95 protein-coding genes and 1 riboswitch (1 of these 96 running past the window's edge) are annotated in these 115,343 nt (G+C 48.5%); of the genes, 37 read left to right on the top strand and 58 right to left on the bottom strand.

The annotated features are described in order from the left end of the window. Window positions 1–39: 39 nt before the first annotated feature. Entirely contained in the window at window positions 40–2,196 is a 2,157-nt protein-coding gene (locus tag ACQ661_RS08190; RefSeq protein ID WP_431668120.1) for a S46 family peptidase, read from the bottom strand. Window positions 2,197–2,695: 499 nt separating this feature from the next. Between ACQ661_RS08190 and rnk the strand changes: the two genes are divergently transcribed. Further along, window positions 2,696–3,088 carry a nucleoside diphosphate kinase regulator gene (gene rnk / locus ACQ661_RS08195; RefSeq protein WP_431668121.1) on the top strand — a complete coding sequence of 131 codons (393 nt, stop codon included), beginning with the start codon at window positions 2,696–2,698 and terminating at the stop codon, window positions 3,086–3,088. Between the two features lie 88 nt (window positions 3,089–3,176). On the opposite strand, the gene ACQ661_RS08200 is transcribed toward rnk, so the two are convergent. Continuing rightward, complete coding sequence (locus ACQ661_RS08200) at window positions 3,177–5,708, bottom strand: ExeM/NucH family extracellular endonuclease (RefSeq protein ID WP_431668122.1); 2,532 nt, start codon at window positions 5,706–5,708, stop codon at window positions 3,177–3,179. A 74-nt stretch (window positions 5,709–5,782) separates the two neighbouring features. On the opposite strand from ACQ661_RS08200, the gene ACQ661_RS08205 reads away from it, so the two are divergent. Together ACQ661_RS08205 and ACQ661_RS08210 are read left to right on the top strand one after the other, a co-directional pair. Continuing rightward, window positions 5,783–6,250, top strand: a complete 468-nt coding sequence (locus tag ACQ661_RS08205; RefSeq protein ID WP_153826877.1) for a DUF488 domain-containing protein — start codon at window positions 5,783–5,785, stop codon at window positions 6,248–6,250. A 109-nt stretch (window positions 6,251–6,359) separates the two neighbouring features. After that, on the top strand, window positions 6,360–7,055 hold the full coding sequence (locus ACQ661_RS08210) for a 2OG-Fe(II) oxygenase (RefSeq protein ID WP_110075489.1): 696 nt from the start codon (window positions 6,360–6,362) through the stop codon (window positions 7,053–7,055). Between the two features lie 19 nt (window positions 7,056–7,074). Here the strand turns inward: ACQ661_RS08210 and ACQ661_RS08215 are convergent, their stop codons facing one another. Next, entirely contained in the window at window positions 7,075–7,518 is a 444-nt protein-coding gene (locus ACQ661_RS08215; protein WP_431668123.1) for an OsmC family protein, read from the bottom strand. 70 nt (window positions 7,519–7,588) lie between these two features. On the opposite strand from ACQ661_RS08215, the gene ACQ661_RS08220 reads away from it, so the two are divergent. From ACQ661_RS08220 to ACQ661_RS08230, 3 genes are all read left to right on the top strand, one after another. After that, window positions 7,589–9,268 carry an NAD-dependent malic enzyme gene (locus tag ACQ661_RS08220; protein WP_431668124.1) on the top strand — a complete coding sequence of 560 codons (1,680 nt, stop codon included), beginning with the start codon at window positions 7,589–7,591 and terminating at the stop codon, window positions 9,266–9,268. Between the two features lie 67 nt (window positions 9,269–9,335). Next, window positions 9,336–10,346 carry a hypothetical protein gene (locus tag ACQ661_RS08225; protein WP_431668125.1) on the top strand — a complete coding sequence of 337 codons (1,011 nt, stop codon included), beginning with the start codon at window positions 9,336–9,338 and terminating at the stop codon, window positions 10,344–10,346. Window positions 10,347–10,364: 18 nt separating this feature from the next. Beyond that, window positions 10,365–10,853, top strand: coding sequence for a methylated-DNA--[protein]-cysteine S-methyltransferase (locus ACQ661_RS08230; protein ID WP_431668126.1), 489 nt, complete (start codon window positions 10,365–10,367; stop codon window positions 10,851–10,853). A gap of 6 nt (window positions 10,854–10,859) precedes the next feature. On the opposite strand, the gene ACQ661_RS08235 is transcribed toward ACQ661_RS08230, so the two are convergent. Continuing rightward, window positions 10,860–11,378 (bottom strand): WYL domain-containing protein, encoded by a 519-nt coding sequence (locus tag ACQ661_RS08235; RefSeq protein WP_181394899.1) that lies wholly within the window; start codon window positions 11,376–11,378, stop codon window positions 10,860–10,862. A gap of 216 nt (window positions 11,379–11,594) precedes the next feature. Here ACQ661_RS08235 and ACQ661_RS08240 point away from each other — a divergent pair, with 216 nt between their 5' ends. Further along, window positions 11,595–11,879, top strand: coding sequence for a hypothetical protein (locus tag ACQ661_RS08240; protein ID WP_313933250.1), 285 nt, complete (start codon window positions 11,595–11,597; stop codon window positions 11,877–11,879). Window positions 11,880–11,890: 11 nt separating this feature from the next. Here ACQ661_RS08240 and ACQ661_RS08245 read toward each other — a convergent pair whose 3' ends face one another. After that, complete coding sequence (locus ACQ661_RS08245) at window positions 11,891–13,165, bottom strand: NAD(P)/FAD-dependent oxidoreductase (RefSeq protein ID WP_431668127.1); 1,275 nt, start codon at window positions 13,163–13,165, stop codon at window positions 11,891–11,893. A gap of 199 nt (window positions 13,166–13,364) precedes the next feature. On the opposite strand from ACQ661_RS08245, the gene ACQ661_RS08250 reads away from it, so the two are divergent. Further along, on the top strand, window positions 13,365–14,255 hold the full coding sequence (locus ACQ661_RS08250) for a MaoC family dehydratase (RefSeq protein ID WP_431668128.1): 891 nt from the start codon (window positions 13,365–13,367) through the stop codon (window positions 14,253–14,255). 14 nt (window positions 14,256–14,269) lie between these two features. Here the strand turns inward: ACQ661_RS08250 and ACQ661_RS08255 are convergent, their stop codons facing one another. The 5 genes from ACQ661_RS08255 to recC form a co-directional block, all read right to left on the bottom strand. After that, window positions 14,270–16,759, bottom strand: coding sequence for a penicillin acylase family protein (locus ACQ661_RS08255; RefSeq protein ID WP_431668129.1), 2,490 nt, complete (start codon window positions 16,757–16,759; stop codon window positions 14,270–14,272). Between the two features lie 129 nt (window positions 16,760–16,888). Further along, a complete protein-coding gene (arfB, locus tag ACQ661_RS08260) occupies window positions 16,889–17,308 on the bottom strand; it encodes an alternative ribosome rescue aminoacyl-tRNA hydrolase ArfB (protein ID WP_110075498.1) in 420 nt (139 codons plus the stop codon). Window positions 17,309–17,310: 2 nt separating this feature from the next. Further along, window positions 17,311–19,296 carry an exodeoxyribonuclease V subunit alpha gene (gene recD / locus ACQ661_RS08265; RefSeq protein ID WP_431668130.1) on the bottom strand — a complete coding sequence of 662 codons (1,986 nt, stop codon included), beginning with the start codon at window positions 19,294–19,296 and terminating at the stop codon, window positions 17,311–17,313. Then, on the bottom strand, window positions 19,286–22,981 hold the full coding sequence (recB, locus tag ACQ661_RS08270; protein ID WP_431668131.1) for an exodeoxyribonuclease V subunit beta: 3,696 nt from the start codon (window positions 22,979–22,981) through the stop codon (window positions 19,286–19,288). Before recB ends, recD begins: the two co-directional genes overlap by 11 nt. Beyond that, the gene (gene recC, locus ACQ661_RS08275) at window positions 22,978–26,409 is read right to left on the bottom strand and encodes an exodeoxyribonuclease V subunit gamma (RefSeq protein WP_153826888.1); all 3,432 of its coding nucleotides are present in this window, start codon (window positions 26,407–26,409) and stop codon (window positions 22,978–22,980) included. The genes recB and recC overlap by 4 nt, the downstream gene beginning before the upstream one ends. A gap of 174 nt (window positions 26,410–26,583) precedes the next feature. Here recC and ACQ661_RS08280 point away from each other — a divergent pair, with 174 nt between their 5' ends. From ACQ661_RS08280 to ACQ661_RS08295, 4 genes are all read left to right on the top strand, one after another. Next, entirely contained in the window at window positions 26,584–27,093 is a 510-nt protein-coding gene (locus tag ACQ661_RS08280) for a tyrosine-protein phosphatase (RefSeq protein WP_153826889.1), read from the top strand. 72 nt (window positions 27,094–27,165) lie between these two features. Then, on the top strand, window positions 27,166–28,095 hold the full coding sequence (locus tag ACQ661_RS08285) for a rhodanese-related sulfurtransferase (protein WP_153826890.1): 930 nt from the start codon (window positions 27,166–27,168) through the stop codon (window positions 28,093–28,095). 89 nt (window positions 28,096–28,184) lie between these two features. Then, window positions 28,185–28,658: a Dps family protein gene (locus ACQ661_RS08290; protein ID WP_153826891.1), complete on the top strand. Its 474-nt coding sequence runs from the start codon at window positions 28,185–28,187 to the stop codon at window positions 28,656–28,658. A gap of 158 nt (window positions 28,659–28,816) precedes the next feature. Next, window positions 28,817–29,014, top strand: a complete 198-nt coding sequence (locus ACQ661_RS08295) for a DUF3185 family protein (protein ID WP_110075505.1) — start codon at window positions 28,817–28,819, stop codon at window positions 29,012–29,014. Window positions 29,015–29,110: 96 nt separating this feature from the next. On the opposite strand, the gene ACQ661_RS08300 is transcribed toward ACQ661_RS08295, so the two are convergent. From ACQ661_RS08300 to ubiD, 6 genes are all read right to left on the bottom strand, one after another. After that, window positions 29,111–30,466 carry an MFS transporter gene (locus ACQ661_RS08300; protein ID WP_153826892.1) on the bottom strand — a complete coding sequence of 452 codons (1,356 nt, stop codon included), beginning with the start codon at window positions 30,464–30,466 and terminating at the stop codon, window positions 29,111–29,113. A 58-nt stretch (window positions 30,467–30,524) separates the two neighbouring features. Next, a complete protein-coding gene (locus ACQ661_RS08305; RefSeq protein ID WP_162014573.1) occupies window positions 30,525–31,304 on the bottom strand; it encodes a phosphotransferase in 780 nt (259 codons plus the stop codon). Further along, entirely contained in the window at window positions 31,286–31,852 is a 567-nt protein-coding gene (gene pnuC, locus ACQ661_RS08310; RefSeq protein ID WP_110075508.1) for a nicotinamide riboside transporter PnuC, read from the bottom strand. The genes ACQ661_RS08305 and pnuC overlap by 19 nt, the downstream gene beginning before the upstream one ends. 9 nt (window positions 31,853–31,861) lie before the next feature. After that, window positions 31,862–34,012 (bottom strand): TonB-dependent receptor, encoded by a 2,151-nt coding sequence (locus ACQ661_RS08315; protein WP_110075509.1) that lies wholly within the window; start codon window positions 34,010–34,012, stop codon window positions 31,862–31,864. Between the two features lie 55 nt (window positions 34,013–34,067). After that, window positions 34,068–34,178, bottom strand: a riboswitch (TPP riboswitch). 21 nt (window positions 34,179–34,199) lie between these two features. Continuing rightward, window positions 34,200–34,904: an NAD(P)H-flavin reductase gene (gene fre / locus ACQ661_RS08320; RefSeq protein WP_110075510.1), complete on the bottom strand. Its 705-nt coding sequence runs from the start codon at window positions 34,902–34,904 to the stop codon at window positions 34,200–34,202. Window positions 34,905–34,935: 31 nt separating this feature from the next. After that, window positions 34,936–36,414 (bottom strand): 4-hydroxy-3-polyprenylbenzoate decarboxylase, encoded by a 1,479-nt coding sequence (ubiD, locus tag ACQ661_RS08325; RefSeq protein WP_110075631.1) that lies wholly within the window; start codon window positions 36,412–36,414, stop codon window positions 34,936–34,938. Window positions 36,415–36,535: 121 nt separating this feature from the next. On the opposite strand from ubiD, the gene ACQ661_RS08330 reads away from it, so the two are divergent. After that, window positions 36,536–37,516, top strand: a complete 981-nt coding sequence (locus ACQ661_RS08330; protein WP_110075511.1) for an endonuclease/exonuclease/phosphatase family protein — start codon at window positions 36,536–36,538, stop codon at window positions 37,514–37,516. Between the two features lie 50 nt (window positions 37,517–37,566). Here ACQ661_RS08330 and rho read toward each other — a convergent pair whose 3' ends face one another. Both rho and trxA read right to left on the bottom strand, forming a co-directional pair. Then, window positions 37,567–38,832, bottom strand: coding sequence for a transcription termination factor Rho (gene rho, locus ACQ661_RS08335; protein WP_110075512.1), 1,266 nt, complete (start codon window positions 38,830–38,832; stop codon window positions 37,567–37,569). A gap of 228 nt (window positions 38,833–39,060) precedes the next feature. Next, complete coding sequence (gene trxA / locus ACQ661_RS08340; protein ID WP_110075513.1) at window positions 39,061–39,387, bottom strand: thioredoxin TrxA; 327 nt, start codon at window positions 39,385–39,387, stop codon at window positions 39,061–39,063. 88 nt (window positions 39,388–39,475) lie between these two features. Here trxA and rhlB point away from each other — a divergent pair, with 88 nt between their 5' ends. After that, window positions 39,476–40,747, top strand: coding sequence for an ATP-dependent RNA helicase RhlB (gene rhlB, locus ACQ661_RS08345; RefSeq protein WP_313933238.1), 1,272 nt, complete (start codon window positions 39,476–39,478; stop codon window positions 40,745–40,747). Window positions 40,748–40,753: 6 nt separating this feature from the next. Continuing rightward, window positions 40,754–41,686, top strand: coding sequence for a Ppx/GppA family phosphatase (locus ACQ661_RS08350; RefSeq protein WP_369742748.1), 933 nt, complete (start codon window positions 40,754–40,756; stop codon window positions 41,684–41,686). 1 nt (window position 41,687) lies between these two features. On the opposite strand, the gene hemB is transcribed toward ACQ661_RS08350, so the two are convergent. Genes hemB through trmH form a run of 12 tightly spaced genes read right to left on the bottom strand, consistent with a single transcriptional unit; the run spans window position 41,688 to window position 53,047 of the window. After that, window positions 41,688–42,692: a porphobilinogen synthase gene (hemB, locus tag ACQ661_RS08355; RefSeq protein WP_431668132.1), complete on the bottom strand. Its 1,005-nt coding sequence runs from the start codon at window positions 42,690–42,692 to the stop codon at window positions 41,688–41,690. Between the two features lie 26 nt (window positions 42,693–42,718). Continuing rightward, on the bottom strand, window positions 42,719–44,524 hold the full coding sequence (locus tag ACQ661_RS08360) for a sensor domain-containing diguanylate cyclase (protein ID WP_431668133.1): 1,806 nt from the start codon (window positions 44,522–44,524) through the stop codon (window positions 42,719–42,721). Window positions 44,525–44,531: 7 nt separating this feature from the next. Further along, window positions 44,532–45,320, bottom strand: a complete 789-nt coding sequence (locus tag ACQ661_RS08365) for a TatD family hydrolase (RefSeq protein ID WP_431668134.1) — start codon at window positions 45,318–45,320, stop codon at window positions 44,532–44,534. 8 nt (window positions 45,321–45,328) lie between these two features. Continuing rightward, window positions 45,329–45,880, bottom strand: coding sequence for a hypothetical protein (locus tag ACQ661_RS08370; protein WP_431668135.1), 552 nt, complete (start codon window positions 45,878–45,880; stop codon window positions 45,329–45,331). 2 nt (window positions 45,881–45,882) lie between these two features. Next, a complete protein-coding gene (gene tatC, locus ACQ661_RS08375) occupies window positions 45,883–46,647 on the bottom strand; it encodes a twin-arginine translocase subunit TatC (RefSeq protein WP_431668136.1) in 765 nt (254 codons plus the stop codon). Then, on the bottom strand, window positions 46,640–46,987 hold the full coding sequence (gene tatB / locus ACQ661_RS08380) for a Sec-independent protein translocase protein TatB (RefSeq protein WP_110075521.1): 348 nt from the start codon (window positions 46,985–46,987) through the stop codon (window positions 46,640–46,642). The genes tatC and tatB overlap by 8 nt, the downstream gene beginning before the upstream one ends. Before the next feature lie 3 nt (window positions 46,988–46,990). Further along, a complete protein-coding gene (gene tatA, locus ACQ661_RS08385; RefSeq protein ID WP_431668137.1) occupies window positions 46,991–47,215 on the bottom strand; it encodes a Sec-independent protein translocase subunit TatA in 225 nt (74 codons plus the stop codon). Between the two features lie 17 nt (window positions 47,216–47,232). Beyond that, on the bottom strand, window positions 47,233–48,840 hold the full coding sequence (gene ubiB, locus ACQ661_RS08390; protein WP_431668170.1) for a ubiquinone biosynthesis regulatory protein kinase UbiB: 1,608 nt from the start codon (window positions 48,838–48,840) through the stop codon (window positions 47,233–47,235). A 47-nt stretch (window positions 48,841–48,887) separates the two neighbouring features. Next, window positions 48,888–49,484 (bottom strand): ubiquinone biosynthesis accessory factor UbiJ, encoded by a 597-nt coding sequence (locus ACQ661_RS08395; protein ID WP_431668138.1) that lies wholly within the window; start codon window positions 49,482–49,484, stop codon window positions 48,888–48,890. After that, window positions 49,484–50,239 carry a bifunctional demethylmenaquinone methyltransferase/2-methoxy-6-polyprenyl-1,4-benzoquinol methylase UbiE gene (gene ubiE, locus ACQ661_RS08400; RefSeq protein WP_110075524.1) on the bottom strand — a complete coding sequence of 252 codons (756 nt, stop codon included), beginning with the start codon at window positions 50,237–50,239 and terminating at the stop codon, window positions 49,484–49,486. Before ubiE ends, ACQ661_RS08395 begins: the two co-directional genes overlap by 1 nt. 43 nt (window positions 50,240–50,282) lie before the next feature. Further along, window positions 50,283–52,364: an ATP-dependent DNA helicase RecG gene (gene recG, locus ACQ661_RS08405; RefSeq protein WP_110075525.1), complete on the bottom strand. Its 2,082-nt coding sequence runs from the start codon at window positions 52,362–52,364 to the stop codon at window positions 50,283–50,285. Then, entirely contained in the window at window positions 52,361–53,047 is a 687-nt protein-coding gene (gene trmH, locus ACQ661_RS08410; RefSeq protein ID WP_153826905.1) for a tRNA (guanosine(18)-2'-O)-methyltransferase TrmH, read from the bottom strand. The genes recG and trmH overlap by 4 nt, the downstream gene beginning before the upstream one ends. A gap of 110 nt (window positions 53,048–53,157) precedes the next feature. Here trmH and ACQ661_RS08415 point away from each other — a divergent pair, with 110 nt between their 5' ends. Together ACQ661_RS08415 and ACQ661_RS08420 are read left to right on the top strand one after the other, a co-directional pair. Further along, window positions 53,158–53,814: a TIGR01621 family pseudouridine synthase gene (locus ACQ661_RS08415; protein ID WP_431668139.1), complete on the top strand. Its 657-nt coding sequence runs from the start codon at window positions 53,158–53,160 to the stop codon at window positions 53,812–53,814. A 22-nt stretch (window positions 53,815–53,836) separates the two neighbouring features. After that, the gene (locus ACQ661_RS08420; protein ID WP_431668171.1) at window positions 53,837–55,135 is read left to right on the top strand and encodes an amidohydrolase; all 1,299 of its coding nucleotides are present in this window, start codon (window positions 53,837–53,839) and stop codon (window positions 55,133–55,135) included. 85 nt (window positions 55,136–55,220) lie between these two features. Here the strand turns inward: ACQ661_RS08420 and ACQ661_RS08425 are convergent, their stop codons facing one another. Together ACQ661_RS08425 and ACQ661_RS08430 are read right to left on the bottom strand one after the other, a co-directional pair. Continuing rightward, on the bottom strand, window positions 55,221–56,873 hold the full coding sequence (locus tag ACQ661_RS08425; protein ID WP_431668140.1) for a fatty acid--CoA ligase: 1,653 nt from the start codon (window positions 56,871–56,873) through the stop codon (window positions 55,221–55,223). Window positions 56,874–56,911: 38 nt separating this feature from the next. Next, on the bottom strand, window positions 56,912–58,435 hold the full coding sequence (locus ACQ661_RS08430) for a bifunctional GNAT family N-acetyltransferase/carbon-nitrogen hydrolase family protein (protein ID WP_110075530.1): 1,524 nt from the start codon (window positions 58,433–58,435) through the stop codon (window positions 56,912–56,914). A 130-nt stretch (window positions 58,436–58,565) separates the two neighbouring features. Between ACQ661_RS08430 and ACQ661_RS08435 the strand changes: the two genes are divergently transcribed. After that, window positions 58,566–59,894, top strand: coding sequence for a Na+/H+ antiporter NhaC family protein (locus ACQ661_RS08435; RefSeq protein ID WP_313933145.1), 1,329 nt, complete (start codon window positions 58,566–58,568; stop codon window positions 59,892–59,894). On the opposite strand, the gene ACQ661_RS08440 is transcribed toward ACQ661_RS08435, so the two are convergent. The 4 genes from ACQ661_RS08440 to gmk are packed head-to-tail and all read right to left on the bottom strand — an operon-like array spanning window position 59,891 to window position 63,424. Then, a complete protein-coding gene (locus tag ACQ661_RS08440; RefSeq protein ID WP_153826910.1) occupies window positions 59,891–60,283 on the bottom strand; it encodes a RidA family protein in 393 nt (130 codons plus the stop codon). The two genes, ACQ661_RS08435 and ACQ661_RS08440, sit on opposite strands and share 4 nt — an antisense overlap. A 56-nt stretch (window positions 60,284–60,339) precedes the next feature. Continuing rightward, a complete protein-coding gene (gene spoT, locus ACQ661_RS08445; protein ID WP_162014570.1) occupies window positions 60,340–62,454 on the bottom strand; it encodes a bifunctional GTP diphosphokinase/guanosine-3',5'-bis pyrophosphate 3'-pyrophosphohydrolase in 2,115 nt (704 codons plus the stop codon). Between the two features lie 5 nt (window positions 62,455–62,459). Continuing rightward, window positions 62,460–62,735 carry a DNA-directed RNA polymerase subunit omega gene (gene rpoZ, locus ACQ661_RS08450; protein WP_431668141.1) on the bottom strand — a complete coding sequence of 92 codons (276 nt, stop codon included), beginning with the start codon at window positions 62,733–62,735 and terminating at the stop codon, window positions 62,460–62,462. Window positions 62,736–62,779: 44 nt separating this feature from the next. Next, window positions 62,780–63,424 carry a guanylate kinase gene (gene gmk / locus ACQ661_RS08455; protein ID WP_110075535.1) on the bottom strand — a complete coding sequence of 215 codons (645 nt, stop codon included), beginning with the start codon at window positions 63,422–63,424 and terminating at the stop codon, window positions 62,780–62,782. A 130-nt stretch (window positions 63,425–63,554) separates the two neighbouring features. Between gmk and ACQ661_RS08460 the strand changes: the two genes are divergently transcribed. Beyond that, window positions 63,555–64,145 carry a LemA family protein gene (locus tag ACQ661_RS08460; RefSeq protein ID WP_431668142.1) on the top strand — a complete coding sequence of 197 codons (591 nt, stop codon included), beginning with the start codon at window positions 63,555–63,557 and terminating at the stop codon, window positions 64,143–64,145. Between the two features lie 31 nt (window positions 64,146–64,176). Next, window positions 64,177–65,829, top strand: a complete 1,653-nt coding sequence (locus tag ACQ661_RS08465) for a M48 family metallopeptidase (protein WP_431668143.1) — start codon at window positions 64,177–64,179, stop codon at window positions 65,827–65,829. 68 nt (window positions 65,830–65,897) lie between these two features. Here ACQ661_RS08465 and ACQ661_RS08470 read toward each other — a convergent pair whose 3' ends face one another. Both ACQ661_RS08470 and ACQ661_RS08475 read right to left on the bottom strand, forming a co-directional pair. Next, window positions 65,898–69,068 (bottom strand): amidohydrolase family protein, encoded by a 3,171-nt coding sequence (locus ACQ661_RS08470; protein ID WP_431668144.1) that lies wholly within the window; start codon window positions 69,066–69,068, stop codon window positions 65,898–65,900. 129 nt (window positions 69,069–69,197) lie between these two features. Next, window positions 69,198–70,436, bottom strand: coding sequence for an NRAMP family divalent metal transporter (locus tag ACQ661_RS08475; protein WP_431668145.1), 1,239 nt, complete (start codon window positions 70,434–70,436; stop codon window positions 69,198–69,200). Between the two features lie 188 nt (window positions 70,437–70,624). Between ACQ661_RS08475 and ACQ661_RS08480 the strand changes: the two genes are divergently transcribed. The 3 genes from ACQ661_RS08480 (at window position 70,625) to ACQ661_RS08490 (ending at window position 74,037) form a co-directional block, all read left to right on the top strand. Next, window positions 70,625–71,452: a MipA/OmpV family protein gene (locus tag ACQ661_RS08480; protein ID WP_431668146.1), complete on the top strand. Its 828-nt coding sequence runs from the start codon at window positions 70,625–70,627 to the stop codon at window positions 71,450–71,452. Window positions 71,453–71,526: 74 nt separating this feature from the next. Then, complete coding sequence (locus tag ACQ661_RS08485; RefSeq protein WP_431668147.1) at window positions 71,527–72,633, top strand: NADH:flavin oxidoreductase; 1,107 nt, start codon at window positions 71,527–71,529, stop codon at window positions 72,631–72,633. A 39-nt stretch (window positions 72,634–72,672) separates the two neighbouring features. Then, on the top strand, window positions 72,673–74,037 hold the full coding sequence (locus tag ACQ661_RS08490) for a DASH family cryptochrome (RefSeq protein WP_431668148.1): 1,365 nt from the start codon (window positions 72,673–72,675) through the stop codon (window positions 74,035–74,037). Between the two features lie 8 nt (window positions 74,038–74,045). On the opposite strand, the gene ACQ661_RS08495 is transcribed toward ACQ661_RS08490, so the two are convergent. From ACQ661_RS08495 to ACQ661_RS08520, 6 genes are all read right to left on the bottom strand, one after another. Next, entirely contained in the window at window positions 74,046–75,023 is a 978-nt protein-coding gene (locus ACQ661_RS08495; protein WP_313933150.1) for an alpha/beta fold hydrolase, read from the bottom strand. Window positions 75,024–75,098: 75 nt separating this feature from the next. Then, window positions 75,099–76,382: an O-acetylhomoserine aminocarboxypropyltransferase/cysteine synthase family protein gene (locus ACQ661_RS08500; protein ID WP_313933151.1), complete on the bottom strand. Its 1,284-nt coding sequence runs from the start codon at window positions 76,380–76,382 to the stop codon at window positions 75,099–75,101. An 83-nt stretch (window positions 76,383–76,465) separates the two neighbouring features. Then, entirely contained in the window at window positions 76,466–77,533 is a 1,068-nt protein-coding gene (locus tag ACQ661_RS08505) for a hypothetical protein (RefSeq protein ID WP_431668149.1), read from the bottom strand. Further along, a complete protein-coding gene (locus ACQ661_RS08510; RefSeq protein WP_431668150.1) occupies window positions 77,527–78,456 on the bottom strand; it encodes an alpha/beta fold hydrolase in 930 nt (309 codons plus the stop codon). Before ACQ661_RS08510 ends, ACQ661_RS08505 begins: the two co-directional genes overlap by 7 nt. 98 nt (window positions 78,457–78,554) lie before the next feature. After that, complete coding sequence (locus ACQ661_RS08515; protein WP_431668151.1) at window positions 78,555–80,000, bottom strand: hypothetical protein; 1,446 nt, start codon at window positions 79,998–80,000, stop codon at window positions 78,555–78,557. Further along, a complete protein-coding gene (locus tag ACQ661_RS08520) occupies window positions 80,001–84,587 on the bottom strand; it encodes an EAL domain-containing protein (RefSeq protein WP_431668152.1) in 4,587 nt (1,528 codons plus the stop codon). A gap of 171 nt (window positions 84,588–84,758) precedes the next feature. On the opposite strand from ACQ661_RS08520, the gene ACQ661_RS08525 reads away from it, so the two are divergent. From ACQ661_RS08525 to ACQ661_RS08540, 4 genes are read left to right on the top strand one after another with little or no spacing between them, the layout of a single operon-like run. Beyond that, window positions 84,759–85,244: a YajQ family cyclic di-GMP-binding protein gene (locus ACQ661_RS08525; protein ID WP_153826923.1), complete on the top strand. Its 486-nt coding sequence runs from the start codon at window positions 84,759–84,761 to the stop codon at window positions 85,242–85,244. Next, window positions 85,237–85,356, top strand: a complete 120-nt coding sequence (locus ACQ661_RS08530; protein ID WP_162014569.1) for a diguanylate cyclase domain-containing protein — start codon at window positions 85,237–85,239, stop codon at window positions 85,354–85,356. The genes ACQ661_RS08525 and ACQ661_RS08530 overlap by 8 nt, the downstream gene beginning before the upstream one ends. Further along, the gene (locus ACQ661_RS08535) at window positions 85,337–86,068 is read left to right on the top strand and encodes a class I SAM-dependent methyltransferase (RefSeq protein WP_228759544.1); all 732 of its coding nucleotides are present in this window, start codon (window positions 85,337–85,339) and stop codon (window positions 86,066–86,068) included. The genes ACQ661_RS08530 and ACQ661_RS08535 overlap by 20 nt, the downstream gene beginning before the upstream one ends. After that, complete coding sequence (locus ACQ661_RS08540) at window positions 86,065–87,354, top strand: anti-phage deoxyguanosine triphosphatase (protein WP_153826924.1); 1,290 nt, start codon at window positions 86,065–86,067, stop codon at window positions 87,352–87,354. Before ACQ661_RS08535 ends, ACQ661_RS08540 begins: the two co-directional genes overlap by 4 nt. Here ACQ661_RS08540 and ACQ661_RS08545 read toward each other — a convergent pair. Further along, a complete protein-coding gene (locus tag ACQ661_RS08545; protein ID WP_431668153.1) occupies window positions 87,340–89,997 on the bottom strand; it encodes an EAL domain-containing protein in 2,658 nt (885 codons plus the stop codon). The two genes, ACQ661_RS08540 and ACQ661_RS08545, sit on opposite strands and share 15 nt — an antisense overlap. 32 nt (window positions 89,998–90,029) lie before the next feature. Beyond that, entirely contained in the window at window positions 90,030–90,668 is a 639-nt protein-coding gene (locus tag ACQ661_RS08550; RefSeq protein ID WP_431668154.1) for a biliverdin-producing heme oxygenase, read from the bottom strand. A 129-nt stretch (window positions 90,669–90,797) separates the two neighbouring features. Between ACQ661_RS08550 and ACQ661_RS08555 the strand changes: the two genes are divergently transcribed. From ACQ661_RS08555 to ACQ661_RS08565, 3 genes are read left to right on the top strand one after another with little or no spacing between them, the layout of a single operon-like run. Next, window positions 90,798–91,277, top strand: a complete 480-nt coding sequence (locus ACQ661_RS08555) for an EVE domain-containing protein (protein WP_431668155.1) — start codon at window positions 90,798–90,800, stop codon at window positions 91,275–91,277. Further along, window positions 91,274–91,864 carry a TIGR00730 family Rossman fold protein gene (locus ACQ661_RS08560; RefSeq protein ID WP_431668156.1) on the top strand — a complete coding sequence of 197 codons (591 nt, stop codon included), beginning with the start codon at window positions 91,274–91,276 and terminating at the stop codon, window positions 91,862–91,864. The genes ACQ661_RS08555 and ACQ661_RS08560 overlap by 4 nt, the downstream gene beginning before the upstream one ends. Window positions 91,865–91,893: 29 nt before the next feature. Continuing rightward, window positions 91,894–92,247: a DUF6694 family lipoprotein gene (locus ACQ661_RS08565; protein ID WP_110075557.1), complete on the top strand. Its 354-nt coding sequence runs from the start codon at window positions 91,894–91,896 to the stop codon at window positions 92,245–92,247. Between the two features lies 1 nt (window position 92,248). Here ACQ661_RS08565 and ACQ661_RS08570 read toward each other — a convergent pair whose 3' ends face one another. Genes ACQ661_RS08570 through ACQ661_RS08580 form a run of 3 tightly spaced genes read right to left on the bottom strand, consistent with a single transcriptional unit; the run spans window position 92,249 to window position 95,319 of the window. Next, window positions 92,249–93,193: an alpha/beta fold hydrolase gene (locus tag ACQ661_RS08570; RefSeq protein ID WP_153826928.1), complete on the bottom strand. Its 945-nt coding sequence runs from the start codon at window positions 93,191–93,193 to the stop codon at window positions 92,249–92,251. After that, window positions 93,190–94,698 carry a flavin-containing monooxygenase gene (locus ACQ661_RS08575; RefSeq protein ID WP_110075559.1) on the bottom strand — a complete coding sequence of 503 codons (1,509 nt, stop codon included), beginning with the start codon at window positions 94,696–94,698 and terminating at the stop codon, window positions 93,190–93,192. Before ACQ661_RS08575 ends, ACQ661_RS08570 begins: the two co-directional genes overlap by 4 nt. Before the next feature lie 3 nt (window positions 94,699–94,701). Further along, window positions 94,702–95,319, bottom strand: a complete 618-nt coding sequence (locus tag ACQ661_RS08580) for a glutathione S-transferase family protein (protein ID WP_153826930.1) — start codon at window positions 95,317–95,319, stop codon at window positions 94,702–94,704. A gap of 148 nt (window positions 95,320–95,467) precedes the next feature. On the opposite strand from ACQ661_RS08580, the gene ACQ661_RS08585 reads away from it, so the two are divergent. Both ACQ661_RS08585 and ACQ661_RS08590 read left to right on the top strand, forming a co-directional pair. Then, on the top strand, window positions 95,468–96,841 hold the full coding sequence (locus ACQ661_RS08585; RefSeq protein WP_431668157.1) for a diguanylate cyclase: 1,374 nt from the start codon (window positions 95,468–95,470) through the stop codon (window positions 96,839–96,841). A 40-nt stretch (window positions 96,842–96,881) separates the two neighbouring features. Beyond that, window positions 96,882–97,466 carry a hypothetical protein gene (locus ACQ661_RS08590; protein ID WP_153826933.1) on the top strand — a complete coding sequence of 195 codons (585 nt, stop codon included), beginning with the start codon at window positions 96,882–96,884 and terminating at the stop codon, window positions 97,464–97,466. 7 nt (window positions 97,467–97,473) lie between these two features. Here the strand turns inward: ACQ661_RS08590 and ACQ661_RS08595 are convergent, their stop codons facing one another. After that, window positions 97,474–98,502 carry a hypothetical protein gene (locus ACQ661_RS08595; protein ID WP_431668158.1) on the bottom strand — a complete coding sequence of 343 codons (1,029 nt, stop codon included), beginning with the start codon at window positions 98,500–98,502 and terminating at the stop codon, window positions 97,474–97,476. 176 nt (window positions 98,503–98,678) lie between these two features. On the opposite strand from ACQ661_RS08595, the gene ACQ661_RS08600 reads away from it, so the two are divergent. Next, window positions 98,679–99,332 (top strand): c-type cytochrome, encoded by a 654-nt coding sequence (locus ACQ661_RS08600; protein ID WP_431668159.1) that lies wholly within the window; start codon window positions 98,679–98,681, stop codon window positions 99,330–99,332. Window positions 99,333–99,346: 14 nt separating this feature from the next. After that, window positions 99,347–100,354 (top strand): c-type cytochrome, encoded by a 1,008-nt coding sequence (locus ACQ661_RS08605; protein WP_431668160.1) that lies wholly within the window; start codon window positions 99,347–99,349, stop codon window positions 100,352–100,354. A gap of 125 nt (window positions 100,355–100,479) precedes the next feature. Here ACQ661_RS08605 and katG read toward each other — a convergent pair whose 3' ends face one another. The 3 genes from katG to ACQ661_RS08620 form a co-directional block, all read right to left on the bottom strand. Continuing rightward, a complete protein-coding gene (gene katG, locus ACQ661_RS08610; protein WP_431668161.1) occupies window positions 100,480–102,705 on the bottom strand; it encodes a catalase/peroxidase HPI in 2,226 nt (741 codons plus the stop codon). Between the two features lie 163 nt (window positions 102,706–102,868). After that, entirely contained in the window at window positions 102,869–104,644 is a 1,776-nt protein-coding gene (locus ACQ661_RS08615; protein ID WP_431668162.1) for a sensor domain-containing diguanylate cyclase, read from the bottom strand. Window positions 104,645–104,758: 114 nt separating this feature from the next. Next, on the bottom strand, window positions 104,759–105,217 hold the full coding sequence (locus ACQ661_RS08620) for a c-type cytochrome (protein WP_313933169.1): 459 nt from the start codon (window positions 105,215–105,217) through the stop codon (window positions 104,759–104,761). Window positions 105,218–105,331: 114 nt separating this feature from the next. Between ACQ661_RS08620 and upp the strand changes: the two genes are divergently transcribed. After that, the gene (upp, locus tag ACQ661_RS08625) at window positions 105,332–105,961 is read left to right on the top strand and encodes a uracil phosphoribosyltransferase (RefSeq protein ID WP_110075569.1); all 630 of its coding nucleotides are present in this window, start codon (window positions 105,332–105,334) and stop codon (window positions 105,959–105,961) included. A 5-nt stretch (window positions 105,962–105,966) separates the two neighbouring features. Here upp and ACQ661_RS08630 read toward each other — a convergent pair whose 3' ends face one another. From ACQ661_RS08630 to ACQ661_RS08645, 4 genes are all read right to left on the bottom strand, one after another. Then, window positions 105,967–107,490 (bottom strand): exopolyphosphatase, encoded by a 1,524-nt coding sequence (locus ACQ661_RS08630; RefSeq protein WP_431668163.1) that lies wholly within the window; start codon window positions 107,488–107,490, stop codon window positions 105,967–105,969. Continuing rightward, a complete protein-coding gene (gene ppk1 / locus ACQ661_RS08635) occupies window positions 107,483–109,555 on the bottom strand; it encodes a polyphosphate kinase 1 (protein ID WP_110075571.1) in 2,073 nt (690 codons plus the stop codon). Before ppk1 ends, ACQ661_RS08630 begins: the two co-directional genes overlap by 8 nt. Window positions 109,556–109,638: 83 nt before the next feature. Further along, window positions 109,639–110,787, bottom strand: a complete 1,149-nt coding sequence (locus tag ACQ661_RS08640) for a GGDEF domain-containing protein (protein WP_431668164.1) — start codon at window positions 110,785–110,787, stop codon at window positions 109,639–109,641. 63 nt (window positions 110,788–110,850) lie between these two features. After that, a complete protein-coding gene (locus ACQ661_RS08645; protein WP_228759545.1) occupies window positions 110,851–112,146 on the bottom strand; it encodes an ectonucleotide pyrophosphatase/phosphodiesterase in 1,296 nt (431 codons plus the stop codon). 236 nt (window positions 112,147–112,382) lie between these two features. On the opposite strand from ACQ661_RS08645, the gene ACQ661_RS08650 reads away from it, so the two are divergent. Further along, on the top strand, window positions 112,383–113,180 hold the full coding sequence (locus ACQ661_RS08650) for an N-acetyltransferase family protein (protein ID WP_431668165.1): 798 nt from the start codon (window positions 112,383–112,385) through the stop codon (window positions 113,178–113,180). Beyond that, complete coding sequence (locus ACQ661_RS08655) at window positions 113,177–114,793, top strand: diguanylate cyclase domain-containing protein (protein ID WP_153826941.1); 1,617 nt, start codon at window positions 113,177–113,179, stop codon at window positions 114,791–114,793. Before ACQ661_RS08650 ends, ACQ661_RS08655 begins: the two co-directional genes overlap by 4 nt. An 8-nt stretch (window positions 114,794–114,801) precedes the next feature. Here ACQ661_RS08655 and ACQ661_RS08660 read toward each other — a convergent pair whose 3' ends face one another. Beyond that, window positions 114,802–115,343, bottom strand: the 3' portion of a protein-coding gene (locus ACQ661_RS08660; protein WP_431668166.1) for a LytR/AlgR family response regulator transcription factor. It continues 202 nt past the right edge of the window; 542 of the gene's 744 nt are visible here — the last part of the coding sequence; the start codon falls outside the window, past its right edge — the gene reads right to left on this strand; the stop codon is at window positions 114,802–114,804.

The raw sequence follows: 115,343 nt of genomic DNA on the forward strand, positions 1-115,343 counted from the left end.
GGCCCAAATGGCCCGTTTTTATTAGCTATAACAAGGTGATTATTTCACCCCAAGCTCACGCAATAGTTCATCTGCGCCGTCTACTTTTTCCATTTGCCAAAGCATAAAGCGAGAATCTACTTGAATAGAGCGAGTATTATCTAGATTGAAATCCCAATCAGAAATAATCGAATCAAGCGTTCCATCAAAGGCGAGACCAACTAATTCTGCTTTATCGTTTAATACCGCAGAGCCTGAGTTACCGCCAGTAATATCAAGGGTTGCTAGGTAATTCACCGGTACCGAGTCTAAGCTCTTAACATAGTAATCACCGTAGTCTTTTGCCTTGATCTTGTCTAATTGCGCTTGTGGCGCATTAAACTCGCCCTCACCGGTAGCTTTATCGGTAATCCCACGTAAGGTAGTGAAGGCAGTCCACGCAGTACCATCATGAGTTCCATGGTCACGTCCTGTCACATTACCGTAGGTGACCCGCAAGGTGCTGTTCGCATCTGGATAAACAGCTTTACCTTGCGCCTTCATAAAGGCGATTTTTGCTTTCATGTAGTTTGCGTAAGCTTGCTGAACCTTACCTGCGTGCTCTTCAGCTTCTGCTTCTTGCTCACGGTCATAATCCCACATAGCTACAGCCGCTTTAATGAAAGGATCAGAGCTCTGCGCAAACTGCTCAGGACTTTGCTCTAACAAGGCAGCCCGAGCCTTACCATCAGTAAATAAGGTACTGGCATACCAGCTGTCGATTAAGGCATGCAAATCGTTGGTGCTCATATTATCAGTAATGCCCATAGCGGCATCAAACTGAGCATCGCGCTCGGTCTTAGGTAGCGCAACGTAACGCGCTAAAAAGTGCTTATCTAAGGCTTTTTCAACGCTCACATCAAAACTACGATCTAAGCCTGCAACGAAGGCTCGGTAGCGTGGTAAATCACGCTCTTGGAATCCGGCTTTACGTTCCGCATTAGGCTTGGTTTGCTCGTTACTCAAACGATACAGAGCTTTGGCCATACCCAATAAACGTGGTGTAGCCACATCTAACGTATAACTCTTGCGACCTTCGTCCTGGGCCTTTTTCAAAAGAGCTTCAATGGCCTCTAAATCAGCGGCATAAGCAGCACGATTCTTCTTATTGCTATTAACCCACTCTTTTAACGCTGTATGCTCAGCTTGCTTGCGCTCTAATAAATCGCTTTCTGCATAGCTATCGAGCATGCCTTGACGGTTCTTCATGTAGTTATTCAAACCCGCCACACGGCTTGCGTATTTCAGTTCAGCATCTTTGTTGTCCGCAGTTTGCTCAGCAATGATGTCTAACGTTTCTTTAAAGCGACTAACCGTATTCGGGTAGCTCCATTCAAAGGTATCTAGCACTTCAGATGGCAGACGATGACGGTTAGTGCGGCCTGGATAGCCTAATGCCATCACGAAGTCGCCTTCTTGCAGTGGCTTTTTAGCTAACTTGATATGAAATTCTGGCTGATAAGGCACATTATCTTCTGAATATTCAGCTGATTTACCTTCAGGGCTTACATAAGCACGATAGAAGCTGTAATCACCGGTGTGACGCGGCCACATCCAGTTATCAGTATCGCCACCAAATTTGCCCACCCCTTCGGCTGGAGCATGAACTAAGCGTACATCTTTAATTTCTAATTGCTTAATGAGATAAAACTCTAAACCACCGTAGTAAGAAGCGACCGTACAGCGGTGTCCTTCGTCAGCTTCACAGGCTGCTACTAAAGCTTTTTGGTTGGCCTCAATGGCATTAATACGAGCTTGACCAGTAAGCTTAGCCGTAGCTTTATCAATGATTTTATCGGTGACATTGTCAACGGCTTTGGTCACATAAATACGGCTACCAGGAGCTGCCGCTACTTCGTCGCTAAGAGCTTTAGCTAAGAAACCATTAGCCAGCAGATCGTTTTCTGGAGTTGAGTTGTAAGCAATGCTGTTATAAACACAGTGGTGGTTAGTCGCCACTAACCCTTGCGGGCTCACAAAAGATGCTGAACAACCGCCCAAACTTACGATAGCTCCCATCGGGAACTCAGTCAGCTGAGTGAGCTCTTTCGGGTTTAGCTTTAAGCCAGCTGCTTTTAACTGCTTAGCGATGTCAGGTAGTTGTTGCGGCATCCACATGCCTTCGTCAGCTAGCGCCGGGGCACTTAACAATGCTAACGCAATAAGTGTTTTTTTCATGATATTGCTGCCATGTCTCTTGGTCTGTTGAAGTTGATACTTAATAAATACGCCAGCTTGGCCTACCGATTAAATATGCAGTTAGTTAAGTCTTCTTAAATAGAGCTAAATTATCAGCTATTGGTTTCCTAATCATTCGCTGCTAGCGCGTTAAAGTCAATTCTGAAATGTAAGCAAGATTGTCGCAGCAGCCTTAATATCGACTCAGTCACAGGTTTATATCAAGGTGATTGACGATTGCCTGTATTTAATCAATACTTAGGACATGTTCAAATCAAACTTTCGCATTATGAGCACCACGCTCACCTTTCCTAAGTTGGCCGGACGCAAGCAGCGCCCGGCACGAACTCGACTGTCCTTTTCGTAATACATTCGCAAAATAGTTTCATAGCTTAGTTATTTAACCCTTTCGTAGTTGATTAATACAAACATAGACACTGTTACATCTTAACTTGTTAGCTTCTAACAAGATTTTTTAAGCTGTCAGTTGGAGTAGATCATGCAAAACAAACCAGACATTATTTTAAGTGCGGCCGATGTCGCCACCATTGAACGGTATATTGAAAAAATGCCACACGCCAACGAGCAAGTGTTAGCGCTAGAAAACGAGTTAGCTCGCGCTAAAGTGGTGAAGCATCAAGATTTGCCTAGCGATGTCATCGCCATGGGTTCGCGCGTTACTTTTAGAATTGCAGAGTTGAACAAAGAATTTGCCAAAACGCTGTGTTATCCAGAGCAGCTAGCCAATCATGAGGATGGAATTTCGATTTTCGCCCCCGTTGGCAGTGCACTGATAGGTTTGCGCGTGGGCCAAAGTATTGATTGGCCGCTCAATGGGAGCGTACGTCATGTGGAGATCATTGCGGTCAGCCCTGCCCCTGTTGCTGCTTAACAAGCTACTGTAAACCCAAATATAAAAGGCGCCTGAGTTATCCTCAGGCGCCTTTTTAAGTTGTCGTTAACTGAATCCGTGGGAGCGCTTAGGCGCGGCGACGGAAACCTGCCATTAACAGGGCAACTAAACCAAACCACAGTGGGAACGAGCTGCTAGTAGTAGCATGATCGATGTTCACATGCTCTTCTTCTGGCGTTTCCGCACCTGGATCTTCTATGTCTGGGTCAGTACCGCCATCGTCATCTGGGTTAGACTCAACCGTGGTAAAGGCAACGATAACTGGATCGTGGTCAGAGCTACGATACGGGTCTTCGTTATAGTATTGAGTATCTAATGGGATATCTTTGTACTCAAGGTTGTAGTCGAATACCTTAGGTTCGTCAACATTGATGTGCCAAGCTTGAGCTGCAACAACTTTCGCAGTCATAGCTTCTGAACCGAACGCGTGCTCTAGACTACCTGACTCATCACGATACCAGTAAGTATAAGTAGCTTGACCTTCTTCTGCAAAGGCTGCCTTCAGGTTAGTAAAGCCACCTTCAACCATTGCAGTGATTGGGTCTTCCATGGTGTAAGCATTCATGTCGCCCATCACGATAACGTCTTCGTCAGTACGTCCAGTTGGGTGACCTGCTAACCACTCTTGTAACTTCTCTACTGCCGCTACGCGAGTCGCATTCCAGCAACCTTGGCCATCGCCAGTGTCTTTGTCACCATCAGCAGCGCTGCTGCTACAGCTTCCTTTAGAGCGTAAGTGCGCTACTACGAAAGTAAATTCATCTTCGTTCACTAAGTCTTTAAAGGTTTGTGCTACTGGAGGACGGCTACCGTAATCAAACGGTACCTGGGTGGTGAATACGCCAGTACCGGTTTCAGCAACACGGTCTGTACGGTAAATAATAGCGTTAGTAATAGCATCGCCACCGATAATACCTGAGCCGCCAACGTTAACGAAGGCCCACTCAGAGTCACCAGCGTCGTTAAGTGCTGCAACTAACTGCACCAACATGCTGTTTTCACCATTACCGTCATTTTCTAACTCAATTAAACCAACCACATCGGCTTGTAAGCCCAGGATGGCAGCAACTGCTTTAGGTAATTGACGATCGTATTCAAGAATATTGTTCGCGCCACGCTCGGTCGGGAAGCCACCGCCTTGGCCGTCACCGTTAAACAAGTTCAACAGGTTGAAGACAGCCACGCGCACGTCACCCATTTCTGCTGCTGCCGGAGCAGTAGTACGTGGGTTGACATCAACAAATTGTAAATCTTGAGTTGGTAACAAACGATACTCGTCAAACGAGTAGTGCATGATACCTTGTGGATTGGTGATTTCTGTACCTAAACGCAAGGTGTTATCGGCACTTAAACCGCCTGGAGGGAAAGGCACGTCGGTAGCATTAGTTACGCTGCGAGCGTCATCAATGCGGAACACACGCGCAGCTTTGGCAGCAGCGACCGCTTTAGCTGGTTCACCAGGTGCGGCAATTTCAGTAGGTGTCATAAGGCGCTCATCGGCCACTTTAAATTCACCGTACTGGCCTAATTGGTCGGTACCAGTCACTACTACTGGGTGTTGCACTTGTACCAACATACCTTCAAAACGCTCAAACTCGTCGCGTGAAGTAAGTGGCAGTTCTAATGCAGCTGGAGTCACATCTTGGCCTTCAGCACAAACAACCATGTTGCTGATGTTTGATAATTGAGTGCCATTAAAGTATTCAGCTACTTCACCTTGTATCCGTACTAATTGACCCGCAACTGGAGCATAAGTATCGGTTGGTGAATAAACGAAAATACCTTCTGAGCTGTTTGGATCATCGTCTTGATGAGCATCTTCTTCTTGCAAGAAGAAACCGTTTAACGGACGCTCGCCTGACTTATAAACACCAGTCACAACCGCTTCTACGATAACAATTTGGCCCACTAAAGGTGAGGCACCAGTAGCTTCAGATAAAGCGTTGCCTTGAATAGCTGAAATACGGTGGGCGCTGTCGCCACACACACCAAACTCAGTTGGTTCTGGCTCTGGCTCCGGCTCTGGCTCTGGATCGCTACCAGCATAACCAGCATGCGAACCTAAACCGTCAAAAGTATCCTGAGCAAAGGCATCCCATTCGACCGCTGGGTCAAAGGCATCTTCAAAGTTGCTATCACCAGTCATCACCGCATCTTTACGGCGCAAGGTCATATTTACTGTACTAACGTCACCGCTTTCCCACGCTGTGCCTGGGTCTTCACCTAATTTGCCGAAGCTATCAACAATCACGTCGCCTTTAACCAACGCCCAACCGTCATCACCGTTGTGGTTAATGTCTGTGGTTTCGATATCAGCATAACCTTTCAAGGTAGCGTTGGCTGATGAATGTACTAAAACGTAAGTTGATTTAGCTGCGAGAGTGCCGCTTAACGCGATGTTTGCTGGGCTGGTGCCACCATTAGAAAAACGCTGTAAAGCATACTGACTTAAGTCAACGGTAGCATCTGTGGTGTTAAAAAGTTCAATCGCTTTATTGTTCGAAGAACCTTCGATATATTCAGAAATGATAATGTCTGCACTAGCTGCGCTACTGGCCAAAAGCGCCGTAAGTGCAAGAGCAATATTGTGACGTTTCATAGTCTAATCTCTTGTTGTTGTGTAAGCCTAGAGTATAGGGTCTTGTACTATAACCCAGAACGATTAACATTTTAATGACTTTTTGTGACAAACGGGTGACAAGATTGCAGATTAATGACGCTATAAAGTTAAAAAGAGTGTATGACGCGGCTCAGAGCGACGATGGTAAACGAGTGTTAGCTGATCGACTTTGGCCACGGGGCCTTAGCAAAACTAAAGCTCAGATTGATCTTTGGTGTCAGGCAGTTTGCCCCTCAACCAAGCTACGACAGCAATATCATCGCGGTGAATTGAGTTATGCTGAATTCGTACCCGCTTATCAAGCCGAGTTAGCAGAGTTAGATCAACCCTTATTGGAACTCATGCGCATGATTCGGCAAGGGCCTATTACTTTGCTCAGTGCTGTTAAAGACCTGCATCAATCCCACCTGCCGGTGTTGCAACATGAGCTAATTCAGCGTTTACATGCCGAAGATGTAGCAGCTAGCGATGAACCAAGCTCCCCCGTTTGCTACGGTAAGCAATTTGATCATTGGGATTAACAGCCGCAGCGCATCCTGCTAAGCTCAAGCCATTCAAAAAGCTGGCTATGAGCCATTTATGGACTACCCATATAGGTAGGCATCCACACTATTACTGCTGGAGCATGCTGTGACGACTGATTTTATTGAAGTGTATGATAACGCGCTATCTGCTGAGTTTTGCCAAAACTTTATTGACACTTTTGAGCAGAGCCCGCACCTCACGACCGGTCGCACTGGCGGTGGGGTGGATACCAACAAGAAAATCAGTGAAGACCTCTATCTTAACCAGCATCAAGAGTACGCCGCACCACTGGCCACCATCTGTGATGTCACGACTCGTTATGCGCTTGAGTATTTCAAAAAATATCACTTTGCGTTGATTGCGCCGGTAGGTCTCCAAGTTCGCCACCCTAGCACCGGTGAACCGGTTCATCTAACCCACGAAAATTTTAATGAAGTTGCGGCCGGACAAGAGTTGGCCTTTATGCAGTTGCTGTATCGACTAGGCCCAATTCAAGCGCAAAAGTACGCGCAAGGGCGCGGCAATTATAATTACTGGCATTGTGAGGTTTTTCCAGAAAAGAACAGTACCGAAGCGCTGCATCGCAGCTTGTTATTCATGTTTTATTTGAATGATGTAGAACAAGGCGGAAGCACCGATTTTTATTACCAGCAACGCTCTATCCAACCCAAACAAGGGCGGATGGTGATAGCCCCCGGATACTTTACACATACACACCGCGGCACTGTGCCTGTTTCTAATGATAAATACATTCTCACCAGTTGGATTTTATTGAATCAGGGCAACCGTATTTTTCCTTAACGGTTGCCCACAGGCGTGATTAAGTGTTAAGCACTTGACCATCGCTGTCTAACACAGTGACTGCAACATCAATACCACTGCGTACGCTCTGAGTAACCACACAGAAATCTTCAAACTGTTCCAGCACCCGCTCCAGTTTGTCGATACTGGCAGCTGGTTGCCCCAAATGTAGCTCTACCGCTAAGTTAGTGATGCGCCAACGACCATCAACTCGTTCTGGATCGCCACTTACACGCGCCCAAACTTGGCCTGGGTCACCTTTAAACTTGCGAATAGCAAACATTAAACTCGCCGCTAGACAGTTCGCCACAGCAGTGGCTAACAACTGACTTGGACCTGGGCCCTCACCATGCCCAACGGGCTCATGCTCATCCGTGACCATCTGCCCAAACTCACCGAAGTCAATTTCAAACTTGTAGTTCTCGATTAAGTGAAGTTTTATATCAATTGCTGGATTTGCCATGCCGTACTCCTATTTTTCTGCAATAATAGTGCGTCGTAACTAATACCCCTTCGTGCAAGGAGAATGATTCATGAAGAATCCGTTGTATATTCCCTATGCAGGCCCCAACCTGTTAGAAACCCCATTGCTCAACAAGGGGAGTGCTTTTACACGCGACGAGCGTGCCGCCTTTAATCTAACCGGGCTACTGCCGCCACGATACGAAACGATTGAAGAACAAGTAAAGCGTTGTTACCTGCAGTATTCAAGTTTCGATACCGCCATCAACAAACATATTTATTTGCGAGCCATTCAAGATAACAACGAAACTCTTTTCTACCGCTTGCTCACCGATAATCTCGAAGAGATGATGCCGATTATCTACACCCCTACTGTAGGTGATGCGTGTGAACAATTCTCTGATATTTATCGTTCTTCGCGCGGATTATTTATCTCTTACGAAGAACAAGATCAAATGGACGACATTTTACGCAATGCCACCAAACGTAAAGTTAAGGTGATTGTCGTTACCGATGGCGAGCGGATTCTCGGCTTAGGTGACCAAGGCATTGGCGGCATGGGTATTCCCATTGGTAAGTTAAGTTTGTACACCGCCTGTGGTGGTATCAGCCCGGCCTATACCTTGCCGGTTTGTTTAGATGTGGGTACCAATAACGAAAAGCTCCTAAACGATCCTATGTACATGGGCGCTCGGCATAAGCGTATTGACCAAGCTGACTACGACGCTTTCATTGAACGCTTCATGCATGCTCTGAAGCGACGTTGGCCTGAAGCCATGATCCAGTTTGAAGATTTTGCCCAACCCAATGCTATGCCTATTTTGCGTAAGTACCGCAACGAAGTCTGCTGCTTTAACGACGATATTCAGGGTACGGCGGCGGTCACTGTTGGTACTTTGTTGGCGGCCTGTAAAGCTAAAAACGTGCGCCTACGGGATCAAAAAGTGGCCTTTGTAGGTGCGGGTTCTGCCGGGTGTGGTATCGCTGAGCAAATCATTCAGCAAATGGTTGCCGAAGGCCTTACTGATGCCCAAGCGCGCCAGCAAATTTTTATGGTCGACCGGTTTGGCCTATTAACCGAGGGTATGGCAGATTTACGCGATTTTCAGCAAGCCCTAGCGCAGCCGCTTAACCAGTTACAAAACTGGCAACATAGCGGGGATTACGCCTCCTTGTTAGATGTGATGCATTGTGCCCAGCCTGGCATTTTGATTGGCGTATCGGGCCAACCTGGGCTGTTTACTGAGCAGGTGATTCGTGCCATGCAGCAATACACTGAGCAGCCAATTATTTTTCCGCTGTCTAATCCATCCCGACAGATCGAGGCGCATCCAGCCCATGTCATTGAATGGACTGACGGACAAGCTATTATTGCCACCGGTAGCCCGTTCGACCCAGTCACTTATAAAGGCCAGCAGTACCCTATAGCCCAGTGTAATAACAGCTATATTTTCCCGGGGATTGGTCTCGGTGTGTTGGCAGTGAAAGCTCGCATCATTAGTGATGAGATGCTGATGGCCGCTAGTAATACGCTGGCAGCTCATTCACCGAGGGTTACTGGCGAGAGCGATTGCCTGTTACCAGGCTTAACTGCCATTGCCGAATTGAGCAAGGCAATAGCCTTTGCGGTTGCTAAAGTGGCCCAAGCACAAGGCTTAGCCTTAGAGATCAGCGACGAGCAATTGCAGCAGAAGATTGATGCCAATTTCTGGACCCCGCAATACCGTCAATACAAACGTGTAAGTATTTAATGAAGACGCTGGCATCGTTACCATAATCCTTGTATCTTCAAAGGCATCTATTAGCTGGAGAAGATACATGCGACGGCTGGGGCGATGCCTTTTTTTTAGTTTGCTGTGCGGTGTTGGGCTGGGGTGCACAAGCACAGCTGCGCAAGCAGCAGAGCAAGCCAAACAGTTGGAGCAAACAGAACAAGCCGAGCAGACCGAGCAAGCCGACGACCCAGCCTTGGTTGATAAATTTCGCGAAGGTTTGACCTACTCAGTCAACGCCTCTGCGCGTTGGCTAGACTCGTTTTTTACCGATGAAATCAACCCAGCAGATTACAACACCGCCAGTGGTAGCCTGACGCTAACCCCAGAGTGGGATGAATACGATGGCTTTTCGATTGATTCTAGTTTTCGCGCTAAAGTGGTTTTCCCTCATGCCAAACGTCGTTTTTCTGCCATTATCGGACGTGGTGACTTCGATGATTTTATTAACGATACCCAACAAACACGCCCCTCGGTGATTCGGCGTGACCAAGCCGACGAAGAATGGATGCTTGGGCTTGGCTTTGATCCCTATGTTGAAGACCATCACAGCTTATCTTTTGGCGCTGGTATCCGCGGCGGAATTAATCTAGACCCCTACGTAAGAGCACGCTATCGTTACGAAACCATTGCCGATGAAAATACCGAATACCGACTGCAATCCGTTGCTTTTTGGCGCGATAGTGATGGTTTTGGCGTGGCACAAACCGTCACTGTTGATACCGCGCTTACAGACCGATGGTTCAACAAGGTATGGGTACGCGGCACCTTTGCCGAACGCACTGAAGGGGTACGTTGGCATGCGTCAGAAAAAATCTATTACATGTACCATCACGAGCGCGCCATCGGTGCTGAAATTTGGTGGTATGGCGAAACCGGACATCAAGTTCCTCTGCAAGATGTCGGGCTACGCGCCATCCACCGCAGTCGCTACTCACGCGATTGGCTGTATTTTCAAACTTGGGTAGGTGTCCATTGGCCGCGCGAAGTTGTTACCGAAACACGACAGCCACGCTGGCTAGTTGGCTTTGAAATCGAGATGTTATTTGGCAACTAAAACACGACGAGGTTTTTAATGATTTTTCAGCAAGCCATCGTGAGTCCATTGGGGCCGCTTATCATTACCAGCCGTAGAGACTTGAATGAGCGCAACATCAAGGGTGTTGGTGAAGCCATAACCGCTATTGATTTTGTTGCTGAACCCGATGCTTTAGCCGCACCCAGTGCCCTCACCGAACAAGCGGCAAAGCAACTAGAGGCCTATTTTGCCGGACAATTAACCCAGTTTGACCTACCGTTAGCTGCGGCTGGCACTGAGTTTAAGCAACAAGTGTGGCAAGCGCTGTGTACCATTCCCTATGGCACTACCGTCAGCTATCAAACCATCGCAAACAGTATCGCCAAGCCCAAAGCGGTACGAGCTGTCGGCATGGCCAATAGCCGTAACCCCATTGCGATAGTCATTCCATGTCATCGGGTGATAGGTGCCAACGGAACCCTTACGGGTTACGCTGACGGCCTAGATAAAAAAGAAGCTTTATTACGTTTGGAAGGAAGTTGGTAGTGCACGCTAGGAGCGCGGATAGATCTCAACCATTTTTTGCAGCTGCTTGGCTATCTCAACACGCAGCTGTTTAGGCTCCAGCACCTCTGCATAGGGACCACAACTTAAGACCCAACTGATTAACTCTTTTGAAAGAGGTAACTGCGCCGTTAACAAAATTGACTCACCATTTTCTTCGATTTTCTGATTCGGCAACAACGGCTGCGATTTCAGAAAATGTCGTAAACATGGCTGACATTTTAGTTTGACGGTTTGCACCGCAAAATTGCTTTTACCATCAGACGGAATAGACAACAGCGGCAATAAAGGCGCATCTTGCACAATACTCCATCCATACGGTCGTGAGCGTTCATCTGCAACTAGCGGGAAAACTTCTGACAACTCAACTAAATTGCGTTGCACGGTACGAACGCTGACATCAATCCCATGCGTGACGAGCTTATCACATAGCGAACTCACATCTATCTTTTGAGGCTGCCGCGGAATATGCCGCAACAACATCAAATATCGCATCACTCTCTGCACAGACATACTCCTTGTCTCAACTACTTATTGTTTTTTTTTACTTTTGTAGCTTACCGCCAATATGCGTCATATCATGACGCATGCAATCCACCCTGTAAAGATAAAGCAAAAAGTTACTATGCTACATTGTATAGTCAAGCTTAATCCGCTTAACTTATGTGCTAGAATGCCTTTCTGGTTGTTATGGCATTGACCTCAACTTAGCGGAGAATACTTATGCGACATATTCTGATGATGATTTTAGCTGCGGCTAGCTTAGCTCTGTTGGCTCAACCAGCTCATGGACAAAGTAGCGAACAAAGCAAGGAACAAAGCAAACAAACGGCAGAACAGGCACGCGAAGAACTGAAAGCCAAACGCGACGCCCTACGTGAAAAAATGAAAGCCGAAAAAGAAGCTCTAAAAGAGCAACGCACCACCGAGCGTGAAGCGCTGCTCAAAGATAAAGAGAAAAAGAAAGACGATAACGGTAAGAAAAAAGACGATAATGGCCGCTATTAAGCGGCCATTGTTTATTTATCTTTTAACCGCTCTACACCCATAAACTTAAGTGCAATTCGCTCATATACCGGCTCACTAGTACCTCGTTTAACTTTAAACATAAAGTATTTCTCAAAGGCTATTTTGGCTAAATGAACCCATTTACCTAAGCCCGTCCAATTACGATTACGTGGTGGATTTTGCGGTACTGCCAAAAATGCCGCACCGGTATTCCCCATATCTGCCAAGCACAAAGCACTCAGCGTAGGAATTGAGTCCACCTGTTTACCCTCTACTAGCGCACAAATATTATGCACAATAGCGGTCGTCATTGATTCAATCATGAGGCCAGTTTTAGGCGCCCCAACCGGCACTGGTGTGGTTTCAATAGGGGCCAAGGCAACACAGACACCGGCTGCAAAAATATTGTTATACGTAGGAGAACGTTGATATTTGTCAGTGATCACAAAGCCTTTCGGGTTGCAAAGGTCAGGTACTGCAGCAACGGCCTCCGAACCTCTAAAGGGCGGTAAAAACATCGAATGAGCAAACTCAAGCTGCTGGCTTGCTACTACCTCAGCTTTGGTATCGAGTTCATCAAAATGCACTACACCGTCAGTGAGCTTGGTGATCTTGGCGTTGCAAATCCAGCGAATGCCATGCTCACGGAACTTATGCTCCATCAGTCCTTTTGAGTCACCGACACCGCCTAAGCCCATATGCCCAATGTAAGGCTCTGGCGTCACAAAGGTAATTGGCACTTGGTCACGGATTTTGCGTTTACGCAATTCGTATTCCAACGACAACACATACTCGTACGCAGGGCCGAAACAACTGGCTCCAGGCAGAGCTCCGATCACCACTGGGCCTGGATTTGAATAAAGACGCTTAACATCTTCATGCGCTTTCACTGCATGATCCACCGTACAAATAGACTGACTAAAGCCCTCTGGACCACTGCCTTCCACAGCTTCAAATGCCAGCCGCGGACCACTACAAATCACTAAATAATCATAAGCACGATGGCTACCATCACCCAAAGTTAACTGATTATTCGCAGCATCGATAGCAGCTACGCCAGCAGGAGAAAAGGCCACCCCCCGCTTGGTCAGGTACTTAGCAATCGGCATCACCACGTCATCGCGCGTTCGCGTACCCAGCGCTACCCAAGGGTTCGATGGCACAAAGTTAAACTCTGCCCCTTCACCAATCACCTCAATGGTGGTTGCCTCGGGAAGCTTTTCGCGTAACTCAAAAGCAACGGACACCCCACCTAAACCAGCACCTATCACGATCACATTAGCCATCTCGAATCTCCTGCTGCTTTCTTGCTTTTATATTTCGTAATTAACTAAAATATGATTCATGATAGGTCATTAGTTAAACTTTTACGCTCCATTCTGATAAGTATTTTTAGATCTCGGCTTGAATTTACTAGAGGTATAACCTGATTCCAGCAAATTTATGGTATAAATACACCCTGACTTTCTTTAAGGACTTGGCGTTATGCATATGGAACACCCAACCACACTGCCAAATTTGCCAGGCATGTTTTTTCGTTCACTATTTACCGTGGCGCGAAAAGACGATGTAGCCGCAGATGCTTTTCAAATAAGTGATGTGTTTCAAGCTCCAGGTTTTACTAATGAGCGCTTGCAGCGCTATCATGAAGCCTTTGCCGGATTCAATAATGAGGTGCCATTAACCTTAATGTACTGTTTGGCACAGCGCGTACACTTAGCGCAAATGCTAGGTGAACAGTTCCCTTGGCCAGCACCTGGGCTAGTGCACGTGAGTAACGCTCTAGAACAACATCAAGCGGTGGCAACAAATACCGACTTTATTATGAAAGCAAGCATCGCTATTCCTGCGCGTGGACCCAAAGTGTCGCCGCGCCGTTTGCGCCCGCTATTTACCGTTGAGTTCTGGCAAGACGAACAATTGGTCGTCACCTGTACCAGCGAATATCAAGTGATGCCGAAATCATCAGCAAAAGCTCCGTCTCGCGACAAGAAAGTTGCCGAAGCGCCCAGTGAACCCTGGCAAGCTTTGTCGGAATGGCAATTAAATGAAGCGAGTGGGCGCCAATACGCGCGCTTATCAGGTGACTTTAACCCGATTCATCTACATCCGTTAGTCTCGCGCTGGTTTGGCTTTGAACAACCTATTATTCATGGGATGTATATGGCAGCTCGAGCTCAAGCAGAAATTGAACGTGCCGCTGGTAAAGCCGTGCGTGCCATTGATGTGTCGTTCAAGCGTCCGGTCCCCCTGCCAGCTCGTATTCGTTTGTGGCAACAGTTAGATGAGCAACAGCAGAGTGGTCGTTATCAGATTTGTGGAGCTGAAGACCACCTTCAACGACTTGAAGGTGGCTTTCAGTTTCTTGCCGACTAACCCTGGCTAACGGCTTACTGGCTGCTGCCAGTAAGCTGTAATTCAACCTCAGTATGGGCGTCGATATCCGCTTGATGGAAATATAGCGGACGTAGTTGTGGCTCGCTCGAGTAAAGCAAGGTCTGATCAATAAAGTGGTCTGATTCACTGTTTGAACTTTGCGAGTACGATAACAAGCCCTCTGCAACCGGACCTTCATCAGTAAACTCTAAAGCGAACATCCAGCTTGAACCATAAGTAATATGGTAACCACCAGCGGCGGCACTCAAGTCAGATCCTGGCAATAACGGATAGCGATGACGCGGCAATACCGTACCATCGTTACCCATATTGCTGCGGAATACGTTAAAGCCACCTTCAATATTGTGAGCTCCGCCCCATGGCAGCTTCAGGCCAGAAGCGCTGCCATCAGCTAGACTTTTCTCAACAAACTGCACACTGCCCAAGGGCCCATTAATGTCTAACCCTGCGTTAGTAATACGTTGTTGTGCGGCGGCTAATTGCTGCACCACAACCTCGTTAGCAGCTAAGGTATGAGGCGTCGTAAGCGGTAGCTCTGGGTTATAAGGAACCTGCCATTGCGGGTTACGATTAAACTCAAAAGCAAATTCACGGAACACCATGGCACCCACGCTGTCCACATTCATTAAACCGTCCCACTGCGCTAAAGCACCACAAGCCGGAGCTATCACATCCGTCGTTTGAGCATCGCATAAAGCCAGTAAATCGGTCAAAATGGCTTCACCTAAATAGTTGCGGTTACCAATCAAGCGATCCACTAGGTCCGCACGGGTAAACAATCCATTTGCCGAACCACCCTCAGCTAGCATTTTTTGCCCTAAGCGCGAGCGTAACGACTGCTGATTACCGACCGGACCCCACAATGGCGATACCCCAGAAATCGGTGCCTCTGGATTGGTTAACCAAAAACTATCGTTTGAGTTTTGGACAAAATCGGTACGCTCCAATTGCGGTGCTTGCGCAAAAGGCACGGTACCCTGTGGCATAAAGGCACTATCATCACCCGGGAAGATAAATAAGCCCGATTGCTGGGTTAAAGCCTGATACAACGGATGCTGTGACCAAACAGCTAGAGCTTCTGGTGCAATATTAGGTACCGAAGAGCCGTCGCTGAAAAACACATTACCGTCTTTATCCGTCGCCATCGCATTGTTAAATATCGTTCCGGTAAAGTCAGCAAAGGTTTGTTTATATTCAGCAATACTGCTAGCTCGGTTCATCCCAAACCAATGGTCAAACAGTTCATAGTTAGGAAGGTTTGCATCATGCAAGGCATAGGCTGCTACTTGACCGGTCGCATCATTCCCCCATGGCAAGGCATTAGGAACAATAATTAGGGGGCCAAATTCGCTGTAATAACTGGTTTTTCTAAGCGTCATGTAGCTATCAGGGCCATTAGCAACGCGAATTTGGTGAGTTTTGGTGGTCATTTTCACCGGTTCACCGTCTAACAGATAGGTAGTGCCTGTGCTGTCATTGGTATCCAGGGTTAAGCGATGGATGGTAAAGCGTGATGCTGTAGAAAACGTATGGGTCCAAGCTACATCCTCGTTAAAGCCGATGTTGATAATACCTGGCATCCCCGAGAGCGAACCACCAACCACTTTTAAGTGGCCCGGAACCTCAATACCAAACTGCCAAAAACGTTGGTTCCCTGAGTGTGGAAAATGTGGATTAGCAATCAGCATCCCTTGGCCCGAGGCACTAAGATCTTTACCGATAGCCCAACCGTTGGAGCCCGCTTCAGTCGGGTTAGTATCCGGAATGCCTACCGACTGCGGATCAAACTTCAATGGCACCGGCTGGCCTGTGGCAGCATCAGTGACAATACTTTGATTACTAGGTACGGCTAAAAATAACGGCCCGGTGAAATTAGCGGCGCCCGGTAATAAAGCCACACCCTGCGCATAGGTCATTAAATCAATCGGCGTGATCGGCTGCACCCATGGCGCATTTGCGCACGCGGGGTCGATATTAGCTACCCCAGTATCAGCTAAATAGCGGTTGTAGCCGGCGGCATAACCGGTGATCAGTGCTTGGGTTTCTTCGCTAATTTGCTCAAAGCCTACTTCTGCATTTTCGCGAATCCCCAACGTTAAAAAGCCAAAATCTGTCAGAATATTTTCTGAATCACCTGAACCTGGCACCGCATCAGGGCCGTGGTAATAGCCACGTTGAGAATTAAATTTCACCACTTGGTCGGCTAATATACAGATATTATCTTGAGCGAAAGCATAACCTACGCCATAGCCTAAGCTTTCCATATTGTCAGCGCTTACATAAGGTACGCCGTAATCAGTCCATTGAATTTTAGCATCGAGCTGGCCATTCGGCGCGAATGCCACTAAGCCGCTGGGTGCTGGGGGTGGTGTTTCTGGTTCAGGCTGCGTATCCGGTTCGCTATCACCGCATGCCGCAAGAGCTAAAGAGCTACTGAGGACTAGGGTCGCCAGCAGCGACCGTTTGAATTTAGGAGTGTACATAGGTGTACCTTTTGTTCTGTGGTTGTTGTTATGGCGCGTTGATTATTAATCAAACGCTTGTTTAATTATTGTACTTCAGTATTACCCGAAACCTAACCATCACGCAATCACAAAAAGGTCACATAGTGTTTAGTCCGCCGGCTTTCTGCGTAAACTTTTAATATCACCGCGCTGCTTCTTTTTGGCTACACGGCGCTGTTGACTGGCCTTGGTTGGCTTAGTGGCAATCCGCTTTTTGCGGATCACATTGACGCTCGCAACCAGGTCAATAAATTGCTGCAAGGCCTCTTCACGATTCGCTTGCTGACTGCGTGACGCTTGGCACTTGATGATGATTTTGCCACTTTGAGTAATACGGTGGTCGCTTTTCGCCAATAGCCGCTGTTTATAAAAATCAGGTAACGACGAGGCCTGAATATCAAAAATCAGTTGGGCTGCCGTGGAAACTTTATTGACATGTTGCCCGCCTGCTCCACTTGAGCGTACAAACTGCCATTCAAGCTCTTGTTCCGGGATCGATACACGTTGAGAAATCATAATCGCGGCCATAGCTATAGCCCTCCACTGCGGGAAATTTTGCGTTTTACCGCCTGTATGATGACCCAAGGATTAGCGCAAACCAAACTCACTCGAGTTTTGCCGCGTGTGATTCCAGTATAAAGGAGTTCTTTACTTAACACCGGCATATCTCGGTCTGGCAGCACCACCACGGTATGCGCAAACTCCGAGCCTTGCGACTTATGAATCGTCATGGCGTAGGCGGTTTCAACAAAACTCAAACGACTAGGCACAATCCAACGTATTCCTTGGTCGGCGCCCCAAAATACCACTCGCAGCGGCTCATCGGGTCGCCGCTGCAACACGATACCCATATCACCGTTACGCAGATTCATGCTGTAATCGTTTTGCGTTATCATCACTGGGCGGCCGTAAAACCAACCATCCACATGCTCTAAATCACCGTGCAACCAGCGAATCACTTGCTCGTTCAAGCCCTGCAGGCCCCACTCGCCAACCCGCGTAGCTGCTAACAATTGAAATTGCCCTAACTGGGTTAGAACGATTCGCGCCCAGTCATCAAATTCGACATCGGTGGCGCTAGGTGCGGGGCGCTGCTGTAACAGCTCTGACAAGCCGCTCAAGCCTTCGAGTACCAGCTCTTTAAACGCAGGAGCGCGTGCTGTCTCAACCACCAACAGGTCAATGTTATCTAACTGCTGCTGTTGGGCAGTTGCTTGCTCTTGGCCGTACATCCAATCATTTAACCAGCCCACCTGTTGCTGATTGACCTCGTTGGCTAATTTGCCAATGCCTTTGTTGGGGTCAAAACGACGGCTCACATGAAACATTGCCGTATGTTGTAAGTAAGGCCATTGCTCTCCTTGCGGATCCATTTTATCCATCGGCAAAGGTTGCTCTGAGGTTTCATTCAGCCAATTGGCGGTAACGTCGCTATAATGCCCATGCTCAGCCTCTCGACAAAGCTGTCCCAACACAGCGCCAGCTTCAACACTAGCCAGTTGGTCTTTATCGCCCAGCAAAATCAACCTGGCATGTGCGGGTAAGGCATCAACCACCGCAGCCATCATTTCAATATCAACCATTGAGGCTTCATCAATGATCAACACATCAGCAGCTAACGGGTGGCTGTGATTATGTTTGAAGCCACGCTGCTGCGGGAGCGAGCCTAACAAACGATGCAAGGTAACGGCCTCGGTAGTGATCTCTGCCTTCAAGCCATCACTGCAATTAAGATTGTTTAGCTCGGTGCTAATAGCTTCGCTCATTCGTGCGGCCGCTTTCCCCGTGGGCGCTGCGAGACGCACGCGCAGCGGTTGTTGCTGCTCACGCAAACGTTGTAAGGTAGCAAGTAGACGTACTACCGTATAGGTTTTACCGGTACCGGGCCCGCCGGTAACAATCGTAAAACAGCTACGCATGGCTAACGCACAAGCCAAACGCTGCCAACTATACTCGTCCGCTGCAGTGAGCGGCCCAAATAACTCATCCAGCACCTGCTTGAGGGCAGCGCTATCCACCGACGGCTGCTGCCGCATACGTTGTCGCAAATCATTTTTGATGCTTAGCTCATAATTCCAATAGCGACGTAAATAGAGCCTTCCGTTCGGCGCTAACACTAACGGGCTATTCGAACTCCCGATCGGTGCGGCGGGGTCTTCTGGCAACACCTGCAGCAATTTACTACGCATCGGAATGCTGCCGTAATCTCGAAAGTACAAACACACCAGCATTGCTGGCCGCATGCAGTCCTCTCTAGCCAGCGCACTGGCGTGTTCAGGTGGCAACGCTAAGGTAGTTTCAGGGTCATAGAGTAAGCCATGCAAATCTAAACAAGGATGGCCTCGCCCCAGTTGATGACTTACTAATGCGCCGAATAACACCAAAATCTCTTCATCAGGGCCGGCCAGCTGCTCTAAATACTTGGCCAGCGCTAAGTCGATTGAGCGAATCCAACCCTGTTCATGCATCGGCTCAAGAATCTCAACCACAGATAACTTCGTCGGGCTATTTGCCATGGGTCACCTCCGCTGTGCTCATTGTGGTGCCCATAAATAAGGCTTCTAACTCAAGAATTAAGGCGCGCGGTGGACGGTCGTAAAACGCCCCGCCATGATCGGTTTCATACCCCCGCATAAACAGATAAACAGCACCACCCACATGAGTATCGTAGTCATAGGCATCACCTAATCGTGCTTGTAACAGTTTATGCAGGGCCAAGGTATAAATAACGTACTGCAAATCGTATCTGCTGGCTAAAATTTTATCCCGCATAGCCGTTTGGGTATAAGCTTCCGCATTCGCCCCAAGGTAATTTGACTTATAATCAGCGACATAATATTTACCATCAAATTCAAATACTAAGTCAATAAAGCCTTTTAGCATGCCATTCAATTTTGCCGGTAACAACAGCGGGCGTTGATGCCCAACCAACACGTACTTACGCACCAAATGGTCAATACTCTGTGCCGATACACCACGAGCTTCAAACCAAAACTCGGGCTCCGCCTGATAGTTTGTTAAATCAGCTAAGCAAAGCTGATGCTCACCTACCTTAAACGGTGTCTTCAGATAGTGAACCAGCCAGTGGCCCAGCATGTCGGCTTCCTCCGCCCACGTTTCAACTAAGCTTGCTTGTTCTGCCAGCTGGTCACCCAACTCAGTAGATGCCGCCACAGTGGCAAAACCCTCATCGGCAGCTGTTTCTAGTAAATGGTGTAAAAAGGTACCCGGGCCAGCGCCTTTCGGAAAACCATGAATGGTTCCTAGCACTGGCGCTTGCTCGAATAACTCGCTGGTGAGCCCCACTGGGCTAGTTTCAGGGGCATCGTCGTACCGGCCCTCGAGCACATTCAAACCATCGGCATCATCTTCAACCAAACTCATTTCGCCATATTTCAAGGCACTGTAACTGGCCACCCACCAACTTTGCAGTTGATATCCAGCTGGCATCCGACAATGCGCTAGCTGCGGTAGTTGTTGCAATGGCGGCTGATAAGTCTCAAGGGAGCTGCTAGCGGTAATTTGTTGTACCGCAGCAGTGCCGGGCAACAGCAGCCCACTCAGTTTTTTGATGGGGCCGTTAAAACCACCCAGAATATAATGTAGGGCACTATTCTTAAATTCTTTAAAGGGTGCAATCCCGACAAATGTGGCGTATTGCGCCCGCGTGGCTGCCACATAAAGTTTGCGAATATCCTCGGCTAAACGCTCTCGCTCGGCCGCTTCAATTCCCTTTTCATCCTGCTTATCGTAAGCAAAACATAACTCACCATTAGCGTCGTGATAACTAGCCGGATACTGCACCCGAAACTGCTTCGGCCAGACGTTGCTGATAAAGGGCAAGAAGACTAACGGATACTGTAATCCCTTAGATTTATGGATAGTGATCACCTGCACCAGTTGGCTGTCACTTTCAAGTCGTACTTGTTGTTCTGAGCTATCGGTGCGGCTGTCACTTTGTTGCGCCAATTGAATATGTTCGGCTAAATAGCGTAGCACTCCGGTCATGCCTTCAGTCACCGCAGCATGCTGCTGCAACAATTCGGCTAAATGCAATACATCGGTTAACTGACGCTCACCCTGTACCTGCTGCAGCAGCCTAGCCGGCACTTTAAAATCATGCAGCAACCGCTGCAGCATCGGCAACACCCCTTGTCGCTGCCAACGTTGATGATATTCGAGCATCTGATCGGCTAATTGGTCCCAGCGCAATTCATCACTAAAATAGTCATCTAGCTCAGCTAAACTTAGACCCAATAATTGGGTGCTTAATGCTGCCCGCACTAGGCCAGGATCACGAGGTTGTGCACAGCCTTGTAATAAGGTGAGTAAATCAGTAGCCACCACGCCGGCAAACACAGAGTCGCGATCCGACAGATAGACACTTTGCACTTGGCGCTGGCGCAAGGCATCACGCATGAGCCGAGCTTCATTGGCGCTATTAACAAGCACTGCAATATCACCTGGTTGCACCCGTTTCACGGCGCCATCCGCAGCCTTAAAACCGCTGTCTGGGTCATTCAATAGCTGCACAATAGTAGCCGCAAAGTGTTGCGCCAAGGCTGTTTTACATTCGCCATCCGAGGTCTTGTCAGCTGGGTCATACATGGCAATCTGTAACGCTGCCAGTGGCTGTTGTGCTGCCACAAAAGTGCGCGATAGACCATTTGCCGCCACTTCGATAAAAGGTACGGGGTTGTCGGCACTGCTGGGGTCGGCAAACATGAACGCACCCAGCGGCGAGGACTCCGCCTGCTTAAATAACCCATTGGTGGCGGCAACCATGGCATGGGTAGAACGAAAATTCTTAGCTAAGGTGTAATGACGCCCAGTGGTAGCCCGCCGCGCCTTTAAGTACGTATAAATATCAGCATTACGAAACGAATAAATCGCCTGTTTAGGGTCGCCGATCAAAAACACCCCGCACGGGTCGGCGGTATGAGCAATATCGTAAACCCGATCAAAAATATCGTACTGTACCGGGTCGGTATCTTGAAACTCGTCAATCATAGCAACGGGAAACTGCTGCTTGATGGTGCTTGCCAAGAGCGGTCCCTGCTCGCTGTGTAGAGCTCGACGCAGACGCGTGAGCATGTCATCGAAGCCCATTTCCGCACGCTGACGCTGTAGCTCGGCAAAACGTTGCTGCAACCAATGAGCCGCATGTTGTAGCAAGGGGGTCTTGAGTTCGGGCAATTTGGCTACCGCTTGCTGCAAATCAGCAAATTTCTGCCAGAATGGATGTTCTGGAACGCCACTAGGAACCACCTCGTCCATGCCATCGGGTGTTAACCGCACAAATCCGGACTCTGGCTTTAGGCTAGGTTGCAACACCAATTGCCCAGCCGCCAGTTGCTGCGCCCAAGCTAATAACTGTTGATGCCATTTAGCTACCGACGCGGCTTGAATTTTGTTCGCATTCTTGAGTTTACCCTCAGTGCGCAATTGCCCAATGATTGCGACAATGTCATCACTCCATTTAGCCCAAGGCAGCTCTAAAAAAGTGTGTTTTAGTTGCTCAATTTGCTCGGCTTGTTGCTGCAATAATTGATGCGGTACAACCTGAGGTAACAGCTCCGTATGAGCCACTAACTTTAACGCACGTTTTAAAAGCTCTGCGGGGGTCGCAAAAGCTTCAATAAAAGCTTGATAAAGCGCCACTTCGTTGGCCGCTAATGGAGCAATAAAACTGCGCCAATAGTCCTGCGCTGTTTGTAGCCAAAGCTCCTGATTGTCGGTATTCAGCTGCTGAGTGAATAAACTGCCACTCGCGAATGCATGCTCTCGCAACATCCGATTACACCAGCCATGAATCGTATGTACTGCGGCTTCGTCCATATTTAGAGCCGCCTGCGCTAACAATTGTGCAGCCGCTGGCAAATCCGTTTGCTGCTCACGTAAGGTCACTAGATAGTCTTTGTCGGTGCCGGCCTGGCTATCGCGAAAATATTCGGCCGCCTCACTTAAGGTGGCACGAATACGATCACGTAATTCTTCGGTGGCCGCTTCGGTAAAAGTCACCACAAGAATCTGCTCGGGTAGCAACCGACGCTCGAGCACGAGACGCACATAAAGAGCTGCGATGGTGTAAGTTTTACCGGTACCGGCACTGGCCTCAATCAGACGACTGCCCACCAGTGGCATAGTTACAGGATCTAAACTAATAATTGCGGGCGATGCGGTAGCTTGTTCCATGCTCATTCACTTTCTCCTGTGTCACCTTCATTACCATGGCCAATTACGGTTAACGTGGCAAACCAAGGTAAATACAACCGCTTGACCCACGCCAGCATCTGTTGATCTGCCACTAACTCAGCATAAGTTGGATAAAACCGTGCCACGTACCTTTTACTGGTGACCAACGCCGCCACTGTTCTATTGCCATCTTGGTAAGCCTCCTCGGCATCATCATGCTCCAGCTCGAGTTGTTCTGCGTTGAGCATGTTAGCTAAGGTCTTATGGTGAGCAACTAACCCGGCAGCAGCAGTTTCAAGCTCCAGCGGTAATGGCCGGGTTAAGCCTTCTGCCACCGCCGCCAAAATATTCTGCAGTTGTACCTGTGCATTAGCCGTAGGTAGCGGCGCTAAACTTAAACCACCAATCGGCCCTAACATGAAGGTTTGCGTGGGCGCCGCAGTATTCAGCAAGAGATGCTCAAGGTAACAACGCACGGCATGCTTTAAGCGTGGTTGTAATTCTTTACCTATTGAGTGCACCAGTTTTGATGGGCTCAAGATCAAATGTAAGCGCTCACCCACATGATTTTGCCGCAGTCCCTGAAAGGTTTCACTAACCGTCAAGGGTGGCGTTAATTCGGTACTCTGTACCCTGATTGTTTGCACCGGCACCGGCTGCTTATACTCGGTTAACAGTGGCTGCGCTTGGGCGATGATGGCTTGTACTTGGGCCGCGATATCCTGCTTCATGAGCTCACCAGCAGCCCCTTGCGGCAAGTTACCTTGGCGCTGTAAACGTGCCAGTGCTAGTTGCAAGTACATGTGACAATGCCCTGCATCAGCTGACTGCAACAGCGGTTCGTGCACCGCTGTCAGCGCCTCTTGCGTTAATTGCCAGCGGCTTAAGCCATCCAGCACAAAACATTCGTCATCCTTTGCCGTTAACTGTTGTTCACGTAGATACACCCCAAAGCGCAAGTTCATCAATAACTTGGCCGGCTCTTTAAAAAAGTCCGTCAATTGGCTTACGGTAAGCTCACCCTCTTGGACAAAAGGCGGCAAGGTCACTATCGGTTGATTGAGCGTATCGGTTGGCTCGCTATGAACGACCTGCCACTCTTCAGCAAAGGTAAACCACTGTTGGTACTGCGGTTGGTTGGCTTTAAAATAAGCGCGACTAAACGGCTGTAGTTTATGTTCTTGTACCCACGCATAGGGCCCCCATAGACGCTGCAAGTGTTCTAATAGCTGGCTCACTAACACCGAGGGTGGCTTTTCAGAGTTATCGCGAATACTACGCCCGTGCCAGCTGACATAAAAACGCTCACGCGCAGATAGCAGAGCTTCTAAAAATAAGTAGCGATCATCCTCTCGACGAGAGCGATCACCAGGACGAAAATCTCTCGCCATCAAATCAAAATCAACAGGCTTTTGCGAGCGCGGATAATCACCATCATTCATCCCCAACAAACAAACGACTTTAAACGGGATGGCACGCATCGGCATCAGTGTTGCCACATTCACACTGCCGGCTAAAAAGCGTTGATTTAACTGCGGTTGATCAACCTCACTCAACCAACTTTCAGTGACCACTGTAAGCGGTATAGTTTGCATAAAACCGGCTTCGTCGCAAGCTTGCAACCATTGCTCTAATTGCTGTCGTAACCGCTGCAAGAGAATTTCATCGGCATCACTGCTAGCTACAAATAAGCTGGTAAGCAGCCCAGCTAAATACTCGGTCCAATCCAGTGGGGTACGCGGTTGTTCAGCGGCATTAAAATGCGCCAAGAGGCGATCAATAAACAGTAATAAAGCACCAGCCGCTTCGGCTTCAAGACCAGCCACATCGGCATAGGGTTCGGTCTCTAGCCACTCACTATTTAGCAGTGGGGTTGCTCCGGTTGCGTAACCCAGCAGCATCCGCCGCAAGCCAAACATCCAACTGTTACTATCGCTACTGGGCAATCCTAGCGCAGTCCGATGCTCAGCCGCCAACCCCCACCGGATACCGGCTTGCTCTATCCAGCGCTGCAGCAGGGGTAAGTGTTGCTCAGCCAAGCCCAGTTTGGCGGCCACCGCTGGTACTTGCAGTAAGTCAATGATGTCACTGGCGGTGGCTCGTTGTTGCCGAATCGCCAACACATAATCTAGCGCAATCAGGATGGGATGCCGATGACGCTGACCTTGGTCGGCAATAGTGTAAGGTAAGAAACGAGGATCGCTGCGCTCGATACGCCCAAATACCGCATCGATATGCGGTGCATACAAGTTAATATCTGGCACCATCACCATCACATCGCGCGGCTGCAAGGTTTCGTCTTCGGCAAACCAAGCCAACAACTGATCATGAAGCACTTCTACTTCACGTTGTGGGCTGTGCGCACAATGAAACTGCATGGCCTGCGGCTGTTGTAATTGCGGCCACTGCTGCTGTGACTCAGCCACGCTGCGCAAGTGCAGAATATCGTCTTGCAGCATGTTTAAAACACTAGGTTGTGGCGGTAAGCTGTGCGGAAAAATATCAGATTTTAGATAATTAAGCTGTTCGCGTACTGCTGCAGACTCATCGGCAAGCTCTAGCAAGCGAATGTAATCGCGGCCTTGCTTGCCCCATGCTGCTAGCAGTGGATTGGCTTCAGCATGCAATCCCTCTTGCTCCAAAATTCTCTTATTATCAACAATATGGCTCCAATGCTCAGCACAAGGGTTGTGCACGCACAAAATCACCTGCACACACGAGCTCAGCGCATTAAATAATTCGAGTAACTGCTCGGGCAGACTTGAGATACCAAAGATAATCACTCGCCGCGGTAAGTTCTTGGGCCTACTGGCGGCAGTGAGCTGTTGTGCCGCTTGGATGAATTCGCGATGCAAAGTAGCCCGGTTATTCCAACGTTGGTCTCCAACATCGGCCAGCAAATAGCGCCATAATAGCGGCTGCCAACGATCGTCAGCATCCACCTGCACGTCGGTACTGCTGCCATCGGCCCAATTATCTAACCAGTCAGCCCGATACATTTGATATTGATCATACAAATCCGCCAAGCGCTGGCTTAGCTGTAACAACTTACGCTGGTCACTATCATCTTTCATATAGCGTTGCAGCACCGCAAATTCCGGCTCGGCCAAATGCTGTGGCAAGATCCGAAATATCCGCCAGGTTAGACGGTTTTTATCAAAGGGGGACGAGGTGGGTAGTTGATCGCCAAGCACGGCCCGATAAGCTCGCCACTGAAACCGCGCGGGTAACGTCACCTCTAACATACTAGCGATGCCCGTGGTCTGTGCTACATGCAACTTCAACCATTGTGCAATACCATTCGATTGCACTAAAACAGTCTCGGTTTCTAGGGGCTGCAAAGGATAGCGCTGAGTCACACCAACCACTAGATCGGTTAGTTCCTCTAACCTATGGCTGTGTACAACAATCATACCTGGCGTTATTTCACTCATTTGATATCCTTAAATTATTCTAACCGTCATCGTACCTAAACCCACTACTGTAAACTAGCATGATTAAACGACATTATGCGTCGCCTACTTAGTATCACCCCAAATAAGGTAGCGATAGTAAGTTAAGCGAGCCTGGTTTAAAGTGATCTTGAATCGTAGTGACTTGGAGCTAACATGAAAATCATCACCCTACTTGCCGCAGCAGTCATCTTCACCAGTGTCCTCAGTGCATGCGCACCAACGCCAGCGACGCCAGCGCCAACTCCGCTAGCTGATGTGTTGCAACCAAGCCCCGACCGCTATGTCAGTGGCCAGCCGACCAAACAACAGTTGGCTGCATTACAGCAGCTAGGTGTGCGCCAAGTCATTAATTTACGCTCTGATGCCGAAGTTGCTGATCACCCTGAACCCGAATGGGCCGCCGCACTGCAATTAAATTATCAGCATTTACCCATTCGTGGTGCTGCTGATTTAACCCTAACCAAGGTACAAGCCTTTGATCAGCTTTTAGCTACGCCACAACCCACCCTACTGCATTGTTCCAGTGGCAATCGGGTTGGTGCGATGATGGCATTACGCGCTTATTGGCTGCAACAAGCTAGCGCTGAGCAGGCTTTACGCATTGGCTATGAGCATGGTTTGGGTGATTTAGAGGATAGTGTGAAACAGCTGCTTCAAGATTAACTTTATGCTAGACTATGCGCGCATTTTTTGACCTCGGATTTACGTTCCGAATCGCCAATAAAAGGAAATCTTATGTATATTTGCGCCGCACTTTATAAGTTTGTGGAATTTAACGATTTTGCTGAATTTCGCGAGCCCCTCTATCAAGCCATGATCAGCAACGACGTTAAAGGTACTTTGCTGTTAGCCCGCGAAGGTATTAACGGTACTATTTGCGGTACCCGCACAGGTATCGATAAGGTCCTTGATTTTTTACGCCAGCAAGCTGTATTTGCCGATCTTGAACACAAAGAATCGCCCAGCGATACCCAAGCTTTCTACCGTACCAAAGTGAAGCTTAAAAAAGAGATAGTCACCATGGGCATCGACTGGGTGGATCCGAAGAATGTGGTGGGCACCTACGTAGATCCGAAAGATTGGAACGCTCTCATCCGCGACCCTGAAGTACTGCTCATTGATACTCGTAACGACTACGAATACGCCGTCGGAACTTTTGAGGGTGCGATCAACCCTAAAACCGAGAGCTTCCGTGAATTTCCTGAGTATGTGAAAGAGCACCTCGACCCAAGCCAACATAAAAAGGTTGCCATGTTTTGCACTGGTGGCATTCGCTGTGAAAAATCTACAGCCTATTTAAAATCACTTGGCTTTAACGAGGTATACCATCTTAAGGGCGGCATTCTTAAGTATTTAGAAGAAGTACCCGAAGAAGAAACCAGCTGGCATGGTGATTGTTTTGTGTTTGATCAGCGCGTGACCGTAAGCCATGGCTTGAAGCAAGGCAACTATGATCAGTGCTACGCTTGCCGCATGCCGATTACTGCTGAAGAAATGCAGTCAGAGCATTACGTTAAAGGCGTTAGCTGTCCTCATTGTCATGACAAAACCAGTACTGAGCAAAAGCAACGATTTGCTGAACGCGAAAAGCAAATTCAGCTGGCAAAACAACGAGGTGAACAGCACATTCGTGATGGCAAGTTAGAGCAGTTACAGCAGAATTAAGCCGTTTCTATTACCCTTGAAAAGGTCTATACTCGGTCATAGATAGAGTGATAGAGAAAGTTTTTTCTTAGCGTAACAAGGAGTCATAGATGAAACAGCTGAACGTGATTGGCTTAGACCAAAAACATTCTGAACAGCTTGCTGAACGGTTAAATCAACTACTGGCCAACTATCAGATTTTCTACATGAATGTGCGCGGCTTCCATTGGAACATTAAAGGTAAAGAGTTCTTTGAACTGCATGCTAAGTTTGAAGAAACCTACAACGAGTTGTTGCTGAAAGTAGATGAAATTGCAGAGCGTGTTCTAACCTTAGGCCAGCGTCCGCTGCACGCATATTCTACTTACATTGAAGCAAGCGAAATTCAAGAATCTAAAGATATTCATGATGGCAAGGCTTGTGTTCGTGAAATTCTTGATAGCTACAAAGTCACTATCCGCTTGCAACGCGAAATCCTTGAGCTTGCTAGCGAAGCCGGTGATGAAGGTACATCCTCATTGATGAGTGACTACATCAAAGAGCAGGAGAAAACTGCTTGGATGCTCACCTCATACTTGAGCTAACAGTATTTGTTTACTAGCAGCTAGTTAAATGAAAAATAAAGAAAAGCCCGACACCAATTATTGGCGTCGGGCTTTTTTTATAAAAAAACCTGCTATGCTTACAACTGCTGTACGATAATAACAAGAGCAATAATTAAACAGACCATAAGGAATAAACTATGAACAAGCTTATCGGCATTGTCTTACTAGTGGTTGGTATTATTTTGTTGTATTTCGGCTGGGAAGCCTATAACTCGGCGGCATCGGAGCTCAGCCAAATGGCAACCGGAGAAACCACAGATAACGCGATGTGGTATCTGATTGGCGGCGCTATTGCAGTTATTGTAGGCCTCTACGGCATCATTCGTGGCAAATAACTGAACACAGCTGCGGTGAGTACTTGCTGGCGAGCAACCAGCTCGGCTCACCGCCACTTTTGGCCCACAGCCAAAACGGCGAAGGGCAGCTAGTCATTAATCTTGTTGCACATTAGGTAACCGCCAAGCCCGCACGGCCGCTAATAAGCCTAAACCAATCAATGTGAGCATCACTGCTTCAATACCTAACAGGCTATCTACTACACCTAACAGCATGCCTAACAATAAAACCACACCAATAACTGTGTTCGACACCGCAGTAAACTGGGCACGATTATCCTGCGTTGCCATATCCACCAAATAAGTTTTACGGCCCACGCGAGCCCCATGATGAGCTACGGCTGCAGCAAAGATCAGTCCACCGCCTACCCATGGCTGGGCTAACCAAGCCGGAGCCAAAGTCATGACCGCCAAAGCTATTGCCATAACCGCTGTGGCTAATAAGGCGGCCACTGACATCACCTGCTGGCTAGCGCGATCGGACCAGCGCCCCCAAAACCGACCTGCAAGTAAACCAGCAAGCCCGCTCGCCAACATCAAACCGCCCAAACTCGTGAGTTGCAAACCATCACCCCCTTGCTCGGTGCCAGCCATTTGGATCATCACCACCAAATATGGGATGGCAAAGGCCGAAGCCACCAGCAGCGCGCGGGTTATTACAAACTGACCAAACTGACGGTCTTGCCACAATAAACGTAACGATTTCAGTGCCTCAACTAAAGCATTACCGCCCCCTTCGGTGGCACCTGGTACCTCTGGTACCGCAGCATAAATCAGCGCAGCGCACAGCCATAGGAGCGCAGCCGCACCCAGTAACGCTGCAAACAACCACTCACTAGCTTGATTGTCGCTACCTACCTGGGGCACCCCAATAATCACTAACGCAGTTAACAGCGATAGCAGCCCAGCGATTGAAGCCGCCAAACCTGTTAGGCGACCGCGTTTGGTTTTAGAAATGGTTTTACCTTGCACATCTTTGATAGCAACGGAACAGACGCCCCGGGCAATGCTAAAGAGCGTAAGTAACATAATGACGATCCAGCCAAGCAGCTCGCCCCGAGTAGTAAGGACAGCCACCAACATACCCACCAAAGCCGCGGCTTGACCAAGGCTACCCGCTACCCAAAACCATTTTCTAACAGGGGTCTGCCGCAGTTGCTGGGCAATAATTAATTGCGGTAAAAGAGCCAACGACTCACGTAGCGGCACCAGCGCACTGATGAAAAAGCTAGGCGCACCTAAGGCGGTTAACATCCACGGCAGCACCAGCCGAGCACTTACTAAAGAATCACCCAACTTAGTTAGGGTAAGTGCCCATAAATGAGCTAAAAAGGCTTGTGGTTGGTCATTACAGGCGGCGTCGGGGATATCTTTGCACACGCGCGCATCTTCATCTTCTGCTAGGTAGCCATAGAGTTTGTTTGTTAACGACTGCTGCTCGGTACTACTCATAATGGCTCCTTGGTTGACGATGTTAGCGGCCCTAGCGGCCTAACACCGGCGCGGCCAATTAAGTATGGCCTTGTAAGTTATGATGTAATTCATACCATAATTGGCTGACAGTTTCAGCCAACTGCAGCCAATCGGCTAATTGTTGCGAGTGAATATGAATACCAGCAACACCTTCGTAGCTATGAATAAAAGCTCGTTGCTGAGTGTTATCAAAATCGTTGGCCAACATGCTATTCGCCAAATCAAAATAGCGTTCACCCATACCCGCATATTCCCAATCGATCACCTGTAACTGCGGACGGGTAAAAACATGATGAAAAGCTAAGTCGTTGTGACAAAAAACCGGGTTCATACCAAAGCAGTCAATTAACTTGCGTTGCTGCCCAATACGTTTACGAAACTGGCGCGCGCGCTCTTCATCATAACGAGCTAAGGCATCACAATAGATTTGTAACCGCGACCGCAACGACCACACCGGCACATCAACTTGCACCCGATGAATTCTGGCACTCACCTCGGCTAAGCGCTGGATTTTGGTGCTCATAGCCAAGGTGCTGTGAGCTAAATCATCGCCGCTAATAAACGGCTGTAGTAGCAATCCCTGAATGGTATCGTAATAGAGAACGGCGGGGGCGAGTTGTTGCTCGGCGAGTTGTTGTTGTAACGCTACTTCTTGGTCGCGATTAAGACCGTAAGGATGATCGTAGCGGAAATGCTTTAACACATAACTCTGCTCGGTCGTGATAATTTTATACACGTCGTTAGCAACCCCTTTGAGAAGGGGTTGCGTATCTAAAACACCATGAATAGGGAGGTTAGTTAACCACTGCTGTTGCATGCTTGTTGTTGTCCTTGCCGCCATTGCCACATTGCATAAACTACCAAAACTAAATACACCACATAAAGCCCAGCGGTTTGCTCAAATCCCTTAATGGCATATAAATAAATATAGGCGCTATCAATCACCAGCCAATACACCCAATTTGAAAATAATTTGCGCGTAAGAAGCCAAGTGGCAAACAAACTATAGACAGTAGTATAGCTGTCTAGCCATACTTGGTCAGCTTGTGTGTAGGTTTGCATCAACCAAGCCAAGAGTGCCGCAACCAGCGCCAGCAGCACGCCAACAATGACATGCCAACGCCAACTATACCCTACTTGAGTAGCAGCACTATCACTTGCCGTGCCATAGCGCCACTGCCACCAACCATAACCTGCCAATAGCACATAGATGGCTTGTAAGGCACTTTCTAAATACAGCTGCACATGAAACATCAGCCAGGCATAGATGGCGCAACTTAAGGCGCCAGCTAACCAACACCATACCGACTGCCGAGCCGCCAACAGTAAATACAGAAGTGCTAGAATAATCGCCAGGATTTCCATCCCTTGCTCCTAAAAACTATAGCTTGCGGTGAAGCCCACACGTCGTGGCTCACCCCACTGCTCATAGGTTTGTGGCGCATATTCAATTCTTGGATCATTGCCAAAATAGAAGCCGCGTATACCATAGTCTTGGTCACTGAGATTACGCGCCCACAGGCTCAAATGCCAGTCTGCTAACTGCCAATCCACACTGGCGTGCCAAAGTTGTACAGCAGCACTACGACTATTATGCGAATCTGAATAATAGAAGCTATCTTTGTAGTCTGTTTGCAGCGTCACCGACAGTTGCTCTAATGGCTGCCAAGTGATGCCGACATTGGCCTGATGATTTGGTGCATAGGCCAATTCACGACCACTCATGTCAACCCCATCTTCGGTCACAAAGCCTTGCATGTCACTTTCTAACCAGCCCAATGCAGCAAAGCTCTGTAACTGCTCCGTAAAGCGATACCGTAGCTCTAATTCCGCACCATAGCTATTGCCACTGGCAGCGTTTTCAATGTAACCAACAAACTGCTGTTGTCGATTAATCCAACTCTTAAGCTGTACGTCATTACGGTCTTGGTAAAACAAAGCTGCATTAAACAACAGGGTATCGCTATCGTTGATATATTTGTAACCAAGCTCGTAACTGGTGAGCAACTCAGGTGCAAAGGTAGCCCGCTGCTGCAGGAACTGGCCCAACTCGGTATCTAACTGACCACTCACCTTACCCAGCGCCTCACCATTCACCCCACCCGTTTTATAGCCACGCGCTAGGGTGCTGTACCACATGCCACCCGCTGGGGTTTGATAACTTAAACTCAGCCGTCCGCCCCACATAGAATCACTCGGCTTAGCTGCCACCTGATTACTATCCTGATAAGGATTACGATAACGCTCTAAACGCAGCCCGGTAGTGAGTTGCCAGCGATCGCTTAACTGCTGAACCAGCTCACCATAAAGGGCGAGGTGCCGGCTTTGATAAGAACTAACAAAGCGATCTTGCTGGTCAATATCCCAGTTCATAAAATCTCGTTGCATGTCCTCATCACGCTGATAGGCATACAGCCCTAACACCCAATCTGTTGGTAAGCCCAGCCATACTTGAGGCTGTGTACTTAACCAACGTACTTCTACACTATGGTCTTGGCGCTGCCGTTGATAGCTATCTACCGAGGCATATTCCCATCCCGGCGCAATCCCTGGATAGCTCCAATCTTCGTCATAACTGTACTTACTATCAGCATTAAGATAACTGTAAGCCAGCAACAACTCGCTGTATTGCCAACCCGAAAAGGTTGCGGCAAAGCGCACTGCTTGCTGGGTTAAATCATCTTCTCCAGGTTGGTCGGCATAACTTTGCCGGGTATTATCCAGGCTAAAGGCATCGTAGCCATTATCTTGCCGATAGCTATGCAGGGTAGAACGTAAACTCCAATCACTGCCTAACTCGGTAAAAACATTCAAACGTACTGCACGTTCGGAACGCTGTTGGGTATCGTCTCGTTGCAAATAGAGGTTTTCGGTAAAACCATCATCCCGCTGTTGATAAATACTTAAACGCGCGTCGCCCAAAGCACCAACCGCCCCACCCAGCGCTAGGCCAGCGCGGCGACCACCGTAGTTTGCAATGCCGAGTAACCACTCGCCACCATGTTCTGCTTTAGCTCGAGTGCTTTCTAGCACCAACATGCCAGCCATGCCATCAGCACCAAAGCGGCCACTTTGGGGACCACGATAGATCTCAACTTGGCTAATATCAAACAATTGTGCGGCTTGGCCTAACCCACTGTAATTAATACCATCAATAAGTAAACCAACGGAAGGATTAATAGGGTCAACAAACTGACTACGCTCACCAATACCACGAATTTGAATAAATCGTGCGCGCGAGCTCCCCCCTGCAAAATTAACGTTAGCAACGCCTTGCAGTACTTCATCAAGATGCATAGCGCCGCGCTCAGCCACCATGCTTGCGCTAATAGTGGCGACACTGGTAGGGGTTTCATTGACCGTTAGCTGCCGAAATTGACCTTGCACGCGAATACGCTCTAACTCGATAGCAGCGTCATCAGCGGAGGTTGGCTGCGTGGCCTCAGTGGCGGCATGGGCAAGACTAGTGACTAGGGTAAAGCCTACTAACAGGCTCGAAACAACAGGTACAACAGAGTTAAACATTGGATTATTTCCTTAAAACACATAAGAAACAATCCGGCTTGGCAGGTCTATAATGGAGGTTGTTAGCTACCATCCCTACGCCAGTATTAACCGGATCAGGTGCAAAGGGTTCGCAAGTTGCATCTCAGCCAGTCGTCGTGAACGACCGGCACCCCTTGGTAATGCGGACAAAGTATAACAGAGACGCTTAGATAAAGGCCAGAGCATCGCCGTAAAGTTGGACCAGTGGTAAGCCATTGGCATGAAATTCGTCGCGAATAATCCTTACCATTTCAAAGCGCCCAGCAGCATAAACATCGGCTTCGCCAAGATCACTTTGGTCGGTTAGCACGGCTTGGTGAACCAAGCCAGTAAGTCCCGTCCAAGTGGGCTCTGGGTATTGCACCACAGGGCGGTAATAAAAATGAGGATAGGCTTCGGCTAACGCTTGCAATTGATCATGCAAATAAAGATCAGCGCTGCTACGCACGCCCCAATACAAAGTGACTGGACGAGTTGATTTGCGCTGTAAATGTGCCTGTGCAATAGACCATGCGTAAGAAAACCCGGTGCCTCCAGCAATCAAAATAAGCGGTCGAGTACTTTGCGTATCATCACGGTACCAAGCGTCGCCGAGCGGTCCTTCAATCTCGATACAGCCGTTGTTGCGCATGCTTTCAAGCACCTCATAGGCGTACTTATTCTCTGGCGTAGCACCAATATGTAACTCTAACAGACTGCCATCTGAGGGGCACGAGGCGATCGAGAACGGCCGTTTATCCCGCTCCCCCATCACTACTTGCAAATATTGCCCCGCTTTAAATTTCATCGCTTGCGGCGGTTGCAGTTGCACGCGATACACAGCGGCAGTCAAAGCTTCGATGGCCGTTACTTGGCACAACATGGTTTGCATCACATTTTTCCTATATCTATGTTGTAGGTGTTTACGGCTGAGTATTAAAGATATCCAGCTCATCCCACAATTGGTCTACCCGGGCGCGGACTTGCTCATCCATCACAATTGGCGTACCCCATTCTCGTTGGGTTTCACCTGGCCATTTATTAGTTGCGTCCATCCCCATTTTTGAGCCAAGCCCTGATACTGGTGAGGCAAAATCCAGATAATCAATCGGGGTGTTTTCTATCAACACCGTATCGCGTGCGGGATCCATCCGAGTTGTCATTGCCCAGATAACATCTTTCCAATCACGGGCATTGATGTCGTCATCACAAACAATGACAAACTTGGTGTACATAAATTGGCGTAAGAAACTCCATACCCCCATCATCACTCGTTTGGCGTGTCCGGCGTATTGCTTCTTCATGGTCACCACCGCCACTCGGTACGAGCAGCCTTCTGGTGGCAGATAAAAATCAACAATTTCTGGAAACTGTTTCTGCAGTAACGGCACAAACACTTCGTTAAGCGCCACCCCCAGCACCGCCGGCTCATCAGGCGGTCGTCCGGTATAAGTACTATGATAAATGGGTTGCTTACGCATGGTGATATGCGTCACGGTAAAGACAGGGAAATCATCCACCTCGTTATAATAACCGGTGTGATCGCCATAAGGTCCTTCTGGAGCCATTTCGTCAGGCGCAATATAGCCCTCTAGAATAATTTCGGCATGAGCTGGTACTTGCAGAGTGTTACTAACGCACTGAGTTACTTCGGTCTTGCCATCACGCAACAGGCCAGCAAAAGCGTACTCTGAGAGCGTATCTGGTACCGGCGTAACGGCGCCAAGGATGGTCGCAGGGTCGGCTCCTAACGCCACAGCTACTGGAAAGTTTTCGCCCGGATGACGACGTTTGAACTCTTGAAAATCCAATGCACCACCGCGATGCGACAACCAGCGCATAATGAGTTTGTTTTTACCCAGCACCTGCTGTCGATAAATACCTAGGTTTTGTCGTTCTTTGTGAGGACCTTTGGTTACCGTCAAGCCCCAAGTTACGAGCGGAGCTACGTCGCCTGGCCAGCAATGCTGTATCGGCAACTTGGTTAAATCCACTTGCTCACCCGTTAAGACCAACTCTTGGCACGGTGCCTTTTTCAGTTGTTTAGGAGACATGCTTAGCACTTTCTTATACAACGGCAACAGATTTAACGCATCTCGAAAGCCCTTAGGCGGCTCTGGCTCTTTCAAAAAAGCCAATAACTTGCCTACATCCCGTAACGCTGCTACTGAGTCTTGCCCCATTCCTAGTGCGACCCGTTCAGGTGTACCAAACAGATTAGCTAACACCGGAATATCGTGGCCTTTCACGTTCTCAAACAACAATGCTGGACCGCCCGCCTTGAGCGTTCTGTCAGCTATTTCTGTCATTTCTAGGTAGGGATCAATCGGCTGCTGAATACGCTTCAGTTCGCCTCGTTGTTCCAATAATGCTATAAAACCACGTAAATCTTGATATTTCACGGTGACACTCACTATTTGCATGGGTGCTGTAAAAGCAATTAGGCGCGCAGTATAAATGTTTTTGATATAGTTTTCAGCGATAGCTGTTTTTCTACCAAGGAATTCTACCAAGGATAATCAAATGCTCGCATTTTGGATCATTTCTGCACTAACGCTAGTGCTCGTGATAACAACCTTAGCGCCATTTTCTAGTAGTAAAGTATGGTGGGTCAGAATCTGGGATTTTCCGCGTTTACAAGAAACCGCCATCGCACTCTTCTTATTAATCGCTAGTGCAACTTTTCTGCCTGCCCACCAACCCAGTACCTGGGTGCTAGTAGCGCTACAACTAGCTTGTGGGGCTTGGCATTTGTGGTGGATTTTTCCCTACACTCCTTTTGCTGAACGCACCGTTGCTAGATATCGACGCAAGCATGAGCCGAGCATCAGTGATCATTTACGGATTCTCACGGTCAATGTACTCGAGCCCAATCGCAATGCCATTAAACTCCTGAAATTAATTCATCAACACCGCCCCGATATTGTTGTAGCGGTAGAAACGGATGCTTGGTGGATGCAACAACTTGATGAAATACAAGATCATTTGCCTTACGTGCAGCGCTGCCCGTTAGACAATTTATACGGCATGCTGGTGTATTCTAAATGGCCGTTAGTGGATGCTGAAACGCGCTTTATGGTAGAGCCACAAGTGCCCTCGATGCATTTTACCTTGCAGTTACCCAATTCACAGGTACGCATGCACTGTGTACACCCCGCACCTCCTAGTCCTACTGAAAACGAAAAATCGCGCGAACGTGACAAAGAATTGCAAGCGGTGGCCCGCATCGCCTTAAATGAAACCGGCCCGGTGATAGTTACGGGTGATCTCAATGACGTTGCTTGGTCACGTTCAACCCGCACTTTTATGCGTATCAGCAAATTATTAGACCCTCGGATGGGACGCGGTATTTATAACACCTTTCATGCCAAAATCCCGTTGCTACGCTGGCCGCTCGACCACATTTTTCATAGTCCCCACTTTATGCTGGTGAAGATTAAGCGCTTACCAGCGTTTGGTTCCGATCATTTTGCGTTGCTTACGGAGCTGGCTCTGAAAAAATAAAAAAGCCAGCAAGGTAAGCTGGCTTTTTGCTAATAACTAAGACGAGCGACTTAGCTCTTTTGGCGTTTCATCGCTTCAAAGAATTCATCGTTAGTTTTGGTCATTTGCAACTTATCAATCAAGAACTCCATCGCTTCTGTTTCACCCATTGGGTGTACAATTTTGCGTAGAATCCACATCTTCTGTAGCTCTTCTTGATTGGTCAGTAACTCTTCGCGACGGGTACCTGAACGATTAAAATCGATCGCTGGGAAGACTCGTTTTTCAGCAATTTTTCGGTTTAAATGAAGTTCCATGTTACCGGTACCTTTAAACTCTTCGTAAATCACTTCATCCATCTTCGAGCCGGTATCTATCAACGCGGTAGCAATAATGGTTAAGCTGCCACCTTCTTCAATGTTACGGGCTGCACCAAAAAAGCGCTTGGGTTTATGTAACGCGTTCGCGTCCACACCACCGGTGAGCACCTTACCAGAGCTAGGAATCACGGTATTGTAGGCACGCGCCAAACGAGTAATGGAGTCGAGCAGGATAACCACATCCTTTTTATGCTCTACCAATCGCTTAGCTTTCTCAATCACCATTTCAGCGACTTGCACGTGGCGGCTAGCTGGTTCATCAAAAGTTGATGCAACCACTTCACCTTTTACCAAGCGATGCATCTCGGTGACTTCTTCTGGACGCTCATCAATTAGCAATACCATGAGTACACAATCGGGATGATTGGCCGCTATTGACTGCGCAATGTTCTGTAATAGTAAGGTTTTACCAGCTTTCGGTGGCGCAACAATCAAGCCACGCTGACCTTTACCTATAGGCGATGCTAAATCTAATACCCGTGCAGTAATGTCTTCCGTTGAACCATTTCCACGTTCCATCCGCAGACGTTCGTCAGCATGAATCGGAGTAAGGTTTTCAAAAAGGACTTTATTGCGGGAGTTTTCAGGTTTGTCGAAGTTTACTTCACGGATTTTGAGGAGAGCAAAATAACGTTCGCCTTCTTTGGGCGGGCGAATCTTACCCGACACCGTATCACCCGTGCGTAAGTTAAAACGACGGATCTGGCTGGGCGACACATAGATATCATCAGGGCCAGCTAGATAAGAAGAATCGGCCGAGCGCAAAAAGCCGAAGCCATCTTGCAAAATCTCAAGCACGCCATCGCCGTAAATATCTTCACCGCTTTTGGCATGAGCTTTAAGAATAGCAAAAATAATATCTTGCTTGCGCATCCGAGCCATTGATTCTAGGCCCATAGTTTCTGAGAGCTGCACCAGCTCGCTGATTGGTTTGTTCTTTAATTCAGTTAAGTTCATAGGGGGGTAATGACTTTTGTGGCCAATAAAAAATTGAGTTGTTTAATTTAGGGATTTCGACTGCTTCGGATACCTGAAGGCTGGCACCCTGAGAAAAGTTATGCGAAGAAAAGTAACACCTAAATCGAAAAACGTCCAGTTTTTCGTCGATTTTAATAAAAAAATAGCGAAATGACCCACTCAAGGTTGCCTTGGATCAATCTAAGACAACCTTAATGGGCCAAACAATTACAGATTTTGCTCAATAAACTCAGCTAACTGAGCTTTTGATAAGGCACCCACTTTAGTGCCAGCCACTTCACCATTTTTGAACAGCAACAGGGTTGGGATACCACGAATACCGTACTTAGGCGGAGTTTGATTGTTGTGGTCAACGTTTAATTTACCCACAGTGATGCGATCGCCAAAGTCGTTGGCAATCTCATCTAGAATAGGTGCAATCATTTTGCATGGGCCACACCACTCTGCCCAAAAATCTACTAAAACTGGTTTGTCTGAATTAAGAACATCGCTCTCAAAACTTTCATCACTTAGCTGAACAATTTTATCACTCATGATAATCTCCGCTGCTGAATACGCGTGAAATAATAAAACACTATTATTTCTGTTTTTGAATGTTAGCGCAAACTGATATGCTTACGCCATGAGTAAAACACATTTGACAGAGACACGCTTCGCCGATCTCGACCTGCACCCGCAGGTATTAGCCGCGCTACAAAGCGCTGGGTTTGAACATTGTACACCTATTCAAGCATTAAGCTTACCGATTGCCCTAATCGGAAAAGACGTTGCAGGACAGGCGCAAACCGGTACAGGTAAAACTTTAGCCTTTTTAGTCGCTACTTTCACCACGCTGTTAAACAAACCGCGTACTGGTGACCAACGTTATCCGCGTGCCATCATTATGGCGCCTACGCGTGAGCTTGCCATTCAGATCGCTAACGATGCTGAATTGCTTGCCAAACATTGCGATATGCGTCTTGGCATTATTTATGGGGGCGAGGGTTATGAATCTCAACGGCAGCAGTTAGAACAAGGCGTTGATATTCTGATCGGTACCACGGGTAGATTAATAGATTACTGTAAACAAGGCATCTACCAACTGGATAAAATTGAAGTGGTGGTGTTAGATGAAGCCGATCGCATGTTCGATTTGGGCTTTATCAAAGACATTCGCTACATGTTCCAGAAAATGCCACCACCTAAGCAGCGTCAGAGCTTGTTGTTTTCTGCCACGCTCTCGCAGCGGGTTCAGGAACTGGCTTACGAGCATATGAACTCACCTACTAAAGTTGAAGTAGAGCCTTTACAAAAAACCGGTACGCGTATTACCGAGGAGCTTTTCTACCCGTCTAAGCAAGACAAAATAAAGCTACTACTTACGCTGATTGAAGAAGATTGGCCCGAAAAAGCCATTATCTTTGCGAATACCAAACATACCTGCGAAAAAGTATTTCAATGGTTGGAAGCTGATGGTCACCGCGTGGGTTTGCTGACGGGTGATGTACCTCAACGCAAGCGCTTAAAGATTCTCGAGCAATTTACCTCAGGTGAGCTTGATTTCTTAGTTGCTACGGATGTTGCCGCGCGTGGCTTGCACATTCCTGAAGTGAGTCATGTCTATAATTACGACCTCCCGGATGACTTTGAAGATTATGTGCATCGGATTGGTCGAACCGGACGCGCTGGAGCTAGTGGTAAAGCGGTTAACTTAGCCTGCGAAGAGTACGTCTATAATTTACCAGCCATTGAAGAATACATTGGCCATGCAATTCCAGTGACTAAGTATGCTCCCGAGGCTCTACTTACGGATCTTCGTAGCCCTCGTACCAGTCAACGTCGACCGCGTGGTGGTCGTCGGGGTGGCAGCCAACAACGGCGACCACAGAATAGCCGCAAACAAAGTCCGCGGTAATCATTTATGACGCAGGAAGCGCGCTTTGCAGCAATTGATCTTGGTTCGAATAGTTTTCATCTAATTATTGCTGCAACCAAGCGCGCTGGCGGTTATCGGATCATCTCCCGCTACCGCCACAAAGTCCGTTTAGCTGCTGGCTTAGATCAGCAGCTATGGGTCAATGATGCGGCCATTGGTCGCGGCTTACAGTGCTTATCCATGTTTCGTAACATGCTGGCCGACATTCCGTTGGGTCATATTCGTTGCGTGGCTACCGCAACCTTGCGCAAAGCCAGTAACCAGCAGCAAATGATCGCCCAATTTGAGGAAGCTTTAGGCTGTCCCATTGAAGTCATTTCTGGTCACACTGAAGCCAAACTCATTTACCAAGGAGCGACGAGTGCCTATGCCGGCTCAAGCAAGCCCCTACTGGTGCTGGATATCGGCGGTGCCAGCACAGAGGTTATCGTCGGTCATGGTACTGAACCTCTGCACTTAGAAAGTTTTGATTTAGGCTGCGTGGTTTGGCAACAGCGCTTTTTTCATAACCAAACTATTTCAGCAACTGCCTGTAACGACGCTATCGCCTCAGCACGAGCACTTTTGGCCGACCATGTAGGTAGGTTCAAAGAATTGGGATGGGAGCAGGTAAGCGGCGCCTCAGGCACCTTCCGCGCGCTGTTAGACTTAAGGCAGAGCCGACAACTCACTCCAGTGATAGATGCGACTTGGTTACAGCAGGTGTTAGCTGAAGTTATTGCTGTAGGACATGTACAACGGTTACACGAGCTCCCGTTACGGCGCGACCGCACGGCTGTCTTTGTAGGTGGGCTCTGTATCTTGATTGCCTTGCTCGAAGAGCTAGGCATTCACCGGGTGCACCTGGCCGCGGGAGCATTGCGTGAGGGGCTGTTACTACAACAACTAGCGGCAGTAACAGCACCCAGCAACAGTTAGGTTAGCTTGATTGTTGCAACTTTTGCGCAGCTACCTTGGCAAAATAAGTTAAGATGCCATCGGCACCAGCGCGCTTAAAGCCTAGCAATGACTCTAAAATCACATCTTCACTCAACCAACCGTTGGCGATAGCTGCCTGCATCATGGCGTACTCACCACTCACCTGGTAAGCAAAAGTAGGCACCTTAAAGGTATCCTTAACGCGTCGTACGATATCCAGGTAGGGCATGCCCGGCTTAACCATCACCATATCCGCACCCTCTTCAAGATCAAGTGCAACTTCGTGCAAAGCTTCATCGCTGTTGGCCGGGTCCATTTGGTAGGTCTTTTTATTACCGCCTTTTAAATTACCGGCAGAGCCGACCGCATCCCGAAATGGACCGTAGAATGCAGACGCATATTTAGCAGAATACGCCATGATTTGGACGTTGATGTAGCCATGCTGCTCGAGGGCTTCACGAATAGCGCCAATCCGGCCATCCATCATATCTGACGGTGCCACCACATCAGCACCAGCCTCGGCATGAGATAGTGCTTGGCGAACTAAGGCCTCAGTGGTGATATCGTTTTGCACATAACCGGCTTCGTCAATAATGCCGTCTTGGCCGTGGGTGGTAAAGGGATCTAATGCTACATCGGTAATAACGCCTAACTCAGGTACCGCTGCCTTGATAGCGCGAACCGCTTGCTGGACGATGCCGTTCGGGTCCCAAGCAGCCTCAGCAGTCAATGATTTATGCTCGGCTGGAGTCACAGGAAACAAAGCTACAGCAGGAATGCCTAACGCTGCAATTTCTTTACATTCTTGCACTAACAAATCTATGGATAAGCGCTCAACGCCCGGCATGGACGCCACCGTTTCACGTTGCTCGGTACCCGGTAAGACAAACACGGGATAAATAAAATCGGCAGCTGTTAGCTGATTTTCTGCCACCATACGACGACTAAATTCATGACGGCGTAAACGGCGCATACGACGAAACGGAAAATGGCTGACATGCTGCATAGATTATCCTCTAAGATGGCGGACGGTTAGTCACTCGCTAGACGCTTAGCAACCACCCGAATTTGGTCACGACCAGCAGCTTTAGCGCGGTACAGCGCTTCATCGGCGGCTGCTAGTAATTGGGTGGGCTGATCATAGACCCCAGGACGAGCTACTGCAACCCCCATACTGACGGTGATGCGCATCTCTCCTTGATCCGTATCAAAGGCATGCTGACGTACCTTCTCGGCAATCTTCATGGCAATATCACGAGCGCCAATTTCATCCGTATCTGGCAGCAGCACCACAAATTCTTCACCGCCATAACGATAGACAGTATCACTAGCGCGACGTAGCAATTGCCGCAGCACCTGCGCCAGTTCAATTAATATTTGGTCGCCCACCAAATGTCCGTGGCTATCGTTCAAAGGTTTAAAATGATCGATATCAAGCATAATCAGCGTTAGTTCGCGGCCACTGCGCATGGACCGACGAAACTCGCGCTTAAATTCTTGGTTTAAAAAACGCCTATTGTACAAGCCAGTAAGACCATCTTCGTTGCTCTTTTGCTCGAGTTCTTGATTGGCTTTTTGTAGCCGTAGCATCACCTGCTTCAGCTCTTGAGTGCGTTTCGTCACCATATCTTCGAGTTGATGATTTAATTGCTCTTTCAACCCCAACTGCTCTTGCCTACTTTCGTTAAAGCGCAATGCCAAAGCCCAAGACAGCAGCAACACCTCAAATGCTGACGCAGCCATGATGGCGTAACGTTGCACAAAAACCGATTCAAACAGCCCCAAGTAGCCCAAGGCATTAATACTGATAGCGGCTAGCAAACCGCCTAACGCGAAGGTATAAATACGCGCATAAATCAGGCCGCGGCGCCATAAAATGATGCCGCAACTCAATAAAAAGCCACAGCATATAACCGCAAAACCAAGTACAAAAGGTATCAAAACCGCGTAGGGCAAAATCAAGCTGAGCAGAAAAATAACGCCATACAGCGCCATAAAGAAGCGCAACACCCTATGTAATCTGGCACTGTGCTGCTTGGTTTGTAACACGCCCATGGTCACCAGCGTTGCAAACAAAATCATGATGCTACCTATCATGGTAACAATTCGATCTTGAATCCATACCGACCCTGGCCACAGGTACTGATAACCCACCCCATCTAAACCGGCCATTAGCAGCCCGACGGAGAGAGTGTAAGCTGAGTAATTTAAGAAACTACGGTCTCGAGTGACCAAATAGGTGAAGAGGTTATAAAACACCATGCACAAAATCAGGCCGAAATATAGCCCAGTAGCGGCCACCTGATACTGATGAAACTCCATGAATTGCAACGGTGGCCAGATCTCTAGCGGAAACCTTAGCGAGCTTTCAGTTTGGACTCTGAGGTAAATATCGTGGGCTGCATGGGTAGGCAGCGGAACGACAAAGTTTTTATTGTGAATGGGTCGCTGCGCAAAGGGATATTGATCGCCCATGCTGACCTGACTCAGCACTTGCCCTGCTTGCACAAAGTAAACGTCGATCGAGTCGAGTAAGGGATAGCCTAAATAGAGTATACGATCGGCGTCATTAGCACCTACCGATACTTTAAACCAATACGCCTGTGGCGTGTATCCAAAAGACACCGCCTCACCTGCTGGCATCTGCTGCCATGCTGCGGCTGGCTGTTGCAGCAAGCCTAGGAGCGTGGTTGTATTGGTTTCAGCTTGATAATAGATGGTTGGTTTTACAACCTGTAGCGGCTTTGGTGGTGTCGGCTGCGCTTTAACCGCAGTTACGGCTACACCAATAATAAGCAACAGCACCAAGGTCACCCAACGGCCCCAAGAAACGTTCATAGCATCCCTATTGTTGTATAAATTCTAGGCTGTTCTGCCAGCACTGAGCAGCAATAGTGGTGACTTCCTGTTGTCTTAGCTGCGCCAGATACTCACCTATAGCGGGGAGTAAACTAGGTTCATTGCATTTGGGTCTTGGCCGAATCGTTCGCGGTAGTAAAAACGGTGCATCGGTTTCTAACAGCAATCTGTTTGCTGGTATCCATGGCACCGCCTGTTGTAACTCTGTTCCTCGACGTTCATCACATAGCCAGCCCGTGATGCCTATATAACAACCAAGATCGAGGTAATTAGCAAGCTCTTTTTCGCCGCCAGTAAAACAATGCGCTAGCATCCGTGGAATACTTTTTAAGAAGGGCTTTAATAATGCTAATTGCTGTGCTTGCGCATCACGTTCATGTAAATAGACAGGCAACTTCAATTCAGCAGCTAGTTCCAACTGAGCGGTAAAAACCTGCTGCTGAATGGCTGCGGGCGAGTAATTACGGTTAAAATCTAGCCCGCACTCACCAATCGCTACCACCGCTGGATGTTGAGCTAGTTCTCGTAGTCGGGCTAAATCGGTGGGCTGGCTAGCCGCCGCATCGTGTGGATGAATACCAACACAGGCCACCAACTGCTGCGGAAAACGTTCACACAAAGCCAGTGCCTGCTCGCTTTCCAACACATTAGTACCAATCACCAGTTGACGCTCAACGCCAGCGGCTAAGCCACGTGCAATCACCTGTTCGGCTTGCACCAGTAGCTTAGGATTGGTTAAATTCACCCCAACATCAAACCAGCGTAATGCGCTCATGCTTAGAGTTAATCGATGCGCCGCACTTTAATCCGCCGCGGGGTACCTTCGTAACTTAAGAAGAAACTGGTAAAGGCGCCACGCTCAATGTAGTAGCGTGCGTTATCCTTAAACAAAAATGTTCCGGACTCAGATTGCTCCCAGATTTGCCCATCTTCAGTTTCAACCACCCAATAACCGCGCGCATTTTGTTCCAGTTTGGTAATCGTAATGTACTGTCGATCAGGGGCATCTTCGGTTGCGGTACGATGTTCTTTACCAAATTTTTGTTTCACATCAGCTTGGCTTCGCTCTGCCGCGCGGGTCGAGCGATTCATACCACTTGCACCCGGCGCACTAGCTGCTACCGCAGTCTCATCACTACCGCGTTGCACTACGGTAACTTGTGCTGCGAGTTCATCAAAACAAACCAAGCGCTGTAACGCATTCTTGATATCAGCACAACGTAACAACTCAGCATCCACTGCTGTTTGTGCCGTTGCTGGCGCCGACCAGGCGGCCGTCAGTACTGTCGTCAACATCAAAGCACTTGTTCCAAACCCATACATCAGCTTTCGCATAGCTACTTCCCATTCGTATTAGTTGCATCGGCGGAGTCAGCAGCTGGCTTAACTCCCGCTTTTTGATATAGACCTGCAATAACTAGCCCAAGTTCAAACAATAACCACATTGGAATAGCAAGCAACGTTTGTGAGATGACATCCGGTGGTGTCAGAATCATGCCCACAATAAAAGCAATTACAATGACATAAGCTCGCTTAGCACGCAATGCAGCGACACTTGTTACGCCACTCCAAACCAATAAAATAATAGCGACTGGGGTTTCAAAGGCAATCCCAAACGCCATAAAAATGGCCAGCACAAAGTCTAAATAGCGAGCTATATCAGTTGCTACTGTCACCCCTTCTGGAGCGGCCCCAGCTAAAAAGTTTAAGGCTAACGGCAACACCACCCAGTAAGCAAACGCCACCCCAGCATAAAATAATAACGTACTACTTAACAGCAACGGCACCACTAAGCGTTTTTCGCGCTTATACAAACCCGGGGCGATGAATCCCCATAATTGCCACAGCAAAAATGGAATAGCCAATGCAATAGCTACTACTAAAACCAACTTGAAGGGGGTGAAAAATGGTGTGGCCACATCGGTGGCTATCATACTGGTGCCCTGCGGCAAACTCTCCAGCATAGGCAGCGCTAGCCAGTGGTATAGATCGTTGGCAAAGGCCGCCAACAGGGCAGAAATAACACCTACCGCCAGCAGACTTCGTAGCACCCGCGTTCGTAGTTCTAGTAAGTGCTCCAAAAAGGGCATCTGACTAGCCATCTGACGAATCCTTAGGTTTATCGGTGCTGTTGCCCGTATTAGCAGGGGTGGCATAAGGGCGCTGCACTTGTTGCGCGGCTGCCTGTAATTCAACAATAGACCGCTGCACGTCGGGCGGTAATTTGTCCATGCCGAGTTCTTCAGCTTGCTTCAAATGCTCATGCAACTCTTTAATCCGCAGTTCGTGATTCAGCTCTTGTTGCATGTTGCTGGTAAACTCTTTGACTTTACTCACCCCTCGCTGCATTGAGCGCAAGGCTCCTGGCAGGCGCTCAGGACCCAACACAATCAGCCCCAGCACTGCGATTACCACCAGCTCCCAAAAGCCAATATCAAACATGGTCTACTGGTCTTTGTGGTCGGTACGCGTAGCTGCAGATTGCTGCTGATGTTCAACCTGATCGTTGGTTTTTTCTTGCGGTTTAGTCTCGCTATCGTCATTCACTGACTTTTTGAAACCTTTAATGGCTGAGCCTAAATCACTACCAATGTTGCGCAGACGCTTGGTGCCAAATAACAGCACAATAATCAATAACACAATCAGCGCTTGCCAAATTCCAATTCCCATATCTTTGCCTTTGCCTCTTACGATGAACGTTTGCGTCGCCAACTTAGCCACGCACTAACGAGTGCTGCAGCGCCAGTAGCGGCAGGATAAAACCAAGCGACCTTAGCCACCACCAATAAGGTGGTACTGACCAGCATGGCCGCGGTAATCATTCCCCACCATACTTGCTGTGCATGTTGGCGTTGTTGCTCTGCCAATTGCAACATCATGCGTTGTTGATAATCCGCCTGATGCCTTTGAGTATTTAAGTAATCATAAAGCAAGGTCGGCATTTCTGGCAGCTTTTCTGCCCAAAAAGGCGCATTTTCTTTTACCGAGCGTATCACTGCACGCCAACCCAACTGCTCGTGCATCCAACGTTCTAGGAACGGTTTTGCTGTTTTCCATAAATCGAGTTGTGGATACAAAGTACGCCCTAAACCTTCTACATAAAGCAAGGTCTTCTGCAGTAACACCAACTGCGGTTGTACTTCCATTTCAAAGCGGCGGGCGGTATTGAACAAATTAACCAAGACGTTACCAAACGAAATCTCAGCTAGGGGCTTATTGAAAATGGGTTCGCACACGGTTCGAATGGCACTTTCAAACTCTTCCACATTCACGTGCTTTGGCACCCAACCCGAGTCGATATGCAGTTCAGCCACCTTGCGATAATCACGATTGAAAAACGCCAAAAAGTTCTCGGCCAAATAACGCTTATCTTCACGATTGAGCGTGCCGACAATACCAAAATCAATCCCTAGGTACTGAGGGTCGTCGGGGTGCTGACGTGACACAAAAATATTGCCAGGATGCATATCGGCATGAAAGAAACTGTCGCGGAACACTTGCGTAAAGAACACCTCAACACCACGTTCAGCGAGCTTCTTCATATCCACGCCCATGGCCATCAGGGTATCAACATCACTCACCGGGATGCCGTCTATGCGCTCCATGACCATCACATTAGGGCGACTGTAATCACTGAACACAGTCGGAATATACAATAATTTCGAGTCCGCAAAATTACGTTTCAGCTGAATTGCGTTGGCTGCTTCACGCAATAAATCCAACTCATCGATTAAGGTTTTACGGTACTCTTTTACCACTTCGCGCGGCTTCAAACGCCGCCCGTCTGGCAGATGTCGCGCTAATACGGAAGCCAAGGTTTCCATTAACCGTAAATCCGCATCAATGGTCGGTCGGATATCAGGTCGAATCACCTTGATGACAACCTCAGCACCCGCATCATCACCATGTTTTAGGGTGGCGGTATGAACTTGTGCAATGGATGCCGATGCTAACGGCTGCACCATAAAATCGTCAAAAGCGTCATGAATATTTTCTAGCTCAAGTGCTTTTTCAATCAGCCGTTGCGCCTGTTGGCCATCAAAAGCTTTAACTTTATCTTGCAACACGGCCAATTCATTGGCGATATCAGGCGGCAACAAATCGCGACGGGTGGACAGCATTTGTCCAAACTTGACCCACACCGGCCCTAGCGACTCTAGCGCTAATCGAAGGCGCACTCCAGCAGGTTGCTGTTTGTGCTTGTTCGGAATCCAAAACAACAAATGCCGCCCCAAACGCACCGACCAAGGCAGCCAATGGGCGGGAATGATTTCGTCTAAACCATAGCTGAGCATGGTTTGGGTGATTTTATACAGGCGTTTTAGTCGAGTACTCACAATCCCTACCTTGTTTTTAACGCGCGCTCTAGCTTATCTACTTGCGCACGTAATTGCTGCACCTGCTGTTTAAACTCCGCCATTTGCTGGGAGCCAACTAAAATATGTTTTTCTTCAATAAGGACATCCGCTAGCCACTGTTGCTGCTCTGCTAACCGTTGCTGTAGCCATTGTTGGCTGCGCTTAAAAGCCTGGCCAACAACATGCGCTGGGACATCACCTATACGCTGGCTCAATTGCTCTTCCCAATCAATATCTAAGGCTACAAACAGCTGACTGAATTGTTGCGCCAGCATAGGATCACCCTCAATATCTAAGGCATCGGCTTTAATTAAGCGGGTGATATTGGCACTATCTTGCAACTCAGGGAGAACCGCCAAGCGCGTGATAATATGGCAATCAACGCTATCAGCATCGACCCAGCTCAACAATACACCTTGCTCACTAGCCTGCAACGTAAGGGGTTTACCGAGTTCAGTGAGGGTCACTCGCAAACGTTTACCTGCCACCTTCTGCAACCGCGCTGAGCTAGCACTGTCTAAGCTAAGTAAATGATTAGCCAAAGCCTCTGCGGCACTGGTCGGCAATACAGTCCACAGCATTAGAATTTAAACCCACGATGCAGCGCTACAATGCCGCCGGTTAAATTATCAAACGTGACCTGATCGTAGCCTGCGGTTTCCATCATGCCTTTGAGCGTTTCTTGGTCTGGGTGCATCCGTATCGATTCAGCCAAGTACTGGTAGCTTTCAGCATCACCGGCCACCAACTGCCCCATCTTCGGCAACACATTGAACGAGTAAAAATCGTAGGCTTGATTTAACAAAGGTTGTACCGGTTTCGAGAATTCTAATACCAGTAAGCGACCGCCCGGCTTTAACACTCTAAACATCGACTCTAAAGCCTTCTGCTTATCGGTGACATTACGTAAACCAAAAGCAATCGTAATGATGTCAAAACTATCATCAGCAAAAGGCAGCTCTTCAGCATTGGCTTGAACATAACTGACGTTGCCAACAATGCCGCGGTTACGCAGCTTGTCGCGCCCTACTTCTAACATGGCATCGTTGATATCTGCCAACACCACTTCGCCTGTAGGGCCTACTCGACGCGCGAAGGCAGCGGTTAAATCGCCGGTACCACCAGCAATATCTAATACTTTCATGCCCGTCCGAACACCGCTGCAATCAATGGTGTAGCGCTTCCATAAGCGGTGGATACCGAACGACATTAAATCGTTCATCACATCGTATTTTTGCGCCACTGAGTTAAACACATTGGCCACTAAGTTTTGCTTTTCTGTTTTGGCAACTTGTTTATAGCCAAAATCTATGGTGTCTTGCTGGTTATCTTTCATCTTTAAACCTTTTTCTGTCGCTGCGCCCTAGTGTACTACGAAATCATGCTTGGGCGTAGTGATCCCGTCGTGGTAACCACCGCTGTATCAGTGCATCAGCAGTGTGCGGGTAATGGTGCCAGATTTGGCTTGCCAAGTGCTGAACTTGATCAAGTAAATAACTATGTTTCATGAGGTCGGCTACTTTCATTTCGGTTAAGCCGGTTTGTCGCTGCCCAAGCAATTCACCTGGCCCACGTAACTCCAAATCACGCTGGGCTATCACAAAGCCATCGGTACTGTCGCGCAACACGCCGAGCCGCTGCGTAGCAGTTTTCGATAGCGGCGCATGGTATAACAGCACACAGTGACTCGCCGCTGCCCCCCGGCCTACTCGGCCCCGTAACTGATGTAACTGAGCCAGCCCCAAGCGCTCTGGATTTTCAATAATCATTAAACTAGCATTGGGCACATCCACCCCAACCTCAATCACTGTCGTTGCCACCAGTAAATCGAGTTCGTGGGCCTTAAAAGCACTCATCACCGCTTCTTTTTCGGCACTTTTTAAGCGCCCATGCACTAAGCCAATGCGCAATTGTGGCAACGCTGCTGCCAGTTGCGTGGCGGTATCCTCAGCGGCTTGGCATTGCAGCGCCTCGGATTCTTCAATTAAGGTGCACACCCAGTATGCTTGTCGCCCTTGTTCAGTACAGACATGTTCGACTCGCTGGATCACTTGCTCACGACGGGTATCAGGAATCGCAACCGTGGTTACTGGAGTCCGTCCTGGCGGCAGCTCATCAATGATGGAAGTTGCTAAATCAGCGTAGGCGGTCATCGCCAAAGTTCGCGGAATAGGGGTTGCGGTCATGATGAGCTGATGCGGCTGAAATCCCTGATCAATCCCCTTTTGCCGCAGTTCTAGGCGCTGGTGCACGCCAAACCTATGCTGTTCGTCAATAATAACCAATACCAAATTGGCGTAGGTCACTTCGCTCTGAAATAACGCATGGGTGCCCACCACCAGTTGCACCTCACCGGCAGCTATCGCGGCTAGGTTTTGTTGCCGCTCTTTAGCCTTCTGTTTGCCTGCTAACCAGCCCACAGCAATACCGAGGGGCTCAAACCACTGTCGAAAAGTAAGCGCGTGTTGCTCAGCCAGAATCTCCGTTGGGGCCATCAGGGCTACCTGAAAGCCTTGGCCTATAGCCGTCAGTGCGCTTAAAGCTGCGACCAAGGTCTTGCCTGAACCCACGTCTCCTTGTACTAAGCGCATCATCGGTTGTGACAACGCCAAATCCGCTTGTATTTCGCCAACCACGCGCTGCTGTGCAGCCGTCGGTGCAAAGGGTAATTGCTGCAAAAATTGCTGCTGCAAGACAGGATTCACGGCTAGTGCTCGAGCTTGATGAGCCTGCTTTAGCGCTCTCAATTTCAATAAGCTAAGCTGATGTGCCAATAACTCTTCCGCTGCCAGCCTCACCTGAGCAGGGTGTGTACCCTCTGCTAACTGGCTTAAACTAACGTCCAAGGGCGGCCGGTGTAAAACCCGTAGGGCGGCTGCCAACGAAATTCCACCTGGCTGCAGAGATTCTGGCAGCAATTCAGGCAGTGCCTGCTCATTTAGATAAGTAAGCGCTTGCTCAGATAGCTTTCTTAAAGTGGCTTGTTGAACCCCTTCTGTCGCTGGGTAGACGGGGGTTAACGACTGCTCGGCTAGGATGGGCACTTGCCCTTCTATTATTTTATATTCTGGATGAATCATATCGGGGCCCTGCAGGCCTCGTTTTACTTCACCAAAAAGCTGCAACCTAGTGCCTTGTTCAAACTGTTTCAGCTGGGCTGCACTAAACTGAAAAAACACTGCGGTTAACACGCCGCTCGTATCTTTTACTCGCACCTTGAGCATGCGCTTGCGGCCGTAGGTAATCTCAGCTTTTATCACTTCCGCTACCACAGTGGCGGTGGTGCCCTGCTGCAGCGCAGCAATCGGATAAATCCGTGATCTGTCTTCATAGCGCAAGGGTAAATGCAGGAGCACATCTTGCACATTCATCAGGCCTAGTTTTTCTAATTTAGTTTGTAGTTTCGGCCCAACCCCCTTCAGATTGCTCAGCGGGATGAGGTGCAAGCTGCTTAAACTCATCTTTTAGCGCTCCGAATCCGTTGCCACCACTGCTCATCAGCAAGAATTTCACCTTGCTCGCCCACTGCCGGATAAGGAATATCATTGAGTCGACAAAGCCGCGCGAAAATAGGGTGGCCCCCCTCAAACAGCACCCGCTGCCGCTCTGCTTGTGGCAATGAAGGTTGTTGATAGCGCCCAACTGCCGCACGTTGGCGTTGTGCTTCGTATAAAATCACAGCCGCTGCCACGGAGACATTCAGTGACTCCGCCATCCCTACCATGGGCACAATCACTTGATGGTCAGCCGCGGCAATCGCTTCTGGCGTAACTCCGCGACGCTCTTGCCCCAAAATAATGGCCGTTGGCTTGGTGTAATCAATGGCTCTGAAATCCACCGCTTGGGGCGACAAGTTAGTCACTATGATTTGTTTTTTCTCTGCTTTTAACTGCTCAATGGCACTTGGCAAACCGTCATGGTTGTGCACCTTAACCCATTTATTGGTGCCTACCGCAGCACCCGCCCGTACCCGCAAACGCGGGCCGTACCAAATGGCATGAACCTCATGTATCCCTACCGCATCAGCGGAACGAATCAGTGCTGACAGATTGTGATTTTTATGCACACTCTCTAAGCAGAGCGTTAAATCAGCTTGGCGCTGATCAAGTAATTGATTTATCCGAGCCAAACGCTCGCTAGTCATGGTAAATTCCAAGATCTGACTTCCGCTTTCAAATAATTAGCTACAATAATGAATTTAACACCAAGTATAAAGGGCCGCAGTGGCAGTCCACACCAGGCAAGTATAACGGCATGCATGAGTTAACCCTAGTTTTTAGCCACCCCGATTTCTACGTGCTGAATAAGCCCGCCGGTGCGCCCATGCATGCCAACGCACAACAAGCAAGCGTGGTACATCAACTCGGGCAACAGTTGCAGCAACAATTGTGGCCAGTGCATCGCTTAGATACCCCAACTTCTGGGGCGCTGCTGGTGGCTCGTAATCAGGCTGCGGCAGCCACCTTGAGTGGCCTCTTTGCCGAGCGCCAAATACACAAATATTACCTTGCGGTAGCGGCTGGTAAGCCCAGTAAAAAACAAGGACTGATCTGTGGCGACATGGATAAAGTACGACGTGGCAACTGGCGCCTGTTGCGTACACAAAATAATCCAGCCCGCACCCGTTTTATTAGTCACGCACTAAAACCTGGCTACCGCTATTATGTGCTCAAGCCAAGCACCGGCAAAACCCATCAACTTAGAGTCGCACTGAAGAGTTTGGGGACGCCGATTTGTGGCGACCAGCGTTACGGCGGTGAAGCGGCGCAGCACCTGCATTTGCATGCTTGGCAATTGCAGTTCTGCTATCAACAACAGCAGTTCAGCATCACCGCACCATGGCCAGAATATGAACACTTTCTAGACTTACCCCCCCAACCTGATCTAGGCTTGCTTATCTCTGCTACCTAATTGCAAGGAACTCCCTATGCGTATGTCCATGTTAAATAAAGCTGTCATTGCCACCACCTTAGCCACGAGTTGCTGGGCTATCAGCCCAACGCAGGCCGCTGAACCGGTGCAAATTTCGTCATCCTTAGAGCAGCAAGTGATCGAATGGCGACGTGATTTGCATCAACACCCTGAATTAAGTAATCGTGAATTTCGTACCGCAAAAGTCATTACGGAACACTTGCAGAGCCTTGGTTTTGAAGTGCAGACAGGGGTAGCACATACCGGCGTCGTGGCCCTGCTCAAAGGCGCCAAGCCAGGCCCCACCATCGCCTTGCGGGCCGACATGGATGCCCTACCCGTGGTCGAGCAAACCGACGTTGCCTTTAAATCTACTGCAGTAGCCGAGTATCGCGGTAAAGAAGTAGGTGTTATGCATGCCTGCGGTCATGATTTGCATGTGGCTATGTTGATGGGTGCAGCCCAACAACTCACCGAACTGCGCGAGCAATTAGCTGGCAATGTGGTGTTTATTTTTCAACCGGCCGAAGAAGGTGCTCCTGCAGGTGAAGAAGGTGGTGCTGAGTTGATGCTTAAAGAAGGGTTATTCAAACAGTATCAACCTGAAGCCGTGTTTGGTATTCATGTGTGGTCAGCGGGACACACTGGTCACATTGGCTATCGCGAAGGCCCTCTGATGGCCTCGTCAGACCGCTTTGAAATAACCGTCAAAGGCCAACAAACTCATGGTTCACGGCCATGGGGAGGCGTGGACCCTATTGTGGCGGCGGGCCAGATTATTAATAACACCCAAGCCATTGTTAGCCGTCAGGTCGATATTACCAAGGCGCCAGCGGTAGTGAGCTTTGGTATTGTTGAGGGCGGTGTCCGCAACAATATCATCCCTGATGAGGTCTATCTCGAAGGGACCATCCGTAACTTTGATATGGATAACCGTGCGCAAATTTTTGCTAACTTAAAAACGACTGCTGAGCATACCGCACAAGCCAGTGGCGCTGAGGCGCATGTGCATATTGATGAGGGCTACCCAGTTACCATTAACAATCCAGAATTAACCCGTGCCATGCTGCCTACCATGCACAAGGTAGCAGGAGCCGATAAGGTAAACGTGAATGCATTAGTAACTGGTGCAGAAGATTTCTCATTTTATGCACTAGAGGTGCCAGGATTATTTGTATTTTTGGGGATAACTCCAGAAGATCAAGATCCTGCTACGGCGCCAAGCAACCATTCACCCTTCTTTTATGCTGATGAGCGTGCGCTTAAAACCGGTACTGAACTTTATGTCAACTGGGCTATTGATTACGCTAAGTTACCTTAACGATCTCGGTGCTAGCATAGCCGCCCTGATAAAAAAGGCCCATTACGGGCCTTTTTTGTGGGTAGCTACAATTAAAAAAAGCCTGCTAATTTGCTGCTTGCAGCTGCTTGCGAATCAGTTTTTTATCGATTTTACCAACGCTGGTGCGAGGAATCTCCGCAACCACGGTGACCGAATCAGGAATCGCCCATTTTTCAATCAAGCCGGCCTCAATAAACTGCTGTAAATGATCAGCAACTTGCTCGCGATCAACGGCAGCATCAGCTTTCACTGTAAGCATAGCATGAGGGCGCTCACCCCACTCTGCATCAGGGAGTCCCACCACAGCTGTCAGTTCAATGTCAGGATGCTGACTGATGAGGTTTTCCAGATCTAACGAGGAAATCCATTCACCGCCCGTTTTAATCACATCTTTGATACGGTCACGAATTTGCAGGGTGTAGTTACTATCAATGGTGCCGACATCGCCTGTATGCATCCAGCCATTAGCCCACAGCTCAGCACTTTTTTCTGGCTCGTTTAGATACCCCTGAGTGAGCCATGGTGTGCGCACCACAACCTCACCCATAGCCTCACCATCATGTGGTAAAAAACGACCGTTATTATCAATAATACGCATATTCACCAGTGGCACTGGGCGCCCGGTTTTGATTCGCTCTTGTACTTGGCGCTGTTGATCAAAGTCCGAGGCCTCAAGCGGCAACCAGGTGGTACTCAACAGTGGACAGGTTTCGGACATACCGTAGCCGGTATAGACCTGAACACCGCGTGCGAGGGCGGCATCAGCTAAGCCCGCCGTTAGCGCACTGCCTCCAATTAACACCTGCCAGCCGCTAAAATCAATCGCTTGAGCTTTTTCACTACTCAGTACCATCTGTAAAATGGTCGGCACACAGTGCGAGAAGGTCACCTTTTCTCGTACAAACAACTGCAACAAAGTCGCTGGTTCGTAACGACCAGGATACACTTGCTTGAGCCCCATCATGGTGGCGACATAAGGTACGCCCCAAGCATGCACGTGAAACATTGGAGTGATTGGCATATACACACTACCAGCCTGCATCAACTGCATATTGTCATTCATGCTTGTAGTGGCTGCTAAGGTGAGTGTGTGCAGCACCAATTGTCGATGCGAAAAGTACACCCCTTTCGGGTTGCCGGTGGTGCCGGTGGTGTAAAAGGTTGTGGCAATAGCGTTTTCGTCAAAATCAGGGAAATCATATTCCGGCAACGCCGCTGCCAATAAGCTCTCGTAATCACCCACGGTGGCCAGCGCAGGCTCCGCTGGAGTATCGCTATCACTTAGCTGGATGTATTTTTCGACGGTTACCAGCTCATGTTTTACTTTCGCTAACAACGGCAAGAAGTCATCGTGCGCCAACACCACTTTATCCTCGGCATGATTCATGGTGTAGACAATTTGCTCGGGGGCTAAGCGCACGTTCACCGTATGCAACACAGCGCCAAGCATGGGAATAGCGAAAAAGCACTCAAGATAGCGCGGTGTATCCCAATCCAACACCGCCACCACATCACCTTGCTTCACTCCTTGCTCGGTCAGCATATTAGCGAGGCGTTGCACGCGCTGATTAAACTCAGCATAACTGTAACGCTTGCCATTATTACCGCCAACGATCTCGTTATTAGCACCGTAGCGCTCGCTTGAGAGTAATAACTGCTTTATCAGTAACGGATACTGATAGGCTTCATCAGCCGGCTTTAGTAGTTTTACTGACATAGGTTGTCCTTGTTGTTCTGTCTTTTATTTTTATAGAGTTACCACTTACGGGTAACTTCGTAGATATCGGTACGACGATCTTTCAGGTTCGTGACCGAGCCTTCATGATGTAAATAACGTAATTCGTCTAAGTTTAGATCCGAAAAAATAAGTTGCTCAGTGTTTGGCGTGGTTTCCGCTAAAATAGCATCGTACGGAAAGGCAAAGTCTGACGGCGAAAACACCGCAGACTGGGCGTACTGCACATCCAGACTTTCTACTTGCGGTAAGTTACCCACGCTGCCACAGGTCACCACATAACACTCGTTTTCAACCGCGCGGGCTTGGGCGCAGTGACGCACACGCAGATAGGCATTGCGGGTATCTGTCCAAAACGGCACAAACAACACTTCTAAACCTTCGGCCGCCATCAGTCGACCCAATTCAGGAAACTCCACGTCGTAGCAAATTAAAATGCCCACACGGCCGGCATCGGTATCAAACACTTTAACCACATCGCCGCCTTCAATGACCCAGTCACGCTTTTCATGCGGGGTGACATGTATTTTTCGTTGTTCTTCAACGGTACCGTCGCGGCGACACAAATAAGACACGTTATAAATCACGTCATCTTCATCGAGTGGCATCGAGCCAGTAATGATATTGACGTTGTAACTGACCGCCATCTGTGACATTTCACGTTTAAAGCGTTCGGTAAAGCTAGCTAAAAACCGGATCGCATCTTTCTGCTGGCTCTGATCTGTCAGCCCCATCAGCGGTGCATTAAAAAATTCTGGGAACACCGCAAAATCACTTTGATAGCTCGACATGGCATCGACAAAGTATTCAACTTGACGCAGCATTTCTTCCACCGACTCCACTGAGCGCATTTGCCACTGCACCGCCCCAACGCGGACATTGCGGATGCGGCTACCTAGAATATTGTCCGATGGCTCGTACAAAAAGTTATTCCATTCAAGGAGCGTGGCAAAACCAGCCGAACGCTTATCCTCGGGGAGGTACTTACCTAACAAACGTTTTACGGTGAAATCGTTAGCTAACTGAAAGGTTAAAATCGGGTCATAAATTTCGCGCCGATGCACCCCTTCAATATATTGCCCAGGGCTCAGCTCATCAGCATATTTGTGAAAGTTAACAATGCGACCACCCGCTAAAATGGCCTTCAGATTAAGCTGGCGGCAAAGTTCTTTACGCGCATCGTACAAACGCCGACCTAAACGATAGCCACGATAATCAGGATGAATCAGTACATCCAGGCCATACAGCGCATCACCTTTACGATCATTGAGAATATTCTCACGCGCATCCATTAAATCATCGTAGGTATGGGGGTTACTAAAACGAGCGTATTTAACCCGTACCGTTAACGCTACGCCCACCAGTTGGCCGCCATCTTCTAAACAGATCTGACCTTCAGGAAATTCTTTGATTAATTTCCGAATGGTAGCCTCACCCCAAGCCCCGCCAATGTCTGGATACACCTTGTCCATTAACGGTTTTAACTGAGGGTAATCCTCATCTTTTAGATTACGTAACTGTAAATGTAGATCATCAGGGCTCATAGACTTCCTTTGTGGTTCTGTGTACAACATCAATTAAAGGTATGACGAATAGGCAAAGCTTGCAACGTCAACATAAGACATATAAACTTCTGGACGTCTAAAACAACAATAACACTGCGCAGGAAAAACGATGAATCAACCCGCTAGTGCCAAAGCACTTTTACCCTTACTGCTCTTTCTTTCGCTGTTTTTAGGTGTAGGTGTCTACTTTCAAGTGACTGGGGTCGACTATGCCTTTTATCAGCTTAATAGTCCCGTTGCTATTCTGCCCGCTATTATTTTAGCAGTACTACTCAGCAAGCAAGCCTTTGAAGAACGTATCAATACTTTCGTGGCGGGTGTCGGCGAGCGCAATATCGTCACCATGTGCATGATTTATTTATTAGCCGGAGCATTTTCTACGGTAGCAGCGGCGACCGGTGGCGTCGATGCCATGGTGGCCTTGGGTTTAAACGTGATTCCACCACAGTTTTTGCTGCCAGGCCTATTTATTATTGCCGCTGTGGTGTCTACCGCTATGGGTACCTCGATGGGCACCCTAGCTGCGCTAGCTCCAGTGGCTCTGGGCCTCGGTCAGGCTGCTGATATCGACTTAGCGTTATTAGCTGGAGTCTTGGTAAGCGGATCCATGTTCGGGGATAACTTGTCATTTATTTCAGACACGACTATCGCAGCTACACGTACCCAAGGCTGCGCCATGAGCGACAAGTTCAAAGCTAATCTAAAAATTGCTTTGCCAGCTGCTGCCATTACGCTGATTTGGCTTTTCACCTACGATACCGGTGCAGTCCCTCCGAAAATACCAGAGGCTAATCTCTGGCTGGCCTTGCCGTACTTTTTTATTATTGTGCTTGCCGTGCTCGGCTTAAATGTGTTTGCTGTGCTGACCCTGGGTATCATTTTAGCTGCTGCGTTCGGCATGGCCACGGTTGACTATCAATGGGTTGCCTTTAGCAAGGACATCTACCAAGGCTTTACCAGCATGCAAGAAATCTTCTTGCTGTCACTTCTTATTGGCGGCTTGAGTGCGCTGATCCGCCAGCAAGGTGGCCTACAATTTCTTGCGGATGCCGTAGGCACAGTTACCAAACGTTTGTTCAAGCACAAACAACAACGGGCGGCCTTTGGCGTGGCAGGCTTAACCGCGCTAACAAACTTTGCTGTGGCTAATAATACAGTCACCATTTTATTAAGTGGCGAAGTGAGTAAACGTCTAGCTGAAGAAGGCGATCTAGCACCACGACAAAGCGCGAGCTTACTGGATATTTTTGCCTGTGTAGTACAAGGTGCTTTGCCCTACGGCGCACAAGCCTTATTGATGGGGGCTAGTTTTGGTTTGTCGCCGTTAGAAGTGAGCTTGCATACCGGCTACTGCTTTATTTTAGGAGGGGTATCCTTGGCGATGATTATCTGGCGCAAACCCTTAGAGAGCCGCGCCAGTAGCACAGCAACTGCCTAGTTAGTACTAGGCAGTTCCATCACACCATCAATTTCAATCTGTACATTTTTGGGCAATGCCCGTACTCCAATCGCTGCGCGAGCGGGGTACGGCGCTTGGAAGAACTCAGCCATCACTTCATTCACCACAGCAAAATGACTTAAATCGGTTAAATAAATTTGTACTTTCACCATATCCTGCAGTTCACCACCGGCAGCTTCACAAACTGCAGCAAGGTTTTTGAACACTTGCACCGCTTGCTCACGAAAATCTTCGCTAATCACCGTCATGCTGCTCGGCACTAGTGGGATCTGGCCCGACAAATACACAGTGGTGCCAATTTTTACTGCTTGTGAGTAGGTACCAATTGCGGCTGGAGCATTATCGGTACTGATAATAACTTTCGACATAGTTGTTCCTAAAAGTAAGTTCTGTTAATTGGGGTAAGGACAGATAACTAAGGGGGTTATTTGCGCAGTCGCCACACGCGTTGCACATCGGGCATCTTTCGGATATGTCGCAACACGTTGGCTAGTTGAGTTCGATCTCGTACGGTAAGAGCGACATCAATATAGTAAATATTGGCATCGAGCTCTTCGGTTTTCAGGCCATGAATATTACAACCAGCAGCAGCAATAGCTGTTGTTAGCTTAGCTAACACACCTTGATGATTAATCACCTCTACCCGCACTTCGGTAATAAATTCTCCGTCCGGGTTGGCTTCCCACTGCACGGGGAAGTAGCGTCCAGGCTCATCTTCAAAACCACGCACGTTTTTACATTCTCGCCGGTGTACTACCAAGCCTTTACCTGGGCTGACGTGGGCAATAATCTCATCACCTGGTATCGGCCGACAACACTTCGCAAAGCTCATCAACAAGCCTTCAGCACCGCGAATAGCTAGCGTACTACGAACAGGGCTGGCGCTACCATCATCTTTCAGCTGTGCTAATTCACCCAATAGACGCTTGGCAATCGCAATCGACATCATATTGCCTAAACCGATTTCGCGCAGCAGTTGCTCTTTAGACTCTAACTTCACTTCGTGTAGCACACGGGTAAATTCAGCGTCACTTATTTCATCAAAGTTGACTGGGCCTAAGGCGGCACGTAACAGACGTTCGCCAAGATTTTCCGCTTCACGGAACTCTTGTCCTTTCAAATACTGACGGATTTTGGCCCGCGCCTTGCCAGTGACCACAAAGTTCAACCAAGCAATATTAGGGCGTGAGCCTGGTGCTGTTTTAATTTCGACAGTTTGCCCTGTTTCTAACGGCTTAGAAAGCGAGTGCACTTTGTGATTCACTTTGGCACCAATACAAGTGTTACCTATATCCGTGTGCACTGCGTAAGCAAAGTCTACCGGCGTTGCCCCTTGTGGCAACTCAATGATGCGCCCCTCGGGAGTAAACACATAAATTTCTTCTGGAAACAGCTCAGATTTAACGTTTTCGATAAACTCAAACGCATTCCCAGTACTTTGCTGCAACTCAAGTAAGCTCTGCATCCAGCGCCGTGCTCGAACCTGTGCCGTGGTGCCACTACTATCTTCGGTTTTATATAACCAATGCGCCGCCACACCTCGGTCTGCCATCAAGTTCATTTCTTCGGTACGAATTTGGACTTCGACCGGAATGCCATAAGGCCCCTTCAGCGAGGTGTGCAAGGATTGATAGCCGTTTGATTTCGGGATTGCAATGTAATCTTTAAAGCGGGTTTCAATGGGCTTGTAGAGATTGTGCAGGGCACCTAACACGCGATAGCAGGTATCAACCTCATCGACAATCACGCGAAATGCATAAATGTCCATGACCTGTTCAAAGCGCAATTCTTTGTGCAGCATCTTTTGGTAGATACTGTACAAATGCTTTTCGCGGCCCAATACTCGCGCTTTGATACCCACATCGTGTAAGCGTTTTTCGATTTCTTGCTGAACCCGTTCCACCAGCTCGCGGCGATTACCGCGAGCCATTTTCACCTGAGACTCAAGCAAGCGCGCTCGCCACGGATACAGCGCATGAAAACCAAGCAGCTCTAATTCATTTTTGATGTCATGAATACCTAAGCGATGCGCCAAGGGCGCATAAATTTCGAGGGTTTCACGGGCAATACGACGCCGTTTATCAGGACGTAAATGACCGATAGTACGCATGTTATGAGTGCGGTCTGCTAATTTAATCAGAATCACTCGAATATCATGCACCATCGCCATAATCATCTTGCGATAGTTTTCCGTTTGCAGCTCTTCTTTTGAATTAAACTGCAATTTATCTAGTTTAGACACGCCTTCAACCAGCTCGGCAACGGTGCTACCAAACTGTTCAGCCAAATCTTCTTGGGTAAAAGGCGTGTCTTCAATCACATCATGCAACAGCGCTGCCATGATGGTTTCGTGATCTAAGCGCATGTCGGCTAATAAACTAGCCACAGCTACTGGATGGGTAATGTAAGGTTCGCCACTACTACGTTTTTGTGGTTTGTGCGCTTCTGCGGCTAATCGATAAGCCGCAGCAGTGCGCTCCACCTGCTCTGGTGGTAAGTACTCAGTCAGTTGTTGCCTGAGGCCTTCAAACAAATACACCCGATTTACTCAAGCCCACGAACTGCGTCAACGGCTGCCAGTTCATCAGCTTCCATTTGCGCGGCTTCAGTGCGCTCGGCAGCATCTAAGCGGCCTGCATCAATTTTACCAGACTCAATTTCACGCAACGCGATCACGGTTGCCTTTTCGTTGCTCTTCCAAGGTACCAATGAATCTTTACCTTGAGTCGCCAATTGACGAGCACGACGTGCTGCTACTAGCACTAAATCAAATCGGTTGCCAATGCGGTCAACTGCTTCTTCTACGGTTACGCGAGCCATGATTACTCCAACTATGTGCAAAACGGGTCAGGAATTATACGGATTTACCCGCCATTCGCCAAGAGATCTTTAAGTTTTGCGGCATGCCGCACTTGCTGTAATCCTACCTTAAGGCGCTGCGCAAACACAATATGCTCTAATTGAGCCAACGTTTGCGCAAATTTATCATTCACCAGTAGGTAGTCAAATTCATGGTAATGAGATAGCTCTGCTTGCGCTTTTGCCATCCGCCCACGAATAACTTCATCGCTATCTTGACCGCGGCCACGCAAGCGTTGCTCTAAGATCTCTAAGCTAGGCGGGATGATAAAAATAGATTGCGCATGGGGATGCGCCTCTCGCACTTGCCGTGCTCCTTGCCAATCGATATCAAGAAAGACATCAATGCCTTCCGCTAACGTCTGTTCAATGTAAACGCGTGAAGTGCCGTAATAATTACCAAACACATGGGCCCATTCATAAAATTCATCGTTAGCAATTTTTTCTTTAAACTCAGCCTCAGAAAGAAAATGATAGTGTTCACCGTCTACTTCACCGGGGCGTGGAGCTCGCGTTGTGCAAGACACAGAAACCTGCATACTATCGTGGCTATGGCGCTCTAGTAGCGCACGAATTAAACTAGATTTCCCGGCTCCACTAGGAGCAGCTAAGATAAATAAATTGCCGGTAGCTATGCTATTTGTTGTCATGAATGCTTACATTGAATGGCTTGCGAATAACGGCAAAGCATAGCATGTTGCATTAAAACGTGCGATACCTGATGCTGTACCTCATTCTAAAAACTATGATTGCCACCTTAGGTGGCGCAGGAGATGACCCATGACTGGCTGGATTATTATTATCATTGCAGTGTTGTTACTCGTTTGGGCGGTTAGCATCTATAACAACTTGGTGCGCTTGCGTAATCAATTTAAAAATGCCTTTGCGCAGATCGAAGTGCAGCTTAAACGCCGTTACGATCTCATCCCCAACTTAGTGGAAACAGCTAAGACCTACATGAAGCACGAAGCCGATACACTCGAAGCCGTGATTCAGGCAAGAAACCAGGCTTTAGCTGCATTACCACAAGCCAAACAAGACCTCACCAACAATCAAGCCATGCAACAATTAGGTGGAGCCGAAGGCGCCCTAGGGAGTGCTTTGGGCCGGTTAAATGTGGTGATGGAGGCTTACCCTGATTTAAAAGCTAACCAAAACATGATGCAAGTGTCTGAAGAACTCACCAGCACCGAAAATCGGGTTGCCTTTGCACGGCAGGCATTCAACGATGCCGTGATGTCCTACAACACCTACAAACAATCCTTTCCACCGGTGGTCTTTGCCGGCTTTTTTGGTCATCGTGACGATGCCAGCTTACTTGAATTTGCCGATAGTAACGAGATTCAAGCTGCACCTAAAGTGTCCTTTTAATGTTAGTTGCGGATAAATTAGGTAAGCTACCATGGTGAATTTCTTTGCTCAGCAACAGCAGGCCAAGCGCAATACCAGCCTGCTGGTGCTGTTATTTTTTCTCGCCTTTATCTCAATCATTGGCATAGTAACAGCCGCCGTTGCGGTTTTTTCTGGCGCTGTGATCGTCAGTGACACCGCCCCCACCCAGATTTTTTGGCAACCGCTGATAATTACTATGGCCGTTGTTGCTGGAGGTATTTTGTTGGTCTGCCTAGTAAAATGGCTGCAGCTTCGTCCTGGCGGGCATGTGGTGGCTGAAAGCTTAGGTGGCATCCAACTCGCACCTGATAGCAGCGACCCACTAGAACGACGTGTTCTTAATGTGGTTGAAGAAATGGCTATCGCCGCCAACTTACCGGTACCAGCAGTCTATCTACTCCCCAACGAAGCCGGTATTAATGCCTTTGCCGCTGGCTACGAAACCAAAGATGCTGCCATCGGCCTTACTCGTGGTGCCGTTGAAACCTTTTCACGCGAACAGTTGCAAGCAGTGGTCGCCCACGAGTTCAGCCATATCCTTAATGGTGATATGCGGCTCAATATTCGCTTAATTGCCGCCCTAGCCGGTATTCTTTCGTTAACCCATTTGGGTTACATGCTGCTGCGTTCGTCGCGCTTTAGTTCGCGGCGCAACAATAAAAATGCACTACCTTTAGTGGGCGTGGCGCTGCTGGTAGTAGGCAGCATTGGGGTATTCTTCGGGCAGTTGATTAAAGCTGCCGTGAGTCGCCAGCGTGAATATTTAGCCGATGCTGCAGCGGTGCAATTTACCCGCAATCCCGAAGCGCTTGCCGGCGCCCTACAGCAAATTGGCGCGCGCCAGCATGGCAGTCGCGTGCACCATAGCAACGCCGACGAGGCCTCTCACTTATTTTTCGGCCAAGCACTCAGCTCTTGGTTTACTTTGATGGCAACGCATCCACCGCTAGCGCAACGCATCAAACGCCTTACTCCCCACTGGAACGGTAAGTATCCGAGCCCACAACAACACTTTAGCCAAACCCAACAGGCACGACAGCAGCAACAGCGCCCTAATGCGCTGGAGCAGTTAGCCAAGCTAGCCCTACCGGCGTTGTTATTGGAGCAAGCCCGCAGCCCACAGCAAGCGCCGCAACTTATTCGGGGGTTGCTAGAGGCTAACGTGATTGGCACAGTCAGCCCACTAGCTGAGCTTACCGCTGCGCAGCAATTAGCCTTGGTTGAACTTGCGATTCCGGCGCTGCAGCTCGCCTCAACCAGTAGCCAACTGGATATTGTGAAAGATTTAGAGCACTTGGCCCAGCGCGTTGCCAACGGCGGTGATTTATTTCATTGGTGTCTGTATCAGTTACTTGCGCGGCACTTATTACCTGCTAGCAAATTCAAGCATACCCTTGCGAATGACCAAGCTTTTGATATTACGGTAGCTGCCTTAACCGCAGCAGAGCAGCAGCAAGCCATCGATTTTACGCAACTTGAACGGGCTCTTAATACCTGCAAGAGTTGGTCACCGCAGGCTAAGCAAACCTTAGTACAACGTTGGTACGAAACCATTCATGCTGATGCCAAAGTCTCCGCAGTAGAGCACAAACTCATCGCCACTCTATGCGCATGTATCGGCGCTCCCTTGCCTGATCTCGAGCCTGATCTCGAGCCAGAATGATAGCTATAAAAAAACCCCGCTACACCGGTCAGGTAAAGCGGGGTTTTTTGCTTATTTTCGGTCACCTGTTATTCCCAGAAGAAGGCCTTCCGCGGCGCTGCTTTAGGAACCAACTGATGCATGGTTTCGGCATCGTACAAGCGGCCATTCACCATGGTATGAGTCACGCGATCCGTCACCCTAATATCCTGTAACGGGTCGCCATCAATGACGATGATGTCCGCCAATTTGCCCTGCTCTAGCGAACCTAGGTAGTTGGCCATGCCAAACTCTTTGGCCGGATTAATGGTGGCGGTAGCTAGCGCCTGCAAAGGCGTCATACCGCCTTGTGCCATCATCCAAATTTCCCAATGTTGCGCTAGACCTTCGCGCTGACCATGGGCGCCAGCAACCACATCCACGCCCAAATCTTGTAGCTGCTTAGCTACATCAGCGTTATTAAAGTGATTGTAGTGATTATGCGGGGCTTTTTCGCGTCGCACCGAGCTGACCAGAGCCGGCTGCGGCACAAACTTAGCCAACTTGGGATGACGCCAAACGTCGGTTTCTGCATACCAATAGTTCTCACCCCAAATACCACCGTACGCCACCCCTAAGGTAGGCGTATAGTTCACTTCGGTTTGGCTCCAGAACTGTTTGATATCATCATAGACTTTAGCAATCGGAATAGAGTGCTCAACGGTGGTATGCCCATCGGCAATCATGCTCAGGTTATGCTGCAATAAGGAGCCACCTTCTGGCACCACCATCATCTCTAGTTCGCGACCGGCTTGAATAATCTGTTGACGCTGATTTCGACGAGGCTGGTTGTAGCTTTTTACTGAAAACGCCCCGACTTTTTTCAAGCGCTCAAGATGAAACTTAGCATCATCCAAGTTATCCACATGAGCCGTGTACCCTGGGCCATTGGCTCCGTACAAAATCGTCCCGGTTGAGAAGGTGCGTGGCGCCGCAATCAAGCCCGCTTTCTGTAACTCGCTCGCCGCAAAAATCTCACTGGTATCATTAGAAGGGTCATGAATTGAAGTCACCCCAAATGCCAACGTGGCATAAGTTTTCCAGTTTTGTTCGGGAATGATCTCGTTGTCGCCTTGCGGCCCGTGTGCGTGTCCATCAAATAGCCCAGGCATGACCGTTTTGCCCTTTGTATCTATGATAGTGGCACCCGCTGGCACTTGCACATCAGCACTAGGCCCCACCGCGACAATTTTATTGCCAGTGACAACAACGGTGCCATTCTCAATCACTTTATCACCGGCCATGGTGATCACTTGCCCACCGACAAAAGCGACGGTGTCGTCATGAATGGCAGCATCGGCAACAAAGCTAATGTCTAAACCGTTAGCGACTTGCTCGAACCCGCTGACATCATCGATGCCAAACAAGCCAGCAACCGAGGCATGGTAAAGCTCTGGCCCTAACGACCAGTAAAGCGCCCCACCATCACCAGCCCAAGAAATATTCTCGCCCGCTCGTACCGATAACTGCTCGACCGGGAACTGTTTATCGTTGGGGCCAATTTTAATCGCCGCGCCACGCTCCACAAACGGCGTCACAAAAACCTTAAAGCGTTCAGCAAAGGCTAAATGCTGACCATCAGGTGACACTCTAAATTCAGTAGCATGCTCGGCGGTGTAGAGCGTGCGTTGCTCTTTGGTGGTTAAGTCCACACTGATAAGCGCTGGGCTGCCACTATAAGCCATTAGATACAAGCGATCGCTACGAGCGCCAAATTGCGGTGAACTGCCATTTTTACTCACCAACTGCGGCTGCGCTTGAGCGTCGTTCAAAGATAAATGATAAACCCCAGGATTTAAGCCATAGGTGTCTGGTGTGATATAGCCACCGCGTAACTTGCGATACACCACAGCTTGCCCATCTGGGCTAAACACGGGTTCGACAAATTTACCGGTACCCGTAGGTAACACAGCTTCCTTGCCTGAGCGTAAGTCACGGACAATCAACTGCCCCTGTTGCTGGTCATCCCAAGTGGCATAAACCAGTTTACTACCGTCACGCGAGTAGCTTGGATACAGCTCCCACGCACCCTCGCGATCCGTGAGTCGCTTCGGCTCGCCATTGGGTAGGTTGCGCACATAGAGTTTACCTAAAGCTTCGTACACAACCTGCTTGGCATTAGGGGCCACTTGCACCATCCGTAGCATTTTTACCCGGAACTGATCCTGGTCGATGTTTTGTTCAAAGCGCAGGGCATTCTGGACTTTCTTGGTGGTTTCAACACTAAAAGGAACAACTCGAGTGCTACGGCTGGCAACATCAAGCTGCATGATTTTGCCGTCCGCCCAGAAGACTATTTTGTTACCGTCTGGGCTCCAATCCATGGTGGGATAAACCCCATGAATGGCCCAAGTTTCTTGCATGTCCCGATCCAACTGACTGTACAAACGAGTCTGTTCGCCTGAGCGTAAGTCATACAAATACAACACGCTATTAAAGTCTTCGCGCTTAATGTAAGCCAAGTAGTTACCATCTGGCGATGGCGTAGGTCGAATAGCCCCACCAGCACCGCCCAGAATCACTTCAATAGCGCCCGTTTCACGGTCATAACGTTTAATTTTATAAATGCCTTCCAACGAGTCTTTGCTGTAGTGGAAAGTTTTACCGGGCGTATCATCTTGGGAGAAATAAATATATCGGCCATCCGGCGAAAATGCTGGTTCACCGAGATCTTTTTGATCGTTCGGGCGCTCCGTTAGCATTACGCCAGAGCCACCAGAGCGATGGTACATCCAAACTTCGCCGGCACCGAGCGAGCGGCTTGCGGTAAAGTGCTTACGCGCCACAATAAACTCCCCATCAGGGCTCCAGGCCGGGCTGTTGAGCAAGCGAAAGGTTTCATCGGTGACTTGTCGAGGATTGCTGCCATCAGCATTCATCACCCAAATGTTATCACCACCATCGGCATCAGACGTAAAAGCAATGTAGTTGCCATCTGGCGAATACACCGGCTGCATATGCCAAGCGATACCGCCTATTAATAGCTCTGCATCACCACCAGTTGCTGGAATTCGGTAAATATCACCAAGCATATCGAACAGGATATACTTGCCATCAGGGCTCATATCAACGTTCATCCAAGTACCTTCGGTGGTCTTGATCTGGATGTCTTTAAATTCACCTTGCGGATTGCTTACATCCCAGCCCTGCTCAGTTTGCGCCTGCGCTGAGAAAGATAAAGCCACGCTAACGGCAAGGGCCAGCGTTGATAATGTTTTCATAAATAAGCACCTTTGTTGTTCGTCCAATGCCGCTTGATGACAAGCAGCTCAGGTTATAGTTATTCGTTCAGGCCACACAACTCAAGCGAACTGAGCTCAACGGACTGTTTTTCAAGACCATCATGAGCTTTACAGGGCGACCAAGTAATACACATAGGCCAGCGCAAAACCAATCAAATACAATAACCCCAGCCAAGCATAAAGTCGCATTGCCAAGGATAAAGGTTTGCGTTGCGCTAACTTAAAGTTGAGCCAAGCAAAAAATGGCGTGGTTAGAAATGCCAACGTCATGGCAAAGGTTAGCATCGGGCCGAGCGCACTTTTAAAGTAAAGAATCACCAACATCCCAGCTATGGATTGGCCTACAATCCAAACGGTGAGTGATTCGCCAACGGTGGTCTCTTTGTTGCTCGGCGAGGCTGGCACCATGATACGAAAACTCTCACGCAGGGTACGGGCATAGCCATCGAGAACCGCTAGGGTGGTACCAAACATACACAGGAAGGCAATAGCTCCTACCAAGTATTCGGACCACTTGCCAATCGTTGCCCCGTACAAGCTAACAAACTGAGCAGCGAATTGGCTGCCGGCCATGGCAATAGGTTGAGCAGTGCCATATTGCACTAAGGCTCCCAACGCTAGGAACAAAAGCGCCAGCAAAGCCGTCACCCAATAGCCCAGGTTAAAATCAAATAAGCCGTGCTTGAGGGTTACCTGAATCAGTTTTTGTTTGCTGCGCAGCCATAATGAATTAATCGCCGACAGCTCAATAGGGACCGGCATCCAACCCATCATGGCTACTAAAAAAGCGATCGCCGCCAGGCTCCAGGGTGATGGCGCCACAAAGTCCGCAGGGGGCGGAGTGGCATTCACCAAGGCAATCACGACCGCAACCAGCGTAGCAAGACTCAAAATCGCCATGATCCATTTGGCGATGCGATCCAGCGCTCGGTACTGGCTACCCAATAATATCAGCCAACTGTTGACTAGAATCAACCAACACAAAACCGGCACCGATAAACTCGGAATAAATAACTGCAACAAGGTCGCAGTAAGTAACAACACCCCTGCGGTATTCACCACCGCCGCGATAACATTAAGCAGCGTAAAGGCCCATAAATACCATGGCCCTTGTCGATAATAGCCGCTGATCAGGCTTTCGTTGTGTTGCAAGGTATAAGACACAGCAAAACGGAAAAACGGATATTTAAGTACATTAACCAGCAAAATCACCCACCACAGCTGCCAACCAAACAAAGCCCCCGCCTGGGTTGAAGCAACTAAATGCGAAGCCCCAACTGCGGCGGCGGCCAAGATAACTCCTGGGCCTAGCGCCCGTAACCGTGATGATTGTGTGATCTGCGTCATGATAGGTATCTTATTATTATGCTAATGACTAGGGAGAATGACTGATAAGGATATTACCACCAATTGACCGAGCCTCAAGTTTGCTTCGTTGCAGCCATCTCCTAACTCACTTTTTTATTGGCATGACAGATCTGCTACCAACAGCTATACGTACTTATGGGCAATTAAATACTTTTTAGAGAAGTGCCATGAAAAAGCTTTCAGCAATCATATTACCCTTAGCGTTGTTAGCAGGAGCCAATTCGGCTGCACTGGCACAAGATAGCCAAGCAGCATTGGTTCCTTTGCCATCCTTAGATGATTTCACCAAAGGTCAAGATGGCTGGGCCATTGGCTTAGGTGCTGGGGTTGAATACGAGTCAGCATACGAGGGCTCAGATGAATTTGGTTTTGAACTAGACCCAGCAGGGGCCGTGCAATGGCGCCGTGGCAATGATATTTTCTACTTTGCGGGTGAAGCTATAGGTTGGCGCGGCTTACGTGCTGACACTTGGCTATTTGAAGCAACCATTGGTTTTGATGAAGGTCGTGAAGAAGCTGATTCTGACAAAGGCTACCTCAATGGCCTTGGCGATTCTGATGAAGGCGCTGAATTTGTGCTACAAGCACGCCGCGCCTTTGATGCCGATTGGCGTTACTGGTTAGACGGCCGTGTGATTGCCAGCGAAGATGGTAACCTAGGTATTTTTGGCGTAGGTACTCGCTTTGCTGATCAGCGAGACGGTACCGGAAATGAGTTGTCGCTAGTAGCCGTGTACCAAGATAGCGATCGCGCCAACCAAGATTTTGGTATCAACGCCGCACAAGCGGCTGCTTCTGGGTTAGCTCAAGCATCCTACAGTAGCGGTATGCGCTCAATCGGCTTACACTACAATTATCGTACTTATATCAACGAAAACTGGTTAGTCTTTGTTGAAGGGCTGTACGAACACTATGTTGGTGACATCAAAGACAGCCCAATCACTCGCAACGACTACGAAGCTGAGCTAGGCGTAGGTTTTATCTACATTTTCTAGTTCTCACACAAGTATTTGCTCATTTAGACGCAGCACTGTGATGTGCTGCGTTGTCTGTCTTAACAGGAGTTACCATGTCTTTAGATTTATCCCCGTTATTGCAACCCTTCAGTTGTAAAAGCTTAACCTTACGTAACCGCGTTGCAATGGCTCCCATGACCCGTAGTTTCGCACCGAACAATATCCCCAACCAAGCCATCGTAGACTATTATCAGCGTCGCGCAGCAGGCGAAATTGGCTTGATCATCACCGAAGGTGTCGAAATCAATCATGCTGGTGCCAGTGGCTTCCCTAATGTGCCGCAGTTGTTCGGCGATGCCGCGCTAGCAGGCTGGAAACAAGTGGTAGATGCGGTGCATGCGGCTGGTGGCCAAATCATTCCGCAATTATGGCATGTGGGTGCGGTTCGTAAACCTGAGCACGAAGGTGCGGCTCCGGCTTACAGCCCTTCTGGGTTATTTGCGCCAAGCAAACCTAGCGGCGTAGCTATGACTAAAAGCGATATTAAAGCTGCCATCGAAGCCTTTGCTGAAGCCGCTCGCAATGCCAAAGCAGTGGGTTTTGACGGGGTTGAAATTCATGGTGCGCATGGCTATTTGATTGACCAATTTTTATGGGAAGGCACCAACATTCGTGATGACGAATACGGTGGTTCGCTAGCGAATCGCGCTCGCTTCGCCGTCGAAGTCGTACAAGCGGTACGGGCTGCCGTTGGCGAAGATTTTGCTATTGTGTTTCGGTTCTCGCAATGGAAGCAACAAGCCTATGAGGCAAAATTAGCGGAGTCGCCAGAGCAATTAAAACAATTATTGGATCTTTTAGTAGCAGCTGGCGTGGATATTTTTCACGCATCAACCCGCCGTTTTTGGGAGCCGGAATTCGCTGGATCCGATCTAAACCTGGCTGGCTGGACGCAAAAACTGAGCGGTAAGCCTACCATTTCGGTGGGTAGCGTCGGCCTCACTGAAGATTTCATCAGCGGCACCTTTGCCTCTGATAAGCCGGCGGTAGAAAAGTCTGGTATTGACGAGCTGGTAAGACGCATGGGCAACCAAGAATTTGATCTGATTGCGGTCGGCCGGGCTTTACTGCAAGACTCTCAGTGGTTGGTCAAAATGCGCACCGGCAGAGCTGACGAAGTGGCAGCATTTAATAAAGCAGCGCTGCAAACTTTAGACTAATACCCAGCATAAACCTTCGTCTAAAGAGTGAAGTAAAGCATGGCAAAGCATCGAGTGGGATTAATGTGGTTTGAGCACGATTTACGAGTGCAAGATCATTCGTTGCTGCGCCTAGCTGCAACTGAAACAGACCAGCTGATATGCGTCTACTGCGTTAACCCTAAGTGGTTTAGTCCAAATCGTTATGGCTTACGCAGTATGGGCCAGCATCGTTGGCAGTTTTTACAGCAGAGTTTACGACAGCTACACCAACAGTTAGCACCTCTGGGCCAGCAACTGTTGGTAAGTTATCGTCCACCGCTAGAAACCATCGCCCGCCTGATTAGTCAATGTGGGGTTGATGTGCTGTACCGTAGTGAGCAGGCGGGCTATTACGAGCAGCAATATTGGGATATTGTGCGCCAGCGCTATCCGTTTTTGGATTATGTACAAGAGCATACTCACTCGCTGTTTGAACAAGCTCAGCTAGCGTCTTTGCTGCAGCCCTTTCCTAGCAGTTTTTCTAAATTTAGAAAGGCACTTGAACAAGGCGCGGCTGGTAACCGCCTCATTGATGCTATTGCTACGCCCTTGGCGGCGCCAGCAAGCTTACCACCGCCACCAGCACAGCTGGCTAAACTAGCTGCTAGTTTAGCGCCCTATACGGACTTGCAGCTGCCAACCACGCCGGCAGATACGGCTTTATTTGAAGGCGGTTGCGAAGCTGGCCTGACACATCTTCAAGCTTACTTTGCCGCTGCTCATGCGCAAACTTACAAGCAAACTCGCAATAGCTTAGATGAGTTTAGCCATTCCACCAAATTTTCACCTTGGTTAGCCAACGGCTCGCTCTCACCACGTCAAATATTAGCCCAGTTGCGGCTTCATGAAGCTCAGCAAGGTGCCAACGATAATACTTATTGGATCTTATTTGAGCTGCTGTGGCGCGAGTATTTTTACTGGTATGCACGCCATTATCAGCAGCGTTTGTTTGCTTTTGCCGGGATCAGCCAACGGCCATCGCGCACCAGTTTTTACGCCGGTAGATTTCAAAAATGGTGCCAGGGCAACCCCCCTTTTCCCATTGTGAACGCTTGCATGAAGCAGCTTAATGCAACCGGTTACATGTCCAATCGCGGACGCCAGTTGGTGGCTAGTTGTCTCGTACACGAGCTCGGATTGGACTGGCGCTACGGGGCTGCTTATTTTGAACAACAACTGGTGGATTATGAGGTGGCTGCCAATTGGGGTAATTGGCAATATCTAGCCGGAGTTGGCGCGGACCCTCGTGGCCATCGCTGGTTCGATTTAGCCAAGCAAACCGCCCAGTACGACCCCCAGCAAGAGTTCATCAAACGTTGGCAAGGCGACCAGTTTGATCACCAGCTAGATCATGTCGACGCGGCCGATTGGCCGCTGTCCTAGTTACTTGCTTAATGCTGCTGCAACCAAGGGTACAGTTGCTGGTGTAAGGGTTGGTCCATCATCATCATCACAAAATGATTGCGCTCAGCTACTTCGGTTACCTGAATCGATTCTGACTGCAACGGCGCAAAATAAGAATAAGGCGCAACCTTGTCGTGCTCACTGGCCAGAATCAAGGTAGGTACCTTTATCGCTGGCAACAACTGCAGCAGATCTAACTGTTCAGGCTGCAACTGTTTATGCGCTAGCGCGCTGTGAACGCCTTCTTTGATGGCTTCTTCGGTGACTATTTTACTGCTGCGTGCATGGGTTTTCTGGCTTACTTGCCAGGCAGCTTCAGCAAAATCACGCATAGGTGCAAATAACAGCATACCGCTAATATCATCACGGCGGCTCGCCACATGCGCCGCAGCAACTGCCCCCATAGAAAAACCAGTCAAATACAGCGGGTGTGGGCGCTCTCGTGCTGGCAGCGAGTTAATCAAGGTATCAATGATGTCGGCGTCTAGCACGCCAAACCCAGGCTCGTCATGCGATGAGGCACCATGCCCTTGCAGATCAGGTATCACTACGTGAAAGCCGAGAAAACGATAGTAGTCTGCCAACAGGTACATGGTTTCTTTGCTGCCACCAAAACCATGCAACAAGATCATAGTACCGCGACGAGCTTCTGGCACTTGTTCACGGTTTAGCTCTAGCTGATAGTTCACGGTTCGATCCGTAAAAGCCATGGTAAAGTCCCATGAGCTTTTGTTGGTCTCAGTCTTAGGCGGTGCATACAGATACCCCGTGCAGCCGCCTAAGTGAGGCATGCAGAACTGCCGCGATTCCATCCCCGCTTCGGCAATCACTTCAGGCATGGTGGTGGGCATACCAATCGGCTCAGCGCGTTGCAGTAATTGATATTCTACGTAGCTAGAACACCCTGATAACAAGGTTCCCATTAAGATAAAAACAACACTCGCCACGGTGAATTTACGCAACATCCAGAGCCCCTGATTCAATCGATTATTCAATAAGTAAGGCTCTGGATAATACCACTAATAATGCTAACGGCAACGCTATTGCGCCAGAGCCTGCTCTAAATCCGCCAAAATGTCATCAATATGCTCAATTCCTACACACAGACGAATCGCTTCTGGTTTAACCCCTACTTTGGCTTGCTCTTCAACGCTTAACTGGCGATGAGTCGTTGATGCTGGATGACAAGCAAGTGACTTAGTATCACCAATGTTAACCAAGCGCTTGAACAATTTCAGGCTATCGTAAAAACGTACTCCTGCGGCATACCCGCCGGCCACGCCAAACGTTAGCAGACTTGCTGGTAAGCCACCTTGAATGAGACGTTGCGCTAGTGGGTAATGCGGATGCTCTGAGCTGCCGGCATAATTGACCCAAGCCACCTGTGGATGTTGTTGTAAAAACGCCACCACTTTTGCGGCATTGTCACAATGACGCTGCATGCGCAGCTCTAACGTTTCTAATCCTTGTAGAATCAAAAACGCATTAAACGGCGACAAAGCTGCGCCTGTGTTACGCAGAGCTACGGTCCGTACCCGTGCGATAAATGCAGCAGGGCCAAACGCATCGGTGTACACCACCCCATGATAAGCAGGTTCTGGCTGACTGAACTGCGGAAACTTTGGCGCTGCCGCCAACCAATCAAAGGTGCCGCCATCAACAATAGCGCCAGCAATAGTGGTGCCATGACCGCCGATGTATTTGGTGAGTGAGTGCACCACAATATGCGCACCTAACTCAATAGGTTTACACAGGATTGGTGTGGCCACCGTATTATCAACCACCAACGGAATGCCATGCTCATTAGCCACCGCCGCTAACGCTGGAATATCTGCAATATTGCCGGCAGGGTTACCGATACTTTCACAGTAAATAGCCTTAGTATTAGCATCCACTAACGCCGCGACGTCAGCAGCTTGATCGCTTGCTGCAAAGCGCACTTCAATACCCAACGCCGGCAATTGATGCGCAAACAAGGTATAGGTTCCACCATACACTTGCGGGGTGGTAACAATATTATCCCCCTGCTTAGCCAACGTAATTAAGGCATAGTGAATGGCCGCCATTCCCGATGCCACCGCTAAGCTAGCGACTCCACCTTCAAGTGCAGCCAAGCGCTGCTCCAACACGTCCGTCGTCGGATTCATAATGCGCGTGTAAATATTGCCGGGTACGGCTAAATCAAATAAATCGGCACCGTGCTGTGCATCATCAAAAGCAAAAGCGGCGGTTTGATACAGGGGCACGGCAACCGCTTTGGTGGTTGGGTCGGCAGAAAAGCCGTGATGCAAAGCAAGAGTAGCTGGATGCTGAGTCGTCGTCATGGCAAACCTCAATTATAGACATTTAAAGTTCTAGATGTTTAGACGTCCATAATAATTGGATTTTACCAACACGCAAGTCTTTTTTATAAGCGCTTTAGCAATTCTAAAATATCGCTATGCACACCAGCAGCGGTTACTTCGGCACCGGCTCCGGGGCCCTGAATAATTAACGGATTATGCCAATACTGACGACTCCGAATCATAAAGTTTGCATTGCCTGGGGGTAACTGCGCATAGCTTGACGTAGCCGCAATTGGCTGCAACGAAGCCGCTGCTTGTACCTGCCCTTGCTCGTTCAAAGCCACGCTACCTAAGTAACAGAATTGTGTGGCCTCTGGGTAATGCTCAAGCCGCCAACGTTCGAAGGTATCATCGAGTATATGGCGCTGCTGCCAAAATTCCTTTAATGACAGTTGTCGCAGCGGCGGTGGTACCAGATTATGCACCTCGATATCCGCTAATTTCAGTTGCCAGCCGGCTTCACGCGCTAAGATCAGTAGTTTACGCGCTACGTCCATTCCCGACAGGTCTAAGCGCGGGTCAGGTTCGGTGAGGCCTTGCGCAGCAGCTTGCTGGAGCCAATCGCTGAGCTTATCGCCGGGGCGGTACTGCTGAAACACCCAACTTAGCGAACCTGAAAAATTGCCTTCCATCGCTTTTAGCTCATCATGGCAAGCCAAGCGTTCATTAATCGCTTTCTGAATGGGTAAACCGGCACCCACCGTAGTGTTGTAAAGCCAATGGCGCTGATAACGCTGAAGCTGCTTGATCACTTCTCGATAATAATCAGGGTGACTTGAGCCGGCGTATTTGTTGGCACTAATAAGATGAGCACCAGCCGCAATCCAAGCAGGATAGGCCCTACTGATAGCTTTACTCGCGGTTAAATCTAACACCACAACCTGCTGCCCTTGCTGCTGCAACCTCTGGATATGCGCCCGCACTTGATCCGCTGAATTGCCCTGATAAGGGTGCTGATACTGCCCCTGAGAAATATCGCTGTGAGCAACTTGCGCTAACGGCTGCGATAAACGCAAGCCTTGGGTATTCGCCACTGCGCTCACGTAGGCAACTGTTGGCAGATGTGGCGCAAACTGCTGCAGCCAAGTTTGACCAATATTGCCGCAGCCAACAACAATAATGGCTAGCATGATGCCTCCGCTAGGGCTTGCTGTAAAAACTGCCGCAGTAACTCAGCGTAGCGCTCGGTATCTTTGATAAAGCCATCGTGGCCATAACTTGAAGGCGTTATCCAACATCCCTGACAGTCGGGCAATTGCTTAGCAAATTCATGCAATACCGCAGGTGGTACCAGCTGATCACTGTCAAAACCCAGCAATAAAGTAGCTGCAGTGATACTGGCAGGATCAATTCGATAGTTATCTAACGCCGGCCCAAAAACTTCAAACAATTGCTGCGTACGAGGCAACGAGCGGGTTACCGTACGCAGTCCACGGCTTTCGATATAAGCCACCGCTGCTTGCGGATCCGGGTAAAACTGGTCCATGGCATCAGCACTACGATAGCTGAGCATCGCTAAGGCTCGAGCGAGCTGTGCCCCGCGTGCTGGCACGCCAGCGGCATCTCCTAGGCGGACCAATTCACGCTGAATATGTCTTAACATCACGGCCTGTGCGGTAGGGCGATGAGCCGCACCTATGATGGCCAAGTGTGGTACCGGTATTAACCCTTGGCGATGAATTTCCAGCCCAACTAAACCGCCGTAAGAGCCACCCACAATTGCCGCTAGTTCAGTGACTCCAAGTTGTTGCAAAGCGCTGGCACAAAGTTGTGCTTGCGCCGCAATCGAGGTCGGTGCCTCGGCTATGCTAGAGTCACCATTGCCACCGCCATAATCCAAGGTAAAAACACGCCAGTGATTGCTCTGAATGGCTGCAGCTAACCCTTGCCACCAACCATCACCCGCTGCGGTAATAGCATCACGGGTAGCGGAAATCCCGCCCAAAATTAGCAGCGCAGGAGCCGTCCTAGCACCGTATTCGTTAACGTAGAGTACCCCGTTTGGTAACTGACACTGGTGAGTTATGGCGACAGGCCATGGTGTGGATAACATACAAAGGTCCTTCAACTGCGATCAGGTAAACACCCATTGCGGGCTACTTTAACGCGGTTTTGGACCTTTATCAATATAGACGTTTAGACATCCATAAGTTATTTGAGTAATTGTAGCAGTAACCGCAGTTTCATCAGCTTTAGTCGAGTATCCTCACTCCAAGGCATACTGAAAGATAACCGTGTTTCTATCCACTTCTCAAAGGATCGGCGAGGTGAAATAGCCAGCTCACCTTGTTGCTCGTGCGGCTTATCAGGCCGTCCACCCCACGAAATCTGATAGGTTTCACAACTCCGCAACAGGTATAATTGAAACCCCTGCTGGCTCTGCGGCAATGCATTAAGCGCGGCAACGCCAGCCACTTCACTCAATTCAATAGCTGGTAACACACCGAGCAAGTTATCCGTTTGCCACAGCATTTCTTTGCTGTTTAAAAGCATCGTTTGCACCTGTTTGAAAGCATGGGGTTCTAGTTGTAGAGTACCTGCTGTGAATTGTTCGTTAGCATGCACCAATAGCACCCCTTGTAGCTTAAACTCTTTCATCAACCAGGCACTTAGCTGCGGCCAAACATCGCTGAAGCTCTCGGCACTATTGATTCGCACTTGGAGTTTATTCAACTGCTCTTGCATGCGCGCATGTAGATTCATCCGTTTACGCGCAGCAAACTCGCGCAACATAAGGTTAAATTGGGCGATCACTTCCCACAAATGTTGCATCACAGGTAAGGGAATTGCCTTAGCTTCAGCATCGTGTATAGAAAGTAACGCGGATAGCTCGTTACGCCCAATAATGGACCAGCTAACGGAGCTCATGACGCCCATATTGCGCATGTATTGAATATGAACCGGCGAGACACTGCGCAAATGGCTGTGAGTAAGGTCTGGGGTAAAATGCCCCATCACTGAAGCTGTTGGCGCACTGGCATCATAAATTGCCCGCCACGGCGTTTTTAAGTACAAGTCGCGAGCAATCTGTGGGATATCACTGGCTGGAAACCTTAACCCGAGGTAACTCCCCATGCCCTCACGTTGACAACTCTCGGCAATGACTTCGCCATCGCCCGAGGGTAGAAACTCGTAATACATCACTCGTTCAAAACCAGTCAGTTCGGCGATATAGTCAACTAACTGCTGCCGAACTGAATTGAGCACAGCATCACTCTCGATGCTAGGTGTCAACACCTTGACTGCTGACTGCAAGCGCACATGCGGCAAACTAGGGACCAATTCGATGGCCACATGTTGCTCATCAACTGCATTCAAAATAACGTCTAAACGGCTGTTAATCCCCTGTAGCTCATTCTCATAAAACTGCGTTGTGCCGTTAAAATTTTGGATCAGCCCTTCTAAAATTTCTGGTACCAAATGGCCCACCGAATGCTCATCAAAATCACTAATAAAATCGCTAATATTGCTTGATAAATGAGTGATCTGAATAGTCTTTTTGTTCGCAATCAGCAAGGCACCATAACTTTGAATGGCGCCACTCAAGTGCAGTTGTTCTTGCTCACAGGCTTGAATAAATCCACCGCTAGTTACCATTTATTTGCTTCCTTTCAATAGCTTCACAAAGTCATCCGCACTCATTGGCTTCGCCAATAAATAGCCTTGCGCATAGTCACAGCCGTAAGTCGCTAACCAATCTAATTGCTGTTTCGTTTCAACACCTTCAGCTACGGTACGAATATCTAAGGCCTGGGCCATCGCTAAAATGGCCTTAGCAATAGCTTCATCGTTGGCTTCTTGCGCTAACCCATCCACAAAGCTCTTATCGATTTTCAACTCGGCGAGGGGCAGCCGCTTCAAATAACTCATCGACGAATAACCCGTGCCAAAATCATCAATACTGAGCTGAATACCCGCATTGCGTAAGCGTTCAATATTGCCTAACTCAGAATTCCGTTGCGATACCAAAGTACGCTCGGTTAACTCAATCTGAATCATCAGCGAGTGCACTTTATATTGCTCCAACAAACGTAAAATCAGGTCAACATAACCCTCATGCTGAAAGCTCTTGGGCGACACATTTAAGGCCATCGCCGGATAATCAATACCTTGCTGCTGCCATTTGGCTAGTTGTCGAATCAGCTCGCTGGCTACATAAAAATCCACATCGACAATTAAATTACTTTGTTCCGCTACGGCAATAAAATCAGCTGGGCTAACTTGTCCTAACTCGTCATGATGCCAGCGCAATAAAGCTTCAGCGCCGACAATAAGATTAGGCTCAGCCACTTTAAATTTAGGCTGATAGGCCAGATACAAATCACCACGACGTAAGGCTTCGCGTAATTTGTTCTCAACATCGGCGTGGCGTAACAGCTGGGATTGCAACTCTTCTTTATACAATTCGTAGCGATTTCGACCGTTATCCTTGGCACGGTACATCGCAGTATCGGCTGCCTTGATCAAGGTGGTGGTATCCACGCCATCATCCGGATAGAGAGCGATGCCAATACTGCCGCTCATGTAATGGCGATGCCGTTGAATCACAAACGGCTGGCTTAATACCTCCAAGGCTTGCCGCGCTACGCGTTCGGCCGCACCCAAAGTGGCATCACCTAGCACAATGGTAAATTCGTCACCGCCTAAACGAGCGACTGTATCCACTTCTCGCACAACTGCCTTTAAGCGCTCTGCAGCCTGAATTAATAACTCATCACCGGCATCATGGCCGAGCGTATCGTTGAGGTTCTTGAAGTTATCCAGATCGATGAACAATAACGCCACTGCTGATTTATCTCGCTTGGCCACATCAATAGCATGACCCAAGCGGTCTTGTAACAAGGTTCGATTAGGTAAGGCGGTCAGACTATCGTGGGTGGCTAAATACTCAGCTTTGCGCTGCGACTCTTTTAAGTTAGAAATATCAGCAAACACTGCAACGTAAGCAGATCTGTCTAATTCTGGTGACTGGATTCTATTGATGGTTAACCACACCGCAACACTGCTAGCTGCCTCATCACCCTGCTGCATTAATGAGACTTCACCTTGCCAAAAGCCGGTTTGGCTGAGTTCCGTGGTTATCCTTTGTACTGCCTTTTCGGCATCACGTTCGCAATACACCAAGTTCCAAAAACAACTCTCTAGCGCATCAGCTTCAACTAATTGAGTTAAATGCTCAAACGCAGAGTTAACGGTCTGAATCAGCCCCTGTTGATCCATCACTACAATCGCTTCGCCCGCTTGTTCGTAAACTCGTGCGGCGATTTGTAATTGCTGCTCCGCTTTCTTGCGCAGCGTAATATCCTCAGCCTCGATTAAAATGGCATAGGCTTTGCCCTGCTCGTTCAACAACGCTTGATGCACGGTGCGATACACCTGCTGACCTTGCTGATTGTTTAAGTGATGTTCATGAGTAACCGACTTCAACGAGCGCACCGTACGCAAATCACACTCAAGCATAGAGGCGGCAAAATCGTGAGGAAACAAATCAAAGTCTGTTCGTCCTAATACGTCGTCTGCGGTTAGGTTAAACATGCTTTCAAAGCTTGGGTTAATCAGTGAGTACTCGCCGTTAAGGGATTTCAACGCCAATATCATGGTGGTATTTTCCATGATCTGCGCTAACTGATGTTGCGATGCCTGTAACTGCTCCTGAGTGCGAGTGATTTCGGTGACATCAATCAAGGTCACTAGCACCGCATACACGTCACCACGTCGATTAAGCCCTGGCGTGACTGTCACTTGTACCACCTCTTGCTGGCCTCGCACCACATGCTGGGCCGTATCACCCTCAGAGTAGGCTTGCTCAAACAACTTAATGGCGTCGTTCTGAATAAAATGAGGCAGCTTTAGCTTAGCAAAATCACGGCCTATCATATTTCCACGCAAAGCTAGTCGGCGCTGTGCTGCAGCGTTATAACGCAGTAGTTTGCCATCGGTATAAAACACCAACAGTGGAAATTCCAAAGCATCATAAACATGAGCATATTCATCGTTTAGAGCAATCAGCTCAGCTGTTTTTACGTTCAGTTCTTGGTTAAGACTAATCAGCTCTTCATTGGTAGCTTGCAACTCTTCGTTGGCGGCCTCGAGCTCTTCGTTGGTGGCCTGCATCTCTTCGTTAGAAGCTTGCATTTCTTCGTTTAAGCTTTGCATTTCTTCATTAGAAGAAGCCAGCTCTTCTACCATGGCTTGAAGATGCTCACGGGTCGCAAACAATTCGTCTTGCAACAGCTGCTGGGTTGCGGCTGAGTTACGGGTTAACTCTTGGGCTTGCTCACGCGCATTGGGCATAAAGGCTGGCAACACAGTGACCATAAATAACTTGGTTTGAGCGTGCGCTAGCGGCATCACCATCAATTGCCAGTGCTCTCCCGCCACATGGTGAGTCTGCCCCAACATACGCTCGGCAGTCCAATCGTAGTTACTAAGCAAATTACCAAGTTCAGTTCTAAAGCGGGGATGAATAATGTCTTTCAGCGCCAGCCCCTGCAACGCCTTAGCAATCGCGTTCAAGCCCACATCTGATAACGGCTGCTGCAATTCTACTGCGGCTAGTGGCAAATCGGTTAAGCGCTCAGCCGCAGGCCCCTGCTTAAAAAATCGGTCGACCCGCCCCAATGCCCGCAGCACCATGCCATCGGCTTGGCACACCACTGCTGCGGCGGGGACATTGCGCAACCAATGATGCAGATGGTGTAACAACTGCTCAGCATCAACCTTCATCAGATTACTGGAGTTTGGTTTGGCGCTGGTAGGAGCTTGGGTGAGCTCGGGCGTAACCGTCACCTCGGGCGATTTGCTGTAGAGCCGATCGCGGCGATGGCTGACACTGAAGAATTCTTCAGCGTGACTGATACTTTCAGAACGCCCCAAAAACAACACACCGTCATTAGCTAAAGCAAAATGAAAGCGTTGTAATACCTTGCGTTGTAGTTGTGGCGAGAAATAGATCAGCACATTGCGACAGGTAATAAAATCGACCCGCATAAAAGGCGGATCCGATACTAAATTGTGTTTAGCGAACACCACCATATCACGCAGCTTTTTACTGACCTCAAACTGATCGTTGTAGGGCTTGAAGTAACGCTCCAGCAAACGTGGTGGAATATCGGCTAGAGCTCCAGTTGGATACACGCCACGGCGGGCAATACGCAGGGCTTCTTCATCGAGATCCGTGGCAAAAATGACCACCCCGGGTGGCTGGTCAAGATGCTGCAGCGCCTCGGCGGCTAGCATAGCCACACTATATGCCTCTTCACCTGTGGCACAGCCAGCTATCCAAATCCGCAATTCTTGTTGTTGATGCTGCTGCAAATGCTGTTTTAACAAGCCATTGAAGCTTTCAAAAGCCTCTTTATCGCGAAAAAATGAGGTCACCGAAATCAGAATATCCCGCGCTAATTCATCTAATTCGGTGGCATGCTCTTGCAGTAAGTGTAAGTAATCTTTAACCCGCCCCGCACCCGTCGCTACAATTCGACGTTGAATGCGGCGCGCCATAGTACCCGTCTTATAACCACTAAAGTCGAGTTGTTTGCGTTCTTTTAAAAGCTCGACAACCCGCTCTAGAACCTGCTCCGAAATACTATTGTCATCGCTCAAATGCATGCGAATAAACTCTGGCATTTGTGCGGCTATCGCTGCTGGCGTTAAGACAAAATCAGCACAGCCCGCGTCAATCGCCGACTGTGGCATACCCGCATATTTGGCCGTAGCAGGGTCTTGCACAATGGTCACCCCGCCTTCAGCCTGAATCGCTCGAAGGCCTAAGGTACCATCGCTACCTGTCCCCGACAGCACCACCCCAATGGCACGGTCTCCCATTTCTTCAGCAAGGGTTTTAAAAAACATATTCACCGAGGGTTTGGGAGAGATTTCAGGTTTAACCGGCGTCAGCTCGATGCGACCGTCTTGGTAGATAGCATTACTATTAGGTGGCACCACATAGATGGTGCCACTACGGGGCTTGGTTGAGCGCTGCAAGGACATCACAGAAAGATTGGTTCCACGTGCCAAAATTTCGGGCATCATGCTTTTGTGGGTTGGCGATAAGTGCTGCAACACCACATAACACGCAGGCAGTTTAGCGTCCAAATCATGAATGAGCGCACTCACGGCTTCTAATCCACCGGCCGAGGCGCCAATACCTATCACAATCATGGGCTTTCCATGTGCTGCCATACGTCTCCTTAATTTTACTAGCCGTTGTTAACAGTTATATGCGGAACTTGGTATTTTGACAAATAATGCTGCGCATATTTAACAAATATTCTATCATTACTGCAGTCCAAGTTCGCACACTTAAATACGAACCCAACCTGCACCAACTTACTAACCGATGAGATTTTTGTCATGCCAAGTTTTGATGTTGTGTCTGAAATAGACAAAGTTGAACTGAAAAACGCCGTGGATAATGCCACCCGTGAACTCACTACACGCTTTGATTTTCGTGGGGTTCTAGCCACCATCGAGCAGCAAGAGTTAAACGTTACCTTAACTTCAGAGTCCGATTTTCAGGTACGCCAAATTCAGGACATTTTTAATAATCATTGCGCTAAACGTAACATTAGTTTAGCCGGCTGTGACATACCTGATGAACCTACTCACAGTGGTAAAACTTTTAGCTTAACCATCAACTTTAAACAAGGCATTGATCAGCCTTTAGCTAAAAAAATCACGCAATTAATTAAAGCCAGCAAAATCAAAGTACAAAGTTCTATTCAGGGGGACAAAGTGCGAGTTACTGGTAAAAAACGCGATGACTTACAAGAAGCCATTGCCTTGCTACGTCAATCAGACATAGAGCAACCCTTGCAATATGAAAACTTCCGTGACTGATAAGTCAGCACTGCCGCGCGACTGGCAAGACCTCATGCGCCAAGCCGACCAAGCTATGTATAACGCCAAAGCAGCGGGACGTAATTGCGTACATGTATGCCCGTTGCCCTGATGGCCAAATGATGATGCCAGCCATGCAAGCCGGGCCGGCTTGTCCATTATGTGCTGCAGTTGCCACTAAGCTATGTTACCAACAGGCAAAAGGCGCACTCACGGGGCGTCGCTATTGGCATTGCCAACAATGCCAATTAATCCATGTCGCAGCAGCCGATCAACTCACTGCTGAGCAAGAAAAAGCCGAATACGACTTGCATCAAAATAGTCCCGCAGATGTCGGCTATCGCACCTTTTTAGACCGCTTAGTGCAGCCGCTGGTAGCCCAACTGCAGCAAACTCATCAAAAGCCAGCACAAGGATTAGATTTTGGTTGTGGACCTGGCCCTACATTAGCATCCATGCTTAACGATCACGGTCATCACTGTGCCAACTACGATCTCTACTATGCCTATCAGCCGGAACTGTTACAGCACCAATACGATTTTATCACCTGCACCGAGGTGGTCGAACACCTCACCCAACCGGGCCTTGTAATGCAGCAATTGTTGGACTGTCTTAAACCCGGTGGCTGGTTGGCCATCATGACCCAACGCTGGACCGCACTAGAACGCTTTGCTGGCTGGCGGTATCGCCATGACCCTACCCATATCAGCTTTTTTCACGAGCAGACTTTTCGTTGCTGGGCACACCAGCATGGCTTGCAGCTTCACCTTCATCCGCGCGATGTTGTACTATTGCGTAAACCCTTAACGGATAAGCACCCATGACAGCAATTTGGCAACAACGACGTTCCGGTGGCCCGCAGCCACGTCCCGGTGATTTACGCACCGCTTGGCAGCGTGATCGCGCCCGCGTACTCCATTCAGCTGCGTTTCGTCGGTTACAGTCGAAAACCCAAATCATGAACGTGGGTGAAAACGACTTTTATCGAACGCGCCTAACCCACTCCCTTGAAGCCGCACAAATCGGCGCCTCACTGATCAATCAGTTGCAACAGGTCAGCGCGCCAGAATTAGCCGCTATGCTGCCTGATCTCAACTTAATGGAAACCCTTTGTTTAGCCCATGATATCGGCCACCCCCCGTTTGGTCATGGTGGTGAAACGGCGCTCAATTATAAAATGTTGGGGGCAGGTGGGTTTGAGGGCAATGGCCAAACGTTTCGAATCGTGGGCAAACTCGAAGCTTACCACCCGCAGCATGGGATGGATTTAACCCGCCGTACCCTGCTGGGGCTGTTAAAATATCCGGTTTTGATGCCGCCTTTGTCGGCGCCGCCGGCAACCTCGCAGCCAATCAGCCTGAGCCAGTTTAAGCCAGCAAAAGCATTGTTTGCATGTGATGCCGACCTGCTCGACTGGGTGTTAGACCCACTCAGCAACCAAGACCGTGAACTGTTCCAACAAGTGCAACAGTTACCTCAATCGCCATGGCAACGCTCACTGCACAAGTCTTTGGATGCGAGCCTGATGGAGCTGGCCGATGATATCGCCTATGGCGTGCATGATTTAGAAGATGCGGTGGTAACAGGCACCTTAAATGAAAGCCAATGGCATGGCCATCTTGACCAAATCTTGGTGCAGCTACCGAACGAGTTGGCAGCACTTATGCAGCAACTTGGCCAACAGCTTTTTGCCAACGAACATCATCTGCGTAAAAATGCCATTGGCGCTATGGTGAATATTTTTGTTACCGCAATTCGCTTAGAGCAGGTGCTAGAAGCAGCTGAGCAACCTTTGATTGCTTATAATGCAACCTTACCGGAGGCTGAACGCCTGTTACTCAATAGTTTGAAAAGTGTGGTGTTTGAGCATGTAATTAACGACCCAGCGATTCAGCAATTACGCTATCGTAGTCAGAACATGCTGCTAGATTTATTTACTGCTTTGCACACTGAGCCAGAGCGCCTGTTGCCACGCAATACCCGCACCCGCTGGTTACAAGCTGGCAGCCAAGGGGGCCCAACTGCTGCCGATCGTATTTTGTGCGACTACGTAGCCGGGATGACCGACGATTATGCAGAACGTATGTACCGCAATTTATTTATGGTTTAGCCAAGCCAGTAATTCTGGCAGCGGCAGTGGTTTGCAGAATAAGTAACCTTGCATGTAATCACAGGCGTAGCGCTGTAAATAAGCTTGCTCCGCCTCGGTTTCTACGCCCTCGGCTACGGTCGCTATGCCAAGCTCCGCGGCCATGGTTAAGATGCCTCGGGTGATAGCCGCATTGGCTGTATTCTGATGAATATTGTCAATAAAGCTGCGGTCTATTTTTAAACGTTGCGCTGGTATCCGAGTTAAATAGCTCAAGCTTGCATAGCCGGTACCAAAATCATCTAACGCTATGTCCAGCCCCAACTCGCGTAGTTGCTGCAAAATCTCAAAGATATGACTGCTATCGCGCATTAAGACATTTTCTGTAATTTCTGCCACCAGTTGCCCGGGACGTAAGTTATACGGCTTAATGATTCGCTCTACCGACTCAACAAAATCATCACGATAAAACTGCATCGGCGAGAAGTTCACCGCCACATGGGGCACTCCAGCCTCACGTAAGGTTTGGCTATCCATACAAGCCTGATTAAGTACCCACTCACTAATGGCGATGATTTGGCCGGTCTTTTCCGCTAATGGAATAAACTCTGCTGGCGAGATAAATCCCTGTTCTGGGTGCTTCCAGCGAATCAAGGCTTCCACCCCATGGATCGCCCCCTGCGCACTTACAATCGGCTGGTAGAACAACTCAAATTGTTGCTGCGCAATGGCTTCTTGTAACTGCGAACGGCGCTGAATTTGTAATTGTGCACCTTCATCAAACACTGGCGAGAACCACTGCAAACCGTTACTACCGCGGCGCTTAACTTCATACATAGCAACATCGGCGTGTTGAATCAGCTGATTGGGATAACGCACACTGCTGTCGTTAGTAGCAATCCCAATCGCCGCCGATAACGATACTTCTGCTTGTTCAAACACAAAGGGATGGAGGAACTGATCGAGCAATCGTTGCGCCAGCTGGGTTACTGCGGCAATTGAGGTTTGGCTCTGAACCACAGCAACAAATTCATCACCACCAAAGCGCGCCAGCAAGTCTTCTGCTGGTAATACGGCACGCAGACGCTGCCCTGTCTGCACTAAAATTTCATCACCAAACTCATGACCCAAGCTGTCATTGATAGGCTTAAAGCCATCCAAATCAATAAATAAAACAAAGACTGATTCTAGAGCTGCGGAGTCGTCGGCTAGCGCTTGCTGTAAACACTGTTCTAACATGCTGCGGTTGGGTAATCCTGTTAAAGGATCATGGCTGGCATGAAAAGCGAGGCTACGTTCCCGCTCTACCCGCTCGGTAATATCTGTTTGCACTCCAACCCAGTGGGTTAGTTCACCTTGGTCATCGCGTACCGGTGATAACAGTAATTCATTCCAAAACATACTGCCGTCTTTACGATAATTTTTAATCACCGTTCGAGCTTCAATTTGCTGAGCTATAGCAGCATCTATCTCGGCTATAGCAGCAAGATCCGTATCCGGACCGCGCAGTTTATCGCAATTATCCCCTAGCATTTCTGCTTCTGAATAACCGGTAATTTGAGTAAACGCTGGATTGACATAGATTAAGGGATAACCCGGTTTACGTGCATCACTGATCACAATGCCATCAGTGCTTGATTCTAAGCAACGGCGGAACAACACCAAGCGCTCTTCATCGTCGCGTTGCTGGGTTACATCTTTTGCAATCCCATGCACGCCCACAACCTGATGATTCACCTTCATCGGCATGTTGGTAATATTGAGGGTACGTAGCTGGCCCGCACTATTTAAAATGCGGATCTCATAGCGCTGCGGCTGCCCCGCCACAGCTGCGAGAAAATGTTCCTGAGTACGTTGTTTGTCTTCTTCAAGTACCACCACATCGTAGCGCTGGCCCAATATTTCGCGCTCAGAAGCTTGCACCAAGGCTTCACCAGCGGCGTTTAAACTAGTAAAACGCCCCTCTAAATCTAACGTAAACACTGCCTCTGGGTTGTAGGCAAACAATGAATTCGCCCGCTGCTCGCTGCGTTCGCGCGCCAAGCGTTCATGATGCTGTTGCATCACAAGGGCTAATAGCTCACAGCTACGTTCAATGATGGCGCGTTGTTGCTGATTAGGTAACCGCTCGCGCTCGGAGTAGACCGCAAGAGTACCCAAGAGCTGCTGCTGGGCGGTATACACTGGAAAGGACCAAACTGAGCTCAACTTAAACTGCTTAATTAATGGCATAAAGGCTTCAAATCGAGTGTCTTCATGCATCTTGGCAACCACCACCGGATGCCCTTGTGCAGCGGCCGTGCCACAGGCGCCCACACCGTTAGCAATAGGTAACATTTGCAAGCCATCAAACAAAGGTTTAGGTAGCCGCGCAGTCGCCACCGCACTTAAACTGGTGCGTTGCTCATTTACTACCATCACCGAAGCTAAACTAAACGGAATTTGTGATTCTAGCAGAGCACAAATTCGCGATAGTTTTTGCTCCAACGGTTGGTCCGTAGCAATACTGCTCAAAGTATCGTAGTTGGCCTGTACCCACTGCTTCAATAACCGTTGTTGATAACGTGCTCGCAACCAAAACCACAAGGCGCCAGCACCCGTAGCCATAGTGACTATGAGTAAGATAAAAATGAACAATAATAGGTTGTTTTCAATGGCTATCATTACAGTCAATGGCTTACTTAGTAAGGTTCAAGCTAGTTTGCATACTCGGCGCTCTTGGGTAGTCTTAATGGTGCGCCTAATGGCGCCTTTAGCTGCTCAATATAGCTATTAAATGCTTGTTGCGCTGCTTCAATCACATCGTCTGCGTCTGCCGCGGCAACCTGTTGTGCAAACAGCAAAAATTGCGACCACGCCTGCGGCGCAATCGAACGCGAAAAAAAACTACAAGGTGAGTTAGGTAATTGGCGTTGCAGGCGCTTGGCAATCACTGCCGCCCCTAGACGAGATCCTTCTAGAACATACAGCCAACCAACCAATGCTGGCAGCGAGCCGATGGCTACGGGTGCCATAGTCTCTGAATGCGCGAGCTCGGCTTGGTTCGTCATATTCTTCACGGCCGCCATTGTAGGAATGTCACATTGCAGTTTTATTAAATCATCATCAAGCCAAGCCAATCGGGCTTGCAAGGGATAGCCCAACCGCAACGCCTGCACGCCCTGCTGCACCGCCGCTTCTAACTGCTGATGAGCAGGGTACATGTGTTGTAGTATCTGCCGATAGCGCGCTTCGGTTAAATCCGCACTCATCAACTCCGACATCATGGTGTGTCGGTCTAAGTGGCTATGAAGTGCAGCAGTGGCTGTGCGTAGTTGCTCAAGTAAAGATGTCATTGTTTGGCGTACAAAATTCATCCTGTTTATGAAAGTAGCATGACAGAAACAGGCTATTCTGCCAATAAATTATTAGCTATAGTGAGTGACCGATAAAGATACCTAGTAAGTTCAAACAAGGATTATCCCGTGCAGTATTGGTTAATGAAAACCGAACCAGACGAATGCAGCATTGATGATTTTGCCAAAACGCCAGCAGCGGTGATCCGCTGGGATGGTGTGCGTAATTATCAAGCCCGCAACTTCATGCAAGACATGCACATAGGTGATGAAGTATTTATCTACCACTCCAGCTGTGCCAAGATTGGTGTTGCTGGTCTGGTACGTGTGGTGCGTGCCGCCTACCCAGATCCAACGCAATTTGATTCTGCTTCAACGTATTTTGATAGCAAAAGTCAGCATGATAAGCCACGCTGGGTGGCAGTTGATTTACAGTACATAAGACGGTTTACTGAGGTGATTCCCTTAGCTGCCATTAAAACCATGCCGGCCTTTACTGATCACCCGTTAGTGGCCAAGGGTAATCGCCTTAGTGTGGTTCCTATTAGCTCTGAACAACGCGAAGCGCTTAATCAACGCGCTAATCGCCACAAGGAAGATGAAGTATGACTAAGCTTTCAACCATTTGCGTTTATTGTGGTTCTAACCCTGGCTTTTCGCCAGTGTACACTGACGCTACCATCGAACTTGCTGATACCTTAGTTGAGCAAGGTATTCGATTGGTCTACGGCGGCGCCAAAGTAGGGCAAATGGGACAACTTGCCGACCGCGTATTGGCGCAAGGCGGTGAAGTGATAGGCATTATGCCACAAGCGCTGGTCGACAAAGAGGTTGCTCACCATGGTCTAACCCAACTGCATGTGGTGACATCCATGCACGAGCGCAAAGCTATGATGGCCGAACTTGCTGATGGCTTTATTGCGATGCCAGGCGGCATGGGCACACTTGAAGAAATTTTTGAGGTCGTCACTTGGGCACAACTTGGCTTTCACCAAAAACCGTGCGCTCTTTTGAATGTGGACGGTTATTTCACCGCCCTACTAACCTTTTTAGATAACACTGTATCGCAAGGCTTTGTTAAAGATGTGCATCGGCAATTGCTGTTAAATGATAGCAATGCACCGGATCTGATTGCCCAAATGCATGCCTATGAGGCGCCTACAGTAACTAAATGGCTTACTAAATCAGAACTTTAACTTATCTAAATAGACAACAAGGAAGACCTATGACAAACCTAGTAAAATTACTCACTGCTGGCCTACTTGCACTTAGTTTGATCGGTTGCGGCGACGGCTTATCCTTAGGTGGCTCGTCAGCTGCTCGCCTAGATACATCGTCTGAGCAAGCCTATGAAGCTTCATTAAAAGAAGTAACGGCACCTATGACAGCGGCAGAAAAACGCCAGTTTCAAGCGGACCTGAGCAATATTGTGGTTAGTGCTCAGTTAGTGAAAATGTCGAGTAGCGGCAACGCCTCGCCAGACGAAGTGCAAGCAGAAGTGCTGGCTGAGCTAGACGGCAAAACTGCGAAGCAAGTAAGCGATATGGCGAAAAAATATCGCGAACAATTAAGTCATTAAACTAGAGCCGCCGCGCTAAAAATGCTTCAACTTGCGCGGCGGTTATCGCCGGTTGTTCAACCATCGGCATGTGCCCAATTTCTGGTAATAGCAATAACTCACTCGCGGCAATTCCCTGCTGCCACAAAGGCGCAGCACTCGCGCTCAGAATACGATCGCGTTCGCCCCAAATAATCAAAGTGGGTGCCGAAATCTGCGGCAACCGCTCATCTAAACTATCATGCAATCTGAAGTCCTGCGCAATATGTGCGTAGGCACCTCGGCGCTCAATATAACGCTCTGCCACACCTCGCAGTACAAATTCGGGTGCAAACGGCGGTTGTGCCATAGTCAGGTGATAAAACCGCATAAATTGGTCAATATTAGCGATCTCAAAAGGCGATTGCCCGGCCGCAAACAAAGCCTCGGTTTCACTAAGTTGCGGTGGCGTGATACCGGCAGGGTCCAGCACAATTAAAGCCTGAGTTTGAGCTGGGTATTGCAACGCAAAATGAGCGGCAATCATGCCCCCCATCGAGTTTCCGGCAACAATTGCTTGGTCTATCTGCAACGCTTGCAATAGTGCTGCGATACGATCGGCCTGGGCCGTGGCGCGATAAGACCATTCGGGTTGGTATCCGGTTTCACCATGGCCGGCCAGATCAGGTATCAGTACCCGATAGCCTGCGTCTAGATGATTAGCAAACCGCAGCCATAGTTCTTTTGAGGCCGTGTAGCCATGCAACAACACCAGCGTCGGCGCTTGCTCGCCAGCAGCTACCTCGGCTTGACGCTCATACAGCACTAACTCTAATTCATCTAGCTTCACCGTGCGTTTGCTAAAGCCATACCACTGAGCTTCTAATTTGGCCGTTTGGTCATACACCCACAAACCAACGCTTGGACTTTGGGTGGCAAGCCAAGTCACGCCCAACAAGAGAATCAGCGCAGGAATGATTTTTTTCATGAGGATAGCTCCGATGTTGTGGCCGAATAAAGCAACTGATGATGTTGCGGTTTAAAATGGCTGGCCATCCACCTGAAGGTAAAACTAAAGCCAGGGAACATGGCGATCACATGCCCACTTTTGCTCTTGTACCAACTGTTACAGCCACCGCTGTGCCACACAGTTTTCTTCATTTCGCGATGAATCATACTGGTATAATGTTGCTCAGCATCTGCTTTTACTTCAATTGCCGTGGCCTGTTGTTGGCGCAGGTGATCTAAACAGCTCATGATGTACTTTAGCTGTGACTCAATCACAAAAATCGCGGACGTATGACCAATACCTGTATTGGGCCCGGTCACCAAGTACAAATTGGGGAATTGCGGCAAACAGGTACCTAAATAGGCATGCGGAAAAGGTTGCCAAGCCTGCTGCAACGATTTGCCATCACGCCCAATAATCTCAAAACCAATCGCCCCATCGGTGGCATCAAAGCCGGTTGAATAGACAATCAGGTCTAGGTCAATCTGCTGCCCCTGCTGGGTAACGATACCGCGCTCGTTGATTTCGGCTATCGCATCGTGCTTGTCATGCAAACTCACCTGCGGCAGTTGTAACGCCGGGTACAGCGTATTTGACACAATAATACGTTTACAACCGATGGTGTAATCTGGCGTCAATTTTGCCCGCAGTTCGGCATCTTGTACTTGTGAACGTAGATGTTTAAGTGCTTTACGCTGAGCAAAGAACTTAATCAGTGAATGGGAATATTTAAACGCTAAAACCCGCCACTCAAGCCCCCAATAAATAGCTTTGCGCAGAGTTTGATAACCCAACTTAGTGGCGAGTAGACGCCGTGCTACGGGTCCAAAAACTCGATCTGGGCGGGGCATCACCCAGTGTGGTGAACGCTGAAACACATGCAACTGCGCAACCTCATTGGCAATACTAGGAATAACTTGGGCAGCGCTAGCACCCGAGCCAATCACGGCGACCCGTTTACCTTGATAAGACACGTCATGACGCCACTGGTTGGTATGAAAACTCACCCCTTGAAAGCGCTCACGCCCTTTAAAGTCAGGAATAACCGCATTACTTAGTGGCCCTTGCGCGCAAATCACTGAGCGCGCATACACCGCCGGCTTATTCGCTATGGTCAGCTGCCAGCATTGCTGCTCTGCTAGCCAGCGCAACTCAGTTACTTGGCTTTCTAATTGAGTTTTATCTCGCAGTTGGTACTTCTCAATCACTTGCTCGGTGTAGGCAGCCAGCTCGGGCTGTTTCGCAAACATTTGCGACCACACATAAGGCTCACTCGCCAACGAATAGAGTGGCGACTGCACATCTACTTGCGCGCCTGGATAACTATTCTGGCACCAAGTGCCGCCCATGAATGAACGCCGTTCCAGCATCACAAAATCTTGCTGACCACGTTTGAGCAACTGAATGGCGGCACTTTGGCCGCCAAAACCAGTCCCGATGATGGCAACGCTAATGGGCTTAGCGACTGAGCTACCTGCCGTCATCGGTTAGACTTTTGCTGAGGGGCGAGCTGCTATCCGCTCGTACCAAGCACTGAGATTCGGCAGACTACTATCTGCGCGTAGTTTAACCACACGAGCGAACGCTAAGGTCGCAAAAGCATTGATATCAGCAGCGCTAAACTCATCTCCTACCAAATAATCATGTGTGGCTAAATGCTGATCCAAAAACGCCATAAATTCTTGCGCTTTACCATGGCAATCTTGGCCATATTCCGGGAAACACGTCATCCGATCTTTGAAGTAACCGGAAGTATGTTGAAAGCACATGCCCACTGGCATCATAAAATAGAAATCAATCCAGCGTAGCCATTGCTCAATCAATGCTTTTTGTTTTGGGCTAGTTCCTAACAGCGGTAGTGTTTCAGGGTGGGCTTCTTCAACATAACGACAAATCGCCATGGTTTCAGCCAAACAAGTACCATCATCAAGTTCTAACACAGGTACTTTTTTCATCGGGTTACGAGCCACAAATTCAGGAGTCAGGTTCTCGCCTTTAGCTAAATCAATTTCAATGCATTCAACCTGCTCTAAAAGACCTTTTTCGGCCATAAACATGCGTACGCGACGCGGATTTGGAGCCGTTGCTGTTTCATATAATTTCATCTGTTAGTTCCTCTTATTTGTGGCTTTTTTAAGCTGCTACATAGCATTACATTGTTTGTGGTTTTGTACCAGACTAATTAGCTTAACTTTGGTACTATAACCTTCTTTTTAAACGCCATTTTCATTCTATCGATGTTGGAATAGAGCCGTGCATAGAGTTATCAATCAGCAAGTTATTCAAGAATGGCATGAGCAAATTGAACATGCCCCAAGTTCGCTGTTACAAACTACCTTAGAGCTAGTTGAAACGCACCGCCAAGCCCTCGCCGACGCTTTCTATAGTGGCCTGCTTACGGATACCGAGGCGGCAGTATTTCTATCGCATCAGCAGGTCAAAAACAAACTACATAGTTCCTTACAGAGCTGGTTACATAACTTATTTGGCAGCCAAACGACAAGTACGTTGCAGGCCTCTATTGCCCATCAATTACAGATAGGTGATGTGCATGCGCGACTTAAAATACCCATGCATTTGGTGTTACGCGGTGCTCGCTTGCTTAAGCGTTCGTTCAGCGAACTAGCCCTGCAAAATACTAATACGCTAGTATCCAGCAAAACGCTTACGCACTTTTTTGATGCCCGACTTGATATGGCGATGGAGGTTATGAGCCAAGCCTATGCCCTAGCCACGGAAAAGAAGACCCGCAGTGATGAAGCCTATCGGCTCTTTTCAATGACACAGAATCTTGCAACTGAACGCGAACGTCAGAAAGCAGCGGTTTTGGATTGGGAAAACCGTCTGATGTTTGAATTTGCACTCGGTGCGGGAGGCCAGCCCCTGTCGACTCTTGCGGGTTCAGATTTTGGCTTGTGGTTTCGACATAAAGGCACCCATGCCTTTCATGATTACGCAGAAGTACGCGATATAGCCGACAGCATGACAACTATCGATGAGGTGCTGTTACCAGTATTTGGCTTAGCTAATCTGAGTGCAGAGCAACGTTTAGATCAGCTCAAACTCTTGCGTGAAGAAGTACAAAAAATCCGCTTCTGGTTGGAAGATATTTTTAGCCGCAGCAGCGAACTTGAGAGTGGCCGCGATGTGCTTACTCGCTTGTTAAATCGCAAGTTCTTGCCGACCGTGCTCACCCGTGAAATTGAGCATGCGCGCAGCCAACAGTCATCCTTTGCGTTAGTGCTAGTAGATGTCGATCACTTTAAACAGGTGAACGACAATTATGGCCACGAAGTAGGTGATATGGTACTGCAACAAGTAAGCACTCTTTTGATGAACAACAGTCGCAGTGGTGACTTTGTGTTTAGGATGGGTGGTGAAGAGTTTTTGCTGGTGATTGTCGATACGGATGTAAATAGTGCGCAAAATGTGGCCGAAAAGGTCCGCAAAGTCATAGAAAAAGAAGTATTCTTATTACCCAACGAGCAGCAGCTTAAGGTAACCGTAAGTATGGGATTAGCAGCTTTTGCTGGCCATCCCGATTATCAATTGCTACTGAAAGCAGCTGACCAAGCTTTGTATCGTGCCAAACAACAGGGTCGAAACCGCCTAGAGTTAGCACAATAAAGCACCGCTGAAAACCGATAACGCTTGATGAGGTAATTCTATGAACCTAGCTTTACGTAAGCCATTATTACTAAGCCTGTGCCTAGTTAGCTGGTTGATGGTAGCGGGCTGTCAAAGCACCCATCAAGCTGAGGTTGCACCAAGCGCTGACACTAAGCGCGAACTGCTACGCGAAGTTGAGCGATTAGGCCATTTGCTCTATCAAGCTCACACCAGCGGCGCACACAAATTAGAGTTCAGTAGTCAACAGCGCGAGGTTTTTGCTGAGTTGCGGCCGCTCTACTGTGCCGGCAATTACACTGAGTTAGGGGTAGCCGATGATACCAATGGCAGCACCTATTGGTATGCCATCAAGTTCAGTGACGATGCCGACACAGTGGTGTTTGGACGACACCTTAAATTGATTCAAAAAGCCAATGGTGAATACGATTCCAGCTTGTCATCGCGGGGTTGTTTAGATGTGCCACTCACCCAGACTGGCTCATTATTTGCTAGCCATTCAGCTTCTGCTTATCCAAATGAGTTTCATGTGTTTTTAAGTTTGTTTCATCAACAAAAGATCTACGTGGATACCAGCTCAGGGCTGTATCGTGTCGAAGCCGGCACGATACAGCAAATTGGCTAGGTGCTAGTTACCAGTTCCACATCGCCCACACCCCGACTTCGTTCTGGGAGTGGTCGATAATCACATCAGCAATATCACTTTGCTTGGCAACAAGGGCTAGGGTTAGTGACGGCATCACTTTCCAATCTACCCCTAGTTGCAAATAGTCTTGCTCCAATTCCGGTTTCAGCCGGCGACTGGGATGAGTGATATCGTAGCGCACAAACGCTGAGTGTTTGGCACTAAAAGAATAACTTGCCCATGCACTCCAGCCATCACTGGCATCTTCGGTAGCGGATGTGACTTGCTTCCAGTTATCGTTATAGACGTACTCAACACCTGCCCGCATGCCTTTTTTCATGTAGCTTAAAGCCATATTCCAGCGTTGTGCGTTATGCAACTTATCAATATTACTGCCTTTGTCTAACGCCCGCGCCCCTTCGTACCAGCCCATGGCTAAATCAAAGGTTGGCGTAACATGCCAAATAGCCGCCGCCTCGATATCCACTTGGTCGGCTACTTTAGGCTTCTTAAAACCAGCCCCAGTCACCATGGCCACACCATAAGAAAAGTGATCACCTTTTTGGCCAACATGGACGCCTAAGTCGGTTGGCCCAGCAAACTGATTTTTGGGGTTAATACTTGGGTCTATGTAGCGATAACCGACCCTACGAGCCACGTAATCTATCCAAGGCAATTCAGCGACACCAAGCTTTAAGTAATAGCCGTTGTCCCAATTGCGCTGCACATAGGCGTGACGAAACCAAACATCGGTAGGGTCTTGCTGGCGTTGCCACTGCACATCAGTTGTCACCTTTAGCATCCAATCCGCATTGAACGAGTGTTCTACGTCGATATAAAAGCGCTTCAGATCCGGTTGCCAACCTTCATTATCGTTGCGTTGATCATCTATCTGCAGATTGCTGAAGTTAGCAAACACCTGCCCCGAAATTTTGGTCGGCGACGTTTCAGCCGCCATCGCTGCTGGAGCCAGCAAAAGTGCTGCAGCAACAGCAACGGCCCTACCCAATTGATTCATTTCACCCAATGTCATCATGACGTCTCCTTCCTACGGGGGTTTTTGACCACGTTAGTCGTAATAACTGATACCGGGCCAAGCAATGACCTGTATCAACAAACGATCAACCACAAAACCTTACATTTAGTAGCTATTTTATATTAGAATGAGCTAAAGTTCGAAGGTTAATAGCTCAACCAACAAAGGATGTACTGATGAAGATCAAAGTATTATTTGCCGCTTGGGTGTGTGCAGGCTTAATGCAGGCGCCAGCCTATGCGAAGGGCGATGCCGCCAATGGTCAAGCTTTGGCCACTCAGGGAGATGGTAGTGGAGCACCCTGTGCAGCTTGTCATGGTGCCAATGGCGAAGGGATGGCCGCTGGCACCTTTCCACGCATTGCTGGCTTAGATGCCGATTATGCCCTGCGCCAAATGGTAGCGTTCCAACAAGGTAAACGCGTTAACCCTGCCATGACCATGAACATTGATAATTTTAACCAGCAACAACTGGCAGATTTAGCGGCCTACTTTGCTACGTTACCGGTAGCAGCACCTGCTGCTGCAACGGCTTCTCAAGCCCAATTAGAATTGGGTGAAAAACTCGCGCTACAAGGTAATTGGGATAATTATTTACCTCCTTGCGCCAGCTGCCATGGCCCCAACAATCAGGGCGTAGATGGTAACTTTCCTGGCATTGCAGGGCAGCACGCCAGTTACTTGAAGCAACAACTACAAGCTTGGCAACAAGGGCAACGTCAATCAGATCCGGTGCAATTAATGGAGGCCATCGCTAAACGGCTAAGCCCGGAACAAATTGATGCCGTTGCTGCTTATTTGGCGAGCCAACCAGCCGCGCCACAGCAGTAAGGAGAACCAGCACTATGAAATCACTCAATGCGATTACTTTAAGCCTTGCGGCGCTATTTACTGCAAGCCTTTCGGTGGCTGCCATCGCGATGCAAAATAACGATGTGAGCCAAGTTAAACTACCCAGCATGAAGCCAGGGCAATACGATCACCAAGCACCAACCTTGGCCGATATTGAAAATGACAGCGAGCTGCACCCAGAACTCAAAAAAGTGGTGCTTAAAGGCCGCGATCTCTTCATGAACACACAACAATTGCGCGGCAAGTACGTGTTTAATGACATGAACTGTAAATCGTGCCACATGGGAGAGGGCCGCATGGCGTGGTCTGGCCCGGTATGGCCGGCGGCCACCACATTGCCGGATTTCAGAGGCAAAAATGGCCACGTTAACTCGTTAGAAGAACGGATTGCTGGCTGTTTTTCATTTTCGATGAACGGTACCGCACCCGAGTACGGTAGCGACACCATGCTGGCGTTAGCGGCTTATCATCAGTACATGGCGAAAGGCGCCAAAGTATATGACCGCAACATCGGCGGCCGTGGTTTTAGCTCACTCGGCAAAGATATACCAAAAGATGTCAGCTTTGGCCAAGGTGCAGCTGTTTATGCTAATAACTGTGCGGTCTGCCACGGTCCTAATGGCGAAGGCAAAAAAGTTAATGGCGAGGTGGTATTCCCACCGTTATGGGGCGATGGTTCCTATAACTGGGGTGCGGGCATGACGCGTATTTTTACCGCGGCATCTTTTATTCAGAATAATATGCCATTGGGCCAACCGGGGCGGTTAAGTGATAAAGAAGCTTGGGATGTCGCCTACTTTATTAATGCGCAAGAACGCCCTCAGGACCCTCGTTATACTGGTGATGCCAAAGAAACTCGACAAAAATATCTTAACTTTCACAAAGCAACCCTATACGGCACTGAGGTGAACGGAAAAGTACTTGGACAACATGATAACACCGGTGAGAAGCCATTTCTCAAACCGGAAGTGTTAAAACCACGTACTTTTAGCGACAAATAACTGCGGCGCTAACCTGCTGCTAGCAGCGTACACAAAAACAACGTACACAAAAACAACGTACACAAAAACAAAGGGGGCTCTTAAACAAGCCCCCTTTTTATTAAGCAATAAAATAAATTATGTGCTTATTTCTGGTGCAAATCAAAACGATCCAACTGCATCACTTTAGTCCAAGCAGCTACGAAGTCTTCAACAAACTTCTGCTCAGAGCCATTAAAGGCATACACTTCAGCAATCGCTCGTAACTCAGAGTTAGAGCCAAAGATTAAGTCAACAGGTGTTGCAGTCCACTTCACTTCGCCAGACTTACGGTCACGACCTTCGTAAACGCCTTCTTGCTTAGCTGGTGCCCATTCGGTACCCATATCAAGTAAGTTAACGAAGAAGTCGTTAGTTAACTGGCCAGGACGGTCGGTAAACACACCATGATCAAGCCCTTGATAATTAGCATCAAGTGCACGCATACCACCTACTAATACCGTTAACTCAGGTACCGTTAAGGTCAATAAATCAGCACGGTCCACTAACATCTCAGCAGGCGACATCCGGCTAGCTTTGTCGTAGTAGTTACGGAAGCCATCAGCTGTTGGCTTCAAGAACTCAAACGAAGCAACCTCAGTCATTTCTGCAGTTGCGTCAGTACGGCCAGGCACAAAAGGTAAAGTAACCTCAAAACCTGCTTCTTGTGCTGCTTTTTCGATAGCTGCTGCACCACCTAAAACAATGGTATCAGCCATAGATACGCGCTTACCTTTGGGTAACGACTTGTTAAAGTCACGCTGTACCTTTTCTAAAGTAGCTAGCACTTTTTTCAGCTCTTGTGGGTTGTTTACTTCCCAGTTAGCCTGTGGCGCTAAGCGCAAGCGAGCACCATTAGCACCACCACGCATGTCAGTGCCACGGAAGCTAGAAGCAGAAGCCCAAGCAGTACGCACCAACTCAGATACAGTTAACCCTGAATCTAAGATTTTGCCTTTTAAGTTAGCAATGTCTCGCTCGTTGATTAACTCGTGATCTACTGCTGGTACCGGATCTTGCCACAGTAATGGAGTATCTGGTGACGTATCCACGATGTAACGTGCACGAGGACCCATGTCGCGATGCGTTAATTTAAACCAAGCTTTAGCAAAGGCTAACTCAAACTCTTCCGGATCTTCATGGAAGCGTTTCGCAATTTTGCGATACTCTGGATCCACTTTTAACGACAAATCGGTGGTGAACATAATAGGTGCGTGACGCTTACCAGGAATGTGCGCATCTGGCACCAAGTTTGCCGCTTGGCCATCTTTAGGAATCCACTGAATAGCGCCAGCTGGGCTACGCGTTTGTTCCCACTCAAAACCAAACAGGTTATCCAAGTACTGGGTGGTCCATGCAATCGGATTAACCGACCAAGCACCTTCTAAACCAGAAGTGATGGTGTCTTCAGAGTGGCCTTTACCACATTTGTTCTTCCAACCTAAGCCTTGTTCTTCTACTGGCGCGGCGGCAGGTTCTGCCCCTAAACACTCATCTGGCTTGTGCGCACCGTGGGCTTTACCAAAGGTGTGGCCACCAGCAATCAAAGCCACGGTTTCTTCATCGTTCATGGCCATCCGCGCAAAAGTTTCGCGAATATCTTTTGCCGCCAATAAAGGATCAGGATTACCATTTGGACCTTCTGGGTTCACATAAATCAAGCCCATTTGTACCGCTGCTAACGGCCGCTCTAGTTCACGGTCGCCGCTGTAACGTTTATCTTCTAACCATTGTTTTTCTGGGCCCCAGTAGACGTTATCTGGCTCCCACTCATCTTCACGGCCACCAGCAAAGCCATAGGTTTTAAAGCCCATCGACTCTAACGCAACGTTACCGGTTAAAACCATGAGGTCTGCCCAAGAGATGCTTGAGCCGTACTTTTGCTTGATTGGCCACAGCAAACGGCGAGCTTTATCTAAGCTCACGTTGTCTGGCCAGCTGTTGAGAGGTTCAAAACGCTGTTGACCGCCACCTGCACCACCACGGCCATCGTTCACCCGGTAGGTACCAGCACCGTGCCATGCCATCCGAATAAAGAAAGGACCGTAATGACCGTAGTCAGCTGGCCACCAATCTTGTGACGACGTCATTAGCTCTTCGATATCTTTTTTAACTGCTGCGATATCTACTTTTTTGAACTCTTCAATATAGTCAAAGTCTTCACCCATAGGGTTAGAAGACACGTCGTGGTCACGTAATGGCGTAAGGTCGAGTTGGTCTGGCCACCAGAACATTTTATCTTGTGCTTCTTGCGCTGCTGCAGAATAAGAAGCCATGCCCATGGACACGGCAACTGCTAGCGCAGAAACAACTGGAAGGACTTTTTTCATCATGATGTTACACCCTTTCGTTGTAGGTTAAGTACACAACTGTGCGCGGCCTAGCCAACAACTGCTAACTAGGTCGCACAGAATGGATATAACTATAGTTACAATTTCAGAAAGTGAGATATGGTAAAAACAGATTAGATTAATCGATTTTGCCTTATGGGTAGGCTCAAACCCGCGCCTCTACTCGATTGCGGCCTGCTTTTTTAGCGCTATAAAGCGCTAAATCAGCCCGATGAATAGCATCATCAATTTGCTCTTTGCCTAATAAAACCTCAGTTAATCCGATGCTTATCGTAAAGCTCATGGTCTCACTGGCACTTAACTCAATGGCATGCTTGGTGACTGCAACACGGATTTGTTCAGCCAGCTTAGACGCTGCCCTAAAATCACATTTATTCAACAAGATGACGAATTCTTCACCGCCAAACCGTGCCACTATATCGGACTCACGCACGCTGCCTTTTAAAATATCCGCCAGCTCTTGCAAAATCCGGTCGCCAATCGCATGCCCAAAGGTATCGTTAACTTGCTTAAAACGGTCAATATCTAACGTCAAAATAGACACCGGATAATGCTCGCTTTGTGCCCGTTGCAATAGGTAGTCAGCCTCTGCATAAAAGAAGCGCCGATTGTACAAACGCGTTAACGGATCCGTGGCTGCTTGTAATTTCAGCTCTTCTTGCACCGCCTTCATGTCTTCTAACAGCTTCATCCGATAAGCAATGATAAAGGCCAACATCAGCGCCTCAAGCATAATGCCAATACCAACACCGTGGCTGGTTACATAATGAAAGCCGAGCATGCCTTTGTAGTAGAGCACCGCCAAAGCGTTAAAGAACACAAAAAAGCCGTGTCCAATAAGAAAATATCGCGCCAGCACTTCGCCTTTTAACCACAACGAAATACCCACCGACAGGGTCACCACCATCATCAGTGCCGCTAAACTACTGGCCGGCTGCAATGCCGCCTGAATATCGAACAGCGACCAAACAAATGCCACCACTAACAGCGCCAGCATGGCTTGCAAGAACTTATGCTCAATGGGGTGATGGAGTTTCGTTTTAAAAATTTCTGTCATAAACAATATCAGAAAAATCGGAAACGCCATCAGGCTGGTATGGAATTGCAACGCCGTGTCGCCGTACACTTCAAACACCCCAGACAAGAGCCCGTACGACAACGCAATCCAAATCGCTGCTGACACCAAATACAACGAGTAAAAAATGTTTTCTCGTTTGCTGGCAAAGAAATACAACAACAAGTTGTAGATCACCAGTGCAATCAGAATACCCACAATCAGCGCGCTATCGGTATAACTGCTAACCAACGCTTGTTTACTATGAAACGCATCCAGTAACTGCAACTCAAACCATTGGTGAGAATAAGACACGCTATGCACATACAGGGTTTTCTGCTCGCCTGGGGCTAGCTGAAAAGAGAAAACCCCCGCCCCTTTATAGAGATAGGGATTATCCTCAGGCGCATTTAAATCAATCACGGCCTTGCGCAATAAACGTTTGCCATCGGTTTCATAAAAGCCTAAAGATTTATTGTGATAAGCATGAGGAAATTGCAAAAACACGTCGCGCTCGGCACTTGCTGGGTTAACCACCTGAAACCTTACCCAGGTTGATTTAGCACTCGTACCAAGACTAACGCGATTGGGTGAGTTGTTGTAGCTTTGCTCACGGGCCTCAGCAAAACTGGCTTGACCGCTGCTATCCACCCAATAACTGATGGTGAAACGATCCAGTGCCAACGGCTGCTTGATAGTCTCGGGTAACTTAACTAACGGCGGACTTGCTGCTTCTATGGTGGGCTCAGGTTGAACCTGCCCAGCAGCGGTGGCTGTGGCCGTGGCGGCAAACAGTAACATGGGCAACACGGCCAGTGCCAACCAACCGATTAATTTACCTAAAAAAACGGCCGCGGCACAGACCATGGTTTGAAACCGACCACACCGAGAGGTGCTCCGGCAATGCGCTATTGTTGTCATCCTTTACCATCTTTTTATTATTGTTTACGACAACCGGCAAGACCAGCTGCTCAAATGAACTTATTTAGCCTCAGATGCTTGATAAATATACGCCAATAAAGCTTCTCGGTCCGCTTGTTTCGGTAAGCCCGTAAAAGGCATACACATATTAGCCACCATCTGTTGTGGTCGTGCTAACCATTCCAGCAGTACCGGCGTTGTCCAAACTATCGACAATTGCTGCACCTCTTCCGTAAAGGTATAGCCCGGCGTGCTGGCTATTTTACGCTGAATTAAGCCATCTAAATGAGGACCAAAAAACTGACTTTTAGTAGCATCCATGGAGTGGCAAGCCGCACAGCGGTACTTAAAAACCTTCGCCCCTGGCGCGAATAATTCTGGGTCTGTTAGAAACTTAGCAGGTAACGCTGATTCCGCAACCGGTGCTGCTACGGTTTCGGTTTGAGCGCACCCTGCGCTCGCCATGCTCCACCCCAAAATCATAGCCACAGCAGCAACGCGTTGCCAATAGCCTGCCATCGTACCACTCCTTTAACTTTCCAGAAAAATTACTTTTTATAGGCTTCCAAGCAAAAAATTATTACACTTATACGCCTATAATGAAAACAATTCATCGCCGCAAGAGAACGCATTATGCCATTACATGTGATCAATCATCCGTTAGTACAGCACAAACTGGGCCTTATGCGTGAAGCTGGTATTTCTACCAAAAGCTTCCGTGAACTTTCCAACGAGTTAGGTAATTTGCTCACCTACGAAGCTACCAGTGATTTTGAATTAGAACCTCACGCCATTACAAGTTGGAGCGGCGACACCATTGAGGTGCAACAAATTAAAGGCAAAAAAGTGACCGTGGTGCCTATTCTACGTGCTGGTATCGGTATGCTTGATGGAGTGTTAGGACTGGTTCCAAGCGCTAAAGTAAGCGTGGTTGGGCTATATCGTAACGAAGAAACCCTCGAGCCAGTGCCCTATTTCGAAAAGTTTGTGGGTGACATTGATCAGCGTATTGCTCTTGTTATCGACCCCATGCTGGCCACCGGCGGCAGTATGATTGCCACCTTGAACATGCTGAAACAACATGGTTGCGAAAGTATTCGAGTGCTGGTGCTAGTCGCCGCCCCAGAAGGCGTGGAGAAAGTGCTAGCAGCGCACCCAGATGTGCACATTTATACGGCTGCACTCGATTCTCACTTGAACGAACATGGCTACATCATTCCTGGCTTAGGCGATGCTGGCGATAAGATATTTGGCACCCGCTAAGTCAGCTAGCCATACACGCGCAGATTAATCCCTAATTTTGCCTGCTGCTTAGCCTCTAACGCCAAGTCGTTAAGCAGCATCGGATTAGCATTACCCTCTTTGGTTAGGGTAAGCAACAAAGTATCTTGGCGCACCTGAATTTTCTTCAACAATAACGACGACTGGCGGTCCGTATTAAACAACACAGCTAGTCGCAGTAGCACGATCATGCGCCACAAATCACGTTGTTCAAAAAGATACAGTTGCGGTAAACGCTCTAACTGCAGCTTCTTCCGGTAATTTCGTACCAAGGCAGCTAAAAAGGCTTGTTCCTCTTTGCTAAAACCCGGCATATCCGCATGCTCAATGATGTAGCCTGAGTGGCTTTGTAAACTGCTAGCATTAATTTGTAAGCCCACTTCATGCACGCGCGCCGCCCATTGCAACCGTTGTCGCCAAGCTGGTTGTTGCAACTGCCATGGCTTCGCCACTTGGCGCAATAAATAGACCGCGGTTTCAGCTACTCGCTGGGCCTGTAATTCGTCCACTTGATAACGCGCCGCCATACCATCTATCGTGCGCTGCCGCACATCACGATGACCAATCACCCGTTCCGCCAGCTCGTATAACACTCCCTCGCGTAAGGCTGCATCGTGGCAGGTTAAGCTTGTTAGCTCCAACTCATCCATCACGGCTACCAGCACCGCTAACCCCGCTGCTATCACCCCATGCCGATCTGCATCGATTGCCGCTTCGTTAAAACTACTGATATTGGTATGGGTTAATAACTGCTCCACACAGCGCTGCAGGGCGGTACGGGTAATCACATCCGGAGCGCTTTGATCGCGTAGCTGCACCCATTGCGCAATAGCCTTGATGGTGCCAGAGGTGCCGATCACTTCAACCGCATTGAACTTGCGTAAGCCCGCCGCCACCGGCTCAAGCTCGCTACGCGCCGCAATCAAAGCCTTTTTAAATCGCTTTTCGCTGAGCTTGCCATCTTTAAAGAAACGCTCGGTAAAGCTCACGCACCCCATTGACCGAGAGGCTAGTATTTTCGGCTCAAACTCTTCTCCAGCAATGATTTCAGTACTGCCGCCACCGATATCAATCACCAGCCGGCGCCCTTGGTAAGAGCTGGTTTGCGCTACCCCACGATAAATCAGCCGAGCTTCTTCATGGCCCGAAATAATATGAATAGGGAATGGGAAAATTTCTGCCGCCCGCGCCAGAAAGACATCGGCATTCTTGGCTTCACGCAACGTGTGAGTTGCCACCACATACACTTGCTCGGTAGCAAAACCTTGTAAGCGCTGGGCACATAACTGTAACGCTGCCAAACCTCGCTGTATTGCCTCTTCACTGAGCTTATTGGTTTTGCTCAGGCCACTTGCTAAACGAACCTTTTGCTTGAACTTAAGCAGCGGCTGCACATGCTGATCGATAACCCGAGTGGTCACCAGATGAAAGCTATTCGAGCCTAAATCTAGCGCGGCAAAATAATTTAATCCATCCGCTAGCTGGGTTTGAGGACTGTGAACATCAGTCATGAGGTGCCTCCAGCATACGTTTCATTTCTGCTTTCAGATAATCGTACACAGCTAATTGTGAGCGGATCTTTTTGCGATTACCGCGCTTGCGATACTGGTTCTTCTGCTCAGCGTCAATGATGCGGGCTTTGGTGTTATCTTGCCACTGCAGCTCTAAAATGTGCTTGATTTGCAACTGTAATTGGCTGTTGTAAATGGGACAAGCAACTTCTACGCGGCGATCTAAATTGCGCGTCATTAAATCTGCTGAGGAGATAAACACCTGCTCTTTGCCACCATGATAAAACCAGTAAACCCTTGGATGTTCTAAAAAACGATCCACAATACTGATAATTTCTAATCGCTTACTTAAATCCGCTGGGACTTTTAAGCCACACATACCGCGCACAATCGCACGCACTCGCACCCCTGCTTGCGCGGCTGCAACCAGTCTTTTAATGATGCCGGGGTCGACCAAGTTATTCACCTTCACCATAATTTCTGCACGCTGTCCTTGCTGAGCATGAGCAATTTCGGTGTCAATCAGCTCTTCTAAAGTCTCTCTAAGATTAACTGGCGATACCAAAATATGGTCAAAATCAAAACGTTTATAAGGGGCTTCTAAGTACTGAAAAACCTGCTCGATATCAGAGCAAATGCCTTTATCTGCGGTGAATAAGCTAAAGTCGGTATAGCTCTGCGCAGTTTTTTCATTAAAGTTGCCGGTACCAATATGAGCAAAAAGTTGCGTGCTATCGCTACCCGGCTCGGTTCGGCGTTTTATTAGCAGCAGCTTAGAGTGCACTTTTAAACCTTGGATACCGAAAATAACCCGAATGCCCTCTTGGGTCATGAGTTTTGCCCATTCAATATTAGCTTCTTCATCAAAGCGGGCTTGCAGCTCTACCATCACGGTCACTTTCTTGCCGTTATTAACCGCCTCTACCAACGAATGCACGATACGCGATAACTTAGCCACGCGATAAATACAAATCTGGATGCTTTGCACCAACGGGTCGTAAGCTGCTTGGCGAACCAATTCTGTCAAATGAGCGAACTTATGGTAGGGGTAATACAGCAGGATATCTTGCTCCGCCATCGCATCAAACACACTGTTATGCTTGGTAAACAGCGGATGTTCTAACGGTTGCCAAGCGGGATTCACGAGCGACTTATGCCCCACATTAGGAAAACTGACAAAATCGCGAGTGTTACGATAACGGCCACCCGGCACTAATGAGTCATGACTCGTTAGCTCCAGTTTATCGTGTAAAAAGAACAACATATTACGAGGCATAGCAGCGTCATAGACCAACCGCACTGGCTCGGCTTCAAACCGCTGCCGAATGCCTTCTTCCATTTGCTCCAGCACACTTTGTTCAATGTCGTGAGGTAACCGGTACTCGGCATCACGGGTTAACTTAAACGAAAAAGCGCGGAGCGAATCAAACGGCACTATGCCTTGAAACAGCTCATGCATGCAGAGGCAAATGACGTTATCGAGTAGAATCACTCGTTTTTGTCGCTTGGCATGTTTAAACGGCAGTTTTATAAAGCGTGGGAATTCATCGGTGGGCACTTCGAGTGCAGCGTAACGGATAATATCGCCTTGCACTACCTCAACACATAAATAGGTGGCTTCTTCGTTGATTGCTTTCACTAAATCAGTAGCTGGACTAATCAGCAGCGGCACTATGTAGCGCTTAATTTTTTCTCGAAAGAAGGTGGTCAGCCAGGTGCGCTCTTCGGTGGTGGTTTGCTGTTCATCGATAACCCGAATGTTTTTGCGCAGCAGCGCTTTCAGCACATCTTTGTAGATCACCTCAAACTTATCCTGCAGGGCTAACACCTGCTGCTGAATCTCCGCCATTAATTGCTCGGACTCACTGTGTTCAGCGGTATTCTGAGCCAAGAAAATTCGCCGGCGCACATCAGCAACGCGCACCCGAAAGAATTCGTCCATGTTGTTTGAGAATATTCCTAAAAAACGCATCCGCTCTACCACTGGGACGCTTTGGTCTGCAGCCTCTTGCAGTACCCGTTCATTAAAGGCTAACCAACTCAACTCTTGCGCAAAAAACTTCATAACCACTCCCTGACTACGGCAGACGTTTACTGTACTCGATAAGCCTAGCGCCTTAATGACAGTTTTATGACAGTTATGAAAGCTTAGCCAATGGCTCTATTTCTGCCAGCTTCTTTGGCTTGATAAAGATGCTTGTCAGCGATGTATAACAGCTTTTCACTGATAGCCACAGCCACCTCTGGCGTAACCACGGTGTAATTATCTGTAGGAATTGAGGATGTCGCCGCTTGTTCTGAAATAGCTGCTGGTACTACAAAAGGTTGTTGTGGATGATAGGTCGCCACCCCGATACTGGCGGTAACCGCAACGGTTACCTGCTGTTGGTTAGCGCCCCTGTAAGTATGTTCTTTCTGCAACGCCTTAATAATGCGCTGGGCCAAATAGAGCGCGGCGCTTGCCTCGGTATTCGGACACAGCAGCAGAAACTCTTCACCTCCCCAGCGCCCCAGCAAATCCGTGTTACGCGACAGGTTTTTCAACAAGCTTGCCAAGTGCACTAACACCGCATCGCCCATTAAGTGCCCGTGGCTATCATTAATGTTTTTAAAGTGATCAACATCCAACAGCAACACTGACACAGGCTGTTGAGTGCGATGCGCCAGCGCCACCATCTGCTTAAGGTTATTATCTAAATGCAGACGGTTATAAACGCCTGTTAGCCGGTCTGTAATCGATAGTTTGCGTAACTTGTCGTATGCACGTTGACGAGAACGCTCGTAAAAACGAAACAGTAAAATATGCGCCAGACCAACCTCGGCGAAGTTAAATAAAGCACCTAAACCTAAATGTCCTGGCACTCCAATTTGCAGTAATTGGTACAGGTACCAACCACAATAAATGAACACCAGCCCAGTAAGGATAGTTGCAGCTCGCGAGCCCAATAAGAAAAAGCTGATGGGGGGTAAAATAGTCACCCAAACCAAGGAATAGTTTTCTGCTTCAGATAAATCAATAAACGCCAGCAGGATGGTGATTAGCGTGAGTACCAAGGCCCAACCTGCTACAGCAAGGTTGCCGCCTCGATACACGTAGAGGAAAATGCTAGTGGCAATGACGAACCCAATAAAATCATAAACAGCAACATAGGCAGCATCAAACAAGGTGATGTTGAGTAAGCCAATCGCGCCAAAATAAAACACCATCAACAATGCAATCGCATAGATCAGCGTCAGCTGATTGTAACGCGGGTCATTACTATCGATGTCACTATGATACTTACGCCAAAAATTCATCGCCAAGTCTTATTGTTATTATTCTTAACTCATATCTTTACTGCATGTGCGGTGATTGCGCAATCATTGCGATTGATTTTTTTGCGTTAGAGTTACAATCGGCGCTAACACGTCAGCCTTACCATCAATAGGTGACATCAGCTCTAACCCAAGGAGTTGCGCCATAAATGGATAAACATGAATATTACTGAAGCGCGGCAAGGTAACCCCACTAGCGAGTGCCGGCCCCGCGGCAACAAATAAGCCATCCATTTCGCGGTTAGAATGAAACCCATGAGTGCCGCCATCAGCACGTCGCTCGGGCGGCCGCGAGGTAAAAGTTACCGGCGCTTGCGTCGCTAACACAATACTTGGCTTGCGCGGCCCTGCGGTTACCCCCAGCTCGGCTAACGTTGCCTCAGATTCAATCCAAAAACCCAAGTGGGTCAACTGTTCAAGCTGCGCTTTCAATTCATCTACTTGGGCCGCTGTAGTGTCATCGTTGGCATAAATCATAAACCGAGTTTGCGCATTTTGCGTTTCAAACAAGTCACTATCCACAGGTAATTGGCCGACGTCTATCATGCGCTCGGCTTTAATATCAGACATCCCATGGTCGGACACCAGAATTAGATTGACCGGTACCTCAACTTCAGTTTGCAAACGCAGCCATAACTCACCAATCAGCTTGTCGATGTATTGCACGGATTTCTTCACTTGAATGGATTCAGGCCCAAACTGGTGCCCCATGGTGTCGACAATAGAAAAGTACCCAGTAACAAACCGCGGACGCGCCTCAGCAGGCAGCTTTAACCAAGCAATGATTTGGTCAATCCGCTGCTGATTGGGCGCAGGTGTACTGTAGTTAACATAGTAACTGGGGGTGCGACCATTGATTCTGGCTTCAGACTCCGGCCAAAAATAAGACGCTGCCTTTACTCCCTGAAACTCTGCTAGGTTCCAAATTGGCAAGGTGGTTAACCAACTACTATCCTTGGCGCCATCACCCATTTTGTAGCGCTGCTTGCGCTCGGTATCGTAAAAATTATTATCCACAATGCCGTGCTTAGAGGGATATTGGCCGGTCACAATCGATAAATGATTTGGAAAGGTTTTAGAAGGATAAACAGGTATTAGACCATCGCTACGCACACCTTGCTCAGCTATCTTAGCGATATTGTTGGCACCATGCAGCTCAATGTAATCATGCCGAAAGCCATCAATCGAGATCAGCACCACGGTTTGTTCGGATAGCGAGTCATCCGCTGCCGTTGGCCCGCGCGCCCCTGTGGTGCCACTTTGAGCGCAGCCGGCGAGAGTAACCAGCAGCATCAGCACGCTAGTTTGCAATGACAGCAATGGTCGCATAAATTTTTTCAAGAGCTTTTCCTCAAACATCAAATGAATCTTATCCACAGGCGAAAATAGCACAGCTTTATGACAGTTAAATGCTAATTAGGCGCATAAAATGAACGGCAGAGCTCAAACAAGTTGCCCATAAGGTCATTTCAGACAATTACCCCTAATAAAATCAGGGATAAGCCGAATTTGCCTTTTACCCCTAATTATTTATGTTTATTATCTACCTATCTCGCAGCAACAATAAGCTCGTACCCATGCAAAACAGCACCCAGGTAAAGTTATTAAAAAGCGCCATGATTTTAGGGATCTGCCTGCTGATTTGTGGGCATTTAGTGTTGGCAGCAACCTTCGCTAGCGATAGTATTGGCCATCAAGGCTTTATTTTGGGCGCCGCACTTAGTGCTTTTGGCGTGGTGTTATCGTTACCCACAAAAATTTACTTAACGTTGGTACTTATGGAACACGAAGAAGGTTCAGATAAGCGTTTTACTCGCTCCGCTGATGGTCAAGCTCTTGGCAGCAAATCACGTGCTCACCTGCGTACCGCCACTGAGTACGATGCCAAACGCTTAGCCGAACTGGCCGAGCGAACTTTTCGCGATACTTTCGCCGCCGATAATAGCGCTGCTGATATGGATCAGCATTGCGCCAGCCAATACAGCGAAGCTATTCAGCGTGATGAAATCAATGATCCCAACCGATTAACCTTACTCGCTATTATTGACGCTCAAATAGTCGGCTTTGCGCAATTGCGCTGGGGCCAAACCCCTGCCTGTGTATCAGCTAAGTCAGCAGCTGAAATTCAACGCTTGTACGTAGATAAACCTTGGCATGGCAAAGGCGTAGCACAAGATTTAATGCAAACAGCTTTAGCCAAACTAAACCAACGCGGGCACGACGTGGTGTGGCTAGGCGTGTGGGAGCATAACCCACGTGCCATCGCTTTTTACCGCAAACTAGGCTTCACTGACGTGGGCGAACACCTATTTCAACTAGGCAACGATCCTCAGCGCGATATCTTGATGGCGATGCCGCTTTTGGAAACTGCATGAAGCAAAAAAACAAACTCTTTGTGTTACTGAGTGCAGTGATACTGCTGCTTGATATTGTTTATGTGCTGATGAATGTACGCTTAGAGCATGCCAGTTTTGAAAGCGCACTGGTGACTGATGCAGAGCATATGAAATCGAGCTATGAACTAGCCATCGAGCAGCAAGAACAAACCATGTTGGCGATCGCAACTTTCATAGCAAACGAGCCCACCACAACCCAGCTTTTTTATCAGGGCCAACAAGCCATCGCTGCACAACGTCGTGGTGAGCCGGTAACTGATGCTCAAATTAATCAGTATCGTCAACAGCTTTACCAAGAAGTTGCATCGGCTTGGAGCGAGGTACAAAAGGAATTTTCAGCTCGACAACTGCATTATCATATAGAGCCAGGCGACATTAGCTTCTTACGCGTACACAAGCGGGAAAAGTTTGGCGATGATTTGACAGCCGTACGTCACACCGTAGTCGACACCCACCAATTTAAGAACTCTCGCTCTGGTTTTGAAACTGGCCGTGTGTATTCGGGTATTCGAGGGGTTGTTCCAGTTTTCTTAAAAGACGATGACAACGCCAATACCACCTATGTTGGCGCGCTGGAAGTAGGCACCTCGTTTGATATCATTTTAGACATGCTTGATAACAGCTTAGATATTGGTGCCGCAGCTTTGTTGACACCTGCTCATGTAGAGCAAAACATGTGGCCTGAGGCTATTGCGAGTCACTTTTCTGAAGCCAACCGAAGTTGTGCTTGCTTTATCGAGGCCAGTAGCCGCTCTGAAGTAAAAGAAATTCTAGCTGCGATTACTTTCGCCCAACCGTTGCCAGAAATTGCAGTAGAGGCCATTCAACTAAACGGAAATCACTTTGCTGTAACTTCTTTTCCGTTGCGCGATTACTTAGGTGAACAACAACCTGGTTTAGAGCCTGTAGGAGCAATCTTACTGTGGAAAAACATTGATGGCCAGGTGGCTGCCTTGCAGCGTTCTCATTGGCTTAATATAAGCTTTGGTATCGTAGGCTTTTTTATCATCGAATTACTTTTGTATATCGCAATCAGTAAAGCGCTGCGTTCACAACAACACAAAGACAAGCTAAAACGGGCAGCATATCAAGATTCACTCACTGGTTTAGCTAATCGAGCAGCACTGTTGGACGCACTAAACTTCCTGATCAAGCGACAACGTCAGAGTGACACGTTAGCAGCCTGTTTATACTTAGATCTCGATGGATTTAAAGCTATTAATGATAATTTTGGCCATGCCGCTGGTGACTACCTACTTACCGAAATATCGCACAAATTAACCAAAGCCTTACGCAGCCATGACACGGTAGCTCGAATTGGCGGAGATGAGTTTGTTCTTCTAATAAGCGCTTTAAGTAATCAGGAAGAATGTCTGCAGTTAGCACAACGTTTGCTGGCCCTCGTCAATGAGCCAATCCCGTATAAAGAACAACAACTACAAGTTTCCGCCAGCATCGGTATTATTTTTCTACCGTCGGGCGAAAGTGGTATCAACTCAGCTAAAATCATCTTAGCAGAAGCGGATAATGCTATGTATCAAGCCAAACGAGCGGGCAAAAATACGATCTTTGTTCATGAGATTTCGACTTAGTCTGCCACTTAACGAAGCCATTCTTTAAAGGCGGCGGTGCGACTCTGGCTGGTTTTTAGCTGAGCGCCACAAGTTAGCGTGATAGTTAGCGTGTTTTTACAATACCTTTGTAGGCTTTGTACGTGCTCACGTTGCACTAACTCGCTACGATTAATCCGAAAAAATGGATAATCAGCCAAAGCTTGTTCAGCCGCTTGCAGTGAGCTGAACGATAAAAAATGACGTTTCGCTTCACGGTCAAAAGCCATCACTAAGCCGCCATCAGCTTGAACGTGAGTAATCTCCCCTATATCAAGAAAATACACCTGTTGATGATGCTTGATCGCAAGCCGATGCTGCTTATATAAAGCGCCAGCGGTGGCATTCACAGCTTTAGGTTTAGGCACGCTAAGAGCACAAAATTTTGCCCAGGCTTGCTCTAGTTTCTGACTGTTGTACGGTTTAAGCAGGTAGGCTATACCCTGACTTTCAAACGCTTGCAGCAAAAAATCGTCGTAGGCAGTTATGAAAATAATCGGACAAGGCTGCGGCTGCTGCTGATACACCTCAA

The sequence above is a fragment of the Pseudidiomarina sp. WS423 genome (genome assembly GCF_050750165.1).
In the GTDB taxonomy this organism is placed as follows: Bacteria; Pseudomonadota; Gammaproteobacteria; order Enterobacterales; family Alteromonadaceae; genus Pseudidiomarina; species Pseudidiomarina fusca.

Excerpts from the sequence above, each read along its gene's own strand:
- ACQ661_RS08190 (WP_431668120.1), bottom strand. The coding sequence starts at position 2,196 with ATGAAAAAAACACTTATTGCGTTAGCATTGTTAAGTGCCCCGGCGCTA.
- rnk (WP_431668121.1), top strand. The coding sequence starts at position 2,696 with ATGCAAAACAAACCAGACATTATTTTAAGTGCGGCCGATGTCGCCACC.
- ACQ661_RS08200 (WP_431668122.1), bottom strand. The coding sequence starts at position 5,708 with ATGAAACGTCACAATATTGCTCTTGCACTTACGGCGCTTTTGGCCAGT.
- ACQ661_RS08205 (WP_153826877.1), top strand. The coding sequence starts at position 5,783 with ATGACTTTTTGTGACAAACGGGTGACAAGATTGCAGATTAATGACGCT.
- ACQ661_RS08215 (WP_431668123.1), bottom strand. The coding sequence starts at position 7,518 with ATGGCAAATCCAGCAATTGATATAAAACTTCACTTAATCGAGAACTAC.
- ACQ661_RS08220 (WP_431668124.1), top strand. The coding sequence starts at position 7,589 with ATGAAGAATCCGTTGTATATTCCCTATGCAGGCCCCAACCTGTTAGAA.
- ACQ661_RS08225 (WP_431668125.1), top strand. The coding sequence starts at position 9,336 with ATGCGACGGCTGGGGCGATGCCTTTTTTTTAGTTTGCTGTGCGGTGTT.
- ACQ661_RS08230 (WP_431668126.1), top strand. The coding sequence starts at position 10,365 with ATGATTTTTCAGCAAGCCATCGTGAGTCCATTGGGGCCGCTTATCATT.
- ACQ661_RS08240 (WP_313933250.1), top strand. The coding sequence starts at position 11,595 with ATGCGACATATTCTGATGATGATTTTAGCTGCGGCTAGCTTAGCTCTG.
- ACQ661_RS08245 (WP_431668127.1), bottom strand. The coding sequence starts at position 13,165 with ATGGCTAATGTGATCGTGATAGGTGCTGGTTTAGGTGGGGTGTCCGTT.
- ACQ661_RS08250 (WP_431668128.1), top strand. The coding sequence starts at position 13,365 with ATGCATATGGAACACCCAACCACACTGCCAAATTTGCCAGGCATGTTT.
- ACQ661_RS08255 (WP_431668129.1), bottom strand. The coding sequence starts at position 16,759 with ATGTACACTCCTAAATTCAAACGGTCGCTGCTGGCGACCCTAGTCCTC.
- arfB (WP_110075498.1), bottom strand. The coding sequence starts at position 17,308 with ATGGCCGCGATTATGATTTCTCAACGTGTATCGATCCCGGAACAAGAG.
- recD (WP_431668130.1), bottom strand. The coding sequence starts at position 19,296 with ATGGCAAATAGCCCGACGAAGTTATCTGTGGTTGAGATTCTTGAGCCG.
- recB (WP_431668131.1), bottom strand. The coding sequence starts at position 22,981 with ATGAGCATGGAACAAGCTACCGCATCGCCCGCAATTATTAGTTTAGAT.
- recC (WP_153826888.1), bottom strand. The coding sequence starts at position 26,409 with ATGAGTGAAATAACGCCAGGTATGATTGTTGTACACAGCCATAGGTTA.
- ACQ661_RS08280 (WP_153826889.1), top strand. The coding sequence starts at position 26,584 with ATGAAAATCATCACCCTACTTGCCGCAGCAGTCATCTTCACCAGTGTC.
- ACQ661_RS08285 (WP_153826890.1), top strand. The coding sequence starts at position 27,166 with ATGTATATTTGCGCCGCACTTTATAAGTTTGTGGAATTTAACGATTTT.
- ACQ661_RS08290 (WP_153826891.1), top strand. The coding sequence starts at position 28,185 with ATGAAACAGCTGAACGTGATTGGCTTAGACCAAAAACATTCTGAACAG.
- ACQ661_RS08295 (WP_110075505.1), top strand. The coding sequence starts at position 28,817 with ATGAACAAGCTTATCGGCATTGTCTTACTAGTGGTTGGTATTATTTTG.
- ACQ661_RS08300 (WP_153826892.1), bottom strand. The coding sequence starts at position 30,466 with ATGAGTAGTACCGAGCAGCAGTCGTTAACAAACAAACTCTATGGCTAC.
- ACQ661_RS08305 (WP_162014573.1), bottom strand. The coding sequence starts at position 31,304 with ATGCAACAGCAGTGGTTAACTAACCTCCCTATTCATGGTGTTTTAGAT.
- pnuC (WP_110075508.1), bottom strand. The coding sequence starts at position 31,852 with ATGGAAATCCTGGCGATTATTCTAGCACTTCTGTATTTACTGTTGGCG.
- ACQ661_RS08315 (WP_110075509.1), bottom strand. The coding sequence starts at position 34,012 with ATGTTTAACTCTGTTGTACCTGTTGTTTCGAGCCTGTTAGTAGGCTTT.
- fre (WP_110075510.1), bottom strand. The coding sequence starts at position 34,904 with ATGCAAACCATGTTGTGCCAAGTAACGGCCATCGAAGCTTTGACTGCC.
- ACQ661_RS08330 (WP_110075511.1), top strand. The coding sequence starts at position 36,536 with ATGCTCGCATTTTGGATCATTTCTGCACTAACGCTAGTGCTCGTGATA.
- rho (WP_110075512.1), bottom strand. The coding sequence starts at position 38,832 with ATGAACTTAACTGAATTAAAGAACAAACCAATCAGCGAGCTGGTGCAG.
- trxA (WP_110075513.1), bottom strand. The coding sequence starts at position 39,387 with ATGAGTGATAAAATTGTTCAGCTAAGTGATGAAAGTTTTGAGAGCGAT.
- rhlB (WP_313933238.1), top strand. The coding sequence starts at position 39,476 with ATGAGTAAAACACATTTGACAGAGACACGCTTCGCCGATCTCGACCTG.
- ACQ661_RS08350 (WP_369742748.1), top strand. The coding sequence starts at position 40,754 with ATGACGCAGGAAGCGCGCTTTGCAGCAATTGATCTTGGTTCGAATAGT.
- hemB (WP_431668132.1), bottom strand. The coding sequence starts at position 42,692 with ATGCAGCATGTCAGCCATTTTCCGTTTCGTCGTATGCGCCGTTTACGC.
- ACQ661_RS08360 (WP_431668133.1), bottom strand. The coding sequence starts at position 44,524 with ATGAACGTTTCTTGGGGCCGTTGGGTGACCTTGGTGCTGTTGCTTATT.
- ACQ661_RS08365 (WP_431668134.1), bottom strand. The coding sequence starts at position 45,320 with ATGAGCGCATTACGCTGGTTTGATGTTGGGGTGAATTTAACCAATCCT.
- ACQ661_RS08370 (WP_431668135.1), bottom strand. The coding sequence starts at position 45,880 with ATGCGAAAGCTGATGTATGGGTTTGGAACAAGTGCTTTGATGTTGACG.
- tatC (WP_431668136.1), bottom strand. The coding sequence starts at position 46,647 with ATGGCTAGTCAGATGCCCTTTTTGGAGCACTTACTAGAACTACGAACG.
- tatB (WP_110075521.1), bottom strand. The coding sequence starts at position 46,987 with ATGTTTGATATTGGCTTTTGGGAGCTGGTGGTAATCGCAGTGCTGGGG.
- tatA (WP_431668137.1), bottom strand. The coding sequence starts at position 47,215 with ATGGGAATTGGAATTTGGCAAGCGCTGATTGTGTTATTGATTATTGTG.
- ubiB (WP_431668170.1), bottom strand. The coding sequence starts at position 48,840 with ATGCTCAGCTATGGTTTAGACGAAATCATTCCCGCCCATTGGCTGCCT.
- ACQ661_RS08395 (WP_431668138.1), bottom strand. The coding sequence starts at position 49,484 with ATGCTGTGGACTGTATTGCCGACCAGTGCCGCAGAGGCTTTGGCTAAT.
- ubiE (WP_110075524.1), bottom strand. The coding sequence starts at position 50,239 with ATGAAAGATAACCAGCAAGACACCATAGATTTTGGCTATAAACAAGTT.
- recG (WP_110075525.1), bottom strand. The coding sequence starts at position 52,364 with ATGAGTTTAAGCAGCTTGCACCTCATCCCGCTGAGCAATCTGAAGGGG.
- trmH (WP_153826905.1), bottom strand. The coding sequence starts at position 53,047 with ATGACTAGCGAGCGTTTGGCTCGGATAAATCAATTACTTGATCAGCGC.
- ACQ661_RS08415 (WP_431668139.1), top strand. The coding sequence starts at position 53,158 with ATGCATGAGTTAACCCTAGTTTTTAGCCACCCCGATTTCTACGTGCTG.
- ACQ661_RS08420 (WP_431668171.1), top strand. The coding sequence starts at position 53,837 with ATGTCCATGTTAAATAAAGCTGTCATTGCCACCACCTTAGCCACGAGT.
- ACQ661_RS08425 (WP_431668140.1), bottom strand. The coding sequence starts at position 56,873 with ATGTCAGTAAAACTACTAAAGCCGGCTGATGAAGCCTATCAGTATCCG.
- ACQ661_RS08430 (WP_110075530.1), bottom strand. The coding sequence starts at position 58,435 with ATGAGCCCTGATGATCTACATTTACAGTTACGTAATCTAAAAGATGAG.
- ACQ661_RS08435 (WP_313933145.1), top strand. The coding sequence starts at position 58,566 with ATGAATCAACCCGCTAGTGCCAAAGCACTTTTACCCTTACTGCTCTTT.
- ACQ661_RS08440 (WP_153826910.1), bottom strand. The coding sequence starts at position 60,283 with ATGTCGAAAGTTATTATCAGTACCGATAATGCTCCAGCCGCAATTGGT.
- rpoZ (WP_431668141.1), bottom strand. The coding sequence starts at position 62,735 with ATGGCTCGCGTAACCGTAGAAGAAGCAGTTGACCGCATTGGCAACCGA.
- gmk (WP_110075535.1), bottom strand. The coding sequence starts at position 63,424 with ATGACAACAAATAGCATAGCTACCGGCAATTTATTTATCTTAGCTGCT.
- ACQ661_RS08460 (WP_431668142.1), top strand. The coding sequence starts at position 63,555 with ATGACTGGCTGGATTATTATTATCATTGCAGTGTTGTTACTCGTTTGG.
- ACQ661_RS08465 (WP_431668143.1), top strand. The coding sequence starts at position 64,177 with ATGGTGAATTTCTTTGCTCAGCAACAGCAGGCCAAGCGCAATACCAGC.
- ACQ661_RS08470 (WP_431668144.1), bottom strand. The coding sequence starts at position 69,068 with ATGAAAACATTATCAACGCTGGCCCTTGCCGTTAGCGTGGCTTTATCT.
- ACQ661_RS08475 (WP_431668145.1), bottom strand. The coding sequence starts at position 70,436 with ATGACGCAGATCACACAATCATCACGGTTACGGGCGCTAGGCCCAGGA.
- ACQ661_RS08480 (WP_431668146.1), top strand. The coding sequence starts at position 70,625 with ATGAAAAAGCTTTCAGCAATCATATTACCCTTAGCGTTGTTAGCAGGA.
- ACQ661_RS08485 (WP_431668147.1), top strand. The coding sequence starts at position 71,527 with ATGTCTTTAGATTTATCCCCGTTATTGCAACCCTTCAGTTGTAAAAGC.
- ACQ661_RS08490 (WP_431668148.1), top strand. The coding sequence starts at position 72,673 with ATGGCAAAGCATCGAGTGGGATTAATGTGGTTTGAGCACGATTTACGA.
- ACQ661_RS08495 (WP_313933150.1), bottom strand. The coding sequence starts at position 75,023 with ATGTTGCGTAAATTCACCGTGGCGAGTGTTGTTTTTATCTTAATGGGA.
- ACQ661_RS08500 (WP_313933151.1), bottom strand. The coding sequence starts at position 76,382 with ATGACGACGACTCAGCATCCAGCTACTCTTGCTTTGCATCACGGCTTT.
- ACQ661_RS08505 (WP_431668149.1), bottom strand. The coding sequence starts at position 77,533 with ATGCTAGCCATTATTGTTGTTGGCTGCGGCAATATTGGTCAAACTTGG.
- ACQ661_RS08510 (WP_431668150.1), bottom strand. The coding sequence starts at position 78,456 with ATGTTATCCACACCATGGCCTGTCGCCATAACTCACCAGTGTCAGTTA.
- ACQ661_RS08515 (WP_431668151.1), bottom strand. The coding sequence starts at position 80,000 with ATGGTAACTAGCGGTGGATTTATTCAAGCCTGTGAGCAAGAACAACTG.
- ACQ661_RS08520 (WP_431668152.1), bottom strand. The coding sequence starts at position 84,587 with ATGGCAGCACATGGAAAGCCCATGATTGTGATAGGTATTGGCGCCTCG.
- ACQ661_RS08525 (WP_153826923.1), top strand. The coding sequence starts at position 84,759 with ATGCCAAGTTTTGATGTTGTGTCTGAAATAGACAAAGTTGAACTGAAA.
- ACQ661_RS08535 (WP_228759544.1), top strand. The coding sequence starts at position 85,337 with ATGTATGCCCGTTGCCCTGATGGCCAAATGATGATGCCAGCCATGCAA.
- ACQ661_RS08540 (WP_153826924.1), top strand. The coding sequence starts at position 86,065 with ATGACAGCAATTTGGCAACAACGACGTTCCGGTGGCCCGCAGCCACGT.
- ACQ661_RS08545 (WP_431668153.1), bottom strand. The coding sequence starts at position 89,997 with ATGATAGCCATTGAAAACAACCTATTATTGTTCATTTTTATCTTACTC.
- ACQ661_RS08550 (WP_431668154.1), bottom strand. The coding sequence starts at position 90,668 with ATGACATCTTTACTTGAGCAACTACGCACAGCCACTGCTGCACTTCAT.
- ACQ661_RS08560 (WP_431668156.1), top strand. The coding sequence starts at position 91,274 with ATGACTAAGCTTTCAACCATTTGCGTTTATTGTGGTTCTAACCCTGGC.
- ACQ661_RS08565 (WP_110075557.1), top strand. The coding sequence starts at position 91,894 with ATGACAAACCTAGTAAAATTACTCACTGCTGGCCTACTTGCACTTAGT.
- ACQ661_RS08570 (WP_153826928.1), bottom strand. The coding sequence starts at position 93,193 with ATGAAAAAAATCATTCCTGCGCTGATTCTCTTGTTGGGCGTGACTTGG.
- ACQ661_RS08575 (WP_110075559.1), bottom strand. The coding sequence starts at position 94,698 with ATGACGGCAGGTAGCTCAGTCGCTAAGCCCATTAGCGTTGCCATCATC.
- ACQ661_RS08580 (WP_153826930.1), bottom strand. The coding sequence starts at position 95,319 with ATGAAATTATATGAAACAGCAACGGCTCCAAATCCGCGTCGCGTACGC.
- ACQ661_RS08590 (WP_153826933.1), top strand. The coding sequence starts at position 96,882 with ATGAACCTAGCTTTACGTAAGCCATTATTACTAAGCCTGTGCCTAGTT.
- ACQ661_RS08595 (WP_431668158.1), bottom strand. The coding sequence starts at position 98,502 with ATGATGACATTGGGTGAAATGAATCAATTGGGTAGGGCCGTTGCTGTT.
- ACQ661_RS08600 (WP_431668159.1), top strand. The coding sequence starts at position 98,679 with ATGAAGATCAAAGTATTATTTGCCGCTTGGGTGTGTGCAGGCTTAATG.
- ACQ661_RS08605 (WP_431668160.1), top strand. The coding sequence starts at position 99,347 with ATGAAATCACTCAATGCGATTACTTTAAGCCTTGCGGCGCTATTTACT.
- katG (WP_431668161.1), bottom strand. The coding sequence starts at position 102,705 with ATGATGAAAAAAGTCCTTCCAGTTGTTTCTGCGCTAGCAGTTGCCGTG.
- ACQ661_RS08615 (WP_431668162.1), bottom strand. The coding sequence starts at position 104,644 with ATGGTCTGTGCCGCGGCCGTTTTTTTAGGTAAATTAATCGGTTGGTTG.
- ACQ661_RS08620 (WP_313933169.1), bottom strand. The coding sequence starts at position 105,217 with ATGGCAGGCTATTGGCAACGCGTTGCTGCTGTGGCTATGATTTTGGGG.
- upp (WP_110075569.1), top strand. The coding sequence starts at position 105,332 with ATGCCATTACATGTGATCAATCATCCGTTAGTACAGCACAAACTGGGC.
- ACQ661_RS08630 (WP_431668163.1), bottom strand. The coding sequence starts at position 107,490 with ATGACTGATGTTCACAGTCCTCAAACCCAGCTAGCGGATGGATTAAAT.
- ppk1 (WP_110075571.1), bottom strand. The coding sequence starts at position 109,555 with ATGAAGTTTTTTGCGCAAGAGTTGAGTTGGTTAGCCTTTAATGAACGG.
- ACQ661_RS08640 (WP_431668164.1), bottom strand. The coding sequence starts at position 110,787 with ATGAATTTTTGGCGTAAGTATCATAGTGACATCGATAGTAATGACCCG.
- ACQ661_RS08650 (WP_431668165.1), top strand. The coding sequence starts at position 112,383 with ATGCAAAACAGCACCCAGGTAAAGTTATTAAAAAGCGCCATGATTTTA.
- ACQ661_RS08655 (WP_153826941.1), top strand. The coding sequence starts at position 113,177 with ATGAAGCAAAAAAACAAACTCTTTGTGTTACTGAGTGCAGTGATACTG.